This window comes from Oceanihabitans sp. IOP_32 (assembly GCF_009498295.1).
In the GTDB taxonomy this organism is placed as follows: Bacteria; Bacteroidota; Bacteroidia; order Flavobacteriales; family Flavobacteriaceae; genus Wocania; species Wocania indica.
In genome coordinates, this window is record NZ_CP040813.1 from 1,531,029 (window position 1) to 1,646,371 (window position 115,343).

Below are 115,343 nucleotides of genomic sequence, written 5' to 3' on the forward strand. Positions count from 1 at the left end.
TCGTTAGGTTTAAAAATGCGGGTATAAGCCACTATTTTATCATTTTTAAAACCAAGAATATGTAAGGCATTTTGGTCTTTACCATCTATATCTTGATATACACAATCTTGTTCTACAACAAAAACTTCGCTGCGTAAACGCAGAATATCATACAGTTCTTGAGTGGATAATTCTTTAAATGGTTTTACTTGTATTTTGAGCATATTATAGCGTGTTTGTCAAGGTGAGGCAATCTTTAGGTGTCATAAACTTTTTATTTAATTCACTTTATTTAAAACTAATATTCATCTTTTAATCAAATGTAAGTATTAATTCTAAAAGATTCTTCAGTCGTACCTCCTTCTGAATGACAGACGTGGATTATTCAGAGCGAAGCCTTTCATTCAGAGCATAGCGAATATATTCGGAGTCGAAGAATCTCACGGTTTTAATTGCCCTTTCAATCAAAAGATGGCGTAGTCATGCTTCCTCGCAATGACGGGTTATTGATGTGTGCAGTTGTTTATAACGAAGCCTGTCATTCAGAGCACAGCGAAGAATCTTACGATTTTATCTGTCCTTTTAATCAAAAGATTGCTTCGTCATGCTTCCTCGCAATGACGGATTATTGATGAGTGCAGTTGTTTATAACGAAGCCTGTCATTCAGAGCACAGCGAAGAATCTTACGATTTTATCTGTCCTTTTAATCAAAAGATTGCTTCGTCATGCTTCCTCGCAATGACGGATTATTAATGTGTGCAGTTGTTTATAACGAAGCCTGTCATTCAGAGCATAGCGAAGAATCTCTTTCTCTATAAACTTAGTATAACCCATTATAAAGATTCTTCAGTCGTTCCTCCTTCTGAATGACAGACGTGGATTATTCAGAGCGAAGCCTGTCATTCAGAGCACAGCGAAGAATCTTACGATTTTATCTGTCCTTTTAATCAAAAGATGGCGTAGTCATTCTTCCTCGCAATGACGGATTATTGATGTGTGTAGTTGTTTATAATGAAACCTGTCATTCAGAGCATTCCGAATATATTCGGAGTCGAAGAATCTCACGGTTTTAATTGTTGTTTTAATGGAAAGATGGCGTAGTCGTGCTTCCTCGCAATGACGGGTTGTTGATGTGTGTAGTTGTTTATAATGAATCCTGTCATTCAGAGCGCAGCGAAGAATCTTACGATTTTATCTGTCCTTTTAATCAAAAGATTGCTTCGTCATGCTTCCTCGCAATGACGGATTATTGATGTGTGTTGTTATTAATAGCAACGTTTCAATCAAAACGCAGCCTGTCTTTTAAAGCGAGTCTGTCATTCAGAGCGCAGCGAAGAATCTCATCGTTTTAATTGTTGTTCTAATGGAAAGATGGAGTAGTCATGCTTCTTCGCAATGACGGGTTATTGATGTGTGCAGTTGTTTATAATGAAGCCTGTCATTCAGAGCACAGCGAAGAATCTCACAGTTTTACTTGCCCTTTCAATCAAAAGATGGCGTAGTCATGCTTCCTCGCAATGACGGGTTGTTGATGTGTGTAGTTGTTTATAATGAATCCTGTCATTCAGAGCATTCCGAATATATTCGGAGTCGAAGAATCTTACGATTTTATCTGTCCTTTTAATCAAAAGATTGCTTCGTCATGCTTCCTCGCAATGACGGATTATTGATGTGTGTAGTTGTTTATAACGAAGCCTGTCATTCAGAGCGCAGCGAAGAATCTCTTTCTCTATAAACTTAGTATAACCCATTATAAAGATTCTTCAGTCGTGCCTCCTTCTGAATGACAGACGTGGAATATTCAGAGCGAAGCCCGTCATTCAGAGCGCAGCGAAGAATCTTACGATTTTATCTGTCCTTTTAATCAAAAGATTGCTTCGTCATGCTTCCTCGCAATGACGGGTTATTGATGTGTGCAGTTGTTTATAATGAATCCTGTCATTCAGAGCGCAGCGAAGAATCTCTTTCTCTATAAACTTAGTATAACCCATTATAAAGATTCTTCAGTCGTGCCTCCTTCTGAATGACAGACGTGGATTATTCAGAGCGAAGCCCGTCATTCAGAGCGCAGCGAAGAATCTCACGGTTTTATCTGTCCTTTTAATCAAAAGATTGCTTCGTCATGCTTCCTCGCAATGACGGGTTATTGATGTGTGCAGTTGTTTATAATGAATCCTGTCATTCAGAGCGCAGCGAAGAATCTCTTTCTCTATAAACTTAGTATAACCCATTATAAAGATTCTTCAGTCGTGCCTCCTTCTGAATGACAGACGTGGAATATTCAGAGCGAAGCCCGTCATTCAGAGCACAGCGAAGAATCTCATCGTTTTAATTGCCCTTTCAATCAAAAGATGGCGTAGTCATGCTTCCTCGCAATGACGACGGTTAATTTAATCTTGAACAATCACTTCTTTTGTATCTTTCTTATCAAATTCTGGCTGGATATTTACGTGATTAATACCGTATTTTTTCCATAATAAATCCTCAATTTCATGTAAAATACTATCGAATTGCGATAAACTAATATCTTCATTAAAATCGATATGTGCTTCAAAATGAATTTCATCTTCATTTAATTGCCAAATATGCACATGATGCACATTTTTTATACTTTCAAAAGTAGTTATATCGGCTACAATTTTATTAATTGGTGTAGATGTTGGTGTAAACAACATTAAAACCTTAGTAGAGTCCTTTAATAAATCGAAACCCATCCAAACTAAATACAGCGCTATGGCGAAGGTAAGTGCGCTATCTACCCAATACATTTGATGGTATTTCATTAATAAACCACCAATTAAAACGGCCACACTTGCCATCATATCGGTTAATAAATGGACATAAGCACTTTTCATATTCATATTGGTTTTGGCCTCTTTTTTTAATAAAAGTACACTAAAACCATTTCCTAAAATAGCTATGGCAGATAACCAAATAACTAAATTCGATTCGATAGCTTGTGGATTCTGAAATCGCTCTACAGCTTCAATAATTAATAAAACGGCCACAACAATTAAAGTGGCAGCATTTACAAAGGCCGCCAATATTTCGGCTCGTTTATATCCGAATGTTTTATTTAAAGAGGCTTTTCGTTTGGTTAATCGATCGGCTACATAACTAATAACTAAGGAGATTACATCGCTAAAATTATGCAAAGCATCGCTTAAAAGTGCCAAGCTTCCAGAAATTAAACCCCCTACTACCTGTGCTAGAGTAATAAGAATATTTAAAACAATCGTGACTAAAAGTTTGCGACCTTTTAAATTAGGATGTGAATGTGAATGCGTATGATTATGGCTATGTGCCATGTGTTAAAGATGTAAGATGAAACAGGCTAAAAAACCAATAGTAGCCGCAATAAACTAAGAGCACATTGGTATTTTATTAACTCGATTTTGATGTCTACCGCCTTCAAAGTCGGTGTTTAAAAAAGTATCTACCATTTCAACAGCTTGTTGTACCGAGGTAAATCGTGCAGGTATACATAATACATTGGCATTGTTGTGTTGTCTAATCAAGCTTACAATTTCCTTATTCCAACATAAACCAGCACGAATTTGTTGATATTTATTAGCGGTCATGGCCACACCATTAGCGCTTCCGCAAAGTAAAATTCCAAAGTCTACTTTTTTATCTACAACATCTTGAGCTACCGGGTGTACAAAATCTGGATAATCTACACTATCGTCAGTATTGGTACCATAATTGGTTATTGCATAACCTTTAGATTCTAGATGTTTAATAATAGCAAATTTATAATCGGTACCAGCGTGGTCGTTTCCTATGGCAATTTTCATTTTTTTAAAGGTATTAAAAGTTATGGCACAAAGGTAGTAATTATTAACAATGTCGATTAGTATATTCATAACTTGTTAATAACTGTTAATTACTTTTAATAAGAAAACCATGGAATATCCATTTATTTTTTCAATCAAAAACCCATCTCTAAAAACCAAATTTTTAAGTCACTTTCTTTTTTTAAAATATGACAAGAATTAACAGTCGATATAAACATCAATTCTTAAAAACTTATTAATAAAAGACTGTTAATTTAGGTTGTTAACAATTGTTAATAGCGTTTACAAACGCTCTATTTAACAAGATCTTAAAACAAAATAACCTGTTAATAACGCCTTAACAGACCTTTTTAACTATAGCATCAAAATAAAAGTAAAAAAAGTTATACCGCTATTAACATACTATAATAAGCATCATTTATTTTTTTAAATTTTAAAAGAAAAATTATTGTATTATATATAATGTGGATAAGTTTGATTTTTGAAAGTTATGAATTAATGGCATTAAATATTAAAATTGTAGCTTTGTAAAAATAAATAGCCGTCTTCTCCTAAAATCGAGCTATTAAATAATAAAATTTCCAATATCTTTAGGGAATTATAATGATTACAAAATTACATGACAAGACAGAGAAAAGGTAAATCCAAGAAAAAGGGCATTTCCAACCTTTCAAATACAATTTTAAGTATTTTAAAAAAAGATAGAAACCAAGCATTTAATTATAAACAAATCGCTGCTAAAATTGGTGTTAACGATGCTAGTAGCAGAAATCAAATCATAAAGAAATTACGTGATTTACAAGGTAAACAAGAAATAGAAGAGGTAGAACGCGGTAAATTTAAAGCCGTAGTTAATACAGATTATTACACCGGTATTCTCGACTTAGCAGCAAAGGGTAATGGGTATATTATTAGTGACGATTTTGAAGATGATGTGTTTATTGCTTCAAACCATATTAATAAAGCTTTAAACGGAGACGAAGTGGAGTTTTATGTGTATAAACGCCGTAAACAAGGCAAATTAGAAGGCGAAATCACCAATATTATTGCGCGTGCTAAAAGCGAGTATGTGGGAGTGATTCAAATTCAAGATAAAAAGAATTTTGCCTTTGTAGTGGTCGATAATAATAAAATGTACACCGATATTTTTGTACCTATAAATAAAATATACCAAGCAAAAGATGGCGATAAAGTTCTAGTTAAAATTGAAGATTGGCCAGAAAAAGCGAGTTCTCCTCATGGTAAAGTGCTTCAAGTACTGGGCAAACCTGGCGACCATGATACCGAAATCCATGCCATTCTTGCCGAGTATGGTTTACCATACGATTTTCCAGAAGCGGTTGAAGCCTATGCCAATCAAATAGATACTACAATAACAGCCGATGAAATTGCAAAACGTCGGGATATGCGGGAGGATTTAACCTTTACCATCGATCCTAAAGACGCTAAAGATTTTGATGATGCCTTATCTTTTAAAGTTTTAGATAATGGCTTATACGAGATAGGAATACATATTGCCGATGTGTCACATTATGTGCAAGAAGGTACCGTTCTAGACGATGAAGCTTTCGAGCGTGCCACCTCGGTATATTTGGTAGATCGGGTGGTACCTATGTTGCCAGAGGTGCTCTCTAATAATGCTTGTTCTTTACGTCCAAATGAAGAAAAATATACCTTTTCTGCGGTGTTTCAAATAAATGATAAAGCTGAAATAAAAAACGAATGGTTTGGCAGAACAGTAACCTATTCTGATGCGCGATTTGCCTACGAAGAAGCCCAGGCCATTATAGAACAAAATAGCTCGAACTCTGTTGAAACCAATCAAATTGAAAATTTAGATACTTTTATTCCAGAAGCGGTGTCCATTACTGGGAAAAGCTATAATACCGCTCCAGAAATTGCTCACGCAATTGTGAAAATGGATAAATTGGCCAAAATTATGCGTAAAAAACGTATGCGTTCTGGTGCGATTTCATTCGATAAGGTTGAAGTAAAATTCAATTTAGATGCCAATAATAAACCAACGGGAGTGTTTTTTAAAACCAGTAAAGATGCCAACAAACTCATCGAAGAATTTATGTTGTTGGCCAACCGTAAGGTTTCAGAATTTATAGGAAAACAAAACCCTAAGAAAACCTTTATTTATCGTGTTCACGACGAACCAGACGAAACCAAACTCGCGGCCTTAAACAATGTGGTAAGTAGGTTTGGTTATAAATTAAATTTTAAAGATCGCAAAAATGTAGCGGCCTCCCTTAATAATTTACTTAAAGACGTGAATGGTAAGAAAGAACAGAATTTAGTAGATACCTTAACGATTAGAACCATGAGTAAGGCCGAATACACTACAAAAAATATTGGTCATTACGGTTTAGCATTCGATTATTACAGTCATTTTACATCGCCCATTAGGCGGTATCCCGATGTGATGGCGCACCGGTTGTTACAACATTATTTAGAAGGCGGAAAATCGGTAAATCAAGATGTTTACGAAGATAAGTGTAACCATTCTAGTAATATGGAAAATTTATCAACTCGAGCAGAACGCGACTCTATTAAATACATGCAAATTAAATTTATGGAAGACCATAAAGAAGAAGCATTTTTAGGCGTTATTTCTGGAGTAACCGATTGGGGAATTTACGTTGAAATTATTTCTAACAAATGTGAAGGTATGGTTAGTGTTCGCGATATGAAAGACGATCACTATGTTTTTGATCAAGATCAATTTGCTATGGTGGGTAAGAGTTCTAAAAAAGTGTACCAGTTGGGTGACGAGGTGGTTGTAAAAGTTAAAAATACCGATTTGGTTAGAAAACACTTAGATTTTAATCTTATTGGAAAACCTGAAGCCCAATAAAATTTTTAGAAATACCAACAACGGAATACTTTTTGATATTTAGCTTAAATCAACAAATAAAAAATTAATTCAATGAAACATGTAGTCATATTTTTAAGTCTTTTTATGTTTTCAACTGTAATCGCTCAAGAGCCTATTGAAAAATCGATAGGGGAATTTACAGAGTTAAAAGTTTATGATTTAATAGAGGTAGAACTCGTAAAATCAAATGACAATAAAGTTATTATTTCTGGAGAAAAAACAAATAGTGTTGTGGTGAGTAACCGAAACGGTAAACTAAAAATTAAAATGAAACTCAAGGAGATTTTTGATGGTAATAACACAAAGGTCACCTTGTATTATACTGCGCTTGATGTTATTGATGCAAACGAAGGGGCTAAAGTGCATTCTAAAGATGATATCAAGCAATTCGAAATAGATTTAAAAGCTCAAGAGGGCGCGACTATTAATGTGCCATTACAGGTTAATTACACCAATGTAAAGTCGGTTACAGGAGGTATAATTACCACTTCTGGTAAGTCTAAAAATCAAAAGGTGCGCTTATTAACTGGAGGTGTGTATAAGGGCGAAGCTTTAAATACAGAACATACCGATGTGTCTATAAATGCTGCTGGTGAAGCTCATGTTACGGCTTCAGAATTAGTTGATGTTAAAGTAAGGGCTGGGGGCGACGTATACATTTATGGCAGACCAAAGCATATTAACGAAACGACAGTTTTAGGAGGACGCGTTACCCGAATAAAATAATGTTACACCATACAAGCTCTAAACCCACGATTTACCGTGGGTTTTCTGTTAAATTATATCCTAAGCTTTGTAAAAACAATAAAATATTTCATTACTTTGTCTTAAGTGAATTATATTTATGTTTGATAATGTATTAGCAGCGATCCCATTTGGTATTATTTTAGCCTTTACCATAGGGCCTGTTTTTTTTGTTCTGTTAGAAACAAGTGCTACAAAAGGCTTTAAAAGTGCCTTAATTTTTGATTGTGGTGTTATACTTGCCGATATATTATTTATTCTTGTTGGCTTTTACAGTACCAGCAAGTTATTAGATAAAGTAAAAGACGATCCTAGTTTTTTAATTTTTGGAGGAGTTCTTTTAGTGGCCTACGGATTTATTTCTTTTCTTAAAACTTCAAAATCTTACCGTTCTATTGTTAATGAATACCACAGAGTCGAGATAAAAAAAGGCTACGGTAAACTGTTTTTAAAAGGCTTTTTACTTAATTTTATTAATATTGGCGTGTTAATAGGTTGGGTGGCTTTTATTGTTTTAGCAAACTCTTTAACCGAAACTAAAGAAGGTGTCGTGGTTTTTCTAGCCACTATTTTAATTGTCTATTTTTTGGTAGATTTAGCTAAAATAGCGTTGGCTAAGAAATTAAAAAATCGCCTTACACCAAGACTTATTTTTAAGACTAAAAAGATTGTAGCTCTTGTTATTCTGGGATTTGGAGTATTGCTTTTGGTTCAGGCTTTTTTTCCAAATGAAAAAGAACTGCTAAAAGAAAAATTTGAGCAAATTAATCCGATGAAAACAGAATAAATTTTGACTTAAGAATTTATGAATACGGCTTGAAAGGAATTTTATTTTATTTTTACTGTGGTACTTTGTTTTAAACCGCTTTTATTCTTTATCATTTATAGATATACGCTGAAATATAAATTGTTAGATTCTAGTAATAACGCCAACTTACTTTGTTAAACATACAGTTTAATAAGCGATACAATCATTTTCAATCTATTTTTCATATTCATGTTAAGATTAGTTTTTTCAGGGTAATTCATAATTTTTAAAGAATTCCCACATTATTGAACTTGCGTTAAAATGGTTTGTTATTTCATTATTTGTTAAGGCTTTTCCTCCGGGCCAAGTATGTCCACCATCTTGACTTACATAGAGTTCAATTCTAACATTATTATCACAATCTGAATATCTGAAAAAATCATAAGTATTTGTATTACTAAAAATAGTTTTTTTTATTAGACTGCAATTGTAATTATTGGCAATTATGCGCATTGTGGAGTCTACCGAAGGGAAGTTGTTGTTAATATTTGGTGCATTTGATAGACCTCCATTGTAAGGTGCAGTTAGATCTTGATAAGAATGAAAATGTATAATTGGAACTTTTCTTGAAGGGTTAAATGGAAAATCTTGTAATACCCCAGCAACAGCAGACACGGCTGCAAATTTGTTTGGAAAACGATTTGCCAACTTATATGCCATTTGGCCACCGTTAGAAAATCCTGTTGCATAAACCTTTTTACTATTTATTGATAATTCTATCTTTAATTTTTCGAGTAATGAATTTATAAATCCAATGTCGTCAGTTTCGAGTAATGTGGCCGAAGGGCAGCAATCTCCTGCATTCCAAGTTCGAAATCCTAAAGTTTTTAAACCTTTGGGATAAACAACAATAAAGTTTTCTGAATCAGAAAGTTGGGATAACTGAGACTGTCCTTCTATTCCTTTATAACCTAGTAATCCCCCTCCATGCATTGCAAAAATTAATGGATAAGAAATTGAAGTATTGTAACTTGCAGGTAAATGAACAAAATAAGTTCGCTCTAATCCCTCATGAACAATGGAGTCGTAATACTCCAAATCAATCTTGGTATTAATGGGATTGTCATCTTGTTTATTACATGCGAATAAAGTTATAAAGGCTAAAATGTATCGTATGTTTATCATTTTTTTATAGCTGTTTCCAGTTTAACTATGCTTAGTGCGGAAGTAAGGAAATTTTTCGTTTCTGTCTGAGCAAGAAGCTAAAACTTATTGTTTTTCTTTTTTATTTCAAATCTAAATTCATGAGATTTAGCAACATCATAAATATAAACAAACCATTCTGTACAAACCTAAAAGACCGAATGAGGTTAAGGTTGTTTAGGCTATCGTTTTTTTGCACACAATCTTACTACTCATAAAAATTTTTTAATACTCAAAATCATTACAATGATAAACCAGCAATTATAAAAATATATTTATAAAGGCCTGGAGGACTTTATTAAATAGGCTATAACTAGCAATTAAAATTATCGATCTGTATTCATCTTAGCTTCTCATAAACAACTTTTACAATTTTATATATCATATTACTTTTTGTAACCTTTTAAATTATTTATCATTTCTTCGTTCTTAAGCATTAGAATGACTTTTAAATCTATTAAAAGTTTAATACAAACTGCGGTAATTCTTCCTAGGTTGTCCGTTGCAAGTATGTTACAAAGTGTATCGCTGCCGACGTGCTGAGTTGGTGTATATTTAAAAATCGTGTTATCATCCGTTTTGAGATCTAATGTAGAACTCTTCAGTTATACAAAATAAGCAATTTTTTCTAATTGTCTTCCGTTCATTTCAGTCAAAAGAAACGTGGGTGGTCCTTGATATTTATTCTAGTTCGAATAATTGATTTTATTATTTTTATCACATTGATGTAGAAAATATATAAACAAGATTGAAATCAAAATCCCTCGAAATAATTCTATACATAATGTTTAAAATTATGTAGCCTTTATTCAGGACGAGTCATGTAGAAGGTTTTGCTTGGCTTTACTATAATTTTTTATAAAAATTAATCATATAAAAAACCTGCAAATAAATCTTAAAGGTTTTATCGAGGCGTCTATCAGACTTGAACTGCTGTAGAAGGTTTTGCTTGGTTTTACTATAATTTTTTATAAAAATTAATCATAAAAAAAACCTCCAAGTAAACTTGAAGGTTCTGTGAGGCGTCGAGCGGATTCGAACCGCTGTAGAAGGTTTTGCTTGGCTTTACTATAATTTTTTATAAAAATTAATCACAAAAAAACCTCCAAGTAAACTTGAAGGTTCTGTGAGGCGTCGAGCGGATTCGAACCGCTGTAGAAGGTTTTGCTTGGCTTTACTATAATTTTTTATAAAAATTAATCACAAAAAAACCTCCAAGTAAACTTGAAGGTTCTGTGAGGCGTCGAGCGGATTCGAACCGCTGTAGAAGGTTTTGCAGACCTCTGCCTAGCCACTCGGCCACGACGCCATTAATGATACTGCAAATGTAAGGAAAAATATTATTCTTCCTAATTAAAAGATACTTTTTCGTTTTTCTTTCATTTCAATAGTCACATATTCCACATCACCCCCAATTGGTGGATTAATTTTACTTACCGAAATATATGCTTTTTTAACCAATTTATCTTCCTTAAAAATACGGTTTAAAATACGTTTAGCTACGGTTTCAAGTAATTGCGATGGTTTAGCCATTTCTTCTTTTACAATGCGATTTAAAAACACGTAATCTACCGTATCATTTAGTTTATCGGTCCTCGACGATTTTTGTAAATCTGCTTTAACCTTTAAATCTACACGATAATCGCTGCCTATTTTAGTTTCTTCTTGTAAGCAACCATGGTACGCATATACACGAATATTTTCTACTTTTATAATTCCCATTTGGTATCTATTTAAGTCGGTAAAATTACCTAATTTTACACAATATTTTGTTTAATAGTATTAGTTTTTAAAATCTAATATATTCTAGTTTATTAGTTTTATGTCTGAAGAAAAAAAATCGCTCAATTTTATAGAGCAAATCATAGAAGAAGATTTAGCCAAGGGCATGCCTAAAAGCGATTTACGCTTTCGTTTTCCGCCAGAGCCTAATGGTTATTTACACATTGGTCATACAAAGGCCATTGGTATTAGTTTTGGTTTAGGCGAAAAATATAATGCGCCTGTAAATTTACGTTTCGACGATACCAATCCAGCTAAAGAAGAACAAGAATATGTCGATGCTATAAAACACGACATTTCTTGGTTGGGCTACACTTGGGCGAACGAACTGTATTCTTCAGATTATTTCCAGCAGCTATACGATTGGGCTGTTTTACTCATTAAAGACGGTAAAGCTTATGTCGATTCTCAATCGTCTGAAGCTATGGCCGAACAAAAAGGCACACCAACACAACCTGGTGTCGATGGACCGTATAGAAATCGAACAGTCGCAGAGAATTTAGATCTTTTTGAACGTATGAAAGCGGGCGAATTTGACGAAGGTACCCATATTTTACGGGCTAAAATTGATATGCAGCATCCTAATATGCTTATGCGTGACCCCATTATGTACCGTATTTTAAACAAGGCTCACCACAGAACGGGTAACGACTGGTGTATTTACCCCATGTACGATTGGACTCATGGCGAAAGCGATTATATTGAACAAATTTCACATTCGCTATGCTCGTTAGAGTTTAAACCCCACCGTGAGCTATACGACTGGTTTAAACATGAGGTTTATAAATACAGTAAGGATCAATATCCTAATTTGCCAAAACAACGTGAGTTTGCACGTTTAAATTTAAGCTATACCATTATGAGTAAGCGTAAATTATTACAATTGGTAGACGAGGGAATTGTAAACGATTGGGACGACCCACGTATGCCTACCATTTCGGGCTTACGTCGTCGCGGATATACACCAAATGCCATCAAGAAGTTTATTGAAACGGTTGGGGTAGCCAAACGAGATAATGTTATTGATGTATCTCTTTTAGAGTTTTGTATTCGTGAAGATTTAAACAAAACGGCACCAAGAGTTATGGCGGTTTTAAACCCGGTAAAACTGGTAATTACTAATTATCCTGAGACTAAAGAAGAATGGTTAGAAGCCGAAAATAACCCTGAAGACGAGGCTGCGGGGTATAGACAAGTGCCCTTTTCTCGTGAGTTATATATAGAACAAGAAGATTTTAAAGAAGTAGCTAACGACAAATTTTTTAGGTTAAAGTTAGGGGGTGAGGTTCGTCTTAAAAACGCTTATATTATAAAGGCAGATAAGGTACTAAAAGATGCTGCCGGCAATATTACTGAAATACAGTGTACTTACAGTGAAGATACCACCAAAAAAGTGAAGGGCACCTTACACTGGGTATCTATAAAACACGCGGTAAAAGCCGAGGTTAGAGAGTACGATAGGTTGTTTATGCACGAAGCTCCAGACAGCCAAGCTGATAAAAATTTTATGGATTTTGTAAACCCAAATTCCTTAAAAATAATTGAGTCCTATGTTGAACCCAGTTTAAAAACGGCTAAGGTAGGAGAGCGGTTTCAATTTCAGCGTTTAGGTTATTTTAATGTGGATAACGACGCTACTACCGAGCATTTGGTATTTAATAAAACGGTGGGTTTACGTGATTCTTGGGCAAAACAGAAACCTAAGAAGAATACGAACACCAATGTGCCAAAACCGCAACAACAAAATCAGCGTAAAGCGATTAGTGTGATTCAGCAACTCGGAAAAAAATACACTAACTTATCGGAAGAGAAGCAGCTAAAAATGAAGTCTGAAATTCAAGTCTTAGCTGATCAAGTCCCGTATGAAGACTTAGAACCTTTATTTGGAACAGCAGTTAAAAAGGCTGGAACACGTATAGCTGTAATGATAACTCTAGGAGTTTTACTTAAAAAGGGATTGGCACGTAACGAAGCCATAAACGAATTTATTTCTAAAGCTTTAGAGGATAAAAATCTGGTTTTAGTTGCCGAGGCTCAAGAGCTTCAATAATGAGATAGGTTTAGCTTTTTAGGTGAGTTCAGATACGACAAAGTTTTGAATAACATGTTTTAAGTATATAAACCAAAAAACAAAACCCTCTACAAATAAATTTAGAGGGTTTTTGTGTTTATGGGAATTAATTGTCGTCTTGTTTCTCGTTTTTTGATTTTGCTTTTTTCATCGCCTCACCAATCTGGTTACTGGCAGTAAAACTAGCTACCATATCGTTTAACATTTGGCTACCCGCTTGTGGGGAGTTGGGTAATAAAATTAAATTACTGTTGGTTTCACTACCAATGGCTTGTAAGGTATCGTAATGTTGGGTGACAACTATAAGTGCAGAGGCCTCTTGCGAGTTTATACCCACACGATTTAAAACATCAACAGATTCTTCTAAACCACGTGCAATTTCACGACGTTGGTCGGCAATACCTTGACCTTGTAAACGCTTACTTTCAGCTTCGGCTTTCGCTTTTTCAACAATTAAAATACGAGCGGCATCACCTTCATATTGTGCCGCTGTTTTTTCTCTATCGGCAGCGTTAATTCTGTTCATGGCTGCCTTTACTTGGGCATCTGGATCGATATCGGTAACTAGCGTTTTTATGATATCGTAGCCGTATTCCATCATGGCATCATTTAATTCAGATTTTACAGCAATGGCGATACCGTCTTTCTTTAAAAACACATCATCTAAAATCATTTTTGGTACTTCGGCACGCACCACATCAAACACATAACTGGTTATTTGATCGTGCGGATAATCCAGTTTATAAAAGGCGTCTTCAACTTTGTTTCGTATAACCTTAAATTGAACCGATACTTTTAGTTTTACAAATACATCGTCTTTAGTTTTAGTTTCTACAATAACATCAAGCTGTTGTATCTTTAAACTTAGTCTACCAGCAACCTTATCTACTAAAGGTATTTTTAGCTGCAAACCCGACTGGCGGATGCTATTAAATCGTCCAAATCGCTCTATAATAGCAGCTGTTTGTTGTTTTACGATAAAAAAGGAGGAGATTAAAATAATTAATCCGAAGACTAATAATGGAATAAAATAGAAGTTCATAATAAATATTTAAATTGTTTTTTGAGTTGATAAGATACAATAAATTGATTAAAATTTCATCCTTTTTAGGCAAACTACAGTGTTATTTTAATAAATAAAAACACCTTAAATTATCGGTGTCGGTTTTCACAAGAAAAAGATTTTTTTTAGAATCATTTTAAGTCATTTCTAATTTGATTACGACTGTTATAACCAAACAAATAATTATTAAAATGGCTTACAAATACTAAAAAGAGCTGGGAGAATATGAGTTTTTATACCGTATTTGTAGAATTTTAAATTATAAGGCATAAAATTGTCTTTTTTTTGCGCTAGCCGTAAAATATTTCTTTATTTCGCATGCTATACCGTTTTGATAATCACGCTATTTATTGCATTTTTGTTTTCGGTACAATTAATACATAGCAAATTGCTAATCATCTCATAAAATAGTACACTAATGGATTATAAATTACAAATTCCAACAGGATATTATCCGCAATTAAATATACAGGAAACCGAGCAAGCCATTAAATTGATTAAAGATTTTTTTGAGCTTAGTTTGTCTTCAGAATTAAGATTAAGACGTATTACTGCGCCTTTATTTGTAAAAAAAGGTTCTGGTATTAATGATGACTTAAGTGGTGTAGAACGCCCAGTAACTTTCCCTATAAAGTCGATGAATGACGACCAGGCTGAAATAGTACATTCGCTTGCAAAATGGAAAAGATTGGCGTTAGCAGAATTAAATATTGAACCGGGTTATGGCGTGTATACCGATATGAATGCCATACGTCCAGACGAGGTTTTTACCAATATACACTCTATTTATGTCGATCAGTGGGACTGGGAACGCGTGATGACGAACGACGAAAGAACGGTTGATTTCCTTAAATATATTGTAGGCAAAATATATAGTGTTTTAAGACGTGTGGAATATGTGGTTTATGAGAATTACCCACAATTAAAGCCGGTACTTCCAACAAAAATTAAATTTATACATACTCAAGACTTGGCAGAAGCGTATCCAGATCTTAGCCCAGATGAAAGGGAAGCGGTAGTGACTAAAAAGTACGGTGCTGTATTTTTAATTGGTATTGGGGCACAGCTTCCTGAGGGTCAAAAACACGATGGTAGGGCTCCAGATTACGACGATTGGAGTACTGAAGCACCTAACGGTCAAAAAGGTTTAAATGGCGATATCTTGCTTTGGAATCCTATTCTTGAACGTTCGTTTGAAATTTCGTCTATGGGTATTCGTGTAGATAAAGCCGCTTTAAATGCGCAATTAGCGATAGAGGGTCAAGAATACCGAAAAGAATTAATGTGGCACAAAATGTTGCTTAATGATGAATTGCCATTATCGATTGGCGGTGGAATAGGGCAATCGCGTTTATGTATGTTTTTCTTGAAAAAAGCACACATTGGTGAGATTCAAGCGAGTATTTGGCCAGACGAAATGATCGCTAAATGTAAAGAGGCGAATATTCCCATTCTAAAATAGTGATTAACACTTTTTAATAGATTTTGAAATGGCTACCGATTAAGTTGGGTAGCCATTTTTATTACCAGTCTCTTTTGTAATTTTGGAAATTTGTTTTGTAAGAGCTTTAGCGTATTTTATTCGTTTCTGTTTTTTTCTACTACTATAGTTTTTGTGAGTTTATCGTACAAATTTTGATTATTATTATCCCATAATATCCAGATTACTGGTATAAGAAAGTACGCCAAAACATATTTTAAACATTCTCTAATTGCTCCTTTTTTAGCTCTGTTGTAATCTTCTCCTGTCTCTGTCGAAATTACTTTAAGGTTAAAAATTTTATGACCTAAAGTTCCAATAAATATTGGGAAAAAAATTGCTCCAACAATTAATCCAATTATAGCTGAATATCCGATTTCAATTAATTCAAATTCGCTATTCCAGTATTCTGATATGGATATTCCTAAAATGGAGTATATTATAAGAGTGGCCAGAATAAATAGTACACTTTCAATAATGGAGGCTATAAATCTTTTTCCTTTCGAAGCCAATTTGTATCCGTGATTTTGTGTTTCCTTCATGTTTTTATCATTTTCTTGTCGAATATTCTATGTAGGGTTGTCTAAAGTTATTTTTAGCTGTTTATTCTTAATTTTTCAGATTATGACTCAGAATAATTTTATTACTCTTGTTTGCTGTTCATCTTAACTTTTGAATTGGTGTGATCGGAATTTTTATATAATAAGGTTTATTTTAACAGGTTTGATTATGGACGAATCTATATTATAGTTCTGAGATGGACAATTTTAATGGAAAGAAAAAAGCCTCACCATAATTTTACGATGAGGCTTTTCTATGTAAGATGTAACGAAAATTACAATGTTTCCGTCATGCTCTCAATACGTTTAAGGGTTTCGGCTTTGCCAATCATATACATGATATCAAAAACTTCTGGGCCGTGTAATGCTCCAACCAGTGCTAAACGCAATGGCATCATAACTTTACCGAAGCCAATCTCGTTACTGGTTATCCAGTCTTTTATGGTAGTTTGAAGGTTCTCGACTGTAAAATCTTCAATGTTATTTATAAGGCTAACTAGTTCGGTCATTAAGGCTTTAGTCCCTTCTTTAAAGGCTTTTTTTGATGCTTTTTCGTCGTAAGACTGTGGGGCAACAAAAAAGAAGTGGCTCAAGTCCCAAAAATCTGAAACAAAGGTAGCTCGCTCTTTTATTAAACCCACAACCATGGCGATATAATTGATATCGATGTCTGCCAATTCGATATGCTTATCTTTAAATAATTCCGCCAGTTGCTCATCATGTTGTTCTTGCATGTACTGATGATTAAACCATTTCGTTTTATCGGGATCGAAACGAGCTCCGCCTTTATTCACGCGTTTTAAATCGAATGCCTGTATAAGTGCTTCCATTGAAAATAGTTCTTGTTCTGTGCCTGGGTTCCATCCTAAAAAGGCCAAAAAATTTACCATGGCTTCAGGAAAATAACCGTCTTCTTTATAACCTCTCGACGTTTCGTTAGTTTTTGGGTCGGTCCATTCTAATGGAAACACAGGGAAACCTAGTTTATCGCCATCACGCTTGCTTAATTTACCTTTTCCTGTTGGTTTTAGTATTAATGGTAAATGGGCAAATTCTGGAGTCTCCCAACCAAAAGCGTTATACAATTGGTAGTGCAGAGCCAAACTTGGTAACCATTCTTCACCGCGAATTACATGGGTAATTTCCATTAAATGATCGTCTACAATATTGGCTAGGTGATAGGTGGGCATACCATCACTTTTAAACAAGACTTTATCGTCTAAAATATTGGTATCAATAGTGATAGCCCCTCTTATAATATCGTTTAAATGAAGCGTTTCATCTTGCGGCGATTTAAACCGGATAACGTATGCTTCACCAGCTTCTAATTTAGCCTGTGTTTCTTCCGCAGAAAGCGATAGCGAATTGTTTAATTTTAAGCGATTATGCCAATTGTAAATAAAGGTTTTACCCTTAGCCTCATGATCTTTTCTATGAAAATCTAATGATTCGGCAGTATCGAAAGCGTAGTAGGCATTTCCCGAAGCAATCAATTCATCGGCATATTTTTTGTATAAATCTTTGCGTTCGCTTTGTCTGTAAGGACCAAATTTTTCGTTTTTATTCGGGCCTTCATCATATGGCATCCCGCACCAATTTAAGGCATCTATGATGTATTGTTCTGCCCCTTCAACAAAACGGTTTTGATCGGTATCTTCTATTCTTAAAATAAAAGTACCGTTGTGTTTTTTAGCGAATAAATAGTTAAAAAGTGCGGTACGAACGCCGCCAATATGTAAAGGTCCTGTAGGACTTGGTGCAAAGCGCACACGAACGTTGTTTGTCATGTTTTGTAATTTTGTGGCAAAGATACAATTAACACTTAATTTTAAACCTTATAAAAATAAAATTGTAATTTAGGAGGTTAGTAATCTTTAAGAGCTTTTTTTTGAATCATTATAATCATATACAAACCAAGTTAGAGCAGTTTATTAGCAGGTATCATGTTAATGCATTAATTCGTGGTACTATACTATTTGTGGCTATAGGATTACTGTATTTTTTGTTTACCCTCTTTATCGAATATGTGTTATGGTTGGAGCCTTTAGCACGCACCATATTATTTTGGCTATTTGTTAGCGTGGAGTTGTTTTTGTTTATCAAATTTATGGTAAGACCCTTAACTAAACTGTTTAAACTTCAAAAGGGTATAGATTATAGTGAAGCGGCGAAAATTATTGGTGCTCATTTTCCTGAGGTTAACGATAAACTTTTAAATATTGTTCAACTAAAACAGGAAGGCGAACCATCGGAATTATTACTAGCCAGTATCGAACAAAAGGCTATAGAATTAAAACCTATTCCCTTTAAACTTGCAGTTAATTTTCGGGAGAGTTTTAGGTACTTAAAATACGCTGCTTTTCCAGTACTTATTATTTTGGTGACTTTTTTGTCTGGAAATTCTTATGTATTTAGTGATAGCTACAAACGGGTGGTCGACTATAAAACGGCCTATGAGCCTCCGGCACCCTTTCAATTTTTTGTGGTGAATACCAATTTGAATGCTATTGAAAATACAGATTTTAAATTGCAGATTAAAACACAGGGCAACCTTATTCCAGAAAGTGCCAAAATTGTTTATAATAACGAAACCTATATTTTGCAACAAAAGGAAATGGGTGCTTTCGAATATGTGTTTTCTCAGCCTACTGAAGATATGGAATTCGTGTTGACGGCAAACGGGGTCACCTCAAAAAAATATACTTTAAAGGTTATAGAAGTACCGTCTATTTTAGATTTTGATATGACTTTAGACTTTCCGAAGCATACAAAAAAAAGGTTGGAAACCATTAATAGTTCTGGCAATGCTGTTATCCCGGAGGGCACGGTTATTTCTTGGCAGGTTAAAACAAAAACAACCGATAAAGTACAACTGTTTTCCAAAGATACTTTAGATTTTTATGCCGATAAAGCCAACCGATTTACCTTATCGAAACCCGTTTATTCCGACTTTGATTACACCCTAAGCACAAGTAATGCTAGCTTAAATAATTACGAGAATTTGGGCTTCTCCATTAAGGTGGTCAAGGACGAATATCCAGAACTTGAGCTCATGATGAAAGTAGATAGTTTAGATTTACAAACCCTGTATTTCCACGGTCAGATTAGTGACGATTACGGATTTTCGAAGTTGCAATTAGTGTATTATCCAACGAATGAAGTGTCTAGAAAGGGACTTGTGAATATGCCGTTTTCTAATTCCAATATAGACCATTTTATAACAGCTTTTCCTAATAATCTCGACATTGAAGCTGGGGTGGAGTATCAGTTGTATTTTCAAGTTTTTGACAATGATGCTATTAATAATTTTAAGTCGACTAAGAGTCGGATTTTCACCTATAGAAAGCGTACCAACACCGAAGAGGAACAGCGACTATTAAAAGAGCAAAACCAAACTATAACAGAATTTAATTCCTCTCTTGACAAGTTACAAGAACAGGATAAGCAGCTCGAAGAGTTATCTAAAACTCAAAAGGAAAAGTCGACTTTAAATTTTAACGATAGAAAGAAATTGGAATCATTTTTAAAGCGTCAAGAACAGCAAGATGAGATGATGAAAAACTTCAATAAGAAACTTAAAGATAATTTAGAGAATTTTCAAAAAGATAATTTAAAAGATGATGTTTTTAAGGAAGATTTAAAAAAGCGTTTAAAAGAAAATGAAGCACAATTACAAGAAGATGAAAAACTTTTGGAGGAGTTAAAGCGTTTACAAAAACGAATTAACAAAGAAGAGTTAAGTTTAAAATTAGATCAATTAGCCAAGCAAAATAAAAACAAGAAGCGAAGTTTGGAACAATTGGTAGAATTAACAAAGCGCTTTTATGTGGAAAAGAAGTTGGAGAAACTTAAGGACGATTTGCTTGAGCTTGCTAACGATCAAGAAAAACTTTCCAACCGGCCTAATGAAGACAATACAAAGGAAAAACAAGACGCATTAAGTGCGCAATTCGAACGGTTTAAGGAGGCTATGGAGCGGCTAGAAAAAGATACTGAGTTGTTGTCTAAGCCTATAGATATTCCGAGGGATAAGTTGGATGAAAGAGAAGTTGACGACGAACAAAATAAGGCGAGTGAGGCTTTAGACAAGTTTGAAAAAGGAAAAAGCTCAGATAAAGACAAGAGCCGAGCTTATAATAGGTTTAATGATGAAAAAGAGAAGGCTAAAAAGAGCCAAAAAAAAGCAGCTCAAAAAATGAAAGAAATGAGTGATAAAATGCAGACCTCTATGGCTGGTGGAAGTGCGAACGAGATGCAGGAGGATGCCGAAATGTTACGACAGATTTTAGATAATTTATTGGTGTTCTCTTTCGCCCAAGAAGACTTAATGGAAAATTTTAGAGCTATTGAAGTTAACAATAATAATTATGCCACACTGTTAAGGCATCAAAAAAGTTTAAAAACACATTTTGAGCATGTCGACGATAGTTTGTTTGCCTTGTCTTTACGCCAACCAAAATTATCGGAAACGGTGAATAAAGAAATCTCGGAGGTGTATTATAATATCGATAAGGCTTTAGATGTCTTCGCCGAAAACCAAATGTTTCAGGGTATTTCTAGTCAACAATTTACCATAACTGCGGCTAATAACTTGGCCGACTTTTTAAGTGAGGTTTTAGATAATATGCAAGAAAGCTTGAGCATGTCGGCTGGACAAGGTGGCGACGGAGATATGCAATTACCTGATATTATTATGAGTCAGGAAGCCCTTAATAAAATGATGGAGGAAGGCATGAAAAAAGGTAAAAAGGGTAAAGAAGGTCAAGGTGAAAAAAACGGAGCGCAGGGTAAAGAAGATAAGCCGGGTCAATCTGGTAACGATGTGAAACAAAACGGAGGATTTGGTAACGGCTTTAGCGAGGATTTAAATGGCGAATTGTTTGAAATTTACCGTCAACAACAGGAGTTAAGAAAGGCTTTAGAAACACAGTTATTAAAGGATGGGCAGGGCAGTAAAGGGCGCAGTAATGGCTTGTTAAAGCAGATGGAAGAGGTAGAATTAGATTTATTAAATAAGGGCTTTACTAATGAAACCCTTCAAAAAATGATGGCCTTAAAACATCAGTTGTTAAAAATGAAAAATGCCAGCTTTCAACAAGGAGAAGATAATAAGCGGGAGTCGCAAACGAATGTAAATCAGTTCGAGAATACGAGTAATAATTCTATACCATCTGCTAAACAATATTTTAATACGACTGAAATATTAAACAGACAAAGCTTACCTTTGCACGAAATTTACAAAAAACGTGTAAAGGCATATTTTAAAACTAAGCAATGATTAATTTTAATTACGAGACTAATTTTTCACTAGAAAATGAAGATGCTATAAAGGCTTGGATATCGAAAACCATCAGGGCTGAAAACCGTGTTGAAGGTGAAATTAATTATGTGTTTTGTGACGATGATTATCTACATAAATTAAATGTAGAGTTTCTGGATCACGACACCTTAACAGATATAATTAGTTTTGATTATTCGGTTGGGAACACGATTAATGGCGATGTATTTATATCGGTAGAACGTGTAAGGGATAATGCTAAAGATTTTAAAACTAGTTTTCAAGACGAACTTAACCGTGTGATTATTCACGGTATTTTGCATTATTGTGGTTATAAAGACAAGAGTGCAGAAGAAGAAAAATTAATGCGAGGTAAAGAGGATGATTATCTAGCGAAGATGGGAGTTTGATTTTATGATCTTTTTTAGCGTTGTTAAAAAAAATGTTCCACGTGGAACATGTTAATTTAAATTGAATTTATGTTTAACGAAGTTTATGATGTTGTTGTTGTAGGTGGTGGTCACGCGGGGAGTGAGGCTGCGGCTGCGGCTGCAAATATGGGAAGCAAAACTTTGCTTATAACCATGAATCTCCAAAACATTGCACAAATGTCTTGTAATCCTGCCATGGGTGGTATTGCAAAAGGGCAAATTGTGCGTGAAATTGATGCTTTAGGTGGGTATAGTGGTATTGTATCCGACACCTCTGCTATTCAATTTAAAATGCTTAATAAATCTAAAGGTCCAGCAATGTGGAGTCCGAGGGTTCAAAGTGACAGAATGCGCTTTGCTGAAGACTGGCGCTTGTTATTAGAAGGCACAGTAAATTTAGATTTTTATCAAGATATGGTTTCTGGTTTGTTGGTAGAAAACCATAAAGTGGTTGGTGTAAAAACCAGTTTAGGAATAGAGGTTAAGTCTAAATCGGTTGTGCTTACCAATGGGACTTTTTTAAATGGTTTAATACATATTGGCGATAAAAATTTTGGAGGGGGTAGAGCTGGCGAAAAAGCTGCTACGGGAATTACAGAGCAGCTTGTGCAATTGGGGTTCGAATCTGGAAGAATGAAAACTGGAACACCCCCAAGAGTGGATGGGCGATCCTTAGATTTTTCTAAAATGATTGAACAGCCTGGAGATGCGAACCCAGAAAAATTTTCTTATTTAGATATTACGCAGCCTTTAAAAAAACAGCGCTCTTGTTATATGACCTATACAAGTGAGCTGGTTCATGATTTACTTCGTGAGGGTTTTGATAGATCGCCTATGTTTAACGGTAGAATTCAAAGTATTGGTCCGCGTTATTGTCCGTCTATTGAAGATAAAATAAACCGTTTTGCCGATAAGGATAGACATCAATTATTTATAGAGCCTGAAGGTTGGAATACTTGTGAGGTGTACGTAAATGGTTTTTCGACATCGCTTCCAGAGGATGTGCAATTTAAAGCATTACGTTCGGTGGTAGGTTTTGAAAACGTGAAATTTTTTAGACCAGGTTATGCGATCGAGTACGATTATTTTCCACCAACACAATTACAACATACCTTAGAGACCAAGTTAATTGATGGCTTGTATTTTGCTGGGCAAATTAATGGTACTACGGGTTATGAAGAGGCCGCTGCTCAAGGTGTAATGGCTGGTGTGAATGCCAGTTTAAAAATAAACCAAAAGGAGCCCTTTATTTTAAAACGTAACGAGGCGTATATTGGGGTTTTAATTGATGATTTAATTACTAAGGGAACCGAAGAGCCGTATAGAATGTTTACCTCGCGAGCGGAGTATAGAACCTTATTGCGTCAAGATAATGCCGATTTGCGATTAACACCAAAGAGTTTTGAAATTGGTTTGGCTAAGGAGGAGCGTTTAAAACGAATGACCGAAAAGCATGAAGCGGCCGCAAAATTTGTTTCCTTTTTTAAGAATTTAAGTGTTAAGCCGGAGAACATCAATCCTATTTTAGAATCTAAAAAGTCGTCGCCTGTTAAACAATCAGGAAAGCTTTTTAAAATTTTTGCGAGACCAAACATTGAGATGGACGATGTGCGAAAATTAGAGCCCGTTGAAGCTTATATTCAGGACCATAATTTGGATCGAGAGATTATTGAGCAAACCGAAATTCAGGTTAAATATTCGGGGTATATTTCTAAAGAAAAGAATAATGCTGATAAATTGTCGCGTTTGGAATATGTTAAAATTCCAAAAGGCTTCGATTACTCTCAGATTAAATCTATGAGTTTTGAAGCTCGTGAAAAACTAGAAAAAATACAACCTACAACGGTGTCTCAGGCTTCTAGAATTAGTGGAGTATCGCCTAACGATATTTCGGTATTGTTGGTTTATATGGGGCGGTAATTTTTAAATGAATAGAGTGTTATCGTTTTAAATTAATTCTAAGGTGTTCCACGTGGAACACCTTAGAATATTATTGATTTTTCAAATTATTATATTTGAAAACATATAATAAATACGGTAATGACCGATTAAAAATGTGGTGATCCTGTAAATTTTTTATAAAGAAGGGCTTTGCACATTTTTAAATGTTACCTTGCTTATTTGAAAAAATTATTAAAATTTAAAGTAGATTTTTCTCAATTAAAGTGCTTCTGTTTATCATTTACTTAAAATAAAATCTTTGTTTTTGATTCTTAAAGCGAAGCGGTCTTAGGTCTTTTGTTAGACTTTGGTCATTTAAGTTTGTTGGTTTATTAAATTTTAAGGTCGATTTAAAAAGCAGGGTTTTACTTGAGAAAGGGAAGGGTGGTGTGTGAAAATTGATCGGTTTGAAATATTTTTTAGCCAGGAATTAATTTCTAGCTAAATTTTAAATACCAATTTAATTTTGAAATGTCGTATGGTTACTTTGAATTATTTTTTGTTCAGATGAAATATAAAATCAAAGTATAGCAAAGTTATGCTTTTATGTTATTCCAAAATATGGACGAAAAAGAACTGCGAAGCACATCATGAACACCTATTTATAAAATAGAAAGGTGTGAGTAAACGAATGCTATGAGACATGATATGGTTAATTTGGTAAAAGTGTTAGAACCAAAGATGAAACATATGTAATTTTAAAAGAAACAAAAGTAATTTAGTATTCGTGATAAATAAAGACTCAAATCAAACGCATTTAAAAGTTAAAGATTACGCCGTTTCGGGAGAAGTATTTGAATTGTGTAAAAATTCTGAATTTGGTTTTTTAGAAACGTCTCCACAACCAGCTTCAGAAAAATTGCCAGAATATTACATTAGTGAAGATTATATTTCGCACACAGATTCAAAACGCAATGTATTCGAAAGCGTTTATCATATGGTGAGATGGTTGTCTTTAAAAAAGAAACTTAACCTTATTAATAGATGGACCTCAAAAGAAAAAAACTTGTTGGATGTTGGGTGTGGAACTGGAGATTTTTTACAAACAGCCAAACAAAATAATTGGGTGGTTTCTGGAATAGAACCCAATGAACAGGCTAGAAAAATCGCGAATAAAAAAACAAACCATGCTGTTTTTAAAACCGAAGCCTTAGCTAAATTTGAACCTTCGAGTTTTGATGTGATTACGCTTTGGCATGTTTTAGAACATTTACCCGATTTAGAAAATCATATTACTGCTTTTAAACAATTACTAAAACCTAGCGGCACTTTAATTATTGCTTTGCCAAATTATAAAAGTTACGATGCCAAATATTATAAACAGTTTTGGGCGGCTTACGATGTGCCAAGACATTTATGGCATTTCGATAAATTATCGTTTTCTAAACTTATTTCAAAATACGACTTAAAAATTGTTAATCATAAACCCATGTGGTTTGATGCCTTTTATGTGAGCTTATTATCAGAAAAATACAAATCGGGAAAAATGAATATAATTACAGGTATTTGGATAGGTTTGGTTTCAAATTTGAAATCATTAAGCTCAAAAGAGCCCTCTTCCTTAATTTATGTGATTAAAAAGAATTAAAACGAATTTTTAAGCACGTATTTAGGGTTTTTGTATAAACAACATATAAATGGGTTAAGAATTCTTTTTCGTGCTTTAAACGCTTTATAAACGCTTTGTTTTTAATAGTTTATTGTTATTCTTTAGTTTTTCGTTATAAGATTACCTTATAGTTAAAATTCAAATTATTTCCGCTTTAAAATATCGCATACTTTCTTACATTTGTGAGATAATTAAAACCAGATAAACCCGAACCAATGAAAAATATATTTTTAGCAGTATGCGCTCTTATTGTTTTGTCTTCATGCGAAAAGCAAGCAAAAATAGGTTACGTTAATAATGGCACTGTAATTAACGAATTTCAAGAGAAAAAAGACCTTGAAAAGCGATTTCAAGAAAAAGAAGAAGCCTTTAAGAAAAGAGCCGATAGTATCGGGCAGGCTTTTCAAGCAGAAGTTCAAAAAACCCAAGCACTTGCTCAAAGATCTTCACAAAAGAAAGCTCAAGAACTAATGGGTGGCTTACAACAAAAACAGCAGCAGTTACAGCAACAAATGCAATTCGAGCAGCAAATGTTAACCCAATCTTTCCAAACAGAAATTGATTCTGTTATTATTAAGGTAAAAGATTTTGTAAAAGATTACGGAAAGAAAAACGGTTATACTTACATTTTAGGAACTACCGATGCGGCATCTACCATAATGTATGGTCCAGAGGAGAATGATTTAACACAGATTATTTTAGAGGCTTTAAATGGTACTGAAAAGGATTCTGCTAAAACCGCCGAAGACGTAAAAGAATAGACTATCGCTAAATAGACTATAGCGGTGAAACAGCCAAAAAAACGCTCTTAGAAACAGTTCTAAGAGCGTTTTTTTGTTTTATATTATTATTTGGTGCTTGAGGTCTTATATTTTTTTTATGTAGACTAGTACAGATAGATTATTCTGCTTTTTTATGCAGTAGTCGTGTTAATTTAATAGAAAGATCGGTTAAAATGATTTTAGAATTCCCGTTGCGCTCAATGTGGTAAATAGCATCTTGTAGTTCGTTACTAATATCTAAGATATTATTACCATGCACAAAAGGCGCAAAGTTTTCTAGTTTAAAGTTTTCGGTTTTGGGTGCTATAAAAACCAAATCGTTTGCTTTGTAATTTAGCAGTAAGGCTTGGCGGAAAAAGTCTAGACAGAAATGTAAAAATTGTTTTTGTGTTTCGCGGCCTGTTTTTGCAATATCCTCACTCCAAGTCATTAAATCGTGAATAGCGGCTTTGTTACCTTTAGCTTTAAAAGCACTTCTAATCCAGAAAATAAACCAGGTTTCAAATTGAATATCTTCAGAATCCTGATACACTAAATCGCAAGCTTTATTATAGTTTCCGTTAGCTTGGTGGGCAATTTTTGTGGCCGTAGTTAGTTCTAAATTATAATTTTTAATCAAGGCATTTTTAATTACATCTTCCGCTAGAGGCGGAAAATGTAACACTTGGCAACGCGATTTAATCGTACTTATAATTTGTCCTTCATCCTCAGCAATTAATATAAATATCGTTTTATTAGGAGGCTCTTCAATAAGCTTTAGTAGCTTGTTAGCACAGGCGGTATTCATTTTTTCTGCCATCCAAATAAGCATCACTTTGTAGCCACCTTCATAGGCTTTTAAAGTAAGCGATTTTACGATGTCGTGGGCTTCTTCAACCCCAATTTGCCCTTGTTTATTGTCTACACCAAGCAGTTTATACCAATCAAATAAATTTCCGTAAGGTTGCTCTTTTAATAATTGGCGCCATTCTTCCAAATAAAAACTAGAAACGGGTTTGCTCTTTACCTTATCGCTAGTTGTCACCGGAAAAGCAAAATGTAAATCGGGATGCGAAAAATTTTTAAAGTTTTGGTTGCAAGCCGCGTTACCCGTATTGTTTTCACCACCAGAATTAGCGCATAAAATATACTGAGCATAAGCAAGCGCCATAGGTAAGGTGCCAGAACCCTCTTTACCCACAAATAATTGCGCATGCGGTATTCTTCCATTATCCGCACTCTGGGTTAAATGTTTTTTAATGTGATCTTGGCCTAAAATGTCTTCAAAAAGCATATCACAAACCTACATAAATTTTGTTAGATGTAAAACACTTAAGATGCTCTAATGCGGTTTACCATTTTGGTTTAATCCCAGCCTTTCGGTAAACGTGATACCTAGGAGTCGTTTGAAGTTGTTTATGGCTGTTTTAGAATTTATGAGTGTATTATTGTAAAGATTGCTGCAGAGTTGATTGGTCTGTATTTTACATGAGAAAAAAGCATAATATAAAATCAAATTTTAATCATGTAAAACCACTAGAACCCGAGCAAAATGTTTTACGAATGTCGTGTTTTTCCTTACCAATGTCATTTTTAACCCGTTTTTAATTGGTTATATTTGTCCATCAATTTGATGTAATCCAAAACACAACTGCATGAAAACGCTTAACGATTTTAATTTCAAAAACAAAAAAGCATTAATTAGAGTAGATTTTAATGTGCCTTTAAATGCTGATTTTGAAGTTACAGATACCACAAGAATTGTGTCTGCAAAGCCTACTATTATAAAAATTTTAGAAGACGGCGGAAGCTGCATTTTAATGTCGCATTTAGGTCGTCCAAAAGGTTTTCAAGAGGATTTATCGCTTAAACATATTGCAGAAAAAATAGAAGATATTATCGGCGTAGAGGTAACCTTTGTAGCCGATTGCATAGGAGTGGAAGCCGAAACGGCTGCAGCAAGCTTAGAGCCCGGAAAAATTTTATTGTTAGAAAACTTGCGTTTTTATGCCGAAGAAACTGCCGGAGATGTTCGGTTTGCAGAAAAACTATCAAAATTAGGCGATATTTATGTTAACGATGCCTTTGGTACGGCACACAGAGCACATGCCTCAACGGCTGTAATAGCTCAGTTTTTTGAAGGTAAAAAGTGTTTTGGTAGTTTGTTGGCGCAAGAAATAGAAAGCATTGAAAAAGTGATGCAAACAGGCGAAAAACCTGTTTTAGCCGTATTAGGTGGCGCAAAAATCTCTTCAAAAATTACCATTATTGAAAATATTCTAGATAAAGTAGATCATATTATTATAGGAGGCGGTATGGCCTATACCTTTATAAAAGCGCAAGGTGGAAATATTGGCGATTCTATTTGTGAAGACGACAAAATGGATTTAGCTTTAAGCATCTTAGAGCAAGCTAAAGCTAAAAACACAAAAATACACTTGCCCGTTGATGTAATTGCCGCAAATGCTTTTAGTAACGATGCAGAAACTCAAATTACCGATATCAATAATATTCCAGAGGGTTGGCAAGGTTTAGATGCTGGGCCAAAATCTCAAGAAAATTTCCATAAGGTGGTTTTAGAATGTAAAACCATACTTTGGAACGGCCCTTTAGGCGTTTTCGAGATGGAGAACTTCGCTAAAGGCACCATTGCCTTGGGTAATGCGATTGCAGAGGCCACAAAAAACGGGGCATTCTCTCTTGTTGGCGGTGGCGATTCGGTAGCAGCAGCCAAACAATTTGGGTTCGATAAAAAAGTGAGTTATGTGAGTACCGGTGGTGGTGCTATGCTAGAAAGCCTAGAAGGAAAAACGCTTCCTGGAATTGCAGCTATTTTGGAGTAGGGGACTTCCTCTCTGTAATAACAATAGTAATAATATAATAAGACGTCTGTCATTTAGAAGGAGGGACGACTGAAGAATCTTTTTAATGGTTTTTACACTTAATTTATAGAACACTAGGTGCTTCGTTGCGTTGCGCATTACAGGCTACTTTAAAGTGCAGCACACCATAACAATCCGTCATTGCGAGGAAGCATAACGAAGTAATCTTTTAAATAAAAAGAATGGGTAAAATCATGAGATTCTTCGCTATGCTCTGAATGACATTTTGCTTCAAATAATATTCTGTTTACCGTAGCACGTTTTGTCATTCAGAAGGAGGGACGACTGAAGAATCTTTTTAATGGTTTTTACACTTAATTTATAGAACACTAGGTGCTTCGTTGCGTTGCGCATTACAGGCTACTTTAAAGTGCAGCACACCATAACAATCCGTCATTGCGAGGAAGTATGACGAAGCAATCTTTTAAATAAAAAGAATGGGTAAAATCATGAGATTCTTCGCTATGCTCTGAATGACATTTTGCTTCGAATAATATTCTGTTTACCGTAGCACGTTTTGTCATTCAGAAGGAGGGACGACTGAAGAATCTTTTTAATGGTTTTTACACTTAATTTATAGAACACTAGGTGCTTCGTTGCGTTGCGCATTACAGGCTACTTTAAAGTGCAGCACACCATAACAATCCGTCATTGCGAGGAAGCATAACGAAGTAATCTTTTAAATAAAAAGAATGGGTAAAATCATGAGATTCTTCGCTATGCTCTGAATGACATTTTGCTTCGAATAATATTCTGTTTACCGTAGCACGTTTTGTCATTCAGAAGGAGGGACGACTGAAGAATCTTTTTAATGGTTTTTACACTTAATTTATAGAACACTAGGTGCTTCGTTGCGTTGCGCATTACAGGCTACTTTAAAGTGCAGCACACCATAACAATCCGTCATTGCGAGGAAGTATGACGAAGCAATCTTTTAAATAAAAAGAATGGGTAAAATCATGAGATTCTTCGCTATGCTCTGAATGACATTTTGCTTCGAATAATATTCTGTTTACCGTAGCACGTTTTGTCATTCAGAAGGAGGGACGACTGAAGAATCTTTTTAATGGTTTTTACACTTAATTTATAGAACACTAGGTGCTTCGTTGCGTTGCGCATTACAGGCTACTTTAAAGTGCAGCACACCATAACAATCCGTCATTGCGAGGAAGTATGACGAAGCAATCTTTTAAATAAAAAGAACAGGTAAAATGATGAGGTTTTTCGCTAAATATAAGGTCGTGAATTGCTTTCAGTTCTTTAAATTTACAGAGAATTCACAGGTCGCTGAAAAAATTGAAGGCAATTCAATCTGTTGTGAATTGCTTTCAGTTCTTTAAATTTACAGAGAATTCACAGGTTTTATTACTAAATAAAGAAGCCTTAGAATGTTGTGAATTGCTTTCAGTTCTTTAAATTTACAGAGAATTCACAGGGACTAACTTCTGTACTTAAATTTCCCTCGTGTTGTGAATTGCTTTCAGTTCTTTAAATTTACAGAGAATTCACAGGATAAGCGTAAAAAATTAGATCTTATCAACTGTTGTGAATTGCTTTCAGTTCTTTAAATTTACAGAGAATTCACAGGAAAGTGGGTGTTATTTGGTTGTAAGCCTAGTTGTGAATTGCTTTCAGTTCTTTAAATTTACAGAGAATTCACAGGGTGACAAAACGTTTTCAGATTACCTCAAACGTTGTGAATTGCTTTCAGTTCTTTAAATTTACAGAGAATTCACAGGAAAAGCAACGTGCAGAGCGTTTGGCTTACGGTTGTGAATTGCTTTCAGTTCTTTAAATTTACAGAGAATTCACAGGTATGCGCATTTGTTGAAATTCCTCTTCGGGTTGTGAATTGCTTTCAGTTCTTTAAATTTACAGAGAATTCACAGGTTGAAGCGTTGATTAACATTTCGGTAACTGTTGTGAATTGCTTTCAGTTCTTTAAATTTACAGAGAATTCACAGGTGACAATTCGTTCAAATGGTTTCACCGTTAGTTGTGAATTGCTTTCAGTTCTTTAAATTTACAGAGAATTCACAGGATTTAGGTTTCTACGCCGAGGACAACAAGCGTTGTGAATTGCTTTCAGTTCTTTAAATTTACAGAGAATTCACAGGGAAAAGACGGGACAAGACGATGGCACAGGTGTTGTGAATTGCTTTCAGTTCTTTAAATTTACAGAGAATTCACAGGCTATTTTCGGAAACAAGTCACGGTCTATCTGTTGTGAATTGCTTTCAGTTCTTTAAATTTACAGAGAATTCACAGGCCTCTAGATTGGTTTTTGCTTTAGTTGGACGTTGTGAATTGCTTTCAGTTCTTTAAATTTACAGAGAATTCACAGGATTTGCTTTGGTGGCGAGTTCTCACAGCGTGTTGTGAATTGCTTTCAGTTCTTTAAATTTACAGAGAATTCACAGGATTTGCTTTGGTGGCGAGTTCTCACAGCGTGTTGTGAATTGCTTTCAGTTCTTTAAATTTACAGAGAATTCACAGGCATAACTATTTAAATATAGAGCTTCACGACGTTGTGAATTGCTTTCAGTTCTTTAAATTTACAGAGAATTCACAGGTTAATATTTGGGTTGAGAATTATGCACGATGTTGTGAATTGCTTTCAGTTCTTTAAATTTACAGAGAATTCACAGGTGGTCAAACTTTACAGCGCAATCCGATTGGGTTGTGAATTGCTTTCAGTTCTTTAAATTTACAGAGAATTCACAGGTTCATCTTCTTCCAAGTGTTGAAGAATGCTGTTGTGAATTGCTTTCAGTTCTTTAAATTTACAGAGAATTCACAGGATTATACGCCCGAGTACATAAACAGAGAGTGTTGTGAATTGCTTTCAGTTCTTTAAATTTACAGAGAATTCACAGGATAAGATAGACGACCGTATGTTTCAATCCTGTTGTGAATTGCTTTCAGTTCTTTAAATTTACAGAGAATTCACAGGACTTTGGTACGCAACACACACCATGGACTGGTTGTGAATTGCTTTCAGTTCTTTAAATTTACAGAGAATTCACAGGAATAAAAAGTATTGCCCTCTCGGCAATAGTGTTGTGAATTGCTTTCAGTTCTTTAAATTTACAGAGAATTCACAGGGGAAAAACACTCGGGCCTACTATAATGGCAGTTGTGAATTGCTTTCAGTTCTTTAAATTTACAGAGAATTCACAGGTTATAAAACGTATATTTCGAACCGGCCAAAGTTGTGAATTGCTTTCAGTTCTTTAAATTTACAGAGAATTCACAGGTTTTGACGATAATGAAAACGAAAAAATCTGTTGTGAATTGCTTTCAGTTCTTTAAATTTACAGAGAATTCACAGGTCGAACTGATGAAACATTTAGGAGGTTATGGTTGTGAATTGCTTTCAGTTCTTTAAATTTACAGAGAATTCACAGGTAACATTGTAAGATAAATTACCTTGGTAGTGTTGTGAATTGCTTTCAGTTCTTTAAATTTACAGAGAATTCACAGGCAGACCCTAGTGTCAAGCCACTGGCGGGTGTTGTGAATTGCTTTCAGTTCTTTAAATTTACAGAGAATTCACAGGTTTATCAATTTAGCAAAAGAGTTACTTTGTGTTGTGAATTGCTTTCAGTTCTTTAAATTTACAGAGAATTCACAGGACGATAATATTTACGTGCTCAATAATATAGTTGTGAATTGCTTTCAGTTCTTTAAATTTACAGAGAATTCACAGGCGTATGATTTTTTTGATGTTGTAATAAACGGTTGTGAATTGCTTTCAGTTCTTTAAATTTACAGAGAATTCACAGGTTTAGAGATTTAATCAAAAAGTACCTATCTGTTGTGAATTGCTTTCAGTTCTTTAAATTTACAGAGAATTCACAGGCTTTGCGAGCCTGTAAGCGTTTTAAATTCTGTTGTGAATTGCTTTCAGTTCTTTAAATTTACAGAGAATTCACAGGTAGCCGTTTTCTAAAAAAGTGTTTTAATGAGTTGTGAATTGCTTTCAGTTCTTTAAATTTACAGAGAATTCACAGGCTTTTGAATACTAAATCCTGCTCCTGCTCCGTTGTGAATTGCTTTCAGTTCTTTAAATTTACAGAGAATTCACAGGTGTTTCTTCAAGTAGATATTATTCTACTTGTTGTGAATTGCTTTCAGTTCTTTAAATTTACAGAGAATTCACAGGAAAGTAATAATGAGGGTAGATTAAAACACTGTTGTGAATTGCTTTCAGTTCTTTAAATTTACAGAGAATTCACAGGATGGTGTTAATAAAGAAGTTTTTGTAATGTGTTGTGAATTGCTTTCAGTTCTTTAAATTTACAGAGAATTCACAGGAAAATCACAATATAGAACAATACCAATATCGTTGTGAATTGCTTTCAGTTCTTTAAATTTACAGAGAATTCACAGGATACCTTCGGTAAAACGTTGGTATCCTGTTTTTTACAAACACAATAGAATCTCCCGAATTATTAAAATTTACAAAGGTGCCACTATACGTGATCCCATATTTCGGTTTCTAAAAAAGCTCCAATTGTTGAGATGGAGGTTCTAAACCGGCCTCTTTTTGGCCATGAAAAAGTTCCATCATGCCAAACTGCTTATCGGTTATTTGCATAATACATACTTTTCCTTTTTTGGGCAGTGCCTTTTTGGTACGCTTGATATGAACGGCCGCATTTTCCCTACTGGGGCAAAACCGGGTATAGATGCTAAATTGGAACATACCAAAACCGTCGTTTAATAAATTCTTTCTAAATCGCGTGGCAGCCTTGCGCTCTGTAATAGTTTCCGTTGGAAGATCAAAAAATACCAGTACCCACATACATCTATATTGGTTTAAACGGGTTAAATACGACTCCATAGTTTACAATCAGTTTTATCTTATAAAGGTTTCTAAAGACGATTTAAGTTCTGGATACAGAATTTTGCGCCTACTACCTTCAAAACACTCGTATAAGCTTGAGGTGGTTCGACTCATGGCATTCATTAATGGGCTCTGCTTCCCATCAATTAAAACATCCATAGCAGGAATCATAAGCAAATTAGACTTAATGTTGGTATTAAGGTCTTCTAAATTGCAGCCACTCTCTACAATATCGTACACCAGCTTATCTACAAAGGGTCTGTAAGGTTCCATAATGTCGTCTGCCAAACAAAAAGCATTGTATTTATTGCGATGAAAAATACCAACAGATGGAAGCAGACCACTGCTTACCAAAGCTCTAGCGGTTACAGCTCGCAAAATGGCATAACCATAGTTGAGTAAGTTATTGGGTGGTACACCTTTTTGGTTACGGCTAAACCCATCGAGTTCAAATAAGTTTTGAAAATAAAAAGCCGCCGCCAAGGCTTCTTGGTTTTCTAAATCACCACTTTTCACCTCCTTGGCATAACGTTTTAAGCGTAGGGCATTTTTCTCACGCAGCACAAAATGGTTGCCTTGGTTATCTATTTTCGATATCACGGTTTGTTGCCATAACTGCTTTTTTAATGGTGTACTAGCGTTAAGTTGGTAACGCATGCGCTCGGTTTGCTCGGTATGGCCCACCAAAGGCTGTAAAAACCCACAGGGCAAATGTTGTTTGTTACAGGTAATAACTGCTGTTTTGTTTTCTATTAATTTGCTTAATAGCCCATTGGTAATAGTTATTTGTGGGTTTTCTAGCACGATATAGCCTAAATCTTCAATAGGTATAGTTTTTTCGTCTTTTCCATCTTCTGGAAAATTAACCACCAATTGTTGATTTTTTGTGCTTAAATAAGCCGGGTTGCCAAAAAATAAGATGCGTTTTATCATATTTCTAAGCTTTGATAATGTTTCCTAATCTATCTACTTTAAGCTTGATGCATCTTTCTTTAATTCGAACAATATCATCACTCATGGTTGTTTCTTGCTTATTTAAACTTCCTAATTCTCCAAGTTTACTTTTTGAATCATAATTTTTAATTAATGAAGCAATTACTTGAGAAACGAAATGGCATTCTCCTCCCGTGCAGCTTACCATTTTATAAACCCTATTAAGTTGTGTTGGCGTTAAGTTCTTGAAGTCAATCCTATCTAAGTTTTCTAATTCTTCATTGTTAGGTACATACACCAAGTCATTTGGCGATAATGTAAACAGGAAATTACCTTTTTTTGGGTTGGGTTGAATAGGTAATCTTTCTGTTTTTGGTAAATTTGCTACTTGTTTTTGATGAGTAATAACTTCGTTAAGCGGAACGGTTTCGTAGTTTCTTTTTTGCTTTTTTTCATCCCAATAAACGGCAAAGAATAAATTGGTTCCTTTTGCAGCTTCTACGTATTTTTTGCTTTTTTCAGAAGTTTCATTTTCGGAAACGGCAAATTTATTACCCACTTCAAACATTTTAACCTTGTAAATAGGTTGGTGTTTCTTGCTATTATTGAAAGCAGTTATATTCTTGTTCAAATCTTCAATTCCTGCATCATTAAAAGCAAGGTCGTATTTAATTTTTCCTTTTTCATCTAAATACTTTTTTAAGTGATTGGGCAAAATCACCTCTCTTATTGTTTTATCTGTTATTTTGGCTAAGTGTTTTTCGTTTTTAATATCTCCCAAAAAACATCTTATAGCGGTAGCTATTTTACCTTTTGGTGTTTTAATGTTGTAAATTCCATATATAGACTCTTTGTGCATTGGTTTGCGTATCGCCCAATTATCACCTTTGGTTTGTTTACGTAGTTTTTTTAAAGGGTTTCCGTTTTTGTCGACGTTTAGGTTTCCGTTTTCATCTCTATAAGACCAAAATTTGTTGTTAGCTTTGTTAATAACTCGTAAATTTTGTTTAAAACTAATCACTGTTTTTTCTAATTGGTTTTTAGCTTCAGTAGTAAAGGTTTGCCAAGGTTTTTGGAATGTTTTGGTGTATTGGCCTTGTTTATTTTTAATTAATAATTTATCGCGTAAACCAAAGTTTTTCTTTTCAGCATTTAAAGCACTTAAATACTGGCTGTGATTTCTAGTACAGCATGCAACCACCAAAGCGTCTAGCGCATGGTGTCGATGGTCTATTCGTTTTTTACTAAAGCCTTTACTCAACTCATCCGGTACAGTTGGTATTATTTTGCCATTAGTGTTTAAAGTCGTAAAATCACTGGTTTGGGTTAATAGGTTCAAACGTTCAAATCTGGATAAGATAAGTTCGTTCCACTTGTCGTTTAGACCCCAATCATTTTTAAGTTTTGAAGTTACTGCACCAGTAACGGGGATTAAATTTTTGGAGGTAGCTTCTTCTTCACCTTCTTCACGTACAATATTGCTTAGCAAGCCTTTAATCAATTTGCTAACATAGCGACTATCATTTAATTGTCTATTTATAAAACCTTCAGGAATATCTTCACTTAATAGATTTTTAAGTTTTTGTCTGTTGTTTTTAAAATATTGGTTAACGTGGGCTTCGTACTCTGAGAGGCTTAAAAGTTTGTGACCATTGATAATATTACTGCCTTTTTCTTTTAAATATTCAAAAGCTGTTTTATTGTCTTTGTCTTCGTTAACCTCACTTTCGCAAATAATTTTATTACTTAATGAGTTGTCGAAATATCTTGATTGTGGAATAATGTGCTCTATTTGGTATTCGTGAGTAAAGAGTTTAGATAGCGGAATGGGATTTCCTGTATAAGGAGAAATGTAGCCTTGCTCTAACCATAGCCTATAGCGTTGTATTTCTTTTTGAGTCGGGTTATTACTACTTCTAATCTTCGAAATTTCATCTTCACCTACTTTCGTAAAATCGGCTTTAGGGTTTTGGTAGATGCCTTCTTCATAGATTTTTAACAAATCTTGTTGGCTGGGAGAATAATCTCTAATGTCAGCATTAATAGAGCTGTCATTCATTAAATCTTTTAGTATTTCTTTAATTCGGTGATTGGTGTTTTCGTTTTCGATATTTCTGTCTGAAATTCTTTTACGCTTATCAGCCGGATTTTTCATTTCGCGACCTAGTTCTACGTGAATTTCATTAAAAAAATAAGGTTTACTATCGCCGTGATATTTCCAAATATCTCTCACAACACGAAGGGTTTCGGTTACCACTTGCTCTACAATAGGATTACGAAGAGAGTGTTGTTTAAAGTTTTTTAAATACGTGTCAATATCTTCTGGTGTTCTCCAATTTTGAATTTCGCCAATTTCAGAATGTCTGCCGTAAACCAAATAAGTAGCTTGGTATGTATTTAAGCCTTTAATTGGATTTTTATCTTCAAATGGAATAAAGCTCTTAATGAGTTGTTTTTTAACATCGTCATCACTTACCTTGGCTAAAGCTTCCGCCAAATCTTTTTTAGAATAATTCTCGTTTAACCCAAGGCTGTTAACACGGTTCATTATGGTTTTTACACGTTGTTTAACTAAATCTGCAATTTTATTCTCATTCCAATACCTGCCTTTTCTCATTAAAGGCAATAATTTGGTAATGGCTTTTTTGGAATAACTACCATAGTCACTTTTAAAAGGGGGGAATTTGATAAAATTATCAACAAAGGCATCTTGTTCTAATTTGTGTTTTTCGGCAAATTTCTTTAGTGCCGATTTATATTCATTTATATCGGAAACAGAATAAATAATATGCCATAATTGCTCTACTCTGCTTATAAGGGGACTGGTTTCTTTTTTACCTACTTTTGTTTTTTCATCTAAAAAAGAGTTGGGATCATTAACGCCGTCAACTTTTTTTAAACGTGAAATAAATTGTGCTCTTGTCTCGGCAAAAGGATATTTTTTATCCTCTACATAATTCCATCTATAATGGTCTTTTTCTGATTTATCTATTAATTTTTTATCAATAAAATATTTTATAAACTGTTTTTGATCCAGTTCTTTCGTGCTTTGTAAAAAGTCGAATAAAGCTACCCAATCTTTTTCATTTGCTAACAGTTTTTCTGTAATATCTATGAGTTCGCCTTTTAAGGTAGTTACTCTATTGTAGATCTTTAAGTTTTGTAACCATTGCCAAATCCTAAACTCTTGAAATAATGGGTGTGACTTTGAAATTACTGGTATAGCCTTTTTTATAAACTCCTCTTTCCCAGTTTCCTTATTTTTTTGTTTGAAAACTCGTGACTCTAATTGACATCCAGAAATATTTGATTTTTGACTTTTTAATGGGCGTTGATAAAAAATAATATCTTCCATTAATAAATAAATGAAATCCCGATTTTTCAGTGCATCTCGGTGGGCTTCATTGTTTGGGTATAATGCTTCAATAGAAGTATTGTAAATCTTTTCTGAAAATAATTCTGGTTGTAGCTCAATTTGTTTGGTGAGTATTTTTTTTAATTCATTTTTATAAAACTTTCGTTCAATAGTTTTTACAAGCTTTCCTCTTATTTTTTGTGTTGGGTTTTCAAGTAAGGTTTCATAAATAAATTCTCCAACAGTTTTGTTTGAACTTTCTATGTCCTGTTCTGTTTTAGCTTTTATGGCAATCCAATCATTTTCAGAATCGACGGTTTTGTAACTTCTTTTTACATCACCGTTTTTTAATGTCTTCGTGGTTACAATAAATTCTTTCGTTCTAGCAACCCAATCTTCAATTTTTACAACTTGTTTGTCATACTTCCAACCGTTTTCAAAAACAACATCGTATAAAACTTTTCCTTTAACGTTTTCTCCAGAATTAATGACTTCTTTCACTTTTAATATAACAAATTCCTTGTCGTTTTCATGATCAACTACTTCTCCACGCGACTGATAATAACCTCGTTTTTGATTAAAATTAAGAATTATCCAAGCCAACTCATACTTTGTTAGAGGTTTTGTAAGTGCCTTCTTTCTCAGATAGTACAACGTCCAGTCGAATGGAATTTTTGTTTCTACACCATCAGTTTTAAAGTAGAACAATTCTGGTTGAACATTTTTAAATTCGTTAAGCATCTCATTAAATGATTCTTTAAAAATAAACTCATGTTTACCCGAGTTGCTTGGTTTATAATTTAGTTTAACTTCTTTACCTTGTTTAAACTGCCCAAGCCTTTTTTCAAAATCAATATGATCGGCATAATGTTGAGGTAAAAAATCAAGAATACGTAATACACGATGCAAACGTTCTCTGCGTAAATTAGCTCGTTGGTATAAGCGTCTTGTTCCTCGATATCCTGTTCTTTCAGCAGTTTGAGAATGTGATTGGCCTGCATCAAATTTGCCTAAAACATCTGCACTCATAGGAATTATTCGAACACCTAAACCGTTAATTACACCTTCTTTTCTTTCAAAATTATGTTGTATTAAACTCCAGCCAATCGAGTTAGTTCCCAAATCTAATCCTAATACTTTTTTCATATATTCTTTTTCCTTTAAATGTAAGTTGTTTTTATTTTCCGTATTGTGGTAATACTTATTTGCGAGTTAACTTCTTTTTTATATCTTTACCTTACTGAAAGCAATTCACAATAAGGATTATTCCGTTGTGAAAACATTCAAGGCGGGGCAACTCGCCTTTTTTTATTCCAGTTTTTTAAGTTTTACATTTATATTGTTTACCTGATTAATTTTAGACTAAAGCAGGTTCTATAATAGTATTTCCCGTAGCTTTACTGATAAATATAACCTTGTGAATTTTAAGCCAATGCTATAAAAATAACTTTTTTAGCTTAGGTAAGAAAAAATATCTTTAAATAAATGTAATTACATACAAATAGTTAAGTGTTATGGTTTGGTAGTAAACCGATAAAGTACAAATGTAAAATGTTTAGTTCTCGGCATAGGGTCGAGCTTGTTCAATGTAGAAAGTGTGGTGAATGCGGGTCTAAAAACTAGCAAATTACCGGCGTAAATTCTCAAATAGTACGCAAATATTCCGCAAAAAAAAACCAGAAATTCCAAAAAACAATGGTAATTACTGGTTTTACTAGTGGAGAAGATCGGATTCGAACCGACGACCTCTTGACTGCCAGTCAAGCGCTCTAGCCAACTGAGCTACATCCCCAAAATTCAAGCATAGTAAAACATTTTTACTATGAGTTTTCAAAATTACATTTTTTTACGAATAAAACTCAATTTGTTTGTACTAAAAACAAGAAAATACAGCATTTTTTTAGAAACCCTATAAAATAAGGCTTCAATTACTGCCTATAATGAGAAAAGAGCTCTCTAGTCATAGATAAATAGAGCCATATGATGTCTGTGTTCTGAATAATTGTTTAGGGTAAGGGCATAATGAATAATTTGAAAAGCCTAAATTTGACACCTTGTAACCAAGCTGTAACAATTCATGATTCGTAAAGCAACCATTGAAGATATAGAACCTATTTTAGAGATTACAAAAGCATGCGCAAGTGCTATGATAGCACAAGGGGTGTACCAATGGAACGCCCATTATCCTAATAGAGCTGCCTTTGAGAATGATGTTTTAAGAGACGAGTTATACGTTTTAGAAGACAACAAAACACGAATAGGATGTATTGTTATTTCTACTTTTATGGACAAAGAGTATCTCCCCATTACTTGGTTAAGCAAAAACGAAAAAAATATATACATTCACCGTCTAGCCATACACCCTAAACATCAAGGCAAAGGTTATGCCCAGAAATTAATGGATTTTGCAGAACAATTTGCCCAAAATAACAAGTTTAGTTCCGTAAGGTTAGATACCTTTTCGCAAAACAAAAGAAATTTGAAATTTTACGAACGTCGAGGTTATCAAAGATTAGCTGAAATTTATTTCCCAAAACAGAGTACACATCCTTTTTATTGTTACGAATTAGTATGGTGAGCACAAACATAAGTTTTAAGCATATTAACAAATTGGCAATTCCAGCTTTAATTGCCGGAATATCCGAGCCTATATTGTCCTTAACCGATGCGGCCATAGTAGGTAACATAGCCATTAATGCCACAGAATCGTTGGCCGCGGTAGGTATTGTAACTACTTTTTTATCGATGTTAATTTGGGTTTTAGGTCAAACCAGAAGTGCTATTTCATCTATCGTGTCGCAATATGTTGGTGCCAATAAACTGGATAAGATTAAAAATTTGCCTGCCCAAGCAATTTTTTTAATTACCTCCTTAAGCCTTTTAATCATTATTGGTACATATCCCTTTGCCAATTTTATTTTTAAACTTTATAATGCCTCTGGTTTAATTTTAGACTATAGTGTCGTGTATTACAAAATTCGCGTATTTGGCTTTCCGTTTACACTTTTTACCATTGCCGTTTTTGGAGCTTTTAGAGGTTTGCAAAACACCTATTACCCCATGATAATTGCTATTATTGGAGCTGTAATAAATATAGTTTTAGACTTTGTTTTGGTTTATGGCATTAAAGGTTACATACCAGCCATGCACATTAAAGGCGCCGCCTATGCGAGTGTAATTGCGCAAATAACAATGGCTGTTTTATCGGCGTATTATTTGCTTAAAAAAACGATAATTCCTTTAAAGTTAAGTTTTCCTTTTAACAAAGAAATTAATCGTTTTGCTTTAATGATTCTTAATCTGTTTGTACGCACTATTGCCTTAAACGTTACGCTTTATTACGCTAGTGCTTTTGCTACGAGTTATGGAGCCAACTATATTGCAGCTTACACTATTGCCATTAACTTATGGTTTTTAGGCGCTTTTATTGTAGATGGTTATTCTAGCGCAGGAAATATTTTATCTGGTAAATTATACGGCGGAAAAGAATACAATTTACTCATTACCCTAAGTAATAAACTTATAAAATACGCGATTATTTTAGGGGTCGTAATCGCCGTACTTGGAGGCCTGTTTTATTATCCGATAGGGGCTATATTTACCAAAGAGCCCGAGGTTTTAGAACAATTTTATAAGATTTTTTGGTTGGTTTTAGCTATGCAGCCCTTATGTGCTATGGCTTTTATTTTTGATGGTATTTTTAAAGGTTTAGGAAAAATGAAGGCCTTGCGAAACGTCCTTTTAGTAGCCACCTTTTTAGTTTTTATTCCTATTTTATTCTGGTTAGATGCTTTAGATCTCGAGCTTTACGCCATTTTTATAGCACTAACATTCTGGATTGTCGCGAGAGGCTTTCCATTAATTATTATTTTTAGAAAAACATTTATACCCCTTTCAAAAAACAATTAACTTTGGGTTTTAATTGATGCTAAGTAAAACAAACTATTACAATGCTCGTATTACTAACCTTTTTTATTCAAATAAATATAGAAGAGAAAATTAAAAACGCACCAGATTCAAGTTATGGTATTGGCGTGTTTATAGGTTCTATGTTACCTTTTGTTACCCTTGTATTTATAGCTTATTTAATTTATAGATATAATAAAAATAGAATGGATAACGACTAGATGTTTTGAGTATTCATCAAAAAATAACTTTAAAATCAGTAAAATCCTTGGTTTAATTTTATAATGGCACAGGAGGTAAACACTAAAAAGAAGATGTTATCTTTGCGCTGCAAAAATTATCATATTATGAGCAATATTCGTATTACAAAACAATTTTCTTTTGAAACTGGTCACGCCCTATATGGCTACGATGGTAAGTGTAAAAATGTACACGGCCACAGCTACAAGTTATCGGTAACCGTTTACGGTACACCTATTACAGACACCGATAATGTTAAACTTGGGATGGTTATAGATTTTGGCGATTTAAAAAAAATTGTAAAAGAAGAAATTGTCGACGTATTCGATCACGCCACGGTTTTTAATAAAAACACACCACATGTAGAATTGGCTAAAGAGCTTGAAAACCGAGGTCATGACGTGCTTTTAGTAGATTACCAGCCTACTAGTGAGATGATGGTAATAGATTTTTCTAAAAAAATTAAAAGCCGCCTACCTAAACACATTACATTACACTCATTAAAACTACAAGAAACCGATACCTCTTATGCCGAGTGGTTTGCTGCCGATAATGTTTAATTACAGGCAACATGACATTCTTAATTTAGTATGAGGCTAGCATATTAGAGGTTTTTTAAAACACTAACTTTTAAAAGTGTTGTCTAACTTTTTTAATGCTAATTTGATTTTGTTTTGAACAAAAAAAAGCCACCCGATAGATTGTCTGGGTGGCTTTTTAATATGATATAACTTGCTAAAAACGATGTCCGGTATGCAAGATGTATTACAGTGTAAAAACATTATTTGATTTATCTGTATCGGCCATCATGTTTGTAGGATCTATTTGCACCGTTTTTATAGTTTTTGGTGTTTTAAAAGTATAGGTTGGATAAGCCCAAGCCCAGTCGCCTATTATAGTGGCTTTAGTTGGTTTTTCACCACGCATCATTTGTAAGGGAATGTAAAAATCTTCCGTGCTACCATCGGTGTATGTTACGGTTAAATCTAAAGGCATTGGCATAAGGCCGATACGCTCTAGGGTAATGGTATTGTCTTTTACAGTCTTAATGCTATAATCTATAGTATTTGTAGTTTGCGCAAAATCTATATGATACCAATCCAGTTCAAAATCGGTGATCTTTTCGGCAGTTCTTACAAAATCGAAAGGTTTCGGGTGTTTAAAAGCAAAATCGTCGAAATATTTTTTAATGGTTTTTTGTAAGTTTTCTTCACCAATAATATAGCCTAATTGCGCTAAATACACAGCACCTTTACTATATGCCGATGCCCCATATGTACTGTTAAAATTATAACGGTCTGCATGGGTAGTTAGCGGTTGTTCTAAATTAGAGTTGGCCAAATTTATATAGGTTTTATAGGCGCGTTCAAGTGGGTTTTCCTTTCCTTCATTCATAACAGCATTCATAGCGTGATTACTAATGTACACCGTAAATCCTTCGTCTATCCATTCGTGCTTGGTTTCGTTTGTGGCTAGCAAAAACTGAAACCAAACATGTGCCAGTTCGTGAGCTGTAACTCCAACCAAACTTCCAAAGCTTCGTTTTCCAGTTATTAGGGTACACATGGCATACTCCATACCGCCATCGCCGCCTTGAATTACAGAATATTGATCATAGGGATACTCGCCAATATGCTTGCTAAAAAACGCCATTAAATCGACCGTTTTGGGTTGAAGGTTTTTCCAATTTTCTAATTCAACCGTATTCAAATTATCCTTGTAGAGAAAATGAAGTTTAGGGCCATTTGGTATTTGTACAACATCGTGAATGTAGTCTGGATCTGCAGCCCAAGTAAAATCGTGTACATTAGGGGCTTTAAAATGCCAAGTAAGTTTATCGGTATCTGGACGGTTTACCGTGCCTGTTTCGTAACCATAACCTATTTGGTTTGGGTTTTGTAAATACCCCGTGCCTCCTATAATATAATTTTTATCGATGCTAATTTTTACATCAAAATCACCCCATACACCGTGAAATTCTCGACCTATATAGGGGTCTGCGTGCCAACCTTCAAAATCATATTCGGCTAATTTTGGATACCATTGAGACATCGATAAGGCAACACCTTCTTTACTATTTCTGCCCGAACGACGTATTTGAACAGGCACTTGAGCATCAAAATCCATATTAAAGGTAACACGTTCTCCCGGCTGGATAGGTTTTGCTAATTTAACCTCTAAAACAGTGCCAACGGTTTCGTGTTCTATGTCAACACCATTTTGTTTTAAGCTATTAACTTTAATATAACCAATTTCGTTAGGTTGTAATTTGCTAATTCTATCGCCAACTCTAGAGTCTGGATCTGCTATGGTTCTAGATCGCACATCCATTTCACTCCCTGGTTGAAACGCATTAAAGTAGAGGTGATAGTAAACACGGTTTAAAACATCAGGTGAGTTATTGGTGTAAACCAACTCTTGTTTGCCCTGGTATTGATAAGTGTTTACATCCATATCGATTTCCATTTTATATTCGACATGTTGTTGCCAATATCCCGGTATTTCTGTAGATGATACGGAGAACGACTCACTTTCTGTGGTTGTTAAAGTTTTCTGACTATGACAAGACCATAGCAACAGCGATAAACTAAAAATAGAGAGGATTAACTTTTTCATGGGTGTTATAATTTTTTATATCTAAAAATAAATTGTTGGCACATACGTCCTAAACTTTTACAACAAAAGAGACGTTTTAGGTCTCTTTTGTTGTAAAACACTAAGTTTTTAAAGTTTTGAGGCCATAATTAAGGCATTATAAGCGTTAACCATTTTAGAGGATTTTGATAAGTCTGCAAAAGGCTTGACGTTATTAGTATCGCCACCAACAATAACTTTAGTCTTAACAGCCAGACCAGAATCCAGAATAACTTGTTTTACTTGAGCCGCGCTTAATTTTGGGTAATACGAACGAATTAATGCCGCAACCCCAGCAACTCCTGGGGCAGCCATAGAAGTGCCGCTAATGCTTTTATATTCGTTCTCTGGGAACGTAGAGTATACTGCCGATCCTGGAGCAAAGACATCTACATTTCTTTTGCCGTAGTTAGAAAAACTAGACACCATTTTAGAGCCATATCTTGAGGTTAACGAACCTACTCGAATATAGGTGTTAGAAACTTCTACGAAATCTACATTATCATCTGGAAAGTTTGGTGCGACATCAATATCTTCGCTAGAATTACCAGCGGCGTGTACAAATATAACATCATTATCTGAAGCATATTTTATAGCATCTCTCACCCAATTGGCGTGTGGAGAAAACGATTTGCCAAAACTACCGTTAATAATGTGAGCTCCATTGTCTACAGCATAACGAATGGCTAAAGCTACATCTTTATCGTACTCATCGCCATTTGGCACAGCTCTAATAGCCATGATTTCTACATTATTGGCAACACCGTTAGCGCCAAGACCATTATTGCGCACTGCCGCTATAATTCCTGCCACGTGTGTGCCGTGAGATTCTGCTTTTTTTACGGGTTTAACGTTTGGGTTACCGTATCCAGTATCGCTTAAATCGTTTATGTCGTCGCCAGTAGTTCGTCCTGAAAAGTCTTTGTTAAAGTGGTAATTTAAGCGCTCGTTGATGCTTACCAAAGCCTCATTAATTTCTTCTATAGCTTCAGATAGTGACGATTCGTTGATATCCATGTTTTTTGCCATTTGAATGGCTTGAGATAAGGCTTGGTCTTCTGTTTTAATAGCTTTTACTTCATCAATGGTGTAATCACTTTTACCAAAATGCTTCGTTAAAATGTCGTCTGCATTTTTAATGGCTTGAGCAATTTGCTCGTATCTTGTTTTAGTGCCTAAGTATTTCTGAGTTTCTTTTTCTAATAAAGCAACAGCTTCGTTGTACCTTGGGTTTGAAGTTTCTCCACTGGCAATTAATCGTACGTATTCTAACTGCTCGTCGTAGGCATCGCCTAAGAAGTTCCAACCGTGAATATCGTCTACATAACCATTATTATCGTCGTCTATGCCGTTATTAGGAATTTCATCTTTGTTGGTCCAAATCACTTCGTTTAAATCTTCGTGATCAATATCGATTCCAGAATCTATAACTGCTACAATGACTTTTTTACCTTTTTTATTTTTAATGATTTCCTGGTATGCGCGATCTACACTCATTCCTGGAATGGTGTCTTTAATCAAGTCTAAATGGCCCCAGTGTTTTTTTTCGGCTTCGGTTAGTTCTGAAACTTTTAATGGTATAGCATCAATATTTTCAACAGGGGTTGCAATAACACTTGCAGTGCTGCCACAACCGTAAAATACGGTTGCTATAAATACGGATGCTAAGAATAATCTAGATAATTTCATTGTTTTTTAATAATTAGGTGTTAGTTAAATATCTCTTTAGTGGTGAATGTACGGTCAAGGCGCACGCCTTTTTCGGTGTGTTTTACTGTAATAATTTCGTTGTGCGCGTCGTGCTCTAAAAATAAATAGTAATTGTTGTTCGCGGCAATATTAAGAAATTTTTCTTTTTCGTCTAAAGTTAATAGGGGCCTCGTATCGTAACCCATAACATAAGGTAAGGGCAAGTGGCCAACCGTTGGCAGTAAGTCTGCCATAAAACAAATGGTTCTGCCTTTGTAATTTATCATGGGAATCATTTGCTTGTCGGTGTGCCCATTAGCAAAAAATATATCAAAACCCAGTTCGGAGTTTTTAAGTAAATCGGTTTCTGGAAGTGTGGTAAACTTTAATTGGCCACTCTCTTCGATAGGTAAAATATTTTCTTTTAAGAAGGATGCTTTTTCTCTTCTGTTAGGTTGGGTTGCCCATTGCCAATGGTGTTTGTTACTCCAATAGTGGGCATTTTTAAATGTGGTTTCGTAACCTGTTTTATCGGCGTTCCATTGTATACTGCCGCCACAATGATCGAAATGTAAATGGGTTAAAAACACATCGGTAATATCATCAGGATGAAAACCGTGATAATTTAGCGAATCCTTTAAATTGTGGTTTCCCCAAGGGTGGTAATACCCAAAAAACTTGGCCGACTGTTTATCGCCCATACCATTATCGATTAAAATAAGACGCTTACCATCTTCAATAAGCAAACAGCGCGCTGTAAGGTCTATCATGTTATTAGCATCGGCAGGATTGGTACGTTGCCATAAGGATTTTGGCACAACACCAAACATAGCACCACCGTCTAACTTAAAATTTCCAGCATTTATGGGATATAGTTTCATACACGCGTAAAATTAACAAATCTATTGTGATATATGATTAGGCTTAAGAATATATTAAGGATTTTTCATTTTAATAGGGCCGAGAATGTTTTTTAAACGTTTCCCAAAATCGAATAAAGCTTTTGTTTCTTTTAAACTCGCTAGGCGTTCTTTTCTAAAAACAAGTAAGGCACTGCCATTAGATTCTATGTTGTAATAGGGGTTACTTTCGAAGAATCGGATTATTTTTTCATTAAAAAAAGCTCTAATTTCTTTTGGGTTATCACCCCTTAAATAAAAACGATTAGAAAAATCGTGGTGATCTCTAATATTAATATCTTTAAAGCCAGCAAAAGCGGCTACTTTTTCAATAAACCCTTCTTTGCTTAAAGTAAATTTTGGAATATTATGGCTTAGTTTTATGTGTAGCATCGAAGAGCGAATAACTTCTTTGGCAATAAATTCGCCTTCTGAGAACTCGATATCAAACAAACAAATATCACAGTTTTTGTCTGATAACCTATTGTAAACATGATTAATTTGTTTGGTATCAAAAAAACAAAAATCATTAAGAAAGGCCAGCTCTTTTTCCTTTTTAGAATTATAGATAAAGTCGTAGTCTTTAGCTAAAGCTTTCATATTTGTTTGGCGCTTAGTTAAACTGGTTTTCCTTTTTTTGGGAGCAGCAAGTAGGCGTCTTAAAGCAAATGGATGTTTAGAATCTGTATCGTGCATATCTAAACCAATAACCTCAAATTGACCACCGCGTTTAGTAAACAGTTCTTGGTAGCTATGCATGTTTTCCATAACAGTATGGTCTACAAATTTACACAAGGAAAAGTCGACAATAACGGTTTCGTTTTCTGGTACGGCATCGAGTTGTTTTTTAAGCTTATAGAAATTTAAAAAACTACAAAAATGCTTCACACTAATGTAAAAATTGTTTTCATCACTGCTTTCTCTAAACATTAAAACGTTGGGTTTAAAAACGTTTTTTAGAAATAAGCCTATGCTCTTATTTAGAATAAAATGAATGAGTAAAGTGGTACATACACCAGCAATTATACCATTAATTATCCCCATTTTTAGGGTTACAATTAGGGTGATAAAAAAGATAATTAACTGTTCTTTACCAATACGGAAAACCGTTCTAATAATGCGTGGTGATGCCAGTCGATAGCCCGTGTACACAAGAATAGCCATTAAGGCCGGTAAGGGGATTCTGGTAAGATCTTGATTAAATATACCAATAAAAAGAATTAAAAAAATAGCATGAAAAAAATTAGACGTTCTATTGCTGGCACCATTATTAACGTTTACCGAGCTGCGGGCAATAACGGTTACTACATTTAGGCCGCCCAGAAACCCGCTTCCAATAGTGGCTACACCTAACGCTTTAAGGTCTTTATTAACGTTCGATCGTCTTTTTTGTGGGTCTAATTTATCGATCGCTTTAATACTTAAAAGCGACTCGATACTCGAAATAAATGTTAGGGCTAAAACACTGCTCCAAAAAGGAAAAGTTCCAATACTGCTAAAATTAGGGGTGGGGATGTCGGCAAAAACATTTTGAATGGTTGGCATGCTAGAAATCATGAATTCTTTAGCAATGGGATTGGGTTGTTTTAATACAAACTCGAAATAATAACTAAAGCTAATAGACAAAATAACAATCCACATCGGAGCGGGGATAAGTTGAAAATATTTATTTCTTATTTTTGAGTAAAACAGCATGATGGCAAGGCTTGTTAATCCTACTAAAGCAGCATAAATTAAGCCTTGGTCTTGGTAATTTAAGGCCTTATAAATAGTGAAAGGAATCTCGAGAAGGTATTCTAAAGTGTCTTCTCTTTCAATTTTGTTTGCCAACATGATATGAAACTGTTTTCCTAAAATTATTAGGCCAATGGCAGCAAGCATACCTTGAATTGCCGATGATGGAAAAAAATTGGCAAGGGCACCCATTCTAAAGTACCCAAGACTCATTAAAAAAAGCCCAGAAAAAATAATTGCCATGTATGCGTTTTCCAAACCAAGAGTCGAAATGGTGACTAAAAGCACTCCGACTAAACCATTTCCTGGACCGGTAATAGTAACGTGGCTTCCACCTAAAATGGAAACTACAATACCACCAACAATGGCGGTAATAACTCCAGAAATGGGTGGAGCATCACTGGCCATAGCAAGTCCTAAACCTAAGGGTAAAGCAATGAGACTTACCACAAAACCAGAAAATATATTTTGAGGTAGGGTTTTTAAAAAATAGTTTATTTTATTGGTTTTTGTCTTCATCGCAGGATTAAAACATCGGTTGGTAATTCGGCTAAAATATGTTCCATATCATGTGTAAAAAGGCGGTCCCAATAGCTTATTTTTGGTGGTGCTGGCATCACCAAGAGATCGGCACGTAAAATTTCTGCATAATGGCCAATAGAATAGCCTTTTTTACCATAAATAGGCTGCAATTTTATGGTTTTGTTTTTTGTAAAGGCTTTAGGAATATGTTTTATAATTTCTTTTATTCTAGCATTTTCTCTCCATTCAATGCGTTTTTTTATGAGGTTAGCACGCTTTAAAGATACATGGTCTTCTACTTTTACAGAAATTTGATTTTCCATAACCTCTTCGACAATGGTGATTTTTTCAGAGCTTAATTTTGTAGCGACGTAAAAAGCAGTTTCTATGGTCTGTTCTGTTTTGTTATCTTTTAGCCCGTTTACAACGATATGTTGGCAAGGAACACGCCTAACCGAAGGCTTAATAAGTAATAAAATTGAGCACTTTGCTTGGCGGGCAATTTTTCTCGATATTAAACCCGCTTGATAATTAAAAAAACGATCGCGTTCTACTGCTCCTAAGATTAAAAGATCTATTTCTTTTTCCTTAGAGGTTGATAGGATAACATCAACAGGTTTACCTGATTTAAAAACAATAGCATAATCTAAGTGATTGGGTTCAAAATGCGCTAAGATTGTTTTAATAGCCGTCACTTTTTCATTAGATTTTTCACCAATATGGATTAAAAAAAGTTTAGAATTTAAAGACAATGCTAACCTGGACGCCTCAAAAATATTGGCTTTTAAATTCGGCGAAAAGGCAACACCAATTCCTATATTTTTAAATGGTTGTAGAGACACTGAGTTAATAATTTTTCAAGAAAGTTTAAAGATAGTATTTTTTAAAAACATCAACTCGTCTGTTTTCCTTAATTTAGTGCTTTTAAAAAACACTCATGATAGAATTAGCAGGTATTATTATTTTGGGAATACTAGCGCAATGGGTAGCTTGGAAACTTAAAATCCCTGCTATTTTACCATTAATTTTAATAGGTTTGTTTGTTGGACCTATCGCTGCCGAATTTTTTAGCGAAGATGGTAAAAAATGGATAGAACCTATTTGGGACGGCGAAAAAGGGCTTTTTCCAGGCGATAGTTTGTATTATTTCGTATCCCTTTCCATAAGTATTATTTTGTTTGAAGGAGGTCTTACTCTAAAACGCGCAGAAATTAGAAATGTAGGCCCCGTAATTACAAAGTTAATTACCTTAGGTGCTGCTGTTACATTTTTTGGCGGCGCTATTGCTGTGCATTATATCTTTAATTTAGCCTGGGATATTTCGTTTTTGTTTTCTGGATTAATAATTGTTACGGGACCCACCGTAATATCTCCAATTTTGAGGAATATTCCGCTTAAAAAAGATGTTTCGGCAGTTTTAAAATGGGAAGGTATTTTAATTGACCCAATTGGTGCGCTAGTTGCGGTATTGGTATTTGAATTTATAAGCGTAGGTGGTGGGGGTGGTTTTACAAAAACAGCCCTAATGGAGTTTGGAAAAATTTTACTCTTTGGTACTACTTTTGGATTCACGTTTGCCCACGCGCTTGCCTTTGCGATTAACAAAAAATTAATTCCCCATTATTTATTAAATGTGGTCTCTCTCTCCACAGTGTTATTGGTGTTTGTGGAGTCTGAAGTGTTTGCTCACGAATCTGGACTGTTAGCAGTTGTGGTTATGGGTATGGTTTTGGGTAATAGTAAATTAGAAAACCTTAAAGAATTGCTCCATTTTAAAGAATCGTTGAGTGTTTTGTTAATTTCTATTTTGTTTATTTTACTAGCAGCCAATATTGATATTGAAGATTTAATGCTGCTCTATAACTGGGAAACTGTTATCCTTTTTGCGGTGGTTGTTTTTGTTATTAGGCCAATTGGTGTGTTTTTAAGTGCAGCCGGATCTAATTTACAACTCAACGAAAAATTATTTATTAGTTGGGTAGGGCCACGAGGTATTGTGGCTGCTGGAATCGCATCGTTATTTGGCAGTAAATTACTTAAACTAGAGGTTGCAGGTGCCGAGTATATTACGCCTCTAGTGTTTATGATTGTTTTAGGTACTGTGCTGTTTAACGCTACCACAGCTCGACTATTCGCTAAAATGGTGGGTGTGTTTTTAACCGAGTCTGAAAGCATTCTAATTGTTGGTGCTTCTAAATTTTCTAGATTAATAGGCCATTATCTGGAAACAAACGGTAGGCACGTGGTGTTAATTGACAGTAACGAAAGGCATATTGAAAAAGCTAAAGAATTGGGTTTAGAGGCCAAAATCACCAATATCTATTCTGATACTTTATTGGATAATGTAGAGCTAAATGATGTGGGCTATTTAATGGCCTTAACAGGAAGTCCGGATATAAATAAATACGCCATAGATAAGTTTGGAAAACAATTTGGTGAGAATGGGTCATACCGCTTGGTGAGTAAAAGCGAAATGCTAGATGAAAACAACAACCCCAGAGAAGGCTTATTTTCGCATACAGACGATTTTAACGCTTTAACCGAATTAACCGATAGGCACCCCTCAATTCAAGAAATAGACTTACGAGATAATGCGCATTACGAAAGCTTGATAGACATTACTAACAACAACAAAGATATTATACCGCTTTTTATTAAAGATAATGAAGGGATTTTACATATTATTTCTTCTTATAATTTAGAAGTCGATACCATTGAAAAAGGGTTTCAACTGGTGTATTTAGGAAAGCCTTTTGATGTCGAACAGTTGTAGTAATAGTATGGTTTGTGGAATTTTTAAGGTGTAAAATTACTATCATTTTAAACCTCAAACTTTCAATCAATAAACAGGAATCATTTTTTAAATCCCTATCGAAAAACAGATGAATTTTATCGGCGAAATAATTATTTTCGTTTATTATTTAGAATGATTAAAAATTGTATTGTATTTTTACCATAAATTTCAAAATATTGGCTGCTACAAAATCACGTGTTATAAGAACAAGAAAGGTTCTTAAAAGCAGGTGTTTTGCCTTTGAAGCCTTTAAAAAAATAATTATGAAAAAACTCTTTTTAGCCAGTTTAGTAACGGTATTAATGGTTTCTTGTAAAAAAACCACTAATGATAAACAGGTGGCCAGACCAGTTGTACAAGAAGTAAACGTGTATACGCACAGGCATTATCCCGCCGATCAAAATTTATTCAACACTTTTGAAACTCAAACTGGGATTAAGGTAAATGTGGTTAACGCTAGTGCCGATGAGCTTATTCAAAAAATGACTCAAGAGGGTAATCGATCTCCTGCTGATGTATTGATTACTGTAGATGCGGGTCGATTAGTGCGTGCTGCAAATAGCGATTTGTTACAATCTATTAATTCTGAAATTCTTAATACAACCGTGCCTTCCTATTTAAGAGATGAGAATAACCGATGGTTTGCCTTGACCAAGCGTGCAAGAATTATTGCCTATTCAAAAGATAGAGTAAAACCCGAGCAACTTTCTACATACGAAGACTTGGGCGCTAATGTTTGGAATAAAAAAATATTAGTACGGTCTTCAGGAAACATATACAATCAATCTTTACTAGCTTCTATTATTGCACATACTGATGAGGCTACGGCTAAGAATTGGGCAGAGCAGGTATTGAATAATATGGCACGTGCACCAAAAGGAAACGACCGCGATCAAGTAAAAGCTGTTGTTGCTGGCGAAGGGGATATCGCTATTGTGAATACCTATTACATTGGTAAACTACTCAACTCCAAAGACCCAGAAGAGATAAAAGCTGGTCAAGGTGTTGGTATCTTTTTCCCAAACCAACAAGGGCGCGGTACGCACATTAATATTAGTGGAGCAGGGGTTGCAAAATATGCTCCAAATAAAGCCAACGCCATTAAGTTTTTAGAGTTTTTAGTTAGTAAAGAAGCACAAAAAGTTTTTGCAAATACTAATTACGAGTATCCTGTAAATCCAGAGGTACCTGCCTCTAGCTTATTAGAGTCTTGGGGCACTTTTAAAGAAGATAAGCTCAACTTGTCTGCCTTGGGAGAACACAATAAAAAAGCGGTAATTCTTTTTGACCAAGTCGGGTGGAAATAAAAAAATTGAAGCGGAAAAAAATTACATACCTGAAAAGGGATTTTAACAAATGGTCAATAGCTACATTGGCCATTGTTGTATTTATAGGACTACCCATTTATACTATAGCCATACGTTTGTTTTCAGGTCCTGGCGAAACCTGGCAACATTTAGTAGATCATGTGCTTTTAGATTACCTTTTCAATTCGGGGGTGCTTTTACTAGGGTGCATCTTGTTTACTCTGGCTCTGGGTGTTTCATCGGCATGGATTGTTAGTCGTTACCGCTTACCCTGTCATAAAATATTAGAATGGTTGCTTATTTTACCGTTGGCCTTTCCTTCTTATATTACCGCATACGCCTATGCTGGTTTTTTTGATTATGGAGGTAGTTTAATGCGGCTTTCCGAAGTTTTGGGACTTAAAGCGTTTCGAGTAGATATTATGAATGCGACTGGTCTTGTTTTTGTGCTAAGTGTATCCTTATTTCCCTATGTTTATGTAGCTTCTAGGGCTGTTTTTATATACCAATCTGGACGCTTGATTGAAGCGTCAAAACTTTTAGGTGCCAACGAAATAAAAACCTTTTTTAAAATTGTATTACCCATGGCACGACCTGGCATTTTTGCGGGTTTATTGTTGGTAATTATGGAAGTGTTAAACGATTATGGCGCCGCAAAGTATTACGGTGTGAGTACCTTTACCACAGGTATTTTTAGAGCCTGGTTTGCTCTAGAAGAACCAGCTACTGCTATTTATTTGTCTGCCTTATTATTGCTTATTGTTTTTACTTTTATTTTTTTGGAGCGTTGGCAGCGCCGCAAGAAAAGCTACGAACTAGCTTCAAGGAGTAGTATAAGACTTCCAAAAATAGCAGTCTCTAAGCGCAAAACTTACCTCTTTTTGTGTGTGGTGTTACTACCCATATGCTTAGGTTTCTTGTTGCCCGTTTTACAGTTGGGGTATTGGGGTATATTGACTTTTGAAAGTGTGGCCTCTAGCGCTTTTGTCATGATTACTTTAAAAAGCTTGGGTATGGCTGTATTAACGGCTTTACTTACCGTCTTAGTGGCGTTAATGACCTTGTATTTTCCGGTTTGGAATCGCGTTAAATGGCTAAGAAAAACTAGCAATCTAGTTATTTTGGGTTATGCCGTTCCCGGTGCTGTTCTAGCCATTGGTGTTATGATACCTACCTTGCATTTTGATCGCTGGTTAATTGCTATGGCTGAGGCCTTTTTTAATGCGGAACTTAGCCTTTGGTTAAACGGAACACTTGCTGTATTATTATATGCCTATGTTATACGTTTTTTAGCCGTAGCGGCAAATCCTATTCTATCCAACAAGTTAAAACTGAAACCCTCCATTTCTGATGCTTCTAGACTACTAGGTTACGGCCCATTTAAAACATTTTTAAAGATAGATCTACCGCTCTTAAAGCCCGGTTTATTAGCCGGTTTTATTCTTGTTTTTGTAGATGCCATGAAAGAACTACCCCTTACACTTATCTTAAAGCCCTATAATTTTAATACCTTGGCGGTAAAAGCTTATGAGTATGCTAGTGATGAACAGGTAATGGAGGCTTCCTTACCCGCCTTGTGTATTGTTTTAACAGGTGTTGTGCCAATTATTTTATTAAATAGGTTTATTCTCAATGACAAATATCAATAACATAGCGCCACTGCTGGAAGTTAATGCCTTATCTAAATCCTATGCCAGTCATGATTATGTGATCGATGAGGTAAACTTGCGGTTAGAACAGGGTAAAGTTATGGCTTTAGTGGGCGAGAGTGGCAGTGGTAAAACAACTTTAGTACGATTAATTGCAGGTCTTGAAACGCCCGATTCTGGCTCTATTTCTATAGGAGGCCAATGTGTCACTTCAAATGAGACCTTTATCCCACCCGAATCCCGAAAAGTAGGTATGGTTTTTCAAGACTATGCCTTGTTTCCGCATCTCACAGTTATACAGAATATTGTTTACGGTTGTAAGGATATTGAAAAAAAAGATTTAAAAGCGCTGCTAGAAATGGTTGGGCTCTTGGGTTTCGAGCAAAGGTACCCGCATCAACTTTCGGGTGGCCAACAGCAACGCGTTGCTTTGGCTAGAGCCTTGGCACCCAGACCGCGATTATTAATTTTAGACGAACCTTTTAGTAATCTAGATGTGGGTTTAAAACTGCAATTGCGCAGCGAGATTTTTAAAATTATTCAACAGCTTGGTATTACAGCTATTTTTGTAACGCACGATACCCAAGATGCTATAATGATTGCCGATGAAATTGTCGTGCTTAAAAAAGGCCAAATTGTACAGCAGGGCAATGCTTCATTTCTATTTAATTGTCCGAATAGCTTATATGTAGCTGCGCTTTTTGGCTCTGTAGTGCCCTTAAATTTAGAAGATTTAAAGTATTTTAATTTTACTGGAAAGCTGGACGAAAAATATGCCATTAGAATGGAGCAGTTTCAAGTTAATGCACACAGTGCTTTTAAAGCGGAAATCACCATCTTAAAAAGTTTGTTTTTTGGGCAACATTATCTCAATACCTGTAAATTGCCCAATGGGAAACTCATTAGTTTTACATCGGCACAAGAACTTCGTGGCAACCTGCAATTGGGCTTTGAATTGGAGGCTATTTTGGTGTTTCGAAACCTTAGGACTTAATCCATATTAAAAATGTGTTTTAAAAGGATTTTGGCTTATTTATAGAAACATAGACCTAGATAGTGTTCGAATTTAGGAAGAAGTATATGTCAAATTTAAAGCCAAGACAAGCTTTTCAACAACGCGAGAATCTTAATTTCGGTCTAGACTTGTACTATTTTGTGTTTAGAGTACGGTTTTATAGAGGCAAACAATAATGTATAAACGTTTGTTATACGAATAATATACTCTTATTTAAATTCTATCAGTGAATTTCAGAATTATAAGCAAGGATTTAAAAACGCATTTAATTTAATAAAAAACGGACATAACCTCTGTTGATACCGGGCTAATTTAAAAGTACAGTTTTTAAAACAACAAATATGTTGCTAAATGTAACTTTAATTCTATTAAAATTTCATTAAATTAGTAAATTAATCACATAGTGTGGATATAGACAATTGACTATATCCAATTGTTGGGCACAATTTGATAAACCATAAATCATATGAATAAACAAATAGGATTAAAAGAAGCTATTTCTATCGGAATTGGAGGAATGGTTGGTGGTGGAATTTTTGCAGTCCTTGGGCTTGCAGTATCACTCGCCAGAGGAGGAACACCAATAGCATTTTTATTCGCTGGAATTTTAGCATTAATCACTTCTTATAGTTATGTTAAGCTATCAAAAAAATATCCTGACAGAGGAGGAACTGTTAAATTCATCAATCAAGGTTTCGGGAAATCAGTTTTTAGTGGAGGGATTAATAATCTCTTGTGGATAAGTTATATCATTATGCTCTCTCTTTATGCTTCGGCATTTGGGTCTTACGCACCAAATTTATTCGAATTAACCAACGACAAAATAATTGATTCACACATTTATGCAAGTGTAATTATTGTTTTAGCTACAGCGATTAATTATTATAGTATTGCTGTAGTAGGCAAAATAGAATCTTACGCAGTAATTATCAAGTTGGTAATTCTAATTTCCTTCATTTTTATTGGTGCTTATGGATTAATTGGTAATCCAAATGTTGCTCAACTTGCAGTCACAAATTGGGAAGCACCAATAAAGTTGTTTGCCGGCGGAATGGTAATTTTTGTTGCTTATGAAGGATTTGAACTTATCGCTAATGCAGCACCTGATATCGTTAATCCTGAAAAAAATATTCCAAAAGCTTATTACTATTCTGTAATATTTGTGATCATACTATATATAATTATTGCTTTAGTAACTGTAGGCTCACTTCCTTTTGCAAAAATTGCAACAGCACAAGATTATGTTTTGGCAGAAGCAGCAAAACCAATGTTAGGAAAAGTTGGTTTTTCAATAATTACAGTAGCTGCATTAATTTCAACATTTTCCGCCATCAACGCATCTCTTTATGGAGGTAGTAAAGTGAATTATGAAATTGCAGAGGACGATGAGCTACCGCATCACTTTTTAGCAAATCTTTGGAATCAGCCTGTTGGTTTAATGATTACAGCAGTTGCAACATTAATTTTAGTCAACGTGTTAAAACTAGAAAGTATATCAACAGCAGGAAGCGTTGGTTTTCTACTCATTTTTGGTATCCTTAACCTTGTTGGGTATAGATTATCAAAAGAAACAGGAAGCAATAAAATAATTCCATTAATCGGTTTCGTTTTATGTATCATTGCTACAATAATTTTAATTAATCAACAATACACATCAAATAGTATTGGTGTAATAATCTCAATCGCCATTACTGGATTTTGCTTTTTAATGGAATGGATTTATAAAAAGACAGAAAAAAAATAAAATGGATAATCTACTAACTTTTTCAATTACGGTCTTTACTGGCTTTTTTGCTATTATGAATCCTATTTCTAATATGCCAATATTTCTTTCACTAGTAGAAGGTGCAGATAAAAAAACGAAACAAAGAATAAATTTAAAAGCTGTAGTAATTGCTTTTATCATTGTTTCTGTATTTGTTGTTTTAGGGAAATTTATATTCGAATTATTTGGAATAACAATACCTGCCTTTAAAATCACAGGTGGTATTTTAATTTTCTATGTAGGTTTTGAAATGCTACAATCCAAAAAATCAAATGTTAAACATCTAGAAAAAGTTAACATAGATGAAAACATAGCAGTTTCACCTTTAGCTATACCAATTTTAGCTGGACCAGGAACAATTGTTACAGCTATGAATTTCGCATCCCATTCTACTTATATTCATATTGGATTAGTAGTACTTGTTTTCGGAATAATGTGTTTATTAACTTATATAACATTTAGTTTAAGTGATTTTATTGCAAAAAAGATTGGAGACAACGTAATTTCAGTAATTGGAAAATTAATGGGACTAATTATTGCAATTATCGGAACAAGTATGGTTATAGAAGGAATTAAAATATCATTTAACATGGTAAAGTAAAGTGACATTGAACTGAATAAAAACTGTGCCCAACAATGTATTATATTAATTAACTCAAATAACCCCTATAAATAAAGGGTTTTAAAAGATGTATTTAAAAAGGGTACAACATAGGTACAACATTTTGACCTATAATTTGAAGTGATCTAAAAGCATAAAAAAACCGCTTCTAAATTAATAGAAACGGTTTTCAATATGTATTTAAACTTAAAGTTATTAAGCTGCCGTACCAGAGCCTAAATACACACTATTTGATACTTGTGTACCATCAGCAGAAACAAACGCCATAAATAGCTCTACTGTATCTCCTGCATAGGTATTCGGTATAGTAATTACTTGAGAACCTACAGTTCTATCTGCACCATTAAGAATAGATACAGATTCTTTTTTACTTGGATTGTAAACTAATACCATCGCTTTATCGGTTGCGTTTGCATTACCTTCTGCCGAGTTATCATCCCAATCAAAAGTTACTTGTCCTGGTGTTGCTAAATCGGTTGAACCATTTAAAACACTAGACAAAGAACCTCTACTCAATAAAGCTAAAGAATAATCGATTGTAAAGTTAGGTGCGATGCCTCCTACTGCATTATTTAACACATAAGACATAGCAGCATTAAATTCTGTTTTCTTAACAGCAAAAGCCTTATATCCAACTTTAATAAAATCGCTTGTCGCTTGAAGATACTCCAATGTAATAGTAAATTTATTACGTTGATTTACCTGACCTTCTGTTCGTGGATTCGCCACGCTTGCTGGCTTGATTCTGATGTAGTCAATACCTTTCCAACTACCGCCAATAATACTACCTACTTTTCCGGATAGACTTCCTAAAATACCTTGTGGAATTTTTCCCATTTTTATAACAATTTAAAATTAATACTTGTTCGGACTTGGTACGGACTTGATATTGCTTTTTAACCTTGTTTTCGTTACTAATATAACGAGAATTATGCCATTTTGTTACTGTTTTAGGGCTGTCTGATGCCTTTGCGTTAGGCTTCTTTACTTTGCATTAGTTTGAAACAATTACGGATGTATGCGACCTTTAAAACTGCCATTTTATCAATGACATTTTGTAGCTCTTTTTCCTTTTTACTGATAACCTCAATCGCTTTTATGTGTTTTTGCATCTGGTCGCTGACATTATGAGAGGATTTGACGCCATTTTTAAGCGTATTTCTGCAATCATCTATTGAGAGAAATGGAATAACACTACCTTTTAAATAATATGCGTAAAAACCGCCTATTTGTAGCATCATAGATAGATGAAACAGGGTGTTCTTTTCCTTTTCGGTTGAAGTTTGCAATACAAAACAGTTAGGACAAGGATTTGAGAGTGGTTTTCCACTGTTTAGACCTTTATTTAGGATGAAAAAATGAGGGTTTGAGTAAGTTTTTCCTGTACGGTGTGTTTTTAGTTCAAAAGTTGACATAGCTATCCAATTTAAAATTGCTCGCTACGCTTCGCTACATAATTTTTTTTGAAAAGAAAAAAAAGATAGCTACAGTTGTTGTGGCGTGGGTAAGGCTGTCAAGTTTTTTGGATAAAAGTTTTTTTGAGTTATAATGTTTAAATGAAAAATAAAATTGCTTGAAAAAAGTTTTATTCAAAACCCTTTAGGGCTTGAACTTTATAGCCTTGTGCGGCTGGCTGAGATAGCCACATATATTTGCTTCCTTTTTTTTTAATAACTATCTATTTTATGGTGTTTTAATAAAGATAGGATTTAAAAATGAAAAATATGTCGGCGATATTAAATGGATATTACGCCAATTAAAAACAATATTATTACTCGGTCTAATTATATGTGAATAAACAGCAGTTGTAGGATAATAAGATTCAGTATTATAAGTTTTACCATGACAAGTAGCAAATTCATTTTCTGTTCTGACTTTTTTGTCTAAATTCAGATAGTAATCTTCATTTGTTGCACATAAAAAAACACCTAAATCAACTGAATTACTTTGTATAAGATTATCTATTTTCTTTAAATCATTTATAATTTTCATTCTTATTTGTTTACCTCCAGAATTACTTTCCTTTTTGTGTGGGAATTTAAACTCAATACCTACACGATATACTTTATTTTTATCGACAATCTCAAAGTACAAATCAAGAAACTTACCATCTTTAAAATTGGCTTTAAAAAGGTCTTTCTCAAAATCAATATTTGTTACGTTTAAAACACGATTAGAAGCTAATGACCATGCAAATTTAAAGACTAACGTTTTTTCTGATGAAATCGTAATTACACTTTGATTTAAGGCCACTTCTAGCGAAGACCAAATTTTATTTATTTCTTTTTCAATGATTTTTAAGTCCATAAGTTAATATTTAAAGAGGTTAATTATTTCTTCTTTTTTATCGAAAACTAGATTAAAATTAAAGGTTTCGTTTCTACCATCTGTTGCGCTAATAGGATTGTATAGTTGTAATTTACCTGCTATCATAGTGATGGCTCTATTTGTATGAGGGAAATATTCCGATATGAGCGAGTAGTCATCATATTTATACTCTTTTGTAGCATTATCATATTTATATATAGATAGTGTAGCAAAATCAATGAGGCACTTTACACCTAACAAATCAATTTTAAAACAGCAAACAACACGTATTTCTGAATTAACTAGAAAAAACTCCAAAAAATGAATATCTTGAAAAGCACTTACGTCATTGGTATTTATGTATACTAGATTATTACCTGTATATTCTAAATATAAATGACCTAAAAATACTTTCGGTGGCTTATTTATTTTCATGACTAATTAATTGTTTTTGAGGTGGTTATTACAACAATATAACAAACTTTTTTATAAAAAAAATGTCAATTTGTTTGGTTTATATTTTTTGATATATTTTAAAAAATGTATGTTTTATTAGTAAAAAATTATGTATGGATTGGACTTAATTATATATATTACATGGAACAATAAATTCAACTTTTCTGGGGAAATAACACTTAAAAAAATAGGTTATAGTTCGTTTTTGAGCGTTGGATGAAGCGCTTGTATGGGTATTGGTTTAAATAGTTGTTTGATAAAACAGCATTTAAATTAATACTTATACAGGACTTTTAGACGATAGCTTATTGCTTTTTTGAGGCACGAGAAAAAGGAATGTGCTATGGCGTAATACTAATTTTCTTAAACCTATTTTTTTATATCCTATTTCTTGGGTGGTGGGGAAAAGTGGTCTTTAATAGTTGTTAGTGAAATGAAACAAACAAAGACTTGAGGTAAGGAATACTTGGACTTAACGATGGTTTTGTGCAGTTGAATGAGATAACGGGCGTGTGTATGGTTAGTTGCGTGTTTAAGCAACTAATTTAGTAAACAAAAACGAACGCGAGAAAATTCCGAAGGAATTTTCCAAATAAGCACTTGCCAAAGCAATTAAATATACACGTCTGTTGTGTGTAGTTTTTTTATCCGACATTCACATTGAACATATAGCCAACTAATGCTGTCAGACCCATTGCGACAGTTCCCCAGAATGTAATTCGGATAATGGCTTTTCCAATACTTGAACCACCAGTTCTAGCTGCTAATGCTCCCAATACTATTAGAAAAAATAGGGCAAAACCATAAAGCGAATATTCCATACTCTTTAAAGGAAGAAATATCGTTACTAAAAAAGGAAGTAATCCTCCAACTGTAAATGCTGCACCTGAAGCAAATGCAGCTTGTATAGGTTTAGCTTGACTAATTTCATTAATTCCTAATTCATCCCTAATATGCGCTCCCAATGCATCGTGTTCCGTTAATTCTTTAGCAACTGTTAAGGCAGTATCTTTTTTCAGACCTCTTTTTTCATAAATTTCCGCTAATCTTTCTAATTCGATTTCGGGCATTTCAGCCAATTCTTGCTTTTCACGTTCTATATCAGCTTTTTCCACATCAGTCTGCGAACTTACAGAAACATATTCTCCAGCTGCCATTGATAAAGCACCAGCAACTAGTCCTGCTAATGTTGCCAAAATAACGGGTTCTCTCAAATCACTTGCAGCAGCAACTCCAATCGCGATACTAGCAGTTGATAAAATTCCATCATTAGCTCCAAGGACAGCAGCTCTTAACCAATTACTTCTATGTATATAATGATTATCTAAATAATTGTCTAATTCCTCTGTTTTTTCTGTCATTTCTATTGTTTGTTCAAATTACACACAACTAGTTATATGGCATCTAATATACACTTTTTTGGGTATTATTATCGGGATAATAGGAAATTTTGTTCCCCTTTATCCGTCGTGCGTAAATGCTTTATGGCAAGATCCAATGGACTCTTGCCGTATTGTGTTTTAATGTAAGTGATATCGCTAACCCAAAGTTGTTCTGGCCGAGTAGGCACGTGGTCTTTCACCAGATTTTTATATTTTTTGTACATATGGTTTGAGTTTGTTGTAGTGATGTAATTTTTAGTTTTAGGAATCAAAAGGTTATTTAGTCTTAGGAATCGATAGAACTTGTCTCTACCTATTTTAATATCAGCGTTTATAAAGTCTTGTTTGAGTTCCGTATGTAGTTTAATACCACCAGTTTTCGAGCCTACTTGTTTGCGGTAGTCTTTAACCATCTTGATCATTTTTTGATGATCTATTTCTTTTTTTTGTTGTGTTTTGAGTCTTTTGTAGAAGGCTTGTTTAGATATCCCAAAACATCCATAGAGCCATTTTCTTTTATACGCTGTTTTTTCTTTTGCTCTATCTCTTTTGCTAATGTTTTGGGCAATGACTTTTTTGACATATCCACGCCTGTAATAAGTTCCATATCCGCGATAATGTCTTGTTGGAAGTCTTTTTGGAACTCCAGTTCTTCAATTTTTCCCTTTAACTTTTTAATTTCATCGTTTTTACTCATACCCGTATTTTGTTGTACTAAGGTACTGTATTTTCTTAACCAATAGGAAATAGTTGTTCTAGGAATATCATATTTTTTTGAAGCCTGGTTGTTGGATATCTGACCATTTAAGATTTGGTCAACGACTAAAAGTTTGGTCTCTAAAGTGGCTTTTTGGTAGCTTTTTTTTAGCCAGTGTTCATTTTGTGTTTTCATAAGTGACTGTAATTAATTGATTAATTTTTAGTCAACCTATTTCAGGAAAGTTCAGTGTCAAATGGCTACCAACTAATATTATTATCAATTAACCGAATCCTTAAAATGTTCGAATGTTTAATGTTTGTTCAAAATGTGGTTATATGTTCGGATGTGCGCGTTGGAATAGCGGATATTTTACATAATAGCAGTTATAGCGACAAAAATATAATAAAACGCCGTAGGCAACCATTGAAAGGATTTTTGCTCCTATAACTTGTATTATGTAACATAGCTTGGGTGAGTTTAGGGTTTTATGATAGAATAATAACAGAATAGCTTATTGCAGTTTGGTTTGATTTTATGAAAAACCAAAGCTGTAATATGCTATTACCTTAAAGACCAAAAAAACGCTAAACTTGCAGGGGTGAGCGGAACAACACAAAAGACAGAGGGTTTTTGCTTTTTCGCAAAAAACTGGGTTTTGGGTTGTGGGGAATTAGAACAGACTTAATTGGTCTTCTATTTTAGGTGTAAATGTGCCAATAATTACAAAAGGATTTTTAGATACGTAATGGTTGTTACGAGTAGTACCTAAATACAAAAAGATGTCTTTTGTCTTTGCAAAATCATCAAAGTATTTTTGTTTGACTTTTTCACAAGCTATTCCTTCATTGCCTTCTGCTCGTTTAAGTGAGTTCCAATATAATGCGCCGATTTCCCAATCTTCAATCATCATAGTGCTTTCACGACCTTTGTCATCTTCAATTACATAAGAAAACTTATATGGTAACTTGTCTACAACTTCAAAAGGGTCTTCTTCAAATTCAAATAAGTTTCCCTGATCTCTACCAGCTTTTATTTTAGCAATTTTATTTTTATCCCATTCTCTTTCAACTGCTTCAATTTTAAAATCTTTTATTGTAGTTGGTTTAAATACAGCTAAAGAGGTACAGATTTTTTTGTTATGTGCTTCCTCAATTAATTCAGTTAGATTGTAATAAACGTTGTTTAAAACAAATTCTTTCCTTTTAGCCCAATTATGTGAGGTATCAATTTTATCTAAAATCTTTATTTCGGTGTCTATTGAATAAGGGCGATAACTTTCTGGTCTAAAATCACTCGTATTTTTAACTAAATCTAATTCAATCCACTCATATTTGCTGTACTGCTGTTCAAAGTCTTTTTTTCTGAACGGTACAGGATAGATTCTAATCCAACTACCATCCTCTAAAAATCCAGCTGTACAAACCAATTCTTCATATTTAGCAGACAATGAAGGATAGGTTTTTACAGTAATCAGGACTTTTGTTTTAGGCATATTTTTAGATATGAGCTACTTCATACTTAAAGTTAGCGTAGTCTTTAAGGTTATTGGCAAGATGAAATCTATGACATTGGCATTTATCAGCTTCAAAACAAGTAAGTGCAATTCTTTTATATTTTTTTAATAACGACATTATTTGCTTTTGGTTATCGTCTGTAGACTTCAAAACGGTTTTTTTGTAGTCATCAAAAAGTATATCATAATCAGACTGTGTATTTAGTTCTTGTCTTTTACTTGAGTCTATACCCACTTCAGGAATGTGTATGTATTCTATACCTAAATTACCACAATATCTTTTAAGCAACGTTTTGCTAAACCCAAATTTCATACTTAAAGGGTTCTTACGAACATCTACCAAAAGTTTTATATTGTTTTGTATCAATTTGTTTAGGTATGCTTCAAGTGATATACCTTCATAACCTATTGTAAATAAAGTAGTTTTATTGTCTTTAGGGCGATTGTCTTCAATACGTATTAAATATTTTTCTGGTAGCAATGTCGTTGCTATTTCACTATTAATAGCGTGATACGGAAAATTTAAGTAGGTATGTTTAATTAGCGTATCGGTTTTCATTTTACCGTAGGTACTTACAACCTCATCTAATACTAATTTGTCTTTACCTTTAAGTGTATTATAATAGTTTTTAGCCTCTTTAGGATTATAGGTGTTGTCAGTATTATTAATAATACCTCTTTTAATCATTGCATCAATATCAGCCTTTAACGAGTAGGAATAGCAACCGAATTTATAAGGAACAAACTCATAATTGGGTTCATTTTGTCTTTGACTTATTAAAAAAACAAGTTTTTGCAATCTTGTTCTTTCAAGACCATTTTCAAATTTCTCTAATAATGCTAATATTATCTTTCTTCTATAAAACATAGGACAAAGGTAAAAATTTTACTCACACCTTGAATATGTATGTATTGAAGTATTTAAATTCTATTATGTTAAACTAAAAACAAATTCAAAAAAAGACTTCTGTTCATCTGTAAATAGTTTTGAATTAGAATATATCTTTTTGATGTGGTTTCTTATGATATTGTCCTTTTGTTTACTATTAGCTTTTAATAAATCATTTTTTAAATCGTTAACTAAACCTTCATATTTATCTTTTGTCATTAAAATAGCAAAACTACCTTTTGATAGTTTTCCTGTTAACCAAAGTAAATTATCTAACTTTTCGTAGTTGTTAATATTAGAAAGCGTGTTTAGTTGCTTCATATAATCAAAGTAATTCTCTTCACCTATTGCAACTTTAGTCTTTACAAGGTCATTCTTTTTAAATAGTTTGTATGCATCTATTGCCAAACTATCATAAATAGGAAAATTACCATCATTTAAAAAATAAAGATATTTAGATATTAAAGAGATTGACTTACCAAAAGGCTTACCAGATTTATCGATACCATATTCTTTTGAAAATAAATATTTTATCACCGTTCCTTTATCTGGATTATTAAGAAACCTATGTGATTCTGTTATTAAAGTAACATCTGAATATTGAGCAAGTGTGCTTGCTAATTCATCTATACCATATAAGCGTTTACTCATTTGGGTAGAATAATAACTATCTATTATTGTGATTCTATTTTTTACAATACTTTCAAAGTTTGACGAATTATTACTCTTAAATAAAACTGAAATAATTTCTTTGTTAGATAAATACTGTGTTTCAGAATTTAGAATGCTGTGAGCAATTTTCGCATAGAACTGTAATTTATGTTTTGATTGATTCATTTTAAAGGAACTCACTTAATAATCTACCATCTAAATGTTGATAAAAATCAAAATACTCTGTTTGAACTTCTATTTCTTTTCGCTCACATACAGCGGAATACAAAGCAGATAGATTATTATGTTTCCAATGCTCATTTTTATATGAATCTTTCTCTTCTAATATGCCATTAATATATGTTCTACTTTCTACAGAATGCACCTTACAATTAGATAAGTTTTTTGAACCATCCGTTGCAGTTATAACGTATAAGTCTTCTTTTAATGATAACTTATATTTTTGAGAAGTCTCACCATCATTTTCATTAATAATTAAGTTTATTTCCTTAAGCCTTGGAAAAACTTCTTTTGTTCGTTTTTTTAAATCTGAAAGATAAGGGTCTAACTCTTCAATAATTTTACGAATCCTTTTAATATCCGTTTCGTATGCATCAATATCTTCTTCATTATGAGATAATGGATTCATTAAAATTTGAACATATTGTTTACACTTTTTTAAGGGTCTTGCATCAACATTTAGTTTTTCTAAAAAAACGATACCGGATGTAATTAAACCATCCAATGTAGCTATAGGTTCACCACTTTCACCTTTTTTTATTTTGCTTGGTAAGTTTATATCTAAAACTTTTTCTAATTCTTTTCTTAAATAGTTTACTGATGCAGGATAATCCTTTTGCTTATATAAATCTATAGAACGAGTAAGATAGTTTTTATAGTCTCTAATTATAGGCTCTTTATTTGTTTCGTCAATACCATACATTTCCTTGAACAACCAATTTTTCGGATTGTGTTCACTTTCTATTCGAGCTTTAGCCATATTAAAAAATGTCTTTTCGTGAGTGAACAGATAAATCTTATAATTATGGGCAAACTTATCAAGGATAATATCTAAAACCTTATCACGATTACTCATATCCAAACTAACCAATAAATCATCTAAAGCAAGAAATTGCCCTTCAAATGTACCCATTCGTTGTTCTGTTAAAGCAAATCTTACACTTAAAGCTATTTGTGTTAATTTAGCTTCATTAAAATAAGATTGAGGACGTAATATATCTTGCCAATTACCATCTTCTTTTTGATTTCTTATATTTAAATTAATAAATGGTGTGTTAAGTTTAATATGTCTCTTGGATGGAAATAAATAATCTACAACACCTCTTTTTTCTTTTTGTACTATATCACCAAATACTAATTCTGTTGAATATTGAAGACTAATTTCTATATTCTCTTCATAATCCTCCTTGAAATTATCTTCATAAAATGAATTGACTAATCCATTTATTACTGATAGCTCCGCATTTAAAGCCTGATTTAAAGCATTAATTTTATTATTGGTAGCAATTCTTAAGTGATGGTTTTTTTGCCTTACTTTAAACGTCCGACGAGTAAGGTTAAAACTCCAATAAGGTAAAGTTTCTTTTATTTCTTTATGAAGTTGGGAAAGTGTATAGGTTCTACCACCGTGAGTAACAGTTATAAATGGAAATATATCTCTTACAAATACTTCCCATAAATTTATTTCCTTTGAATTTCTGAAATTATAAAAATTGATTAAAAGCCTATGAGCTATGAAGTCACTTGAATTATTCAATGCTTCTAAATAACTAAAAGCACGAGCAGTTGTACCTTCTAAAGTATAACCTGCTCTATCAATTTTATGAAATGTATCTACCTCATCTAATGCAGATATTTTAATATGTGAATCATCTGTTGTAGAGGTTAAATTAAGTAGATTTTCATTATTAGCCCTATCAAAATATTTTTCAATCTCATCTACACTCTTTGTAGTGCATTGTAATAAAGTGTACAAAGACCAATAAATGGAACTTTTCCCACTTCCGTTTTCGCCATAAAGCAATAAGTGTTTGCCTCCTAATTTTAATACATTCTCCTCATTAAAAGCTTTAAAGTTCTTTATTTTTAATTCATTAATGGCACTCATTAGCTTTCAATAATCGGTTTTAGTGTATTAGGGCTTTTTACGGTATACATTCTCATTCTTTGCTGTACAATACCTATTTTCATATTGTTGTATAAAACACGAATGCGAGAAATCATATCATCTAATTTGTCCTTTTCATACTCTTTAGATAGACCTGCAACTTTTAATTCATTTAACACATTTTCTGTAATTAACAAACTACTCTTACTCAATTCTTCGTTGAAATAAACATCATAGAAACAACCATCAATTACACTTTCAAAAAACAACCCTAATTGACTATTATCTATGTTTTCCACTATACTTTCTTTTTGAGAATAAATAAAATGAACAATATCAAACAACTCAATAAATGGATTATAAGATTCTGGCTTGTATAAAGGGATGTTCATTAATGGTTCTTTATCTATTTGATAAATATTCCCTTGTAATTTGCCCTCTAACTTTAACCAATAAGCAATTACTTTGGAATTTAAAAAAGTGGTTAAATACTTTAAATTTATATTTTCAGATTTAATTACAAAAAATGTTTGAGAAACATAACAATCAAAATCAGTGTATGTAAAGGTTGGTATTGCACACTTTCTTAAAGAAATTATTTTTTCTCCAATGAAAAAATCTTCATTTCTTGCACGGTGCAAACCATAGGGTTTATTATCTGATGTTATTATTTCCTTGTATTCATCCAAATGTTTTTTAATATTAGGATACTGATTAATTTTATCATTTATATCAGATTTTGTATAAATAATCCATTCAGTATTTTTAGATGAGCCATAATACCTTTTCAACTCATTTGTCGTATAAAAAGGTTTTATTAATTCTAATTCATCATCTGTGAAATCATATGATAACTTCTCTTTGTCATTTAATTGAAATACACCTTCATTTAAATTAAACGAAGATCCTAATTTTTTTAAGGCTTTTTTATTGAGCTTGTCTTGTGGTGCAACTATCCCTTGTGCAATTTCATTTCTATCTAAAACAAAATTCCTTTTTGAATCTATAGATGAGATAATCTTATGATCTGAAGATTTATAAAAATTGATATAAGAATTAAGAAACTTTGAAGGTTTAAATGACTGATAGTATTTTTCAAAAAAAGTACTTTTTAATCTCTTATTATCTAAAAAATCTTCAAGCTGGGTTTTAGTTATTTTAAAATCTTCCAGAGCACCATAAAATACATCATATTCACTTGAAGGCTCTTTAGTTTTTTGGAAAAGATATATCATTGTTTGTATACCAGCAGACTGAAACACTTTATAATCACCAAAATCAATAAATGTTTTTATTTCAGAACGCGTTAATATTTCATTTCTTAAAATAGAAGCACCAGCACTTGTAATCCAATTACTTTGAGCAATAAAACATTCAATACCTCCGTCTTTAAGCCAATCAAGACCTTTACAAGCAAATCCGTACCACAAATCCATTTTACCCTGATAATACTTCGTGTTTCTAAACTCATCGAAAGCACTTTTGTTGGTATATTCTTTTATGTATGGTGGATTACCAATGATAATATCAAAGCCACCGCCTTTAAATGCATCTGCAAAAAATAAATGCCATAAGAAAAATGGTTTTTCATCTTTTTCTTGAATCTCATTCAATTCAGATTTATTTTCAATTAAAGTTTCACGTATAGAAAGCCATTCATTGTATTTTTTTATTTGAGTTTTAGTTCTTTTAGATGCGTCTTTATTTTCAGTTTCTATTTGAGATATAAACCGTTCTATTTGGTTTTGTCGCAATTCAATATTATACTCAATAAATTCTATAACCAGGTCATTAATTTCTTTTTTAAGTATTGGTTTATAATCTACAGAAGCAGTAAAATACTTATTCGTTTTTTCTTCAATACTTTCAGCAATACCAACTTTATCAAATGTAAGATTCATTTGGTCATCTTTAATATTACCAAATAAGTCTCTATCTAATTCTGCAATTTTCACATTGTTACCTCTCGAAACATTGCTTAAATCAATTCCTTTATAGCTTTCTACAACACTATTTCCTTGCATTATTTTATAATCCAAGTTTGGTAAAGGTTTTGGTTTTTCTTCATCTACCACCAAGGATAACCAAAAACGCAAACGTGCTATATCCACAGCATCTTCTTCTAAATCTACACCGTATATAGAGTTTTGTATGATGTTCTGTTTAATGTCAGCAGGATACCAATCGCTTTGAGGTCTATCTAAAGCAAAATGTATAAAGGCTTTTAGGCTAAATATTTCTTGTAACAAGCCCATAGGGAATGCACCAGAACCAATTGCAGGGTCACAAATCTTAACTTTGTCAATTAAATTTTCAATAGACTTTAGGTCTTCAATAGAGACACCATCTTTTACTTGATTTTTAATCAAGTTTTCAATTTGTACTTTATTTAAATTGTTTAAGTGTGTATTAAGGTATTCTATCAAACTTTCTTGTGTCATATAATGCACAATCTCTTTTGGTGTATAGAATGTACCTTTATCGTTATTGTCTTCCAGTAAGTTTTCAAAGATATTACCCAACATTTCAGGGTCTACCGCTACAGTATGGTCTTCAGGACTGTTTTCGTATATGGTAAAATTATAGCCATTGAAGAATGTAAATAGCTCTTCAAATAAAAAGCCTGGGAATTTTAATGTTTTATGAGCCTTTGGCTCTTGGTGCTCTTCAAATAAACCACCATTTAAAAATGGGATGGCTAATTGATTATTGTTTGGTTTTAAAAAGTCACTTTCTTTTAAACTCCTATTAATGAAATATTGTTCAGGTAAATCAAAACCATCATTTTTTCTGTCTGGTGTATTTAGTGCTTTAAAGAATAATTTGCTTAACCAATTGGTGTAAAACTGTTCTTTATCTGCTTCAAAAAGATTAAATAGGAAATTGGTATCGCCATCTGTATAACTGGTATCTGATGCACCCAACCAATGTTTCTTTTGTAGAAAATATAGAAATACGATACGTCCTAACAAACGTTTTACAAAGTTACGGATGTCTTTTTCTACATCTTCGGTGCTTTCAGCTTCAAAAACTTCTCTACATTGGTCATTAGAAGATAAATGACTTACAAAGTCTAAATAGAAGTTTTTATACTCTTTAAAGAAATTATTAGATACAGGTTCTACATTAAAGGCTTCAAAGAAATCTTCTAATCTAAAACGAGATTGCTCTAAATTATACAAGCGTTCTAATGCGGTACGATGTTCTTCTGGTGTTCCAAAAATATAGGTGTATTTTTTAGGATTGGTTTCAACATCTTCCACCTCATCAAAAAACTCACTACCACCAAACTTGCTTATAAAAGAAAAACGCCATTCTGTTTTATTTTCATCAGCATAATGATAGGTTGCTATAGCACCTTTACCTGCATCTTTTAGAATATACTCTTTGATTAATTGATTAACACCTACTTTGTTGTATTCAATTTTGATGTTATCCTGTAATTCAATCTCAAAAATAGGAAGTGTAACACCATCAGTCGTTTCAAGCGTTCCTAATTCAAATAGATGTTTAACAATATTGGTTGCTTTTTGTGTAGTTAATACAATTTCTTTAGGCTCTAAACGAGGTTTTAACAGGTTTTTATTACCTGATAGAAATGTAAGCACGTTACGCCATTCGCCACGATTGTAATTATTTTGTAGTATGTCTTTTAATTTGTCTCTCTTCATCTTATGCAAAAGTCTCGGTTAAGACTATTTTAGGGTCTTCAAATTGTCTGGTATTTTCTTTTTCTTCTTCCCAACGTAAGGCATCCATTCTTGCGATTTGCTTAATAGGATACTTGTTCATAATCGTATTTAATTCTGCGATGGTTTTAGCTAAAGTCATTTTACGTTTTTTCTGTTTTTGTCTTCGTGCTAATGCAGATATATCATTACGGAATTTTCTAAATACACCCATATAAATAATTTTTAGAGAGGTGTTTAGTAAATCTTCAAATTCATCAGATACTTCGTTAGGGAATGATTTTTTTAAGTCTATAATAGCTTTAAGGAACATTACCGAATTACGTTCTTGAACCGAAAGGTTTGAAGTGTCGTATTCCTCAACACTAAACATTGTATTGTAAACTGTTTTAAAGTGCTTTATGGCATTGTTAACAGCATCGAAGTGATTATCTACTAACTTAACGGATTTCTCTTTTTTAAGTGCTTCAAAGAGTTTTACAGCTTGAATAAACGTAATTTCAACACATTGTTTTTCATTACTGATATAAAAACTCTCTTTCATTTTGTTGCGTAGGTAACATAATGAAGCATTTTCTAATGTTTGGCCAATAACATCTTGAGCTATATCTGCTTTAATTTTAGCAATTCTACCAACTCTACTTTTTATTGGTAGTTCTTTTAGTCGTTTATATTCTCTTGTATTATCTAAATAGAGTTCTCTTACTATTTCAAGATACTGTAGACGTTCATCTATTTCTTCTTTAGGTTGTAAATCACCTAATGTGTTATTAATGATTTCCTCTTGTTCAGAATATATTTTACTGTCTTCACCAAAAGCAGAATGGAAGCCTTGTAATTTTTTTAAGGCTTTTTCATTTAGTTTAATTAACGAATCTGATTGTGCAGTAGGATAAAAATTGTAAATCAGTATTTCTTTGGCTTTTGTACCAATACGGTTAACACGCCCAATACGTTGCATTAAACGTGTTGCATTCCAAGGAATATCGTAATTAAGAATTACGTTACTACGATGCAAGTTGATACCTTCTGCCAATACTTCGGTAGTAATAATGATATTGTATTCGTTTTCTTGTTTACCTGGGTAATTTGCATCAAAGTTTTTACGAATGGTATTAAAACGCTTTTTGACGTTTGACGCACTAATAGCCATTACACCGGTACGACCAACTTTTTCTAATTCGTCTGCTAAATATTTTACGGTTTCTTTAGATTCTGAAAATATGACTAATTTTTTTTCAAGATTATCTTTATCAAAAAACACTTTATTTAAGTCACTAATAAACTTAACGATTTTAGGGTCTTCGTGAACAGCTTCCCACTTTGTAAATAGGTCATCAATAATTTCTTGGTCTCGCTTTAAGCCTTCTAATAATTCAGGTGAAAAATCTTCAGCTTTATAAATGGCATTATTAGGTGATTGCTCATTAAGTTCGTTTATTTTGTCTTCAATTTCATCTTCTTTACCTTCATCATAAAATTTATTGAGGTCTAAATCTGGTGCAACAAAAATCTTGTCATTTTCAAACATTTCAATCATTCGCTGATTGGAAGCTTGAAACCTTTTTAATGATTTTTTAAAGGCAAAGAAACTACTCTCCAAACGTTTTACCATTTGGGTTTTCATAATCATTGCTAATTGCCTTGATATAAGCGTAGCGTTATCGTAAATATCTAAATACTCTTCATTAATAAACTCTATAGCACGGTAACGATAATAACCCACCCCATCAATTAGATTGAATACTGTTTCATAAAAAAGACTATTTAGATTTTCATTAAAAGTATATTCTACCTTTTGTGGCGGTCTAATATCAGGAAAGGACATTCCTTGTGCATCTACGTCTTCTTTATATCGCTTGATGTTTTGAATATCTGCTCTTGTTCTACGAATTACTAATTCTGTAAAAATCTTATCTCTAATAGGTAGATAAATGTCTTTTACTTTTTGAACTAATTCTTTATGGTCTTTTACTTTATATAGTTGTTTGTAGGCTTCAATCTTTTTTGAAAAAAAGGTTTGAAGATTTGGTACACCTTCAATAGTTGATTTTCTAGAGTCTTGAAATAAATATACTTGATTTGCTATATCATCAGGCTTATTATTAAGTGGTGTTGCCGATATAAGCATTACCTTTTTCTTTCTGTTTATATCGTTACCGACCGAAATACGAGGTGTTTTACAAATTAACTCTAACAACCCATACATATTTGAAGTTCCAGATCTAAACTTATGCGATTCATCGACTACAATTAAATCGTATTCTTCAGGATTATGATAGTTGATATTATCACCATCTATGATTTTATGTAAACTACCATTGGTTATAAATTGTACATAATTAGTAATTCCAAAATCTTTAATCGTGTTTTTCCAGTTAGCTTCTAATGCATTTGGATATACCACTAATACTTTTGTATTATATCCGTTTTTATCTATATATCTTTTGATAATTCTTGAAGCCACAACTGTTTTACCCAAACCAACTACATCAGCAAGTATAAAACCGTTATGCTTCATTAATTTATCGAAACCTTCTACAACAGCATCAGATTGATATTGTAAGTTGGTGTAACCATCTGGTAAATCTCTACTTGAAATTTTATCTCTAATAACCGCATCCCCAAAATACTCTATCAGCATTTTTATATAGAGTTCGTAAGGTGTTATATCCTCATTTAAATAAGTTTTCTTTTTTAAGCCTTTTATGTCAACAGGTAATAATTCTGTAGATTCTTCCCAAAGCTCTTCAAACTCTTTTGTAGCAAATACAACATCTTCGTAATCTTTAAGTAATACATTAAATTCGTAGTTAGATGATGCGTTTGAGCCTAAACCTGCATCCGTTAAATTAGATGAACCTGTAATAACACTACCGTTGGTATGTTCATTAAAAAGTTTTGGTCTGAAAATATAAACTTTAGCGTGTAGATTTCTTTTACCGTGCGCTTTTATTGTTACCTTTTTTGTAATAATATCTTCAATAAATTGAATGATACCATTTTCAACGTCTTCACTATATTCAGCTTTAGATATATCTTCTGAAACAAAGTTTATATATTCTTCTTTTGTATGCGTCGTGTTTTCTAAATAAAGTTGCCCTTTTTTTTGAGCTTCGTTTATTAAATCATCTACGTTGATTCCTACTAATATTCTAATTTCAGGCACATTGTCAAGTAGAGGTCTAATTTTAAAATATCCTGATGCTCTAAAATACCCTACGAGTGCATCGAAACTATGTATTGATTGGTTTTCAAATACACCCTTAAATTTATTTATTAAGTTGTTATTATTTTTATTAGTAAAAAACTTTGTTGACATTCAATAGTTGGTATTATGAAACCCTAAAAATATAAATATTTACGAGAACTTTATTAACAAAACCTTGCAAAGTTTGCAGACTCTGCAAACCTTACAAACTCTTTATTTTTTGATAATAACCTGCTTTAGGTTTAACTAAGTAGCCTGCTTGTTCTAGTTTTGCTAAATAATTATCTACCGTACGCTCTTTAATATTTAATTTACTGCCAATAATTACTGCTTGTTTTCTGCTAAACTCTTGTGGTAATTCTTTTAAAAAATTAGCTTTTGGTGAAGTAGGTTTAAACTGCATATTTGTTGTGTTATTTGGTAAGTTTTTAAATACCAATATGCTGTGCTGCAAATAGACATCGGCTAATTTTAGTGCATTTTCAAAATCTTGGTCGGTACATTCTAAATCAGCTTCTTTTAATTGGTATTCGTATTTTCTTATGGCTGTAAATATCATACAAAAACGAAATACCATTAAGCCTAAACGCTTTACTACACTTGTAGCATCTTTACTTACTAAATTGTAAATTCTGAATAAATATTCATCAAACAACGGATTGAATTTTTCCCATTGTGCATCTGACAAATGAATATTAGTCACCGTATTATCTAAATATCTTACCATACGATAGACTTCATCTGAAAGATGTTTAAAATGTTCGGTTAAATTAACTGGATTGGATTTTGGGGATGGGTCTAACCACTCTGGATTGGATGCAAACACATAGAACATAAATCTACTAAACAAACCATCTTCTGCCGATTGTATGATGTTTAATATTTGATTAGGTGTACCAGAAAGCACCACCGACAATCTTGGGTTGTCGATTTCGAAATACTCGTTATTAGTTTTTCTTGAAATGGATATTTTTTCGTGATGGTAAGCCTTTCGTAATAAGTCTGAGTATGAACCCCAATCGTTTTTAAAGGTTTGCCCTAAAGTATCTGCTTCGGTTTCGCACATAATACCAAATCCCTCGTTATCCTCGATATGTTTTATCATTTTAGCATTACTTGTATTTGCAGGAATGTAAACCACTTTAAAAGGTGGTTGCGTTGGCTCTTCTGGTGGTTCTTCCCCTTTTTTAAGATACTTTTTAGCTTGCTTTTGCGCTTCTAATTCTTTTTTATAATCTGCTTCTTCATCTTTAGAATTTTGAATTACTGCTTGATGATATTTATCGGCTAACATTTTGGCGTATGTTAACGCTCCTTTTCCAGAAGCTGCTGGTGCTAACAAAAATGAAAATAAATTGGGATAGACTTCTTTACCACCGTACAAGCCTAAAACATTAGGTAAGCAACCTGATAGAATACTTAATGCTCCTGTAAGAAATACATCTTTTTCGCGTTGGGTTTTTAGTACTTCAATCCCTTTTTGAAATATTATAGGTAATGAATTATATACGTCTTCTGGAACAGTTGGCGTAGTTGTTAAAAGTGATAAACTTTCTAAGTTTTGGTTGTCTTGATTTTGTACTTCTTCTGAAACTGTAGCGTTTGCAAATTTTGCAAACTTTGCAAAGTCTGCATTGTTGCTTTTATAAGCACTTCTAACCGTTGTTTTTATTTCTTTTTCTGATAAATCGAAATTTGCAATACAGTATTGGTAAACATCTTCTTCTATAACTCCAAATCTACAAGCGTTTGCTGAAAATAGATATATGTAGTTATTTCTGTTTCCTTCGTGATACTCGACTTTTTGATTGGTAAACGCTTCGCATTTATTTAGTATTTCTACAATAGATAATTGTTGATGATTATTAGTATTAGCATCACTTTCTGTTATTGTTTGTTTTTCTTCTTCTTGGATTTCAAAAATTGTTGCTTCTGTATTGATATAGCAATTTTCGTCGTAAGACATAAAACACAATCTTGCATAGTCGCTTCCAGAAGTATCTACTACCGTATTTAATGCTTGTTCGTAATAATCTACTACTTGATTGTAAACCGTTTTATGTTGCTCTACATTTGAATTTACACGTACTATAAACTTCACCCCTTTACCTCTTGTGCTAATAAAACAGGCATAGGTATATGGTGCTACATTTATAACAGGAATGATACGATTAAGTTCTGATTCTGATAGTTTATCAATGTCTAGAATTATAAATTGTGTGTAAACTTCAAGGTTTTCACTACTTCTATAATTATCGAATACTCCAGATGCAGTAAATCCTAATAGTTGCTTTTTTAGGGTTTCGGCTTCTTCTTCTTTACCTAAAGACATTAAGTGTCTTATTTTGTTGATTTCGGTTTTATAAGTGCCTGTTTTGATATTATTAAGCACTTCTACTAAAGGTTTGTCTGAAACCTTATATACAAAGTCTCTAAAGACTGATACAGCTGCTGTCATCTCCATAAGGTTTTAGGTTAATAATTGTTTCTTTTGGTAGTGAATGCTTTACGGTAGTTATTGTCTAATAACTTTTGCACGTCACTCATACGATAATAGATTTTTGAACCTATTTGTGAAAAAGAAATAACGCCTTCATCCCTCCAGGTTTGCGCTGTTCTTTTGCTAATATTCATTAGCTGAAGAAATTCTTGATTGTCTAGAAAAGTATCCTGAGGATTTTTCTGTTTCTCTTCTAGTTTTTTGTTTAGCTCGTCTAAACGGTTTACTAAGTCTGTGTACTGTTGCGTACTTAAAATAATTGCTTCCATTTGGTATGCATTTTAAAATTTATAATACCGCAAGAAGTCATTATTGATAGGGTGCTAAAAGCACCCCCTTATAAAACCCTTATAATGAATAAAATTTAGTGCAAAGGGTTCCTTTTTATATAATCTAAAGCATCATTTAAATAATCTTCTGATATATTTGAAGCATCTAATTCTGATTTTAATTCGAGATTTATTTTTTCGGCTATTACATTACAAAGTGTTGCTAAGCCTATGTTAGGTATAATTCTTTTTTGTTTTAATGCCTCTACTACTCCACGAAGAGCACCTTTTTTTCTAGGTGTTAAAACAGATTTACCTTCTACAGTTATACTTAAATCATTTAATATTTGCAATACATATTCTTGAACTGCTTTATCCTTAATGATGGTATAAAAATCTTGTTTAACATCTTCCTTTTTTACAGGTAAAGCTTTAATATCATCTTTTATTTCATTGATAAAACTCTTTTCATTGTTTAACCAAGCTTTTATTGTTTTTATATATTCTTTCTCGTTTTTAGTAGGTTTTTCTAATAATGTTTTTTGATTTAGTGAGTGCGCTTTCTTTTTTAAATCAAAAGCATATTTTTTACTATCTGTGATATATTCATTTTCTAATAATTGCGTTGTATCAATACTTAGTAAAATATGGTTTGTTATGTTAGATAAGTTTTTTAATAATTGTGCTTGAGTTAATAACTCTACTTTTGCTGTACCTAAGTAAGGGTTTGTTTTAGGTTTTTCTGCTAAAACAGGAAGTGTTCTGGAAAAGTGTTTTTTGAGATTAGTAAACATTGCTATTTCAAAAGGAAAAAATTTGTACCATCTATCATAAGTACTCAACAATAAATTAAAATCTTTCTTTCCTTTTCCTTTAGGTTTAAAAAAATTTGTGATTGTATCTATAACCTTTTCTTGTCTAGGTTTATACTGTGCATCTTTACCAACTAACGTATGGTTAAGTTGCATTCTTTTTGTGTAATCCATAAACCAACTTAGTGCTGGTGGTTCTCCGCAATTTTCTGGTGTTTGACCGAAACTTGTAACAGCATATTCTAAATAATTATATATTTCTTCCTCCCAATTGTCTTGATCTAAATTATTTAATATATGATGATGTGTGTAGATGACTTTATCGGCTACCATTTTAGCTAGGTCTTTAAAGTCATCACTTTTAAACAAACTGTGCTTTTTTAAATTCTTATGTCTTTCACAACAGTTTGGAAAGTCTTTAAAATAATCTCCTACTTCTTTTAGTATTTTTTGATGTGTGTTTTTACAGCCTTCACAATTATCAAGGTTATGTTCTGGATTTGGGAAATATTGAATAGGAAAAGGCTTTTCATATGCAGAACCTTTAAGGTAAATCATTTCGGAACCACAAACATCATATTTCTGCATTCCTGTAACTAAAAAATGAGGATTTCTATTCATACTAATTAATATATTTATCTACTGCGTTATCTAATTCACTACCTATTATTTTTGCATATACTTGTGTTATACCAATATCTGAATGGTCCATAAGTTTAGAAACGTGTTCTATACGCATACCATTGTTTAAAGCTCTAGTAGCAAATGTATGTCGGCTTATATGGAAAGATAAATTAAACGGTAGTTCTAATTGTTTTCCTATCCTGCTTAAATACATATTACTCAATGAAATTGCTCTATTGGTTATTAAACTTCTGTGTTCTCTATCTTTAAAATATAACTCGTCAATTTTTGCAAAAGGAAAAATTATATGATTTTGCTTTTGGTCTTTGGTTTTGTATTTCTCTAGAATATCAACCGCTTTTTGACCTATTTTAATACTGTGCTGTCTTTTCGTTTTGCGAATCGTTTTTGTGATTCTATGATTTTTACTATCGTAGTTTTTCCATTGTAATTCGATAACATCGCCAAAACGTAACCCACCAGAAAAAACAGAAAAGATAAACATATCTTTGATAACCTGTGCTTTATGTTCTTGTGGTACTTCTAAATTGATAAAGGCTTCAAATTGTTCTTCGTTTAAATAACGCTTTGTAGTCTTGTTTTTCTTTACTTTAAACTTTGTGAAAGGTGCAAGTTCATTAGATATTAAATCTTCGCTTTTAGCCTCTCTAAACATTAAATTTAGGATTCTAAACGCATAATTTATAGTCGTGTTATTGTTTCCTAATTTAGAGCTGCAATGTGAAGCATAATTTTTTAGGGTTGTTGCTGTAATATCATCAAACATTATTTCACGATGCCCTATAAACCTTTCAAACTTTTCGATATTGTTTTTATAACTCCTGTAAGTAGATAGCGTAACAGTATCTTTAAGCTTCTCGCATCTATCATAAGCAAACTCAAAAAAGTTAATTAAGGGTTTACCCTTAATAGCTTCTTTTATTCTTCTTGCTGATGTAGATTGATTTCTTCTTTCAAGGTCTGCAATCTCGCCTTCTGCATCTGCTATCTTTCTTGATATGTATGCATTTAATCTTGTAGAGCTTTTATGATTCTTCTTTACTTTTTGCTTATCTTCATCCCATTCATTAGGCTGTAATTTTACACTTAATGAAATGAATTTAGTTTTTCTGTTTTTGATTACTCGCAAATAAAGCGGTGCAAGTCCTGCTTTATCTATCTTGTTTTTTCTTAAAACTACTTTAATTGAAGACATAAAACTCTGGTTTTTAGGCTGTGCAATTGGGTGCAACGTGTTACTAAGGTACAACAATAGGTACAACAAACCTAACTTTTAGTAGCATTTTATTGCATTAATTTGCTTTGATTAAAAACATAAAACCCTTATATATAAAGGGTTTAAAGGCAATTAAATAAAAATGAGTGATAATACTATATAACAATGTATAACCGCAATTACGGCGGATTCGACTACGTCCGAATCCACTCGGAATTGCTAACGTCAGTGCTAAACCGAAAAATTTGCGTACTTTAACCCGTAACTGACGGTTATACGAGACCGTTGTGTTTCATTTTAAAAAAAGATTCGTGAAAGAATGATAGTAGAATTTCTTGGACAAGGTTTACACTTCGAAGAAGATGAAACGTGCGGAAATCACGTTTGTTCTGCTATTCAAGAAAAGTCATTCACGCAAATTACCTTTTTTATTGCTTTTTTGAGAAAACCCGGTTTAGACTATTTAAAACCTTTTTTAGAACAAGCAAAAAATGAAAACAGAAACATAACTTTTTATGTCGGAATTGATGAAAGAGTTACTTCTAAAGAAGCTTTAGAATTATTACTCGAACTAGAAATTGAAACTTACATCTACTTTTCTGAAAGGTTTATCTATCACCCAAAAGTTTATTTGTTTGAGGGAGAAAAAAACAGAATCATAACTGGCTCATCTAATCTCACAAAATCAGGACTTTTCTACAACGTTGAGTCTTCAATTCTTTTAGATTTCACAAATAGCGATAAAAGTGGATTAAAAGTTTTGAAACAATTAAAAGAATTCTATTCCACGTTATTAGATTTCACAGACCCAAATATTGAACTTTTAACGAATGAATATTTAGAAAAGTTAATTAAGGAACAAAGAGTTTCGACAGAAGCTTTTTCTGATGGTTCTGACTATAATTCAAATATTCACGACAAATCAAAAAAGAGAGGCAGAAATCCAGAAATTACAGATTTAGGAAATATTGAAATAACAGAAAAAAGACCTGTCAAACAATATAAATCCATATTGAAAATCACAGATGAATATCTAGAGAAATGGGATTTTATGTTCCTAAAAATGGAACGCTTTTATACAGAAAATGAACATTGTACTGTTCCGAGAGATTATAAAGACAGAACACTTTATGGATGGTATAGGAAACAAAAATCATTACACCAAGCCGAATTATTACCTGATGAGCATTTCAAAAAATTAAAAAGCATAAATTTCTATTTTGGAGATGGACATACAATATTTTGGGATAGAAAATGGATGAATAGCTACAATCAACTTTTAGAAATATATAAAGAGACTGGAGATAGCAATATAAAAAGATATAAAGATAATACTCATCCTCTTTTTTACATTTCTAATTGGGTTGCACTCGAGAGAGGAAAATATAAAAAAGGCAAGCTAAAAGATTGGCAAATTGAAAAGTTGGAAAGCATTGGTTTTAAATGGGTAATGACACGTACACCAAATAATTACAGAGTTGTAGATGATTGGTTAGACAAACTTGCATTACTAGAAGACTATAAAAAAGAATTCGGAGATTGTAACGTTTCTCAAAATAACAAAAACCCAAAATACAAAGGACTCGGAAAGTGGCTTAATGACCAAAGGTTCAACTATAAGAAAAAAAGAAAAATCCTAACAAAGGAGAGAATCGAACTTCTTGAAGACCTTGGTGTAGTATGGGATATGGATGTTTACAAATTTGACCAAAAAATATTAGAATTATTAGAATACAAAAAGACACACGGAAATTTTGAAGTTCCTTCTAACTACAAACCAAACAAGAATTTTGGGAATTATATTTATAGAATAAGAACGAAAGGTCTTAAAGAAGATTGGAAAATCAAAAAACTACAAGACATAGGATTCTTTGAAATTGGTACTCGAACTAAAAAGGAAAAAGAGGGACACGTTACTCAAAATTGGTATAATAATCTTGAAAAACTGAAAAAACTATCGAATCCTAATTTGCCAAAAGACAGTAAAGAATATCCCAAACTTGCTAAATGGTTGCATAATCAAAAAAGAACTTTTAGATATGGCAGATTGAAAGATGAACAAATAAAAGAGTTGAAAAAACTAAATGTAAAACTTCCTGCAAAAAGTAAAAAAAGAAAAAAATGGGAAGAATATATTGAAATTATTGAGTTATTCAGAGAGGAATATGGAGACAAAAAAATAACATCTGAATTTGATAAAGAACTTTACGAATGGATAAACCAACAGAGAGCAAATTATAAACACAAGAGTTTAAGACTTGAAAAAGTAGAAAAATTAAAGGAATTGAATATCTTACAAACTGAATAAAAAAACGAAAACACAACAATGGCTATAAGTAATTGCTTGCTCTCGCCTACTTCTGAAAATCCTCGCGGATTTTCAGCTTGGTGTGTACTTGCAAAGTTAATCGCTAAACCACGCAACTACTCATAGCCGAGACCGTTGTAAAACATTTAAGACCTAAATTTTGCAACATAAGAAAATGAATTTCGTCTTTAAAAAAATAGAATTTATGGGAAAATTAATTTTGACTTTGACATTAGCATTGTTTACATCAATAGCTTTTGCGACTGAAATTGTAGCGACTATTGTATTTGAAAACTTAACAGAAAGAGAATTAGAATCAGGAAAATTTACAATTATTGACCTGAATAAAAAAATTGAGATTTCTAAAGCAGAAAACTTTAAAATCACTTTGCCAAAAAAAGGAAAATATCAATTCAGTTTTGTATCGGATAATTTTACCGCTTATACTTTTTATCCTGCACGAATTAATAAAAGGAATAACACCATCACAGTTCGATTAATGGAAAAAAAGGAAATAAAGAAAGGTGGAATTTATTCATTCCCGATGAATTTAGAAACTGACTTGAGTGATGAGCAAATTGAACTACGAATTGAAAACGAAACTCTGAATTTCATAATGCACGGAATTGATAGTTCTATACCAAAAGAATATGTTGATTTTAAGGAAAAATACGGGATTGGACTTATCAAAGAAAACTGTGTAATTGACCCTTTGTCTTTCAAAAAAGCAACCGAGAATAATCAAATGATTTTTGATTTTTTAAACAAAAAATATGGAACAGAATGGCAAGAAGAATTGAAAACAAAACCATTCGGAATAAAATAAAAAACGTTTTACAACAATGTATAACCGCAATTACGGCGGATTCGACTACGTCCGAATCCACTCGGAATTGCTAACGCCAGTTCTTAACCGAAAATTTTTAACTTTAATCCCGTAACTGACGGTTATACAAAACCGTTGTATGCAAGGCTAAAAGACCGAATCGAAAATCGAAACCCGATTATAAAAATTGAAAAACTGGAAAGTAAATATCGTCACATTGATTGAAAGTTGGTGCAAGAAAAATTTAGTTTTTGCCCCCGCGCTTCTGCCCTTCGGGACAGTTAGGGAAGCCCACGCACATTGCACACATTTGCAAATCGCACAGGCTAACGCACAAACCAAAATTTGCAAAAGAGTGCAATTTTTGCCAACGCTCAAAAAGAATCGCACATGAGAGATTTTGAGGTTTGGAAATCATATATAGATGCTTTAGATATACTGACTAATCAATATTCAGAGCCCTTCGACATTAAGGTATTGGAGGCTAAGAATGATTCGTCTGTTGTTTGTAGATATATTGATGCCAATCAGAAGGATAAAATATTTGAAGGTTTATTAAAGGTATTTCCAAGTTTAAAGAAAGAGAATCTTAATTATCATGATAACCACCTTTTATATCCATCATCCGAGGCAATAAATAATTCTGAAATTGAGGATTTAAAGTCCTTTGCTGATTCAAACCATTTTGAATTTTCATCAAAGCCAGCTTTCTCGGGAACTTTCAAATATAATAAGACACCTTTAATTGATTTTTTAAAAGAACATGTCGTAAAAGAAGAAGCTCAACCACAAGAGAAGACTTTAGCCCATCACATTAGAAGAGTTTATCCTAGCTCCACATATAAGGAGAAAAACAATGGGAAAATTGTGGTATTGGATGAAACCTATCTTCAAAGTAAAACACTAGAGGTATGGGGCGAAAACTATTCTGTTGAATACTTACTTTCTGTAAAAGGAATTTCAACACCAATCCAAATTTCACTTGCTTCCGATAAGGTTGTAGATATCACTCATTCCAAGAAAAGAAACAAGATTAATGTCAGGCTACACGAGAAAATTAGTGAAGCTGAAATAGGAGAAATTAGAACAAAGCTAATTGAAATATTAAATGATGAAATTGGTAGGGTTCCCGAAATAAGTCTCAATACTGTTTTTACCCAAACTAATTTTAGTAGTCAGCCTAGAACAAAAAAAGTACCGGTAAAACAAAATCTTGGTAAAACCCAATTTCTAACACTCGATGAATTAGAAAATATTGATTCAGTACTGGAATCTAGTCAAGACGTTTTTAGAGAAGAAAACCTAGGTGCTATCTCAAAAATTGACGTTAGTGAAAGCTTTATAAATAAGCAATTTGATATTGCAGTAAAGTATCTAAAGGAACATATTGGATTAGATCCTTACAAGGTAGAAGGTTTCTTTAAGCAAATCCATTTAAAGGATGTATTTCTAAAAAAGGAAGTGTTTGAAGCTTTTCAGGAAAACACCTTCTATTCAAATTCATTTCATCTCGTTTCTTATACAATTACTCCGGATGAATTTGACAAATTTGAACAGATTAGAAAACAAAGAAAGATCTATTACAAATCTGAAGACAGACCTAATCTTGAAGGTGTAATATTACCAAATCCAGATAACAATATTTTCATCCAAACCTTTTCTGCATCCATTTCATTAAGTGACTTGCAATTTGAAATCTTCTTTTTTCTAAATACCCTCAAACGATATTTTGGAAAAGAACATATACAGATTGTTCATGAACACATTTTTAGAATTGATAAACAAAGGTTCTTCGAACATATTAAAGAAGTTATTCCTTTTGAAGAATTTCAAATAAGTTCAGATGCAGAGACTATTTCATTCGATTTTAAAACGAAGGAGGAACTAGATGAAAAACTACAAAAGTTAGACACATATGATTCTTTGAACTATTTAGGCTTTAGAGACGATCACAAATACAAAGTAACTTTTGGCAACATCACTCCATTAGTCCAAGTCAAGGAAAAATTGGATGAGTTAGTTTTTGTCAAATCGGCATTAAATGAATCTAGAAACGAATTACGGGTTTTTGGTTTAATGAGGACACTTGATGACTTAGAAATTTTTAAAGCTAGAATCATTAACTCCGCAGGAAATTATAGCGAAAAAAATATCACTTTAAACTGGGAAAGTTTAGATGAAGGTTACTTAAAATACTACTTCCAATTTGATGAGGAAAGTTACAAGGAGGAGGTACATAAAAAGTTAGACAATCTTAGAGGTGAACCATTAACTCTTGTTGATTCAAAGGAGACTTTGGGTATTTTAAAATCCATTTCATATCCCAACTTGACTATTCTAGCAGAAGAGAAAAGCCTTCTTGAAGAAGGGTCTTATCTAACAGTTAAAAGTGCCTTAAAGGGAGAAAAAGATAAAGTGAAGCGATTAAGAGATGCTGTTGAGAAAATATATTCTGATTCAGGAAACTCAATTTGCAACAAGAATCTTAAACAAGCCTTGATTGATTCATCCTCATTGGAATCTTTTATTGATGGAGACATTACTCGTACTAAAGAATACCAGGAATTATATCAAAAGGTAAATGGTGACTTATTAAGTCCTTATGTCAATGAAAGACAAAAGGAAGCGATCGTAAAATGTTTATTAAGCGATGATTTATTTATTGTTCAAGGACCACCAGGAACCGGTAAATCAACTGCTATTGCAGAACTTATTTGGCAACATTTAGCACATGATGAAAGCGATAAACGATACAGGATATTAGTTACTTCTGAAACCAACTTAGCCGTTGATAATGCATTGGATAAGCTCAGAAGTAAGTCACACCTGTTAATGAAACCTATACGATTTGGTAGCGAGGAAAAACTTGACGATGAAGGAAGAAGATTTTCTTTGGAAGCGATTAACTACTGGAAAAATGATGAATGGGAAGCTGATAGTTCTTTAATTTTAGATGACTGGGTTGATATCGTTAATAACCGGTGCACAAACCAAAGTAACGATACGTTTATTACACTTTGGAAGGAGCATTTAGAAGAGAAAGGAAAAGATCTTAGAGATAATTTCTATTCTTCTTATGTGAAGAACTGTAACGTAATTGGAGCTACTTGTAGTTCAATTGGGAAAATAAATTCTGAAGGTAAGTTTACTCGGTTTTTTCAAGATTACTCCAATGTTTTTTATCCTGATGAGTTTGAGAGATTTAAGTCCTCTCCAAGTAGGTCGTCTGCCACTAATCTTAAAAACAAAGAGATTGAATTTGAATTAGCTATTCAGGATGAGGCTTCTAAGGCTTCTCCGCCCGAATTGGCACTCCCTTTCACCTTTGGGAAAAAAGCTGTGATTATTGGAGATCATAGGCAATTACCTCCAATGGTTGATACCAACGAGTTTATCGAAAGTTTGGTTTATCTAAAGAATAAAAGCAAGGACGATAAACAAGTAAAGAAAATCACCGAGCTTATTCGCTTTATAAAGCAGCATAGAGAAAGTTTTGAGCATTCACACTTTGAAAAACTCTTTACAAATATTGATGCTAATCTCAAATCAACATTCGATACTCAGTATAGGATGCATCCAGCCATTAATGAAACTATCAAACAATTCTATAAAGGTGATTTCGAGAATGGAAAAGATTTAGAATGTGGACTTCCATCGGATTCTGTGGATGATCCGAATCTCAACAACCCAATGTCTAGATACCACGGTATCACTAAGAAAAAGGATACGCACGTAATGTGGTTTGATGTACAAACTCCGGAAATTAAGAAAGGGACAAGTAGAATCAATCCTGGAGAAGTTAAAGCAATTGAATGGATAATTAATACCATAACTTCAAATGATAATTATTCAACATTCATCAATCATTGGAAAGAGAATGAGAAGGATCAAAAGGAATTAGGTGTTATTACTTTTTATGGTGCTCAAGCCGGGCTAATAAAGAAAAATGTTCCTGAAGGTATTGATGTTAGAGTGTCTCCTGTTGATAGATTTCAAGGAATGGAGAGAAATATCGTCATAGTATCTCTTGTAAGAAGTAATAATATCGCTGAATCAGAAAATGTAATAGCAGATTTTGAGATGTATCCTGAAAATGGGTATGCACAAAATGAAAGTCTTGGTTTTGCTGAATCTCCTAATAGATTAAACGTTGCCCTTTCCAGAGCTAAACGTCTTTTAATCGTGGTTGGAAATTCTAAACATTTCAGTAAAAAGGAAATCTATAAGAATGTTTTTGAAACAATAAAGAATCATCCTCAAGGAGAAGTTTGGGGCTTTAATGGTCAAAAACCTATTAAAATTTAGTATGCAAAGTATTTCTATCATTGAGCCAATAAAAATTAGACTTAGGAGATATAAGAGTCTTTTTAGGCGTGCTTTGCCTTTGGAAAAACATGAGAAGGCAATTTTAGGATTGATTTACCAAAATAATGGTGATTATGGATTCAGTGAGCTCGGTACTGTTTTAGGATTTGCTGTTGAAGATAATCCAGAACTTCAAGTGCGAAAAGATGTTGCAGAAATACAACTATTTGAATCATACCTTGAAAACCTAAAGTCCAATGATTTGATCGACTACAACAACCAAAGTGTTCGATTAACTTTTTGGGGTGAGAAAGCAATAAATGACGATTGTAAATATTCGTTTTACTCAGGAAACCTTCAAATTCCGGAGTTTTTTGATATTGCGCTCTCTAATGAAGCATCTGATTTTACATTTAAAGAAATTGGTGTTGAAGTTAAATTAACAAATGAGCAGAATCTAAATAAGGCTTGGGACTTAGCCGAATTTGAAGCTCCAGACCCTAATCTCATCCACCAGTTCCATATGAATAGGTTTAATAAAAATGATGAGATAATATTCGATAATATTGAGCCACTATCAAACTTAGGGTTGATAGAGACATATTTAGAATTTTCAGAAAGAAACAGTTCTATTGAGGTTTTATATGAGTCTAAGCTTCATGAACAATTATCAAAGGAAATAAATAAAACTCCGAACACGTTAAAAGCGGATAATCTCAAATTAAAAATTAATTGTAAGAAATTGGTTGAAGCCAAAGAAGCTTTTTTAATTGAAGATTTAGCTGATTTTATCGCAATTGTTGATTGGAGTATTGTTATTGAAAAACCAAATATTATATGGAACAATAGCTCTATTGGTTTTTTAGATAAATTTCAGGTCAATTGGAACCTAATAAGTTCAAAGGCTCCTGTCTCCATAATTCAAGATGCCATAGATGACTATATTGATAAATTTGATTGGCTTGAAGTAACCAATCGTCTGAATCTTGAATTTATACTTGCAAATATTGACAAGTATCCTTGGGATGTAGATGTTTTAACCGATATAGTAACATTAGATGATTTTAAAGACCATGTTTCTAGAATTATAAAGCTTCCAGGTATTGACCTTTACAAATTCTATGAACAATGCGACAAGGATTTCATAAGACAGAATTTTAATCAATTACCAAACATTACAAGTTACATATCAAATAATGATTCAAGTGAACTTCTTGAATACGTTTTAGGATATTCGGATGCTCCATGGAACCATACATTGGTTTCTCAAAAATTAAGCTTGCCTGAAATTGAATCTAATTTTTCAGCACTTAAACAGAATTTGAATTTTGAAATTCTAATTGAACGCTTCATTTCTGATAGCTATGATTGCAAAAATGAACTTTTTGAAGAAACAATTTCTTTTTTATCGTTTTCTGATGATATTAAGATCCTTAATAGATTTTCAAAATGCGATCTTAGCCTAACGAAACTGCAAATATTAGACAACCACGAGCTAATTTATTGGGGGAATGATGTTGCTCCTGGATTCGAGTTAAATCCTTTTCAAAACTGGTCAATAGATACCGTAAGAACATTTGAGAATAAATGGGGATATAGTGAGGCGATTGAATATTTGAGCGGCAATATATCCGATTCGGAAATAATAGAGAAGTTAAATTTTGAATGGGACTTTGCTGCTATTTCTAAAAATAGTCGATTAGTAAACCAAGAGAACTTCTTCGAGGAGAATAAAAATAGATTAGATGTTAACTCAGCGATCCATGTATTTGATAAGAATACACTCAAATCAAATTTAAGAAGTCTATTTCTGCTAGATCAGGAAAACAAACTAGAAGACCTGCCACTTGTAATTTCAAAGCTATTTAATCTTGATGATATAATTGAAATAAATGTCGAGCTTGAAGATTTATTCCTTGGTATTTCAAGTGAAATTGATTGGAAACAAATTTGGTCAAAAACACCGAAATCGTTTGTCAAAGAACATATAGAAGAAACATTTAATCTTGTAGAAAGCATTCCTTCTTTTAGTTCTCTATTGACTGAAATAACTAATTGCTTTGAAGTAGAGGATGTGTTTGAATTACCTGATTTTGCATGGGATTGGAACAATGTTACTGAAAGAGCCATTGAAGAAGCAATTATTGATAATGAACTTCTAGATGAATTTGCTGATTTGTGGGAATGGAAAATTATTCTTGAAAGACATATTGATTTAGATGACATTATTAATCCTAAGAGATTAACACAAATAGCATTTTGGATTAATGATGCAACTGAAAAAGTTCGAAAAGAGGCTTGGAGATTCATTACTGAGATATATCCATCACATAAAATTTTTGAATTAATTAATTCTACTAATGACATTGAAATTTTTCAGTGGGATTGGGATTATTTAAGTTCTTCAAATAAAATATCCTTAGACCTTAATACTCTTCATAGATATAAAGAAAGAATTAACTGGTCATTATTATCTAGTAACTCTTTTTTGAATGGGTTTTTCAGGAACGACCGTGAGATATATGGCACTAGAAAAGAATGGGAAAATCATGTCTTATCCTATTTGTCAGAGTTTACAGAGCTATGGGACTTTAAGGAATTGTCAAAGCTAGACAATATTACACGTAGCGAGAACATTGTAAATTACTTTAGACAAAAATGGGATTGGGACATTCTATCTTCTGAAAAATCCAAACTTCTTACCACTAAAAATAAAGAAGGAATTGTATTTAATGAACGATTATTCCAAAAATTCGAAAGGTTTATCAATTTTGAAGTCATCTCCCACCGCAAGGATGCCTTGCTTGATTTTGAAATACTCAATAAGTTCAATGATAAAAATTGGGATTGGAAAATACTATCTAGCAACGAGAGTTTAAAAATTGAGAAGGAAATCTTACTGAATGAATTGTTTGAAAAACCTTGGGATTGGAAGATTTTATCGAATAATCCTGCTATTGCGTTTTCAAATGAGGATTTACTCTTATTAAGAGATAAGGATCTTGATTGGAGCCATTTCTCAACAAAGGGGTGGATTGCTAACGCAACGATTGTAGAGTTAGCCGACAAGACCTGGGATTGGCATGCTATCTCAAATAGTAGTCAATTAATTTTTGATCAGAATTTATTAAGAATATTAAGCAACAAGGAAATTGTTAATTGGGGTAACGTTCTTAGCTCTAGCAATTTACACTGTAATGAAAAGACAATTGGAATAATTGCTTCTTCTATTAAAGATTTGAAAGAATTGTGGTCCACTCTTTCTAGCAATCAAAATCTAAGCTTTGAAAATGAAATTTTGTTAGATGAGTATAAAGAGTTTTGGGATTGGGATATTCTTATTAGGTCAAACAAAATAGACGTAAACTCTGAATTAATTCTAAGGAAATATCAAGATTACCTCAATTGGTCAGCTCTTTCCTCAGATTCAAGCTTTAATGCAGATATCTCAATTCTTAACGAATTCAAAAACTTGCTGGATTGGAAGCATGTTACGACAAAAATTTCTTTGAGTGATCAATTACTTGAAAATTTCAAGTCGTTTATAGACTGGAAAGTTTTGTCTAGGTATTCTGATTTTAGTGGTCAATTACCTTTGATTAAAAAATACTCAGATTTTATAGATTTTGAAGGTTTAGAAAACAATCCTACAATAGACTACGAAACAAGCCTTTACATAGAAAACTATCTTAAAGAGAATATTCATAAGAGATTCGTTTATAATCTTAAAAAACAGCGTAGTAATTGGGCGGGATACGTGTATCATTTTACACATCTTAAAAATGCAATTGATATTATTAAAAAATGCCAAATATTAAGTCGTAATAAAGCAACAATTGGTGGCGACTTCAGTGATGCTGCTGGTGATGTAGTGAATCGAAGACATGATGCTCATGATTATGCTCGCTTCTACTTTAGACCACAAACTCCTACTCAGTTTTATAATGAATGTTTGGGTAAAGATCATGAATCAGGAAGATATGGCTGGACAAAAGATCATTATGGTAATTGGGAACAAGTATGGAAATCTGACTTTGATAAGGCACTAAACCTTGGATTGCCGAAATGCCCAATACCTGTATTTTTTAAGTTTTCAATTGATGAGATATTCAATAATCAATTGGAGAAGTGTTACATAAGCAATGGTAATCTTCAAACTAACTGGGCAAGAATTGGCACAGTAAGTGAAATGTACAACCTGTTTGATTTTAATGATGTTTATAGCACAATTCAAAGTACCTCTGATGGAGATTGGAAAACGTACATGAATAAGTCTCAACAGGAATTTTTAGTAAGGGATCAATTTGATTTTTCAGATATACATAATTACGAGATTTTAGTCCGAAACCAATCAGACTTGTTTCAGTTGAAACACCTTCTGAAAGATTATCCTAAGGTCATTCAGAAAATAAGAATTGCAGATTATGACGATGACATTTACTTGAATAACAATAAACAGATTGAGTATAATCTTGATGGGAATTCTGTAACTGTTTCAGCAAACTATAATGGTAATGGAAATAGATCAGGTTATTTTGAAATGGAAGTTGAGAAAGGGACTTACAGAATCAACTCTGGTCAAGTATTATCGAAAAATGGTGATACTATTCGCTTTTACCCTGGTATCAATATTGAGTTTGAATCTGAGCCTTGTTTGAAGGTTACTTTTAAAGATCAAGTAACAAATAAAGAGCCATGGGAGATAATAAAGTATTGTAATTCTAGAAAAGCTACTTCAAGTGACATTCACATTAACTCGATCTTAAATAAAGAATTAGGATATCAAGGAATGTGTGATTTACTAAATTTACAAGGTCATGGATTTAATAATGTTGAAGACAATTATGACCCTTACAAGTTATATCGACATGTTTTTGATAAAGAATATATCTCAACACATGATAATATAATTGATTATGATTCCATTTATTTTTTGGTTGTATCAAATAAAAATAGCTTAAATAAGTATGATATATTGAGTTGCAAAAGATTAATTGCATTATATATTAATGACTTAAGTGGCTTGTCTGATGAACTTATCTCACTACTTAATTCAAAAAATATTCAGATTATTCATCAAGGTTTAAGCGATTGGTATTTTGACTGTGAAGACCTTATTGGGATAAAAGAAAATCAAAAAGAATTAGCAAAAAGTGAAAGTCAATATTCTCAACATGATAGTATCCATAATTACCCTCAATCAATTGATGAACTATGTAAATTAAGCACTTCATTTGTCGAGACTTATAACACTAAAGTAAGGCACTATATCCTAAGAGATCATACAAACCTTGTTCTAAACCAATTTGACAAATATTTTGCAATTCAATTTAATGAGCCTGAAAGAGCTTTTTTCAGATTCTTTTTATTGGTTCATGATATAGGAAAACCAAGAGCATTTCAGCTAGGAAATAAGGATGATCAATATACTCATAGTATCGAAATACTAAACGGCATTTGGGGTAAAGTATCGAACTCCCATAATGATTTATCGAAAATTCAATTTTTACTAAATGGGGATATTATGGGTGAATACTTTCAAGGCAAAAAGGATGCTGAATCCACCACTCAATTAATAGTTGAAGCAGCAAAAGCTCTTAACACATCTCCATCAAAATTATTTGATGAATTGATTATTTACTATCAATGTGATACAGCAGCTTACACCGCAGATGCAGGTGGCTATAAATTTCTAGAACACTTATTTAGCTATGAAAATGGACAGAAAGTGTTTGATGAGGAAGCTGGACTGTTAAGATTCTCGGATAAATACAGAGAAATGTATAATAGACTTAAAGACGAAATTTTAAAATGGCAATAAAATTTATAAAAGGGAATATTTTTAACTCTAAGGCTCAAACGATTGTGAATACAGTCAATTGTGTTGGAGTAATGGGTAAAGGAATCGCTCTTGTTTTTAAACTGAGATATCCTAAAATGTTTGATTTGTATAAGGATCACTGCAAATCAAAGCTGATTGGAATAGGAAAGCTATGGCTTTACAAAGGTGAAAAAAATGCACCTTGGGTTTTAAACTTTCCAACAAAGTTTCACTGGAAATATCCGAGTAAAATCGAATATCTCGAAAAAGGATTAGAGAAATTTTGTTCAACTTATAAAGACCAAGGGATTACTTCTATTGCTTTTCCTCTGTTAGGAACACACAATGGTGGTTTAGATAAAGATACTGTTCTGAATTTAATGGAAGAATATTTAAGTAAGTGCGAAATAGACATAGAAATATATGAATACGTGCCAGAAGCAGTAGATGACTTGTATGAATATTTTGCTTCTAATTGGTCAAAATTAAGTTCCGAAGAAATCAAATTAAAAACGGGTATCAGGAAAGATAAAATTGAGAAGGTAACCGAAGTGGTTGAATCTGGTACAGTCAAATCAATGATAGGATTAATTAACGAAAAAGGGATAGGTGTTAAGACTATGGAAAAGTGTTTTCAATTTGTAATGAATAATAAAAATGAACAACCAACATTATTTGATTAAACGCCAGCTCACACAGCCAAGCACAATTGCAATTCGCACGAACCAACGCTTGACCAAAAATTGCAATAGAGCTAGTCTGTTTTCCAACGCTTTTTTGCCGACCCTAAAAACTAATTTTTTCAAGAACAGTAGTGCTTCGATTGAGTGGATTAGTAATTGTAAAAGATTGATAATTAGCGGATAATGAATAAAGCCCAGCATACAACATCGTGTATAGTGCATTTGGCGGATAGTGCTAATTTCAAGGGTGGTACATCTAATAAACGGTGTAGCGGTTTGACAGGTTCGTGCTTAGAAATGCCAAACGACACCATACACGTAACCGTTGGCTGTAATTTAAGTAGAGTGAAAGAGAAATACGACATTTTAGTAGAATTAGCAGTTTGGGGACATTTGGATTCAAAAACTGATTTGGAATTGATTTTGTTAAAAGGTCATTTAATTATTGAGCAAATTTTGGAAGTTAAGCTGAATAGATGTGGAATAGAAAATAAAAAAACGTTTTCTTTTTACAGTAAAATTTTAGCTCTTGAAAAAATAAACTTTGAACAAACGAATAAGAAAAAAATAATATTAGATGCATTAAGAAAACTCAACAAGTTGAGAAACAATTTAGCACACGATTTTTACTTTGATTTAAATAACGGAGAGTTTGACAATTGGGCAAAAAAAGTTCTTAAAAATATGGATGGAGAAAAATACACTCGATATACTTACAGAACCAAAATAGTTCACGCATTTTCGACTTTGACAATAAATATTCTGGAATTAACCACAAAAGAAAAACAGTATGAGTACAACAACATTTAATCGAGAAATAAAACGAATGATAACTAATGAAAATCATCCTGTTTTAAAATATATTAACGAAAAATTTAAAAATAGTAGGCAACACCAAAACTATTATGGCTTTTTTGACGACTTTTTATTTAAGTACGGAATTTTAACATTGGGCTACTCACCTACTCTAAATGGAAATAAATATGTGCCATATGTAAATTGTAGTCAGAGAAACATATTTCGAGCGGAAAAAGGAATAACCGATTTATCGAATAAAGCTCATAGTCCAACTCAATGCCAAAAAATATTAGCGGAATATCTAATTGAACATTTGAAATACTTAAATGTTTGGAGTTTTGAGAATTGGAATAGCGAACTGAATTATGAAAAAATGAATTAAAAAAACTACAGCCAATAACTAAGCATTCGTGTGGTCGGTACGACCCAACATGAATGCCGTGTTGACTGAACCGGTGTTTGTCGGTTCGCCCTTATGGGGAATGGTCTGTTTTGGATTGGATTTTTAGGAGTTGGTTTTTTCTGTTTTGGGAGTTTTTGGCCTCCCTTTCTTTGGAATATTAAAAGAACATGGCAGATTTAGGACTTATTTTTCCTTGTTCATTACTGCTTTGATGTGTTTTCTTCAGTTTTGGCCATAGCAGTCCCGTTACGTCGGTTTTGCGTTTTTTTCATATTGGTCTGTTTAGGTGTTTCTCGATCTGTTCGCGCCAACCATTCGGTGGTCCACGAGCGGGGAAGGTTGCAATGGTAACCAGGTTTCCTTTTTTACAGCTGGGACACTTGCGGTGCTTTAAAGGTACTTTTTCCGCTAGTTCTGGCCTACCCAGATCTTTTTGTAGTTCTGGGATTAAGGTTCTTTTATAATAGCTGCTCAAGATACCATAGTGCCGGATGCGGGTAAACCCTTTGGGCAGGATATGCAATGAAAAACGCCTGATGAACTCACCATCGGATAGTGCAAGTACCGACTTCTTACCCCCTTGGCGATAATCCTTTACCATAAACCGTACGTTTCCACTTTCAAGACTTTTTATTGAAGGTTTTTGCTAAAGCCATATTCGTGTTATACCTATTTAACTTTATAATGTCGTGTAAATCAATTGAATTATTTTTTGATTAATTGAAATGAAAAATAAATAGCATAGCATCGTTACGGTAATTATTTTTGATGAAAAGTAAGCAAAAAAGAAGCTATTTATCACGACTTTATATGGTTAAATTGTATTAGTTAAAAGATTAAATCAAGCCACCTATTATGATGAACGTTGACAAAACAATCATCAAAATCATTAAAATCATGTAAAAAAAAGAAACATCTTCTCTTATTTGAACAAAACGATTATTCAGGCCTCTATTTTTTGAAGGAATCTATTCTGAAATTATAAAAAAATCCCTTTCTATGGAAACTGAAAGGGATTTTGTGTTATTTATTGTGGTTAAATTTAATTAGCCTATGATTTGAATATTTGTAAATTCTTTAGAAATAACCAAAGAGTTATTACCATTAAATTTAACATCGTTCAAATCTACAAATTCATTATCAACTTTTATAGAATTCACTTTAAAAGGTAATCCTATTAAATTAATTTTAAAGGTGTTGTAAGAGGTTATGTAGTTTCCGCTATTGTATTTTCTAATAATTAATTTATGGTCTTTACCCGATAAGCTAAACTTACTCAAGCTATAACGGCCTTTTTTATAATCGAAACCATCATTGGAGTCTTCATACAATTCAGACTCTTCTTTGCCTAACTTGAAGTACACCTCTAGTGTAAGCTCTTCTATATTTTTCTCGCCAACATATTGTTGTACTGGATATTTAGGGATAATCGCACCAGCTTTAACAAAAATAGGCATACTGTCTATATCGGCATCTACCCAAGTTTCTTTCCCCCCAGAAACTAATTCGTTGGTCCAGAAATTATACCAATTTCCTTTCGGAATATACATGCGTCTCCCTTTAGCGTTAGGTTCGTTTATTGGGCAAATTAAAAGTTGGTTACCGCAAATAAACTCATCGATTCTATAGTGTGTTTGAGAGTCTTCTTGATCAAATAAGACCAGAGATTTTAACATGGGTATGTTATTCTGACTGTATTGATGGAATGCCGTGTATAAATACGGTAGCAGCTGGTATCTAATCTCAATAAACTTACGCACTATATTGGTAATCTCTTCATCAAAAGCCCAGGGCTCTTGGTCGCCATGGTCTCCAGAAGAATGTGTTCTGCAAAACGGATGGAATACACCCAGTTGAATCCAGCGTGCAAATAATTCGCCATTGGGCTGTTCTGCAAATCCACCAATGTCAGACCCTGCAAAAGAGAAGCCAGATAACGCTAAACGTTGGGCTTGAATATTTGCTATTTGTAAGTGTTCCCATGAGGCCACATTATCGCCCATCCAGGTAGACGAATAGCGTTGGGTGCCCGAGTAAGCCGCTCGGGTAATTACAAATGGTCTTTTAGGATAATTAAATTTTTTTAAACCATGGTATGTAGCACGTGCCATTTGCATGCCGTAAATATTATGGGCTTTACGGTGGCTACAAGGATTGCCGTCGTAATCGTGTCTTACATCGTTAGGAAATGTTTTTCCAGGAACATCCATTACAGCAGGTTCGTTCATGTCGTTCCATACGCCTTGAACGCCTATATCTTCAATAAGTTCTTTAAATAAACCGGCCCACCATTTTCGTACTTCAGGTCTTGTAAAATCTGGAAAATAACATTCTCCAGGCCATACTTTGCCTTTCATATAAGGGCCATCGGCACGGCGACAGAAATAATCTTTATCTAAGCCTTCTTTAAAAACATGGTACTCACTATCCATTTTAATACCGGGATCGATTATAACAACGGTTTTAAAGCCATCGTCTGCGAGTTCTTTAACCATGCGTTTTGGGTCTGGAAAATAGTCTTTATTCCATGTAAAACACCTAAAACCATCCATATAGTCGATGTCTAAATAAATAGCATCACAAGGTATTTGCAGTGCTCTAAACTTTGAGGTAATGTCTTTTACTTTAGACTCTGGAAAATAGCTCCATTTACATTGGTGGTAGCCTAAAGCCCATAATGGCGGAAGCTCTGGAGCGCCAGTTAAATCGGTATAACGCGATACCACATCTTGCATTTTAGGGCCGTAAATAAAGTAATAATTCATTTCGCCGCCCTGTGCCCAAAAACTGGTTACATGGCGTCTTTCATGACAAAAATCGAAATAGGTTTTAAAGGTGTTATCGAAAAAAATTCCGTAGGCTTTATTATGGTGTAAAGCGGTATAAAATGGAATGGCTTTGTAAATAGGATCGGTATCTTTTCCGTAGGCATAAGAATCGGTGGCCCAGTTTTCAAATCGTCTGCCTTTTAGATTTAAGTGGCTTGGTTTATCACCTAAGCCGTAGTAGCTTTCGCCGTTTTTGGCAGCTTTACTCATTTTTACAATATCGCCACCCAACTCGTAGCTCTCTTCCCAGTGAAAACCTAATTCGTCTTCGCAAATAACCGAACTATCTAGAGCGTCTATAATCGATTTTCTTAAATCGAGCTTATAGATATGGCAGATTAATCTTGAGGTGGAAACGATGTATTTTTCATCATCTTCAGAGATTTCTAAGTGATTGTAGCCTCTGCTGGCGTTGCGATCTATAGCATAAGAGAAATCGTTATCAAATTTACCTACGGTGGTGTATCTAAATCTAAAGACACTATCCCTTAAAACGGTAAGCTGGAGTATAACGTTATTTGCGGTCGAAAAATAGAGTACATCAACATCTTTTGAATAGTCTGTTATGCGAGACGGAAATAAGTCGCCTTTATATTCTAATTCTGTATTTAAAATCATAGGTGGTTAGTAATAAAATTGTAGTGAATGTAGTTAAAATTTTTAATTATTAATTAAAAATATTTTGGACAGAAAAGTCAAGTGTCATAGCTTATAAATTCGTTTTTTAGCGAATTACTTCGAAAATTTGAATAAAGACACACCTAAAGGAGGTAGCGTAATCTCTGCAGAATATGATTTTCCGTTCCACGAGGTATTTGCAATAGGGATTTCTTTTTTGTTTAAAATGCCGCTACCCCCAAATGTTTTAGCATCACTATTAAAAATCTCTTTTAGCATCCCATTTTGGGTAACACCAATACGGTAGTGTTCTCTTACAGTTGGTGTTAAGTTACAGACAACAACAACATTGTCTTTGGCGTATTTCCCTTTTCTTATATAAGACAAAACACAGTTTTCGTGGTCGTCGTAACTAATCCATTCAAAGCCGTCGTTACTAAATCCTTTTTCGAATAAGGCTGGAGTGGTTTTATATAATGTATTTAGTGCTTTAAAAAAGTTTTGAAAGTTTTTATGAGAGGCGTACTGTAACAAATGCCAATCTAAACTGTTTTGAAAATCCCATTCGTCTTGTTGGGCAAATTCGCCACCCATAAATAGTAATTTTGTGCCAGGGTGGGTAAACATGTAGCCATATAAAAGCCGCAAATTAGCAAAGCGTTGCCACTCATCACCTGGCATTCTTCCTAAAATAGATTTTTTGCCATACACCACCTCGTCATGCGAGAGGGGTAGCATAAAATTTTCTGTAAAGGCATAAGCTAAGCTAAAGGTAATATCGTTGTGGTGGTATTTTCTATAAATAGGATCTTTAGCAAAATACTGTAAGGTGTCGTGCATCCACCCCATCATCCACTTCATGCCAAAGCCTAAGCCACCTAAAAACACGGGTTTAGAAACGCCTGGGAATGCTGTAGATTCTTCGGCTATGGTTTGTACATCTGGGAACGATTTATAAACCTCTTCGTTGAGTTCTTTTAAAAACGCTATGGCGTCAAGATTTTCGCGACCACCAAATTCATTGGGTTCCCACTCGCCATCTTCACGAGAATAGTCTAAAAACAACATAGAAGCTACGGCATCTACACGCAGCCCATCGGCATGAAATTGATCGAGCCAAAATACAGCATTACTTATTAAAAACGATTTAACTTCGTTGCGGCCGTAATTAAAAATTAAGCTTTTCCAATCTTGATGGTAGCCTTTGCGTTTGTCTGGGTGCTCGTATAAATGTGAGCCGTCGAAAAACCCTAAACCGTGGGCATCTTCAGGGAAATGTGAGGGTACCCAATCTAGAATAACACCTATGCCAGCTTGATGTAATTTATCGACTAAATATTTAAATTCTTCAGGATATCCAAAACGAGAGGTTGGGGCAAAATACCCTGTTATTTGGTAGCCCCATGAGGGGTCGTAGGGAAACTCCATAATGGGCATGAACTCTACGTGAGTGAAATTCATATCGGTTACATAGTTAACCAATTGGTCGGCCAGCTCTAGATACGACATAAAACGTTGTTCTTCAACATGTCTTTTCCAAGAGCCCAGATGGATCTCGTAAACCGAGTACGGCGCATCGAGTGCGTTATGTTTTTTACGGGTTTTCATCCAGTGCTTATCTTTCCACTTATAGTCGTCGTCCCAAACTATAGATCCTGTTTTAGAGTTGTGCTCATAACGTCTGGCGTAGGGATCGGCTTTTTCGGTTTTTATATCGTTATTATTACTTTGTATTTTGTACTTGTAAATAGCTCCCTTTTTAACATGGGGTATAAAGCCCTCCCAAATACCACTAGAGTCCCAACGCACATTTAATTGGTGTTCGCCTTCCATCCAATAGTTAAAGTCGCCAATTACAGAAACTTGTTTTGCGGTGGGTGCCCAGACCGCAAAATATACCCCATCAATACCATTTACAGTGCTAAGGTGTGAGCCAAATTTCTCGTATAGCCTGTAATGTTTACCTGCTTGAAACAGGTTAATGTCGAATTCTGAAAATAAACTGTGCGCTATTACTTGTGCCATTTAAGGTTGTTTTAGTATTGTTTAGCTTATTAAGGGCTAAAACTTATTTATTAATTTTAAAAACATGAACTGGCATTGAGGCATGTAGCTCTATATAACACCACTCGCTAGACCAATTATAACGACTATTTGTGATTAAGTCATGCATTTCTAGAGGCTCACCTTCCTGTACACCAATATCATGCAAAGGAACCTGCACAGTCCCTTTTTGGGTGTGATGATCATCTAAACTAATAACAACAAAAATTTCATTCGTTTTATCATCATTCCATTTATAAAAGGCCAATAAATGATCATTTTCTATATAACAGAATTTGATGTTTTTGGTTTGTTGAAGCGCAGGATTATTGTGCCTAATGTGGTTTATTTTTGATATGAAAGCTATTAACTTATTTTGAATATCCCAATTGTAATGTGTGATTTGGAATTTCTCTGAATTTATATACTCTTCTCTACCGGGTAAAGGTGTTGAAAGCATATACTCAAAAACGGGACCGTAAATGCCTATGCTAGAACTTAAAGTCGCGGCAAGAGCATAGCGTTGTATGTGTTTAGATTCGTTAGCACCTTGCAAATAATACGGGTTAATGTCTGGTGTGTTTGGCCAAAAATTAGGTTGCATGTATTCGCTTAACTCGGTTTGTGTTAATTCTTCAACATATTCAATAAGTTCCTGTTTACTTTCTCGCCAAGTAAAATAGGTGTAAGATTGTGTAAACCCATTTTTTGCCAGTTGTTGCATAACTTTTGGAGCGGTAAAGGCTTCAGCTAAAAAAATAACGTCTGGATGTTTGGCTTTTACCTGAGCGATAATCCAAGTCCAAAAATAAAAGGGTTTGGTATGGGGGTTATCGACTCTAAATATTTTAATTCCGCAATCTATCCAATACATTAAAATATCTAAACAGGCGTTCCAGAGGTTTTTATAATCGTCACTTTCCCAATAAATGGGTAGAATGTCTTGGTATTTTTTTGGAGGATTTTCGGCGTATTGTACCGTGCCATCTGGCCGCCATTTAAACCATTTGGGGTGGTCTTTAACCCACGGATGGTCTGGGGCAGCCTGTAAGGCATAGTCCATGGCAATTTCAATATTGTTTTCCTTAGCTTTTTTTATGAGAGATTTAAAATCGGCAAGTGTTCCCAATTCTGGGTGTATGGCTTTATGGCCGCCATGTTTGGAGCCCACACCCCAAGTAGAACCAACATCACCAATTTGAGCTTCAGTCGTGTTGTTTTTGCCTTTTCTATTCACTTCCCCTATAGGGTGAATGGGTGGTAAATACAAAACATCAAACCCCATGTTTTTAATTCTTGGTAGCAAGCGTTCACAATCTTTAAGCGTCCCGTGAACTCCTTTTTTTTCTGATGCTGAACGTGGAAAGAATTCATACCAGGTACTAAATCGCGCTTTTTTTCGATCTACAAAGACTTGATAGGTTTTGGAAGTATTAGCCAGAATTTTTACCGGGTTGGCATAAAATATCTGATATAAGCGCTCTGTATTAGCTTCTGCTATAGCTTCCTTATAATCGCTTTTATTTTGAAAAATACGATGTAGGTGTTTTAAATAAGCCTTATCTTGAGCTTTAACTTTTTTCAAAACCGCTTCAATGTGTTTTACACCTTCAAGTAACTCTGATGCGACGTGTTGCCCGTCATTAATTTTTCTTATAAGACCCTGTCTCCAATTTAAGGCGTAATCTACCCAGGCTTGTACTTTATAGCTGTAAAACCCAGGTTTTTCGACATGAAAAGTGGCTTGCCATTCATCATTAGAGCGTAAAACCATTCTGGTTTCTATCCATTTTTTGGCGTTCTTGTGTTTGTATAACACAGAAGCTCCTAGCACATCATGGCCATCTGCCAAAATATGGGCATCTATGTTAATAATCTCATTTACAACCCGTTTAATATAAAACTCACCACAGTTTATACTAGGCGAGACATAATCAATAATAACTCTTTTTTGGTTTTGCATATTAGTTAGTTAAATAATGCCAATGTTGTGGTACACAAAGTGCAGTTGGATTGAAAAAATAAAATTCATAATTACCCCTCTTTTAAAGGTCGTTTTTAAAAATGTTAGATGGTTTAAATAACATACCCTTTAGGGATTGTTGCCCCTTTTTTAATGACAACAATACCATCTTTTATAAAATAACTATCGGTTTCTTTATTTTCTAGATGTTTTCCGCCATTAATGGTGACATCATCTCCAATACGGCAATTTTTATCGATAATGGCATTTTTTATATAACAGCCTTTACCAATCCCCATTAGAATTTCAATGTTTTCATCTTTTATTTGTTCTAAAGTTTCGTAAAAATCGGATCCCATCATATACGTGTTTATAATGGTTGATCCTTCGCCAATTCTTGAACGAATACCTATAACAGATTGTTCAATTTTATGAGCATTTATAATACAACCCTCTGCAATTACGGTTTTTTCTAAGGCGGTATTTGCAATTTTGCTTGTAGGCAGCATGCGGGAATTTGTGTAAATACGTTTTTTCTTGTCGTATAAATCAAATTTTGGAATATCTGCAGTAAGACCTAAATTGGCTTCAAAGAACGAATCGATGTTTCCAATATCTGTCCAATAGCCTTCGTACTGATAGCTATAGGTTCTGTGCTTCTTTATATTTTGGGGGATAATTTCTTTCCCGAAATCAATGGTATCTGGGTTTTCCATTAATCTCGTTAAGAGCTCTCTATTAAAAACATAAATACCCATTGAGGCTAGGTAGTTTCTCCCTTGGTTTTTCATCTCGTCACTTACCTCCGAGGTCCACTCTGGTAATAAACTGGCCTCTGGTTTTTCGATAAAAGCGGTAACTATATTAGAATTATCTGCTTTTAAAATCCCAAATCCTGTGGCATCGTTGGCATTTACAGGGATAGTAGCTATCGATATTTCAGCTTTTGATTTAATATGGGCTTCAATCATTTTTTCGTAATCCATTTGGTATAATTGATCGCCAGAGAGTATCAAGAAATACTCGAACTCATGTTTTAAAAAATGCTGCATACTTTTACGCACGGCATCTGCGGTACCTTGAAACCACGTTTTATTATCGGGTGTTTGTTCCGCAGCTAAAATATCGACAAAGGTACTGCTGAAGGGCCCAAAATAATAGGTGTTTTTAATGTGTTTATTTAGCGATGCCGAGTTAAATTGGGTTAACACAAACATGCGCTTAATATCGGAATTGATACAGTTTGATATCGGAATATCAACCAATCTATACTTACCCGCAATGGGTACTGCTGGCTTCGATCTTTTAGCTGTAAGAGGATACAATCTCGAGCCTTGACCGCCACCTAAAATTATGGCTAATGTTTTTTTGTTTATCATCTGTATTGAGTTTATATATGTTGAGAACGACTTGTTTTAGTTGTGGCGAACTACTGCCACTTAAATTTACAAATTTTAAACTAGAGTTTTATATAATGCTTCTACTTGTTTGGCTATGGCCATCCAGTCAAAATGCTTTTCAACTCGTTTTCTACCATTATCGGCCATCGTGTCTCGTAGCGCTTTATTAGCAATAAGGGTATTGATACCCTGGGCCAAATCTTTAGAAAACGCGTTGGGATTAACGGGTTCAAAAGGGGCTTCTTTTTGCTGTTCTAACGGAATTAATAGGCCGGTTTCACCATGTACTACCACTTCTTTTATGCCACCAACGGCACTGGCTACAACCGCGGTATTACAAGCCATGGCTTCGATGTTAATAATGCCAAAAGGCTCGTAAATTGAGGGGCAGCAAAACACAGCGGCGTGCGAGTATAACTGGATGATTTCTTCTTTGCTGACCATTTTGTCGATCCAAATCACATTTTCTCTCGTTTTTTTAACGGCGTTAACAGCATCTTCCATTTCTTTACCAATTTCTGCGGTATCTGGAGCGCCTGCGCAAAGCACAACTTGGGTGTCTGCCTCTATATATTTAATGGCATTTACAAGATGGATAATGCCTTTTTGTCTGGTAATGCGTCCAACAAAAAGTACGTATGGTTTTGCTTTGTCTATACCATAGGTGTCGAGAGTTGAGGTTTCTTTTGTGGTTGTGTATTGTTGCAAATTGATTCCGTTATAAATAACGTTCACTTTACGCTCATCGACCTTAAAATGTTTGAGAATATCGTCTTTAGTTTCTTTAGACACAGCAATGAGTGCATCGGCCATTTCGATAGCCGTTTTTTCAACCCAAGATGAGGCATCGTAACCTCTGCCTAATTGCTCTCGTTTCCAAGGTCTTAAAGGCTCTAAAGAATGTGTGGTGATTACCAAAGGTGTCCCGTAGCACAATTTCGCTACGATACCAGCAAAATGAGCGTACCAAGTATGACAATGCACGATATCGGCATCTACAGGTTCGGCATTCATGTGTAAACCCGTGCTTAAGGTTTTAAATACGGCCTGTAATTTATCGTCTGCAGCATCAAAAACCGGATTTTCAAATGGATAACCTTTAACCTCTAGATTTTTCGATTTAAGGTCTTGGTCGCCAAAACAGCGCACCTCCATGGTCATGAGTTTAGATAATTCTGCTGCCAAATATTCAACATGAACACCTGCACCTCCATAAACATAAGGTGGAAACTCTCTCGTGTAAAAAAGTGCTTTCATTTATTGGTTTTTTTTTTTGATGACTATTTTGGTGTGAAATCTTATATTATAAAATTATATAAGCTTGTTTTAAAAAACCTCACTATACAAATTGTAATATAGGCGTCTGGTATTGGTGTAAAGAATATGTTAAAAAGCGCGTTTTAAGTGTGTCGGTTTTTTAATAAATTTATTTAGAACTTATATTACTTTGTAAAAACTAAACATACAAAAAAAATACCAACAAACTGCTCTTATTCGCATTTTTAGCAATAAAGAAGCTTTTAATCTAAATAGACGTGTTTTTGCTAAATTTAAGGCGTTTTAACACCTGTTTTTAGGTATAATCTTAGGGTTTGGTTCAAAACACAAGCGATAAGAGATTTTGTGTTCTCGATTAGTTGAAATATAAATAAATGGTTCTATGTATAATACGTGGGATGTTGGTTTTGTGTTAAACCAATTTCATTTTTGAAATGAGGTATTGTTAATTTGGTATACAATGCGAGTGTTTAGAATTTTTATAAACTTAAGCTTTCGCAATACCTTACAATCGGGCTTTTTTTCACTCATTTTGTATGAGGATAAAAACACAGCTTAAGGCCAAAAATTAAATTGAAAACACAAAAACTTATATCCAGAACGTTCATCCGATAAAAGACATAAGACCGCTTCGCTAATAGACATAAGAATCAAGACTTGATTCGAACTAACTAATAAACGAGTGCTTTAATTAACAAAATATCTCCTTTAAACCTCAATAATTGTCTCAAATAATACCAATTTAACTTTATAATGTCGTGTAAATAAATTGAATTATCTTTTGATCAATTGAAATGAAAAATAGATAGCATAGCATCGTTACGGTAATTATTTTTGATGAAAAATAAGCAAAAAAGAAGCTATTTATTGCGACATTATATATGGGCAAGGTAACATTAAAAAAAAATGTGTAAAGTTCTTTATTTTACAAGAATTGACAGCATCAAAATATTTTTAATCGGACTTTATTGGTTTTAAATATAAGTTTTACTCTGTTTAAATTGTATAATCTTAACGCGGTTTATAGGAACAATGGCTTAATCATTAAGCTTTAAAACCGCCATAAAAGCTTGTTGAGGTATTTCTACATTACCTACTTGGCGCATGCGTTTTTTTCCTTTTTTCTGTTTCTCTAAAAGTTTACGCTTTCTAGAAATATCGCCACCATAACATTTGGCAGTCACATCTTTACGCACGGCTTTAATGGTTTCTCTAGACACAATTTTAGCGCCAATAGCAGCCTGAATTGGAATATCGAATTGCTGACGAGGAATGAGTTCCTTTAATTTTTCACACATTTTTTTACCAATGTGTTGAGCATTATCGGTATGTATTAATGTGGAAAGGGCATCCACAGATAAGCCATTTAATAAAATATCTAAGCGTACTAATTTTGAGGTTTTCATGCCTATTGGCGAATAATCGAAAGAGGCATAACCTTTAGAAACGGTTTTTAAACGGTCGTAAAAATCGAAAACAATTTCTGCAAGTGGCATTTCGAAAGTTAATTCCACACGATCGGCAGTTAAATAGTTTTGATTTATAACAATGCCTCGTTTTTCTATACACAGGGACATGACATTGCCAACAAAATCAGCTTTGGTAATTATAGTCGCTTTAATATACGGTTCTTCAACACGATTTATGGTAGAAGGATCTGGTAAATCGGACGGGTTATTTACAATAAAAGGCACCTCTGGGTTTTTATTGGTGTACGCGTAATAGGAAACGTTGGGAACTGTTGTTATCACGGTCATATCGAACTCACGCTCCAAACGTTCTTGAATAATTTCCATGTGAAGCATACCTAAAAACCCACAACGGAAACCAAAGCCTAAAGCGGCCGAACTCTCTGGCGTAAATACTAGAGAGGCATCATTTAGCTGAAGCTTTTCCATAGAGTTACGCAGCTCTTCGTAATCCTCGGTATCTACAGGGTAAATACCAGCAAAAACCATAGGTTTTACATCTTCAAAACCTTCAATAATATTGGTGGTTGGGTTAGCAAAATCGGTTATGGTATCCCCAACTTTCACTTCTTTAGCGGTTTTAATTCCTGTAATTAAATACCCAACATCACCAGCTTTTACGCTTTGTTTTGGTATTTGGTTAAGTTTTAAAGTCCCTACTTCGTCTGCAAAGTATTCTTTATCGGTCGCAACGAATTTAATTTTTTGTCCTTTTTTTATCTCACCGTTAAACACTCTAAAATAGGTTTCAATACCTCTAAAAGTGTTGTAAACCGAATCGAAAATTAAAGCTTGCAAGGGAGCGTCTGGGTCCCCTTCTGGCGCGGGAACACGCTCTATGATGGCTTCTAATATTTTATCAACTCCAAAACCTGTTTTTCCACTAGCGTGGATAACTTCTTCTGGATCGCAGCCTAATAAATCTACAATATCATCGGTAACTTCTTCAGGATTGGCACTTGGTAAATCTACTTTATTAAGAATAGGAATAATTTCCAAGTCATTTTCTAAGGCCAAATATAAATTAGAAATGGTTTGAGCTTGTATGCTTTGTGCAGCATCTACAATAAGTAAAGCCCCTTCGCAGGCAGCAATAGATCGTGACACCTCGTAGCTAAAATCAACGTGTCCTGGGGTATCAATTAAATTTAAAACATATTTTTCGCCTTTGTATTCATAATCCATTTGGATGGCGTGCGACTTAATGGTTATACCACGTTCGCGCTCTAAATCCATATTGTCTAAAAGCTGATTTTGTTTTTCTCTATCGGTAACCGAACCAGTAAAATCTAACAAACGGTCTGCTAGTGTACTTTTACCGTGATCTATATGTGCAATGATGCAAAAATTTCTAATATTCTTCATAAAGCCGTCTTTCTTAAGAAAAGATGCTGCAAATATAGTTTAATTTTTTGATGCTTAAATAGGTATTTAACCTTGTTTAGCTTGTTTTTGTGGAATTTTTTTGGGTGTATTCTTAGTAACCTAGTTGCGAATCGTATCAAAAATCTATCAATAATGCTGATATAAGGCGGTACGATAATGAAAAAATGTAAGCCCTTAATGTTGTTTTACTTAAGCTTTAAAAACGGTGTATTTTAAATGGGGTTAATAAAATATAGTTGAAAATAGAGGGCTTTGCGCAAACCGGGTTAGTGCGCGGCTTTAAAAATGTTTACTGCTTTTGGGATAGGTCGAATTACTAGCGTGGCTACTGTCTCGATTTTTTTAGACTGTTTTAAGCTAGTCGCTAAGGCAAAATAAAAGGTTAAATGGATTATTTTCAGTTGTTTATAGGAATTCTTCTTAAGGAGTTAAATACGATTAAATAAAAAGATGTAATTTTGCGCTAAAATTAAACAGCTTGGTTAAAATAGATCACATAGAATTACCTGATTTTCCGTTACTTTTAGCACCTATGGAAGATGTTAGCGACCCGCCATTTCGCGCCTTATGCAAGGAGCAAGGGGCTGATGTGGTGTATACCGAGTTTGTATCAAGCGAAGGTCTTATACGTAACGCTGCAAAAAGTGTTATGAAGCTGGATATTTACGAAAAGGAGCGCCCAGTTGGCATTCAAATTTTTGGAGCGAACTTAGATAGTATGCTGCAAACTATTGATATTGTTTCGGCATCAAATCCAGATATTATTGATATTAATTTTGGTTGTCCCGTAAAAAAAGTAGTGAGTAAAGGGGCTGGAGCAGGCATTTTAAAAGATGTTTGCTTAATGGAAAGCCTCACTGCCGAAATGGTAAAACGCACCAACATACCCATTACCGTAAAAACGCGTTTGGGCTGGGATCATGACTCTATAAAAATTCTTGAAGTGGCCGAACGCTTGCAAGATGTGGGCTGTAAAGCCATTTCTATACATGGGCGTACGCGTATGCAAATGTATAAGGGATCGGCCGACTGGAAACCCATAGCTCAGGTTAAAAACAACCCGCGCATGCACATTCCTGTATTTGGAAATGGCGATGTAGATACCCCAGAAAAAGCGGTTTTAATGCGTGATGAATACGGTTTAGATGGTGCTATGATTGGTCGTGCCAGCATTGGTAACCCTTGGTTTTTTAAGCAAGTAAAACACTTTTTTAAAACAGGCGAACATTTAGCGCCCATTAGCTTAGAAGAACGTGTTGAAGCAGCGCGCAAGCATTTGCAAATGTCAATAGATTGGAAAGGTGAAACCTTGGGGGTTTTAGAAACCCGACGTCATTATACCAACTATTTTAAAGGCATTCCGCACTTTAAAGAATACCGTATGAAAATGGTAACAAGCAACGACTCTAAGGCGGTGTTTGCCACTTTTGATGAGGTTTTAGAAACCTTTGCAGATTATCAGTTTTAGTTTAGTAGCCAATCGCGATTAAATATTTTTTTGGGCAAATGGCAAGCCACCGCGCTATTCGCTATATCTTTTTAAAAGCTCTGGCGCCTAACCAGAAAACTGGGTATTCTAGCAAATAATTGCATTAAAATCGACATCTTGCTGTTTTGCGCTTTTAAAAAGGATGCCGCTACTATCGCTTTTGCACGTGTTTGTTAGGTTTGTTTTTAATGCCAGAGATCAATTTTTGCTTGCCAAAAACATGAGTTCATTTTGTTTATTAAAAAGCTCTATACGCTAGGAACGAAAACTAAACACTTAAAACAAAAGCCATAAAAATAAATCCGACTGTAACTATAAAACTATTATAAGCCCAAAAGTTAAGCTTACAAATAGAATAGCATTATAAGCAAACAAAAGCCTATGTTAAATTAGTGAAACTCCAACTCCAGATAAGGGCGAGGGTATTTTTTAAGAGTTTGGCAACTGGCTTTAGTTTCTTAAAACTGTGCTTCACAGCACCTGTTTTGCTTATGGTAAAAAAAAGAGGTATACCATGAAACCCAAAGACGAAAACACACTAATTTTCGTCTTCGGGTTTTATAAATTCAGATTTATATTTTTCTAAAAATGCGCGCTGTCGCTCTAGCATTTGTTGTCTTATATGGTCAATATCCATAAAATCGGATCCAAAATCGCTTTTAAAAAATTCATCATTAAAAAAACGACGACTAAAAAGTGAATCTTGAGAGAAAATAGTATCAAAGCCTTCATTTTCAAAACCGGAAAAGTCTGTAAAAAATCGCGATTTAAAAGCTTCCATTAAGCTGTCTCGTTGAATCGCAGAGAGGTCTTTATACCTGTGATCTGAAGACCAAGAATAAATACTGTCGTATCTAATAAGGTTTCCGTTTTCATCAAAGGTTTTGTTTACTTTCCAAGATCCTTTTGGTTGTTCAACCTGTTCATTTTTATGATCTTTTGTGTGCTTATTTTTTGTTTCGTTTTGCTGTGCGTTGCACCCCAAGCTAAATAAGCCCACTACAACTAATAAAATAAACTTTTTCATATCTATAAAATTTAAATTAAACACATAATAACGTTGTTCTAAAAAAATAGTTAATGACCGGTTTTAACCTTTTTAGCAGTTATGCCATACACCATATAACGCATCTATAGGGTTGAATTATACTTATAATTAGCTGAGATGAAACCCCATATAAGTTCTTGTTTAGGCGAGCTGCTAAATGGCTCGGAACCAAAATAAAATTACAATTATGGTATAATATTTATTTGGTTTTTAAAATAAATTGAAATCAAAAAAAATGCCAAAAATTAACCTAAATAGTTAGTGATATAAAACCACCGTTAAAAGGCTTTAATTGTGTTAAGTGTTTATGATTAAGGATGTTAATTAATGAAAAAAATGACAATTTGACATTTTTAAAGAGTAAAAATCATAATGTTTTTAATCACTAGTGTCCGATTAAAAATATTAAAATGCTGTCCATCCTTTTAAAATTAAGAACTTTGCGCGTTTTTTAAAATGTCACCTTGCTTATTTGAAATAATTATTAAGATTTAAAGGAACTATTTTGTTAATTTAAAGTACTTCTGTTTATCAGTTAGTTAGAATCAAGTCTTGGTTCTTATATCTATTAGCGAAGCGGTCTTATGTCTTTTGTCGGACATTAATGATTTTTAATGCTATATAATTGCAATTCAGGATAAAAACATTATCCAGTTATTTAAATTAATGGCTGGAGTTTATGTTGTATTTAACTTAAAGGTTCTTGTTAAAGTTTAAAAAAGGATCTGTTCTCACATTTTCATTCTAAATAACCATGAGATTTGAGATTACAAGTACATTTTAACTTAATTTCATTACAATATTATCTTGGGTTGGTCTAATTAGAATGAGATATATAATGATTAGAATTCCAAAAATCATAAAATCTTTGTTTAAAAACAGTATTAAAAACGCGGCCCCTTCTAACACGGCCCATCGCATGATGGAGGCACTTTGATAAAACGTTATCTTCTCTTCTAATTTTAGTGAGGCGTCTATGTTTTTTAATTGCGAATTAAATAAAAAATTACTCAAAAGGTAAGCCATTACAGGTATTAAGATGTACATAATGTGAGCTGTATTTGAGCTATCAAAATTAAATTGAGTTAGCGCATTTATATCTCCTAAAAATAAATAAGCGATAATTAGACCAAGACATAATGCGAAATGAATGATTTGAATAACTTTTATTTTTTGCTGCATTTTGGTTTGTGTTTGTTAACGTGTTTTGTTAATTGCGGGTTAAATAAGTCTAAATAGGGCTTTATCATTTCCAAAACCTCCACCAATTCTTATTGTTTCTTTCATTAGGCATTTTAATTCCGCGTCTTTTATATTCTTTCATAATTTCACTCATAGTTGTTAATGCTTCAGTATTGGTTCGTGCATTAGGAATACTTAGAACTCGATTAAATTCTTTATCTAAGCTATCTTTTGAAAGATTCGTAAATTCTATTTCACTCGAAATGTCGTTATCAATAGAGCTAGGTGCAATTAAACTTCCATTATATAGAAATTTGAATTTAACCTGGCTAGAAGCCAAAGCTTCCGACATTATTTGCAACATTTCATTCTTTTCAATTTGTTCAATGTAAGAGTTGCATTTATCAATTAGGCTTTGGTTTTTAGAAATACTATTATTTAGTTTGAAAGTTATTTCGCCTCCAAATGATTTTCTGTGCATGATCATTAGCAAAACTTGTTGGAGGGAAGTGTTAACATCTTTTGTTAAATCTTCAATGTTTTTACTATTTAATTCTATAGAATAGTTTTGATCTTTGTTTTCTGAGATCACAAAATTTTCTTGGTTGTCATTTTTAGGTAAATCTTCACCACCCATGGCAACGATTTCTCCATTTTGAACTAAAAAAACCTTGTCTGAAATTTTGTCTTGCTGTGGATTGTCGAAATATTGTTTGATCACTACAGGTAGCTTTAATCGCATAGGTGAATTAGAATCGATTGCAATTAACAATCCTTTAAATGGAATACCAACCATTAGATTGTCACTGCCTAATTCTTTTGCTATTTTAATCATAAAGTCATTATCCAAAATCTTTTCGCTCGCATATTCATTGCCTTCTGCAAATAAAATTTTTGAACCTTCTGCCTCAGTAATTTGATAGGTAACATCAATCGATTTAAGGTTCGAAATAGCTTCTTCTTTAATTTTCGGGAACCTTATATTAAAATCGTTTTCATTGGAGGCAGAGTCGAATATAATCATTCTGTCACTATCTTTTCCGTAGGCCACTACTGGTGAAATTTTATCATCAAAAAGGTTCTCCTTAAAAAATAGTGTTTCATTTTTTCTATAATCAGAAGTTTTTAATATTGGTAAGATTTTAGTCATTCAGTTTTTGATTTAAGTATACATGTAATAAACTTATACAATTCCTACAACAAAACAAAATCACAAACGAACAGAAACCCTCCATAGCAGGTTTGCCCGCGAGAAGGATTGCAGCGGCATCCTTTTTGTTTTTCTCAAAAAGATACAGCGAAAAGCCTGTTTGCCTTTTTTGGCAACTCGCCCAAATTATTAAGACGCTATTAGTTTTTTGGTAACGCGGTTGGATGCGATTTTAGAGGCGACTATGCCTAAAATGCTTATCGTAAAAAATACAATGGTAAAGTTTTTTAATTGAATGCTCATGGGGTAGGGCAGTGTTGGTGTAATGGGTACAAGTTCGAATTGTATTTGAATAAACACCACAATTAAGCCTATTAAGAGGCCTATTATGGTTCCAAAAACCGTTATTATAGTGCCTTGCAAAAAAAAGATATTTCGGATGTTTTTTATAGGAAGTCCCAGGTTAAAAAGCGTTTTTAGAGAGGGTTGCTTTTCTAATATCATCATGATGATGGCTCCCATAACATTAAAAATTAATAATCCAGAAACCATAGTAAGTAGCAAGTAAACCATAAGGTTTTCACTATTAATCATTTTATATAAGGCATCATTAAGTTGCGCCCGGTTTTTAATAATAATGTTATCACCCAAAATAGTTTGAATGTCCAGTTTTGCTTGAGTCTGGCTTACGCCATTGGCTAGTTTAAATTCGAGTGCAGCGATTTGGTTGGGTTTATAGTTAAGTAGGTTTTGTGCCAATGCGATGCTTGTAAACACATAGCTGGTGTTTAGGTTTTCGTTAATATCGAAAACACCAACGTTAACCACTTTTACCGTGCTAAAGGCGCTTTTA

The 115,343-nt window shown here is 33.6% G+C and carries 74 protein-coding genes, 2 tRNA genes and 1 CRISPR repeat array (2 of these 77 cut by a window edge); of the genes, 29 read left to right on the top strand and 47 right to left on the bottom strand.

All coding sequences use genetic code 11. The features are described 5' to 3' along the window. From FEZ18_RS06425 to rpiB, 3 genes are all read right to left on the bottom strand, one after another. On the bottom strand, nucleotides 1-203 hold the start of the coding sequence (locus FEZ18_RS06425) for a GNAT family N-acetyltransferase (RefSeq protein ID WP_153267557.1). The gene continues 244 nt to the left of window position 1, outside the view; the window shows 203 of its 447 coding nt (coding positions 1-203); it begins with the start codon at nucleotides 201-203; its stop codon lies off the left edge, out of view. Nucleotides 204-2,370: 2,167 nt separating this feature from the next. Next, the gene (locus FEZ18_RS06430; RefSeq protein WP_153267558.1) at nucleotides 2,371-3,288 is read right to left on the bottom strand and encodes a cation diffusion facilitator family transporter; all 918 of its coding nucleotides are present in this window, start codon (nucleotides 3,286-3,288) and stop codon (nucleotides 2,371-2,373) included. Between the two features lie 54 nt (nucleotides 3,289-3,342). Then, nucleotides 3,343-3,777: a ribose 5-phosphate isomerase B gene (gene rpiB / locus FEZ18_RS06435; protein ID WP_153269066.1), complete on the bottom strand. Its 435-nt coding sequence runs from the start codon at nucleotides 3,775-3,777 to the stop codon at nucleotides 3,343-3,345. A 619-nt stretch (nucleotides 3,778-4,396) separates the two neighbouring features. Here rpiB and FEZ18_RS06440 point away from each other — a divergent pair. From FEZ18_RS06440 to FEZ18_RS06450, 3 genes are all read left to right on the top strand, one after another. Beyond that, nucleotides 4,397-6,637 carry a ribonuclease R family protein gene (locus FEZ18_RS06440; RefSeq protein ID WP_153267559.1) on the top strand — a complete coding sequence of 747 codons (2,241 nt, stop codon included), beginning with the start codon at nucleotides 4,397-4,399 and terminating at the stop codon, nucleotides 6,635-6,637. Between the two features lie 72 nt (nucleotides 6,638-6,709). Next, nucleotides 6,710-7,384 (top strand): head GIN domain-containing protein, encoded by a 675-nt coding sequence (locus FEZ18_RS06445; protein WP_153267560.1) that lies wholly within the window; start codon nucleotides 6,710-6,712, stop codon nucleotides 7,382-7,384. 118 nt (nucleotides 7,385-7,502) lie between these two features. Continuing rightward, on the top strand, nucleotides 7,503-8,189 hold the full coding sequence (locus FEZ18_RS06450) for a LysE family translocator (protein ID WP_153267561.1): 687 nt from the start codon (nucleotides 7,503-7,505) through the stop codon (nucleotides 8,187-8,189). 228 nt (nucleotides 8,190-8,417) lie between these two features. Here FEZ18_RS06450 and FEZ18_RS06455 read toward each other — a convergent pair whose 3' ends face one another. From FEZ18_RS06455 to folB, 3 genes are all read right to left on the bottom strand, one after another. Next, on the bottom strand, nucleotides 8,418-9,335 hold the full coding sequence (locus tag FEZ18_RS06455; RefSeq protein ID WP_153267562.1) for an alpha/beta hydrolase family esterase: 918 nt from the start codon (nucleotides 9,333-9,335) through the stop codon (nucleotides 8,418-8,420). Between the two features lie 1,256 nt (nucleotides 9,336-10,591). Beyond that, nucleotides 10,592-10,662, bottom strand: a tRNA-Cys gene (locus FEZ18_RS06460). 44 nt (nucleotides 10,663-10,706) lie between these two features. Next, nucleotides 10,707-11,075 (bottom strand): dihydroneopterin aldolase, encoded by a 369-nt coding sequence (gene folB, locus FEZ18_RS06465; RefSeq protein WP_153267563.1) that lies wholly within the window; start codon nucleotides 11,073-11,075, stop codon nucleotides 10,707-10,709. Between the two features lie 100 nt (nucleotides 11,076-11,175). Here folB and FEZ18_RS06470 point away from each other — a divergent pair, with 100 nt between their 5' ends. Beyond that, nucleotides 11,176-13,185 carry a glutamine--tRNA ligase/YqeY domain fusion protein gene (locus FEZ18_RS06470; RefSeq protein WP_153267564.1) on the top strand — a complete coding sequence of 670 codons (2,010 nt, stop codon included), beginning with the start codon at nucleotides 11,176-11,178 and terminating at the stop codon, nucleotides 13,183-13,185. A 127-nt stretch (nucleotides 13,186-13,312) separates the two neighbouring features. On the opposite strand, the gene FEZ18_RS06475 is transcribed toward FEZ18_RS06470, so the two are convergent. Beyond that, nucleotides 13,313-14,248 carry an SPFH domain-containing protein gene (locus FEZ18_RS06475; RefSeq protein WP_153267565.1) on the bottom strand — a complete coding sequence of 312 codons (936 nt, stop codon included), beginning with the start codon at nucleotides 14,246-14,248 and terminating at the stop codon, nucleotides 13,313-13,315. A gap of 439 nt (nucleotides 14,249-14,687) precedes the next feature. On the opposite strand from FEZ18_RS06475, the gene asnA reads away from it, so the two are divergent. Beyond that, the gene (gene asnA, locus FEZ18_RS06480; protein ID WP_153267566.1) at nucleotides 14,688-15,731 is read left to right on the top strand and encodes an aspartate--ammonia ligase; all 1,044 of its coding nucleotides are present in this window, start codon (nucleotides 14,688-14,690) and stop codon (nucleotides 15,729-15,731) included. Nucleotides 15,732-15,847: 116 nt separating this feature from the next. Here asnA and FEZ18_RS06485 read toward each other — a convergent pair whose 3' ends face one another. Both FEZ18_RS06485 and gltX read right to left on the bottom strand, forming a co-directional pair. After that, nucleotides 15,848-16,291 (bottom strand): RDD family protein, encoded by a 444-nt coding sequence (locus tag FEZ18_RS06485; protein WP_153267567.1) that lies wholly within the window; start codon nucleotides 16,289-16,291, stop codon nucleotides 15,848-15,850. 293 nt (nucleotides 16,292-16,584) lie between these two features. After that, nucleotides 16,585-18,096, bottom strand: a complete 1,512-nt coding sequence (gltX, locus tag FEZ18_RS06490) for a glutamate--tRNA ligase (protein WP_153267568.1) — start codon at nucleotides 18,094-18,096, stop codon at nucleotides 16,585-16,587. Between the two features lie 101 nt (nucleotides 18,097-18,197). Between gltX and FEZ18_RS06495 the strand changes: the two genes are divergently transcribed. The 5 genes from FEZ18_RS06495 to FEZ18_RS06515 all read left to right on the top strand — a co-directional run bounded on the left by FEZ18_RS06495 (nucleotide 18,198) and on the right by FEZ18_RS06515 (nucleotide 26,329). Further along, on the top strand, nucleotides 18,198-21,587 hold the full coding sequence (locus FEZ18_RS06495) for a DUF4175 family protein (protein ID WP_153267569.1): 3,390 nt from the start codon (nucleotides 18,198-18,200) through the stop codon (nucleotides 21,585-21,587). Next, nucleotides 21,584-21,997 carry an rRNA maturation RNase YbeY gene (ybeY, locus tag FEZ18_RS06500; protein WP_153267570.1) on the top strand — a complete coding sequence of 138 codons (414 nt, stop codon included), beginning with the start codon at nucleotides 21,584-21,586 and terminating at the stop codon, nucleotides 21,995-21,997. Before FEZ18_RS06495 ends, ybeY begins: the two co-directional genes overlap by 4 nt. Before the next feature lie 69 nt (nucleotides 21,998-22,066). After that, complete coding sequence (mnmG, locus tag FEZ18_RS06505) at nucleotides 22,067-23,938, top strand: tRNA uridine-5-carboxymethylaminomethyl(34) synthesis enzyme MnmG (RefSeq protein WP_153267571.1); 1,872 nt, start codon at nucleotides 22,067-22,069, stop codon at nucleotides 23,936-23,938. Nucleotides 23,939-24,689: 751 nt separating this feature from the next. Continuing rightward, the gene (locus tag FEZ18_RS06510; protein WP_153269067.1) at nucleotides 24,690-25,547 is read left to right on the top strand and encodes a class I SAM-dependent methyltransferase; all 858 of its coding nucleotides are present in this window, start codon (nucleotides 24,690-24,692) and stop codon (nucleotides 25,545-25,547) included. A gap of 236 nt (nucleotides 25,548-25,783) precedes the next feature. Continuing rightward, nucleotides 25,784-26,329 carry an OmpH family outer membrane protein gene (locus FEZ18_RS06515; RefSeq protein WP_153267572.1) on the top strand — a complete coding sequence of 182 codons (546 nt, stop codon included), beginning with the start codon at nucleotides 25,784-25,786 and terminating at the stop codon, nucleotides 26,327-26,329. A gap of 139 nt (nucleotides 26,330-26,468) precedes the next feature. Here FEZ18_RS06515 and FEZ18_RS06520 read toward each other — a convergent pair whose 3' ends face one another. Then, a complete protein-coding gene (locus FEZ18_RS06520; RefSeq protein ID WP_153267573.1) occupies nucleotides 26,469-27,623 on the bottom strand; it encodes an ATP-binding protein in 1,155 nt (384 codons plus the stop codon). A gap of 361 nt (nucleotides 27,624-27,984) precedes the next feature. On the opposite strand from FEZ18_RS06520, the gene FEZ18_RS06525 reads away from it, so the two are divergent. Continuing rightward, a complete protein-coding gene (locus FEZ18_RS06525; protein ID WP_153267574.1) occupies nucleotides 27,985-29,172 on the top strand; it encodes a phosphoglycerate kinase in 1,188 nt (395 codons plus the stop codon). A 1,277-nt stretch (nucleotides 29,173-30,449) separates the two neighbouring features. Next, a CRISPR array of direct repeats spans nucleotides 30,450-33,604; the repeat unit is 46 nt; unit sequence GTTGTGAATTGCTTTCAGTTCTTTAAATTTACAGAGAATTCACAGG. Nucleotides 33,605-33,712: 108 nt separating this feature from the next. Here FEZ18_RS06525 and cas2 read toward each other — a convergent pair. The 4 genes from cas2 to FEZ18_RS06545 form a co-directional block, all read right to left on the bottom strand. Continuing rightward, complete coding sequence (gene cas2, locus FEZ18_RS06530) at nucleotides 33,713-34,057, bottom strand: CRISPR-associated endonuclease Cas2 (RefSeq protein ID WP_153267575.1); 345 nt, start codon at nucleotides 34,055-34,057, stop codon at nucleotides 33,713-33,715. A gap of 15 nt (nucleotides 34,058-34,072) precedes the next feature. Beyond that, nucleotides 34,073-34,993 carry a type II CRISPR-associated endonuclease Cas1 gene (gene cas1 / locus FEZ18_RS06535; RefSeq protein ID WP_153267576.1) on the bottom strand — a complete coding sequence of 307 codons (921 nt, stop codon included), beginning with the start codon at nucleotides 34,991-34,993 and terminating at the stop codon, nucleotides 34,073-34,075. A gap of 4 nt (nucleotides 34,994-34,997) precedes the next feature. Further along, nucleotides 34,998-39,494, bottom strand: coding sequence for a type II CRISPR RNA-guided endonuclease Cas9 (cas9, locus tag FEZ18_RS06540; RefSeq protein WP_153267577.1), 4,497 nt, complete (start codon nucleotides 39,492-39,494; stop codon nucleotides 34,998-35,000). A gap of 572 nt (nucleotides 39,495-40,066) precedes the next feature. After that, a tRNA-Ala gene (locus FEZ18_RS06545) sits at nucleotides 40,067-40,140 on the bottom strand. Between the two features lie 285 nt (nucleotides 40,141-40,425). On the opposite strand from FEZ18_RS06545, the gene FEZ18_RS06550 reads away from it, so the two are divergent. The 4 genes from FEZ18_RS06550 (at nucleotide 40,426) to FEZ18_RS06560 (ending at nucleotide 43,054) form a co-directional block, all read left to right on the top strand. After that, nucleotides 40,426-40,926, top strand: a complete 501-nt coding sequence (locus FEZ18_RS06550) for a GNAT family N-acetyltransferase (protein WP_153267578.1) — start codon at nucleotides 40,426-40,428, stop codon at nucleotides 40,924-40,926. After that, a complete protein-coding gene (locus FEZ18_RS06555; RefSeq protein ID WP_153269068.1) occupies nucleotides 40,923-42,257 on the top strand; it encodes an MATE family efflux transporter in 1,335 nt (444 codons plus the stop codon). The genes FEZ18_RS06550 and FEZ18_RS06555 overlap by 4 nt, the downstream gene beginning before the upstream one ends. Before the next feature lie 41 nt (nucleotides 42,258-42,298). Then, nucleotides 42,299-42,475 (top strand): hypothetical protein, encoded by a 177-nt coding sequence (locus tag FEZ18_RS14590; protein WP_194269523.1) that lies wholly within the window; start codon nucleotides 42,299-42,301, stop codon nucleotides 42,473-42,475. 126 nt (nucleotides 42,476-42,601) lie between these two features. Next, the gene (locus FEZ18_RS06560) at nucleotides 42,602-43,054 is read left to right on the top strand and encodes a 6-pyruvoyl trahydropterin synthase family protein (protein ID WP_153267579.1); all 453 of its coding nucleotides are present in this window, start codon (nucleotides 42,602-42,604) and stop codon (nucleotides 43,052-43,054) included. Between the two features lie 205 nt (nucleotides 43,055-43,259). Here FEZ18_RS06560 and FEZ18_RS06565 read toward each other — a convergent pair whose 3' ends face one another. From FEZ18_RS06565 to FEZ18_RS06585, 5 genes are all read right to left on the bottom strand, one after another. Beyond that, entirely contained in the window at nucleotides 43,260-45,110 is a 1,851-nt protein-coding gene (locus FEZ18_RS06565; RefSeq protein ID WP_153267580.1) for a M1 family metallopeptidase, read from the bottom strand. Between the two features lie 108 nt (nucleotides 45,111-45,218). Further along, nucleotides 45,219-46,817, bottom strand: a complete 1,599-nt coding sequence (locus tag FEZ18_RS06570; RefSeq protein ID WP_153267581.1) for a S8 family peptidase — start codon at nucleotides 46,815-46,817, stop codon at nucleotides 45,219-45,221. A 20-nt stretch (nucleotides 46,818-46,837) separates the two neighbouring features. Then, nucleotides 46,838-47,698 carry an MBL fold metallo-hydrolase gene (locus tag FEZ18_RS06575; RefSeq protein ID WP_153267582.1) on the bottom strand — a complete coding sequence of 287 codons (861 nt, stop codon included), beginning with the start codon at nucleotides 47,696-47,698 and terminating at the stop codon, nucleotides 46,838-46,840. A gap of 54 nt (nucleotides 47,699-47,752) precedes the next feature. Further along, a complete protein-coding gene (locus tag FEZ18_RS06580) occupies nucleotides 47,753-49,969 on the bottom strand; it encodes a SulP family inorganic anion transporter (protein ID WP_153267583.1) in 2,217 nt (738 codons plus the stop codon). Next, nucleotides 49,966-50,814, bottom strand: coding sequence for a universal stress protein (locus FEZ18_RS06585; protein ID WP_153267584.1), 849 nt, complete (start codon nucleotides 50,812-50,814; stop codon nucleotides 49,966-49,968). The genes FEZ18_RS06580 and FEZ18_RS06585 overlap by 4 nt, the downstream gene beginning before the upstream one ends. 95 nt (nucleotides 50,815-50,909) lie before the next feature. On the opposite strand from FEZ18_RS06585, the gene FEZ18_RS06590 reads away from it, so the two are divergent. From FEZ18_RS06590 to FEZ18_RS06615, 6 genes are all read left to right on the top strand, one after another. Further along, entirely contained in the window at nucleotides 50,910-52,745 is a 1,836-nt protein-coding gene (locus FEZ18_RS06590; protein ID WP_153267585.1) for a cation:proton antiporter, read from the top strand. 284 nt (nucleotides 52,746-53,029) lie between these two features. Next, nucleotides 53,030-54,073, top strand: coding sequence for a Fe(3+) ABC transporter substrate-binding protein (locus tag FEZ18_RS06595; RefSeq protein WP_153267586.1), 1,044 nt, complete (start codon nucleotides 53,030-53,032; stop codon nucleotides 54,071-54,073). A 5-nt stretch (nucleotides 54,074-54,078) separates the two neighbouring features. Then, a complete protein-coding gene (locus FEZ18_RS06600) occupies nucleotides 54,079-55,722 on the top strand; it encodes an ABC transporter permease (RefSeq protein ID WP_153267587.1) in 1,644 nt (547 codons plus the stop codon). After that, nucleotides 55,706-56,716, top strand: a complete 1,011-nt coding sequence (locus tag FEZ18_RS06605; RefSeq protein ID WP_153267588.1) for an ABC transporter ATP-binding protein — start codon at nucleotides 55,706-55,708, stop codon at nucleotides 56,714-56,716. The genes FEZ18_RS06600 and FEZ18_RS06605 overlap by 17 nt, the downstream gene beginning before the upstream one ends. A 487-nt stretch (nucleotides 56,717-57,203) precedes the next feature. Continuing rightward, entirely contained in the window at nucleotides 57,204-58,481 is a 1,278-nt protein-coding gene (locus FEZ18_RS06610) for an APC family permease (RefSeq protein WP_153267589.1), read from the top strand. Between the two features lies 1 nt (nucleotide 58,482). Beyond that, entirely contained in the window at nucleotides 58,483-59,103 is a 621-nt protein-coding gene (locus tag FEZ18_RS06615; RefSeq protein ID WP_153267590.1) for a MarC family protein, read from the top strand. A gap of 216 nt (nucleotides 59,104-59,319) precedes the next feature. Here FEZ18_RS06615 and FEZ18_RS06620 read toward each other — a convergent pair whose 3' ends face one another. The 17 genes from FEZ18_RS06620 to FEZ18_RS06700 all read right to left on the bottom strand — a co-directional run bounded on the left by FEZ18_RS06620 (nucleotide 59,320) and on the right by FEZ18_RS06700 (nucleotide 81,471). After that, nucleotides 59,320-59,961, bottom strand: a complete 642-nt coding sequence (locus FEZ18_RS06620) for a DUF6266 family protein (RefSeq protein ID WP_153267591.1) — start codon at nucleotides 59,959-59,961, stop codon at nucleotides 59,320-59,322. 137 nt (nucleotides 59,962-60,098) lie between these two features. Next, nucleotides 60,099-60,539: a DUF6943 family protein gene (locus tag FEZ18_RS06625; RefSeq protein WP_153267592.1), complete on the bottom strand. Its 441-nt coding sequence runs from the start codon at nucleotides 60,537-60,539 to the stop codon at nucleotides 60,099-60,101. A 268-nt stretch (nucleotides 60,540-60,807) separates the two neighbouring features. Then, nucleotides 60,808-61,431, bottom strand: a complete 624-nt coding sequence (locus tag FEZ18_RS06630) for a hypothetical protein (protein WP_153267593.1) — start codon at nucleotides 61,429-61,431, stop codon at nucleotides 60,808-60,810. A 3-nt stretch (nucleotides 61,432-61,434) separates the two neighbouring features. Continuing rightward, a complete protein-coding gene (locus FEZ18_RS06635; RefSeq protein WP_153267594.1) occupies nucleotides 61,435-61,866 on the bottom strand; it encodes a hypothetical protein in 432 nt (143 codons plus the stop codon). A 665-nt stretch (nucleotides 61,867-62,531) separates the two neighbouring features. Next, the gene (locus FEZ18_RS06640) at nucleotides 62,532-63,248 is read right to left on the bottom strand and encodes a VIT family protein (protein ID WP_153267595.1); all 717 of its coding nucleotides are present in this window, start codon (nucleotides 63,246-63,248) and stop codon (nucleotides 62,532-62,534) included. Between the two features lie 68 nt (nucleotides 63,249-63,316). Continuing rightward, nucleotides 63,317-63,682, bottom strand: a complete 366-nt coding sequence (locus FEZ18_RS06645; protein WP_153267596.1) for a hypothetical protein — start codon at nucleotides 63,680-63,682, stop codon at nucleotides 63,317-63,319. A gap of 20 nt (nucleotides 63,683-63,702) precedes the next feature. Next, nucleotides 63,703-64,161: a helix-turn-helix domain-containing protein gene (locus tag FEZ18_RS06650; RefSeq protein WP_153267597.1), complete on the bottom strand. Its 459-nt coding sequence runs from the start codon at nucleotides 64,159-64,161 to the stop codon at nucleotides 63,703-63,705. A gap of 478 nt (nucleotides 64,162-64,639) precedes the next feature. Beyond that, complete coding sequence (locus FEZ18_RS06655) at nucleotides 64,640-65,461, bottom strand: hypothetical protein (RefSeq protein ID WP_153267598.1); 822 nt, start codon at nucleotides 65,459-65,461, stop codon at nucleotides 64,640-64,642. 4 nt (nucleotides 65,462-65,465) lie between these two features. Next, nucleotides 65,466-66,350, bottom strand: coding sequence for a DUF488 family protein (locus FEZ18_RS06660; protein WP_153267599.1), 885 nt, complete (start codon nucleotides 66,348-66,350; stop codon nucleotides 65,466-65,468). 63 nt (nucleotides 66,351-66,413) lie between these two features. Continuing rightward, nucleotides 66,414-67,208 (bottom strand): hypothetical protein, encoded by a 795-nt coding sequence (locus FEZ18_RS06665; RefSeq protein ID WP_153267600.1) that lies wholly within the window; start codon nucleotides 67,206-67,208, stop codon nucleotides 66,414-66,416. 1 nt (nucleotide 67,209) lies between these two features. Continuing rightward, nucleotides 67,210-69,150 carry an AAA family ATPase gene (locus tag FEZ18_RS06670; protein ID WP_153267601.1) on the bottom strand — a complete coding sequence of 647 codons (1,941 nt, stop codon included), beginning with the start codon at nucleotides 69,148-69,150 and terminating at the stop codon, nucleotides 67,210-67,212. After that, on the bottom strand, nucleotides 69,150-72,821 hold the full coding sequence (locus FEZ18_RS06675) for an Eco57I restriction-modification methylase domain-containing protein (protein ID WP_153267602.1): 3,672 nt from the start codon (nucleotides 72,819-72,821) through the stop codon (nucleotides 69,150-69,152). Before FEZ18_RS06675 ends, FEZ18_RS06670 begins: the two co-directional genes overlap by 1 nt. Nucleotide 72,822: 1 nt before the next feature. Then, the gene (locus FEZ18_RS06680) at nucleotides 72,823-76,161 is read right to left on the bottom strand and encodes a helicase-related protein (RefSeq protein WP_153267603.1); all 3,339 of its coding nucleotides are present in this window, start codon (nucleotides 76,159-76,161) and stop codon (nucleotides 72,823-72,825) included. A gap of 91 nt (nucleotides 76,162-76,252) precedes the next feature. Continuing rightward, nucleotides 76,253-78,508, bottom strand: a complete 2,256-nt coding sequence (locus tag FEZ18_RS06685; RefSeq protein ID WP_194269524.1) for a DUF3987 domain-containing protein — start codon at nucleotides 78,506-78,508, stop codon at nucleotides 76,253-76,255. 17 nt (nucleotides 78,509-78,525) lie between these two features. Beyond that, nucleotides 78,526-78,819, bottom strand: a complete 294-nt coding sequence (locus FEZ18_RS06690) for a helix-turn-helix domain-containing protein (protein ID WP_153267605.1) — start codon at nucleotides 78,817-78,819, stop codon at nucleotides 78,526-78,528. Nucleotides 78,820-78,914: 95 nt separating this feature from the next. Next, the gene (locus FEZ18_RS06695) at nucleotides 78,915-80,252 is read right to left on the bottom strand and encodes a hypothetical protein (protein ID WP_153267606.1); all 1,338 of its coding nucleotides are present in this window, start codon (nucleotides 80,250-80,252) and stop codon (nucleotides 78,915-78,917) included. A 1-nt stretch (nucleotide 80,253) separates the two neighbouring features. Then, nucleotides 80,254-81,471 carry a site-specific integrase gene (locus FEZ18_RS06700; RefSeq protein ID WP_153267607.1) on the bottom strand — a complete coding sequence of 406 codons (1,218 nt, stop codon included), beginning with the start codon at nucleotides 81,469-81,471 and terminating at the stop codon, nucleotides 80,254-80,256. A gap of 340 nt (nucleotides 81,472-81,811) precedes the next feature. Between FEZ18_RS06700 and FEZ18_RS06705 the strand changes: the two genes are divergently transcribed. The 7 genes from FEZ18_RS06705 (at nucleotide 81,812) to FEZ18_RS06735 (ending at nucleotide 96,615) form a co-directional block, all read left to right on the top strand. Continuing rightward, nucleotides 81,812-83,800: a Helicase associated domain protein gene (locus tag FEZ18_RS06705; protein ID WP_153267608.1), complete on the top strand. Its 1,989-nt coding sequence runs from the start codon at nucleotides 81,812-81,814 to the stop codon at nucleotides 83,798-83,800. A gap of 205 nt (nucleotides 83,801-84,005) precedes the next feature. Beyond that, complete coding sequence (locus FEZ18_RS06710) at nucleotides 84,006-84,626, top strand: hypothetical protein (protein ID WP_153267609.1); 621 nt, start codon at nucleotides 84,006-84,008, stop codon at nucleotides 84,624-84,626. A gap of 390 nt (nucleotides 84,627-85,016) precedes the next feature. Continuing rightward, nucleotides 85,017-88,931, top strand: coding sequence for a DEAD/DEAH box helicase (locus FEZ18_RS06715; RefSeq protein WP_153267610.1), 3,915 nt, complete (start codon nucleotides 85,017-85,019; stop codon nucleotides 88,929-88,931). Nucleotide 88,932: 1 nt separating this feature from the next. Further along, the gene (locus tag FEZ18_RS06720) at nucleotides 88,933-94,752 is read left to right on the top strand and encodes a DarT ssDNA thymidine ADP-ribosyltransferase family protein (protein ID WP_194269525.1); all 5,820 of its coding nucleotides are present in this window, start codon (nucleotides 88,933-88,935) and stop codon (nucleotides 94,750-94,752) included. After that, nucleotides 94,743-95,435: a macro domain-containing protein gene (locus tag FEZ18_RS06725; RefSeq protein ID WP_153267612.1), complete on the top strand. Its 693-nt coding sequence runs from the start codon at nucleotides 94,743-94,745 to the stop codon at nucleotides 95,433-95,435. Before FEZ18_RS06720 ends, FEZ18_RS06725 begins: the two co-directional genes overlap by 10 nt. A gap of 183 nt (nucleotides 95,436-95,618) precedes the next feature. Continuing rightward, on the top strand, nucleotides 95,619-96,245 hold the full coding sequence (locus FEZ18_RS06730; RefSeq protein ID WP_153267613.1) for a hypothetical protein: 627 nt from the start codon (nucleotides 95,619-95,621) through the stop codon (nucleotides 96,243-96,245). Then, nucleotides 96,226-96,615: a hypothetical protein gene (locus FEZ18_RS06735; RefSeq protein ID WP_153267614.1), complete on the top strand. Its 390-nt coding sequence runs from the start codon at nucleotides 96,226-96,228 to the stop codon at nucleotides 96,613-96,615. The genes FEZ18_RS06730 and FEZ18_RS06735 overlap by 20 nt, the downstream gene beginning before the upstream one ends. Before the next feature lie 289 nt (nucleotides 96,616-96,904). Here the strand turns inward: FEZ18_RS06735 and FEZ18_RS14840 are convergent, their stop codons facing one another. The 7 genes from FEZ18_RS14840 to lepA all read right to left on the bottom strand — a co-directional run bounded on the left by FEZ18_RS14840 (nucleotide 96,905) and on the right by lepA (nucleotide 109,600). Continuing rightward, on the bottom strand, nucleotides 96,905-97,270 hold the full coding sequence (locus FEZ18_RS14840; RefSeq protein ID WP_255473344.1) for a transposase: 366 nt from the start codon (nucleotides 97,268-97,270) through the stop codon (nucleotides 96,905-96,907). Between the two features lie 412 nt (nucleotides 97,271-97,682). Continuing rightward, a complete protein-coding gene (locus tag FEZ18_RS06745; RefSeq protein ID WP_153267616.1) occupies nucleotides 97,683-100,082 on the bottom strand; it encodes a glycoside hydrolase family 31 protein in 2,400 nt (799 codons plus the stop codon). A 114-nt stretch (nucleotides 100,083-100,196) separates the two neighbouring features. Next, nucleotides 100,197-102,107 carry a 1,4-alpha-glucan branching protein GlgB gene (glgB, locus tag FEZ18_RS06750; RefSeq protein ID WP_153267617.1) on the bottom strand — a complete coding sequence of 637 codons (1,911 nt, stop codon included), beginning with the start codon at nucleotides 102,105-102,107 and terminating at the stop codon, nucleotides 100,197-100,199. Between the two features lie 43 nt (nucleotides 102,108-102,150). Then, on the bottom strand, nucleotides 102,151-104,088 hold the full coding sequence (locus tag FEZ18_RS06755; RefSeq protein WP_153267618.1) for an alpha-1,4-glucan--maltose-1-phosphate maltosyltransferase: 1,938 nt from the start codon (nucleotides 104,086-104,088) through the stop codon (nucleotides 102,151-102,153). 113 nt (nucleotides 104,089-104,201) lie between these two features. Continuing rightward, entirely contained in the window at nucleotides 104,202-105,467 is a 1,266-nt protein-coding gene (locus tag FEZ18_RS06760; RefSeq protein WP_153267619.1) for a glucose-1-phosphate adenylyltransferase, read from the bottom strand. A 75-nt stretch (nucleotides 105,468-105,542) separates the two neighbouring features. Next, the gene (glgA, locus tag FEZ18_RS06765) at nucleotides 105,543-106,745 is read right to left on the bottom strand and encodes a glycogen synthase (RefSeq protein ID WP_153267620.1); all 1,203 of its coding nucleotides are present in this window, start codon (nucleotides 106,743-106,745) and stop codon (nucleotides 105,543-105,545) included. Nucleotides 106,746-107,803: 1,058 nt separating this feature from the next. Next, nucleotides 107,804-109,600: a translation elongation factor 4 gene (lepA, locus tag FEZ18_RS06770; protein WP_153267621.1), complete on the bottom strand. Its 1,797-nt coding sequence runs from the start codon at nucleotides 109,598-109,600 to the stop codon at nucleotides 107,804-107,806. Nucleotides 109,601-110,099: 499 nt separating this feature from the next. Here lepA and dusB point away from each other — a divergent pair, with 499 nt between their 5' ends. After that, nucleotides 110,100-111,089: a tRNA dihydrouridine synthase DusB gene (gene dusB, locus FEZ18_RS06775; RefSeq protein ID WP_153267622.1), complete on the top strand. Its 990-nt coding sequence runs from the start codon at nucleotides 110,100-110,102 to the stop codon at nucleotides 111,087-111,089. Between the two features lie 559 nt (nucleotides 111,090-111,648). Here dusB and FEZ18_RS06780 read toward each other — a convergent pair. The 4 genes from FEZ18_RS06780 to FEZ18_RS06795 form a co-directional block, all read right to left on the bottom strand. Continuing rightward, nucleotides 111,649-112,137, bottom strand: a complete 489-nt coding sequence (locus FEZ18_RS06780; RefSeq protein ID WP_153267623.1) for a hypothetical protein — start codon at nucleotides 112,135-112,137, stop codon at nucleotides 111,649-111,651. Between the two features lie 801 nt (nucleotides 112,138-112,938). Next, nucleotides 112,939-113,340 carry an MFS transporter gene (locus FEZ18_RS06785; RefSeq protein ID WP_153267624.1) on the bottom strand — a complete coding sequence of 134 codons (402 nt, stop codon included), beginning with the start codon at nucleotides 113,338-113,340 and terminating at the stop codon, nucleotides 112,939-112,941. 64 nt (nucleotides 113,341-113,404) lie between these two features. Next, nucleotides 113,405-114,490, bottom strand: a complete 1,086-nt coding sequence (locus FEZ18_RS06790; RefSeq protein ID WP_153267625.1) for a hypothetical protein — start codon at nucleotides 114,488-114,490, stop codon at nucleotides 113,405-113,407. 189 nt (nucleotides 114,491-114,679) lie between these two features. After that, nucleotides 114,680-115,343 carry the 3' portion of an ABC transporter permease gene (locus FEZ18_RS06795; protein WP_153267626.1) on the bottom strand. The gene runs 539 nt beyond the window's last position, so 664 of the gene's 1,203 nt are visible here — the last part of the coding sequence; its start codon lies off the right edge, out of view; the stop codon is at nucleotides 114,680-114,682.

What these genes read in the sequence shown, in the direction of transcription:
- FEZ18_RS06735 (WP_153267614.1), top strand. Translation starts at nt 96,226, where the DNA reads ATGAGTACAACAACATTTAATCGAGAAATAAAACGAATGATAACTAAT.
- FEZ18_RS06620 (WP_153267591.1), bottom strand. Translation starts at nt 59,961, where the DNA reads ATGGGAAAAATTCCACAAGGTATTTTAGGAAGTCTATCCGGAAAAGTA.
- FEZ18_RS06630 (WP_153267593.1), bottom strand. Translation starts at nt 61,431, where the DNA reads ATGGACTTAAAAATCATTGAAAAAGAAATAAATAAAATTTGGTCTTCG.
- FEZ18_RS06550 (WP_153267578.1), top strand. Translation starts at nt 40,426, where the DNA reads ATGATTCGTAAAGCAACCATTGAAGATATAGAACCTATTTTAGAGATT.
- FEZ18_RS06625 (WP_153267592.1), bottom strand. Translation starts at nt 60,539, where the DNA reads ATGTCAACTTTTGAACTAAAAACACACCGTACAGGAAAAACTTACTCA.
- rpiB (WP_153269066.1), bottom strand. Translation starts at nt 3,777, where the DNA reads ATGAAAATTGCCATAGGAAACGACCACGCTGGTACCGATTATAAATTT.
- FEZ18_RS06655 (WP_153267598.1), bottom strand. Translation starts at nt 65,461, where the DNA reads ATGCCTAAAACAAAAGTCCTGATTACTGTAAAAACCTATCCTTCATTG.
- folB (WP_153267563.1), bottom strand. Translation starts at nt 11,075, where the DNA reads ATGGGAATTATAAAAGTAGAAAATATTCGTGTATATGCGTACCATGGT.
- FEZ18_RS06730 (WP_153267613.1), top strand. Translation starts at nt 95,619, where the DNA reads ATGAATAAAGCCCAGCATACAACATCGTGTATAGTGCATTTGGCGGAT.
- FEZ18_RS06700 (WP_153267607.1), bottom strand. Translation starts at nt 81,471, where the DNA reads ATGTCTTCAATTAAAGTAGTTTTAAGAAAAAACAAGATAGATAAAGCA.
- FEZ18_RS06560 (WP_153267579.1), top strand. Translation starts at nt 42,602, where the DNA reads ATGAGCAATATTCGTATTACAAAACAATTTTCTTTTGAAACTGGTCAC.
- cas1 (WP_153267576.1), bottom strand. Translation starts at nt 34,993, where the DNA reads ATGATAAAACGCATCTTATTTTTTGGCAACCCGGCTTATTTAAGCACA.
- cas9 (WP_153267577.1), bottom strand. Translation starts at nt 39,494, where the DNA reads ATGAAAAAAGTATTAGGATTAGATTTGGGAACTAACTCGATTGGCTGG.
- FEZ18_RS06615 (WP_153267590.1), top strand. Translation starts at nt 58,483, where the DNA reads ATGGATAATCTACTAACTTTTTCAATTACGGTCTTTACTGGCTTTTTT.
- FEZ18_RS06590 (WP_153267585.1), top strand. Translation starts at nt 50,910, where the DNA reads ATGATAGAATTAGCAGGTATTATTATTTTGGGAATACTAGCGCAATGG.
- ybeY (WP_153267570.1), top strand. Translation starts at nt 21,584, where the DNA reads ATGATTAATTTTAATTACGAGACTAATTTTTCACTAGAAAATGAAGAT.
- mnmG (WP_153267571.1), top strand. Translation starts at nt 22,067, where the DNA reads ATGTTTAACGAAGTTTATGATGTTGTTGTTGTAGGTGGTGGTCACGCG.
- FEZ18_RS06520 (WP_153267573.1), bottom strand. Translation starts at nt 27,623, where the DNA reads ATGCTTTTTGAAGACATTTTAGGCCAAGATCACATTAAAAAACATTTA.
- FEZ18_RS06670 (WP_153267601.1), bottom strand. Translation starts at nt 69,150, where the DNA reads ATGAGTGCCATTAATGAATTAAAAATAAAGAACTTTAAAGCTTTTAAT.
- FEZ18_RS06430 (WP_153267558.1), bottom strand. Translation starts at nt 3,288, where the DNA reads ATGGCACATAGCCATAATCATACGCATTCACATTCACATCCTAATTTA.
- FEZ18_RS06665 (WP_153267600.1), bottom strand. Translation starts at nt 67,208, where the DNA reads ATGAATCAATCAAAACATAAATTACAGTTCTATGCGAAAATTGCTCAC.
- FEZ18_RS06595 (WP_153267586.1), top strand. Translation starts at nt 53,030, where the DNA reads ATGAAAAAACTCTTTTTAGCCAGTTTAGTAACGGTATTAATGGTTTCT.
- FEZ18_RS06780 (WP_153267623.1), bottom strand. Translation starts at nt 112,137, where the DNA reads ATGAAAAAGTTTATTTTATTAGTTGTAGTGGGCTTATTTAGCTTGGGG.
- FEZ18_RS06610 (WP_153267589.1), top strand. Translation starts at nt 57,204, where the DNA reads ATGAATAAACAAATAGGATTAAAAGAAGCTATTTCTATCGGAATTGGA.
- FEZ18_RS06675 (WP_153267602.1), bottom strand. Translation starts at nt 72,821, where the DNA reads ATGAAGAGAGACAAATTAAAAGACATACTACAAAATAATTACAATCGT.
- FEZ18_RS06450 (WP_153267561.1), top strand. Translation starts at nt 7,503, where the DNA reads ATGTTTGATAATGTATTAGCAGCGATCCCATTTGGTATTATTTTAGCC.
- FEZ18_RS06710 (WP_153267609.1), top strand. Translation starts at nt 84,006, where the DNA reads ATGGGAAAATTAATTTTGACTTTGACATTAGCATTGTTTACATCAATA.
- lepA (WP_153267621.1), bottom strand. Translation starts at nt 109,600, where the DNA reads ATGAAGAATATTAGAAATTTTTGCATCATTGCACATATAGATCACGGT.
- FEZ18_RS06640 (WP_153267595.1), bottom strand. Translation starts at nt 63,248, where the DNA reads ATGACAGAAAAAACAGAGGAATTAGACAATTATTTAGATAATCATTAT.
- FEZ18_RS06690 (WP_153267605.1), bottom strand. Translation starts at nt 78,819, where the DNA reads ATGGAAGCAATTATTTTAAGTACGCAACAGTACACAGACTTAGTAAAC.
- asnA (WP_153267566.1), top strand. Translation starts at nt 14,688, where the DNA reads ATGGATTATAAATTACAAATTCCAACAGGATATTATCCGCAATTAAAT.
- FEZ18_RS14590 (WP_194269523.1), top strand. Translation starts at nt 42,299, where the DNA reads ATGCTCGTATTACTAACCTTTTTTATTCAAATAAATATAGAAGAGAAA.
- FEZ18_RS06705 (WP_153267608.1), top strand. Translation starts at nt 81,812, where the DNA reads ATGATAGTAGAATTTCTTGGACAAGGTTTACACTTCGAAGAAGATGAA.
- glgB (WP_153267617.1), bottom strand. Translation starts at nt 102,107, where the DNA reads ATGGCACAAGTAATAGCGCACAGTTTATTTTCAGAATTCGACATTAAC.
- FEZ18_RS06575 (WP_153267582.1), bottom strand. Translation starts at nt 47,698, where the DNA reads ATGAAACTATATCCCATAAATGCTGGAAATTTTAAGTTAGACGGTGGT.
- FEZ18_RS06440 (WP_153267559.1), top strand. Translation starts at nt 4,397, where the DNA reads ATGACAAGACAGAGAAAAGGTAAATCCAAGAAAAAGGGCATTTCCAAC.
- FEZ18_RS06455 (WP_153267562.1), bottom strand. Translation starts at nt 9,335, where the DNA reads ATGATAAACATACGATACATTTTAGCCTTTATAACTTTATTCGCATGT.
- FEZ18_RS06660 (WP_153267599.1), bottom strand. Translation starts at nt 66,350, where the DNA reads ATGTTTTATAGAAGAAAGATAATATTAGCATTATTAGAGAAATTTGAA.
- FEZ18_RS06680 (WP_153267603.1), bottom strand. Translation starts at nt 76,161, where the DNA reads ATGTCAACAAAGTTTTTTACTAATAAAAATAATAACAACTTAATAAAT.
- FEZ18_RS06755 (WP_153267618.1), bottom strand. Translation starts at nt 104,088, where the DNA reads ATGCAAAACCAAAAAAGAGTTATTATTGATTATGTCTCGCCTAGTATA.
- gltX (WP_153267568.1), bottom strand. Translation starts at nt 18,096, where the DNA reads ATGACAAACAACGTTCGTGTGCGCTTTGCACCAAGTCCTACAGGACCT.
- FEZ18_RS06635 (WP_153267594.1), bottom strand. Translation starts at nt 61,866, where the DNA reads ATGAAAATAAATAAGCCACCGAAAGTATTTTTAGGTCATTTATATTTA.
- FEZ18_RS06720 (WP_194269525.1), top strand. Translation starts at nt 88,933, where the DNA reads ATGCAAAGTATTTCTATCATTGAGCCAATAAAAATTAGACTTAGGAGA.
- FEZ18_RS06485 (WP_153267567.1), bottom strand. Translation starts at nt 16,291, where the DNA reads ATGAAGGAAACACAAAATCACGGATACAAATTGGCTTCGAAAGGAAAA.
- FEZ18_RS06745 (WP_153267616.1), bottom strand. Translation starts at nt 100,082, where the DNA reads ATGATTTTAAATACAGAATTAGAATATAAAGGCGACTTATTTCCGTCT.
- FEZ18_RS06685 (WP_194269524.1), bottom strand. Translation starts at nt 78,508, where the DNA reads ATGACAGCAGCTGTATCAGTCTTTAGAGACTTTGTATATAAGGTTTCA.
- FEZ18_RS06565 (WP_153267580.1), bottom strand. Translation starts at nt 45,110, where the DNA reads ATGAAAAAGTTAATCCTCTCTATTTTTAGTTTATCGCTGTTGCTATGG.
- FEZ18_RS06470 (WP_153267564.1), top strand. Translation starts at nt 11,176, where the DNA reads ATGTCTGAAGAAAAAAAATCGCTCAATTTTATAGAGCAAATCATAGAA.
- FEZ18_RS06790 (WP_153267625.1), bottom strand. Translation starts at nt 114,490, where the DNA reads ATGACTAAAATCTTACCAATATTAAAAACTTCTGATTATAGAAAAAAT.
- FEZ18_RS06525 (WP_153267574.1), top strand. Translation starts at nt 27,985, where the DNA reads ATGAAAACGCTTAACGATTTTAATTTCAAAAACAAAAAAGCATTAATT.
- FEZ18_RS06715 (WP_153267610.1), top strand. Translation starts at nt 85,017, where the DNA reads ATGAGAGATTTTGAGGTTTGGAAATCATATATAGATGCTTTAGATATA.
- cas2 (WP_153267575.1), bottom strand. Translation starts at nt 34,057, where the DNA reads ATGGAGTCGTATTTAACCCGTTTAAACCAATATAGATGTATGTGGGTA.
- FEZ18_RS06645 (WP_153267596.1), bottom strand. Translation starts at nt 63,682, where the DNA reads ATGGTTAAAGACTACCGCAAACAAGTAGGCTCGAAAACTGGTGGTATT.
- FEZ18_RS06580 (WP_153267583.1), bottom strand. Translation starts at nt 49,969, where the DNA reads ATGAAGACAAAAACCAATAAAATAAACTATTTTTTAAAAACCCTACCT.
- FEZ18_RS06475 (WP_153267565.1), bottom strand. Translation starts at nt 14,248, where the DNA reads ATGAACTTCTATTTTATTCCATTATTAGTCTTCGGATTAATTATTTTA.
- FEZ18_RS06445 (WP_153267560.1), top strand. Translation starts at nt 6,710, where the DNA reads ATGAAACATGTAGTCATATTTTTAAGTCTTTTTATGTTTTCAACTGTA.
- FEZ18_RS06570 (WP_153267581.1), bottom strand. Translation starts at nt 46,817, where the DNA reads ATGAAATTATCTAGATTATTCTTAGCATCCGTATTTATAGCAACCGTA.
- FEZ18_RS06605 (WP_153267588.1), top strand. Translation starts at nt 55,706, where the DNA reads ATGACAAATATCAATAACATAGCGCCACTGCTGGAAGTTAATGCCTTA.
- glgA (WP_153267620.1), bottom strand. Translation starts at nt 106,745, where the DNA reads ATGAAAGCACTTTTTTACACGAGAGAGTTTCCACCTTATGTTTATGGA.
- FEZ18_RS06785 (WP_153267624.1), bottom strand. Translation starts at nt 113,340, where the DNA reads ATGCAGCAAAAAATAAAAGTTATTCAAATCATTCATTTCGCATTATGT.
- FEZ18_RS06695 (WP_153267606.1), bottom strand. Translation starts at nt 80,252, where the DNA reads ATGAATAGAAATCCTCATTTTTTAGTTACAGGAATGCAGAAATATGAT.
- FEZ18_RS06650 (WP_153267597.1), bottom strand. Translation starts at nt 64,161, where the DNA reads ATGAAAACACAAAATGAACACTGGCTAAAAAAAAGCTACCAAAAAGCC.
- FEZ18_RS06760 (WP_153267619.1), bottom strand. Translation starts at nt 105,467, where the DNA reads ATGATAAACAAAAAAACATTAGCCATAATTTTAGGTGGCGGTCAAGGC.
- FEZ18_RS06515 (WP_153267572.1), top strand. Translation starts at nt 25,784, where the DNA reads ATGAAAAATATATTTTTAGCAGTATGCGCTCTTATTGTTTTGTCTTCA.
- FEZ18_RS06725 (WP_153267612.1), top strand. Translation starts at nt 94,743, where the DNA reads ATGGCAATAAAATTTATAAAAGGGAATATTTTTAACTCTAAGGCTCAA.